Origin of the sequence: Citrobacter gillenii, assembly GCF_013337685.1 — a bacterium.
GTDB lineage: Bacteria > Pseudomonadota > Gammaproteobacteria > Enterobacterales > Enterobacteriaceae > Citrobacter > Citrobacter gillenii.
In genome coordinates, this window is sequence record NZ_SUQN01000008.1 from 57,672 (window position 1) to 173,014 (window position 115,343).

The 115,343-nt window shown below is 52.6% G+C and carries 104 protein-coding genes and 5 tRNA genes (2 of these 109 cut by a window edge); 50 read left to right on the forward strand and 59 right to left on the reverse strand.

The window, feature by feature from the left end:
- The 7 genes from FCH32_RS18995 to FCH32_RS19025 all read right to left on the reverse strand — a co-directional run.
- Positions 1-559, reverse strand: partial view of a Gfo/Idh/MocA family protein gene (locus FCH32_RS18995; RefSeq protein WP_117343225.1) — the 5' portion only. 575 nt of this gene lie to the left of the window's left edge; 559 of the gene's 1,134 nt are visible here — the first part of the coding sequence; the start codon lies at positions 557-559; the stop codon falls past the left edge of the window.
- Between the two features lie 10 nt (positions 560-569).
- On the reverse strand, positions 570-1,598 hold the full coding sequence (locus FCH32_RS19000; protein ID WP_096756053.1) for an ABC transporter permease: 1,029 nt from the start codon (positions 1,596-1,598) through the stop codon (positions 570-572).
- 11 nt (positions 1,599-1,609) lie between these two features.
- Complete coding sequence (locus FCH32_RS19005) at positions 1,610-3,157, reverse strand: sugar ABC transporter ATP-binding protein (protein WP_096756052.1); 1,548 nt, start codon at positions 3,155-3,157, stop codon at positions 1,610-1,612.
- A gap of 176 nt (positions 3,158-3,333) precedes the next feature.
- Positions 3,334-4,263: a substrate-binding domain-containing protein gene (locus tag FCH32_RS19010; RefSeq protein WP_096756051.1), complete on the reverse strand. Its 930-nt coding sequence runs from the start codon at positions 4,261-4,263 to the stop codon at positions 3,334-3,336.
- Positions 4,264-4,301: 38 nt separating this feature from the next.
- A complete protein-coding gene (gene iolG, locus FCH32_RS19015; protein WP_096756050.1) occupies positions 4,302-5,288 on the reverse strand; it encodes an inositol 2-dehydrogenase in 987 nt (328 codons plus the stop codon).
- 340 nt (positions 5,289-5,628) lie between these two features.
- Entirely contained in the window at positions 5,629-7,554 is a 1,926-nt protein-coding gene (gene iolD / locus FCH32_RS19020; RefSeq protein WP_174361348.1) for a 3D-(3,5/4)-trihydroxycyclohexane-1,2-dione acylhydrolase (decyclizing), read from the reverse strand.
- An 11-nt stretch (positions 7,555-7,565) separates the two neighbouring features.
- Positions 7,566-9,071, reverse strand: coding sequence for a CoA-acylating methylmalonate-semialdehyde dehydrogenase (locus tag FCH32_RS19025; protein ID WP_115257691.1), 1,506 nt, complete (start codon positions 9,069-9,071; stop codon positions 7,566-7,568).
- A 292-nt stretch (positions 9,072-9,363) separates the two neighbouring features.
- Here FCH32_RS19025 and FCH32_RS19030 point away from each other — a divergent pair, with 292 nt between their 5' ends.
- On the forward strand, positions 9,364-10,218 hold the full coding sequence (locus FCH32_RS19030) for a MurR/RpiR family transcriptional regulator (protein WP_096756047.1): 855 nt from the start codon (positions 9,364-9,366) through the stop codon (positions 10,216-10,218).
- A 163-nt stretch (positions 10,219-10,381) separates the two neighbouring features.
- On the opposite strand, the gene pdxR (FCH32_RS19035) is transcribed toward FCH32_RS19030, so the two are convergent.
- Positions 10,382-11,851 carry a MocR-like pyridoxine biosynthesis transcription factor PdxR gene (pdxR, locus tag FCH32_RS19035; protein WP_174361349.1) on the reverse strand — a complete coding sequence of 490 codons (1,470 nt, stop codon included), beginning with the start codon at positions 11,849-11,851 and terminating at the stop codon, positions 10,382-10,384.
- A gap of 125 nt (positions 11,852-11,976) precedes the next feature.
- Between pdxR (FCH32_RS19035) and FCH32_RS19040 the strand changes: the two genes are divergently transcribed.
- Together FCH32_RS19040 and FCH32_RS19045 are read left to right on the forward strand one after the other, a co-directional pair.
- Entirely contained in the window at positions 11,977-12,435 is a 459-nt protein-coding gene (locus tag FCH32_RS19040; protein WP_174361350.1) for a GNAT family N-acetyltransferase, read from the forward strand.
- Between the two features lie 450 nt (positions 12,436-12,885).
- Complete coding sequence (locus FCH32_RS19045) at positions 12,886-14,025, forward strand: hypothetical protein (protein WP_174361351.1); 1,140 nt, start codon at positions 12,886-12,888, stop codon at positions 14,023-14,025.
- A gap of 110 nt (positions 14,026-14,135) precedes the next feature.
- Here FCH32_RS19045 and FCH32_RS19050 read toward each other — a convergent pair whose 3' ends face one another.
- From FCH32_RS19050 to dpaL, 4 genes are all read right to left on the reverse strand, one after another.
- Positions 14,136-15,422 carry an MFS transporter gene (locus FCH32_RS19050; protein WP_146717357.1) on the reverse strand — a complete coding sequence of 429 codons (1,287 nt, stop codon included), beginning with the start codon at positions 15,420-15,422 and terminating at the stop codon, positions 14,136-14,138.
- Between the two features lie 78 nt (positions 15,423-15,500).
- Positions 15,501-17,093: an N-acyl-D-amino-acid deacylase family protein gene (locus FCH32_RS19055; RefSeq protein ID WP_174361352.1), complete on the reverse strand. Its 1,593-nt coding sequence runs from the start codon at positions 17,091-17,093 to the stop codon at positions 15,501-15,503.
- 69 nt (positions 17,094-17,162) lie between these two features.
- Positions 17,163-18,347 (reverse strand): YgeY family selenium metabolism-linked hydrolase, encoded by a 1,185-nt coding sequence (locus tag FCH32_RS19060; protein ID WP_174361353.1) that lies wholly within the window; start codon positions 18,345-18,347, stop codon positions 17,163-17,165.
- 34 nt (positions 18,348-18,381) lie between these two features.
- Positions 18,382-19,593, reverse strand: coding sequence for a diaminopropionate ammonia-lyase (gene dpaL / locus FCH32_RS19065; protein ID WP_115259906.1), 1,212 nt, complete (start codon positions 19,591-19,593; stop codon positions 18,382-18,384).
- 381 nt (positions 19,594-19,974) lie between these two features.
- Here dpaL and FCH32_RS19070 point away from each other — a divergent pair, with 381 nt between their 5' ends.
- The gene (locus FCH32_RS19070) at positions 19,975-21,723 is read left to right on the forward strand and encodes a sigma-54 interaction domain-containing protein (protein WP_174361354.1); all 1,749 of its coding nucleotides are present in this window, start codon (positions 19,975-19,977) and stop codon (positions 21,721-21,723) included.
- A gap of 65 nt (positions 21,724-21,788) precedes the next feature.
- Here FCH32_RS19070 and FCH32_RS19075 read toward each other — a convergent pair whose 3' ends face one another.
- A complete protein-coding gene (locus FCH32_RS19075) occupies positions 21,789-22,985 on the reverse strand; it encodes an SEL1-like repeat protein (RefSeq protein ID WP_115257680.1) in 1,197 nt (398 codons plus the stop codon).
- A 244-nt stretch (positions 22,986-23,229) separates the two neighbouring features.
- Entirely contained in the window at positions 23,230-23,721 is a 492-nt protein-coding gene (locus tag FCH32_RS19080) for an anti-virulence regulator CigR family protein (RefSeq protein WP_174361355.1), read from the reverse strand.
- A 314-nt stretch (positions 23,722-24,035) separates the two neighbouring features.
- Between FCH32_RS19080 and melR the strand changes: the two genes are divergently transcribed.
- From melR to galE, 6 genes are all read left to right on the forward strand, one after another.
- Positions 24,036-24,956, forward strand: coding sequence for a transcriptional regulator MelR (melR, locus tag FCH32_RS19085; protein ID WP_117343216.1), 921 nt, complete (start codon positions 24,036-24,038; stop codon positions 24,954-24,956).
- Between the two features lie 213 nt (positions 24,957-25,169).
- Complete coding sequence (gene nhaC, locus FCH32_RS19090) at positions 25,170-26,630, forward strand: Na+/H+ antiporter NhaC (protein ID WP_117343215.1); 1,461 nt, start codon at positions 25,170-25,172, stop codon at positions 26,628-26,630.
- Positions 26,631-26,709: 79 nt separating this feature from the next.
- The gene (locus tag FCH32_RS19095) at positions 26,710-27,882 is read left to right on the forward strand and encodes a MalY/PatB family protein (RefSeq protein ID WP_174361356.1); all 1,173 of its coding nucleotides are present in this window, start codon (positions 26,710-26,712) and stop codon (positions 27,880-27,882) included.
- 155 nt (positions 27,883-28,037) lie between these two features.
- Positions 28,038-28,673, forward strand: coding sequence for a carbonic anhydrase (locus FCH32_RS19100; protein ID WP_115257678.1), 636 nt, complete (start codon positions 28,038-28,040; stop codon positions 28,671-28,673).
- Between the two features lie 167 nt (positions 28,674-28,840).
- Entirely contained in the window at positions 28,841-29,779 is a 939-nt protein-coding gene (locus tag FCH32_RS19105) for a glucosamine inositolphosphorylceramide transferase family protein (RefSeq protein ID WP_174361417.1), read from the forward strand.
- Positions 29,780-29,847: 68 nt separating this feature from the next.
- The gene (gene galE / locus FCH32_RS19110) at positions 29,848-30,864 is read left to right on the forward strand and encodes a UDP-glucose 4-epimerase GalE (RefSeq protein WP_174361357.1); all 1,017 of its coding nucleotides are present in this window, start codon (positions 29,848-29,850) and stop codon (positions 30,862-30,864) included.
- A 46-nt stretch (positions 30,865-30,910) separates the two neighbouring features.
- On the opposite strand, the gene FCH32_RS19115 is transcribed toward galE, so the two are convergent.
- From FCH32_RS19115 to tctD, 13 genes are all read right to left on the reverse strand, one after another.
- Positions 30,911-32,308 carry a DUF4832 domain-containing protein gene (locus tag FCH32_RS19115; protein WP_174361358.1) on the reverse strand — a complete coding sequence of 466 codons (1,398 nt, stop codon included), beginning with the start codon at positions 32,306-32,308 and terminating at the stop codon, positions 30,911-30,913.
- Between the two features lie 30 nt (positions 32,309-32,338).
- Positions 32,339-32,746 (reverse strand): hypothetical protein, encoded by a 408-nt coding sequence (locus FCH32_RS19120; protein ID WP_117343210.1) that lies wholly within the window; start codon positions 32,744-32,746, stop codon positions 32,339-32,341.
- A 2-nt stretch (positions 32,747-32,748) separates the two neighbouring features.
- Positions 32,749-33,861 (reverse strand): glycosyltransferase family 4 protein, encoded by a 1,113-nt coding sequence (locus FCH32_RS19125; RefSeq protein WP_174361359.1) that lies wholly within the window; start codon positions 33,859-33,861, stop codon positions 32,749-32,751.
- Position 33,862: 1 nt separating this feature from the next.
- Positions 33,863-35,074 carry a glycosyltransferase family 4 protein gene (locus FCH32_RS19130; RefSeq protein ID WP_174361360.1) on the reverse strand — a complete coding sequence of 404 codons (1,212 nt, stop codon included), beginning with the start codon at positions 35,072-35,074 and terminating at the stop codon, positions 33,863-33,865.
- Between the two features lie 14 nt (positions 35,075-35,088).
- Positions 35,089-36,078: a glycosyltransferase family 2 protein gene (locus FCH32_RS19135; RefSeq protein WP_117343207.1), complete on the reverse strand. Its 990-nt coding sequence runs from the start codon at positions 36,076-36,078 to the stop codon at positions 35,089-35,091.
- Positions 36,071-37,453, reverse strand: coding sequence for a capsular biosynthesis protein (locus tag FCH32_RS19140; RefSeq protein WP_137362631.1), 1,383 nt, complete (start codon positions 37,451-37,453; stop codon positions 36,071-36,073). Before FCH32_RS19140 ends, FCH32_RS19135 begins: the two co-directional genes overlap by 8 nt.
- Positions 37,450-38,661: a lipopolysaccharide biosynthesis protein gene (locus FCH32_RS19145; protein WP_174361361.1), complete on the reverse strand. Its 1,212-nt coding sequence runs from the start codon at positions 38,659-38,661 to the stop codon at positions 37,450-37,452. Before FCH32_RS19145 ends, FCH32_RS19140 begins: the two co-directional genes overlap by 4 nt.
- Complete coding sequence (locus FCH32_RS19150) at positions 38,658-40,787, reverse strand: GumC family protein (protein ID WP_174361418.1); 2,130 nt, start codon at positions 40,785-40,787, stop codon at positions 38,658-38,660. Before FCH32_RS19150 ends, FCH32_RS19145 begins: the two co-directional genes overlap by 4 nt.
- Before the next feature lie 2 nt (positions 40,788-40,789).
- Positions 40,790-41,347 carry a polysaccharide biosynthesis/export family protein gene (locus FCH32_RS19155; protein ID WP_096756031.1) on the reverse strand — a complete coding sequence of 186 codons (558 nt, stop codon included), beginning with the start codon at positions 41,345-41,347 and terminating at the stop codon, positions 40,790-40,792.
- A 1-nt stretch (position 41,348) separates the two neighbouring features.
- Positions 41,349-42,635: an outer membrane beta-barrel protein gene (locus FCH32_RS19160; RefSeq protein WP_146717367.1), complete on the reverse strand. Its 1,287-nt coding sequence runs from the start codon at positions 42,633-42,635 to the stop codon at positions 41,349-41,351.
- Positions 42,625-44,040 carry an undecaprenyl-phosphate glucose phosphotransferase gene (locus FCH32_RS19165; protein WP_174361362.1) on the reverse strand — a complete coding sequence of 472 codons (1,416 nt, stop codon included), beginning with the start codon at positions 44,038-44,040 and terminating at the stop codon, positions 42,625-42,627. Before FCH32_RS19165 ends, FCH32_RS19160 begins: the two co-directional genes overlap by 11 nt.
- A gap of 296 nt (positions 44,041-44,336) precedes the next feature.
- Positions 44,337-45,749 carry a sensor histidine kinase gene (locus tag FCH32_RS19170; protein WP_174361363.1) on the reverse strand — a complete coding sequence of 471 codons (1,413 nt, stop codon included), beginning with the start codon at positions 45,747-45,749 and terminating at the stop codon, positions 44,337-44,339.
- Positions 45,736-46,410 (reverse strand): transcriptional regulator TctD, encoded by a 675-nt coding sequence (tctD, locus tag FCH32_RS19175; protein ID WP_115257666.1) that lies wholly within the window; start codon positions 46,408-46,410, stop codon positions 45,736-45,738. The genes FCH32_RS19170 and tctD overlap by 14 nt, the downstream gene beginning before the upstream one ends.
- 152 nt (positions 46,411-46,562) lie before the next feature.
- On the opposite strand from tctD, the gene FCH32_RS19180 reads away from it, so the two are divergent.
- Genes FCH32_RS19180 through FCH32_RS19190 form a run of 3 tightly spaced genes read left to right on the forward strand, consistent with a single transcriptional unit; the run spans position 46,563 to position 49,514 of the window.
- On the forward strand, positions 46,563-47,540 hold the full coding sequence (locus FCH32_RS19180) for a Bug family tripartite tricarboxylate transporter substrate binding protein (protein WP_096756026.1): 978 nt from the start codon (positions 46,563-46,565) through the stop codon (positions 47,538-47,540).
- Between the two features lie 14 nt (positions 47,541-47,554).
- The gene (locus FCH32_RS19185) at positions 47,555-47,989 is read left to right on the forward strand and encodes a tripartite tricarboxylate transporter TctB family protein (protein ID WP_096756025.1); all 435 of its coding nucleotides are present in this window, start codon (positions 47,555-47,557) and stop codon (positions 47,987-47,989) included.
- 10 nt (positions 47,990-47,999) lie between these two features.
- Entirely contained in the window at positions 48,000-49,514 is a 1,515-nt protein-coding gene (locus tag FCH32_RS19190; RefSeq protein WP_153880104.1) for a tripartite tricarboxylate transporter permease, read from the forward strand.
- Positions 49,515-49,610: 96 nt separating this feature from the next.
- Here FCH32_RS19190 and FCH32_RS19195 read toward each other — a convergent pair whose 3' ends face one another.
- On the reverse strand, positions 49,611-50,501 hold the full coding sequence (locus tag FCH32_RS19195; RefSeq protein WP_174361364.1) for a LysR family transcriptional regulator: 891 nt from the start codon (positions 50,499-50,501) through the stop codon (positions 49,611-49,613).
- A gap of 98 nt (positions 50,502-50,599) precedes the next feature.
- Between FCH32_RS19195 and FCH32_RS19200 the strand changes: the two genes are divergently transcribed.
- The 7 genes from FCH32_RS19200 to csiR all read left to right on the forward strand — a co-directional run bounded on the left by FCH32_RS19200 (position 50,600) and on the right by csiR (position 58,791).
- Positions 50,600-51,202: a short chain dehydrogenase gene (locus tag FCH32_RS19200; protein ID WP_115257664.1), complete on the forward strand. Its 603-nt coding sequence runs from the start codon at positions 50,600-50,602 to the stop codon at positions 51,200-51,202.
- A 260-nt stretch (positions 51,203-51,462) separates the two neighbouring features.
- Positions 51,463-52,440: a glutarate dioxygenase GlaH gene (gene glaH, locus FCH32_RS19205; protein ID WP_137362624.1), complete on the forward strand. Its 978-nt coding sequence runs from the start codon at positions 51,463-51,465 to the stop codon at positions 52,438-52,440.
- Between the two features lie 19 nt (positions 52,441-52,459).
- Complete coding sequence (gene lhgO / locus FCH32_RS19210; RefSeq protein WP_096756020.1) at positions 52,460-53,728, forward strand: L-2-hydroxyglutarate oxidase; 1,269 nt, start codon at positions 52,460-52,462, stop codon at positions 53,726-53,728.
- A 23-nt stretch (positions 53,729-53,751) separates the two neighbouring features.
- A complete protein-coding gene (gene gabD / locus FCH32_RS19215) occupies positions 53,752-55,200 on the forward strand; it encodes an NADP-dependent succinate-semialdehyde dehydrogenase (RefSeq protein ID WP_096756019.1) in 1,449 nt (482 codons plus the stop codon).
- A gap of 24 nt (positions 55,201-55,224) precedes the next feature.
- Positions 55,225-56,508 (forward strand): 4-aminobutyrate--2-oxoglutarate transaminase, encoded by a 1,284-nt coding sequence (gabT, locus tag FCH32_RS19220; RefSeq protein ID WP_174361365.1) that lies wholly within the window; start codon positions 55,225-55,227, stop codon positions 56,506-56,508.
- Positions 56,509-56,652: 144 nt separating this feature from the next.
- Complete coding sequence (gene gabP / locus FCH32_RS19225; RefSeq protein ID WP_174361366.1) at positions 56,653-58,053, forward strand: GABA permease; 1,401 nt, start codon at positions 56,653-56,655, stop codon at positions 58,051-58,053.
- Between the two features lie 45 nt (positions 58,054-58,098).
- A complete protein-coding gene (csiR, locus tag FCH32_RS19230; RefSeq protein WP_115257660.1) occupies positions 58,099-58,791 on the forward strand; it encodes a DNA-binding transcriptional regulator CsiR in 693 nt (230 codons plus the stop codon).
- Here csiR and FCH32_RS19235 read toward each other — a convergent pair.
- Positions 58,788-58,946 (reverse strand): YqaE/Pmp3 family membrane protein, encoded by a 159-nt coding sequence (locus FCH32_RS19235; protein ID WP_015585265.1) that lies wholly within the window; start codon positions 58,944-58,946, stop codon positions 58,788-58,790. The two genes, csiR and FCH32_RS19235, sit on opposite strands and share 4 nt — an antisense overlap.
- Before the next feature lie 184 nt (positions 58,947-59,130).
- Between FCH32_RS19235 and FCH32_RS19240 the strand changes: the two genes are divergently transcribed.
- From FCH32_RS19240 to FCH32_RS19250, 3 genes are all read left to right on the forward strand, one after another.
- Positions 59,131-59,430 carry an ArsR/SmtB family transcription factor gene (locus FCH32_RS19240; RefSeq protein ID WP_096756015.1) on the forward strand — a complete coding sequence of 100 codons (300 nt, stop codon included), beginning with the start codon at positions 59,131-59,133 and terminating at the stop codon, positions 59,428-59,430.
- A 9-nt stretch (positions 59,431-59,439) separates the two neighbouring features.
- Positions 59,440-59,967, forward strand: coding sequence for a rhodanese family protein (locus FCH32_RS19245; protein ID WP_135911540.1), 528 nt, complete (start codon positions 59,440-59,442; stop codon positions 59,965-59,967).
- Between the two features lie 80 nt (positions 59,968-60,047).
- On the forward strand, positions 60,048-60,227 hold the full coding sequence (locus tag FCH32_RS19250; protein ID WP_115257657.1) for a hypothetical protein: 180 nt from the start codon (positions 60,048-60,050) through the stop codon (positions 60,225-60,227).
- 35 nt (positions 60,228-60,262) lie between these two features.
- Here FCH32_RS19250 and stpA read toward each other — a convergent pair whose 3' ends face one another.
- Positions 60,263-60,664 (reverse strand): DNA-binding protein StpA, encoded by a 402-nt coding sequence (gene stpA / locus FCH32_RS19255; RefSeq protein WP_115257656.1) that lies wholly within the window; start codon positions 60,662-60,664, stop codon positions 60,263-60,265.
- A 488-nt stretch (positions 60,665-61,152) separates the two neighbouring features.
- On the opposite strand from stpA, the gene alaE reads away from it, so the two are divergent.
- Positions 61,153-61,602, forward strand: a complete 450-nt coding sequence (alaE, locus tag FCH32_RS19260; protein WP_096756011.1) for an L-alanine exporter AlaE — start codon at positions 61,153-61,155, stop codon at positions 61,600-61,602.
- Positions 61,603-61,637: 35 nt separating this feature from the next.
- Here the strand turns inward: alaE and FCH32_RS19265 are convergent, their stop codons facing one another.
- Both FCH32_RS19265 and pdxR (FCH32_RS19270) read right to left on the reverse strand, forming a co-directional pair.
- Positions 61,638-61,988 (reverse strand): DUF2002 family protein, encoded by a 351-nt coding sequence (locus FCH32_RS19265; protein WP_174361367.1) that lies wholly within the window; start codon positions 61,986-61,988, stop codon positions 61,638-61,640.
- Between the two features lie 123 nt (positions 61,989-62,111).
- The gene (gene pdxR / locus FCH32_RS19270; protein ID WP_174361368.1) at positions 62,112-63,446 is read right to left on the reverse strand and encodes a MocR-like pyridoxine biosynthesis transcription factor PdxR; all 1,335 of its coding nucleotides are present in this window, start codon (positions 63,444-63,446) and stop codon (positions 62,112-62,114) included.
- Positions 63,447-63,536: 90 nt separating this feature from the next.
- Here pdxR (FCH32_RS19270) and FCH32_RS19275 point away from each other — a divergent pair, with 90 nt between their 5' ends.
- From FCH32_RS19275 to emrB, 14 genes are all read left to right on the forward strand, one after another.
- Positions 63,537-63,968: a carboxymuconolactone decarboxylase family protein gene (locus FCH32_RS19275; protein WP_096756008.1), complete on the forward strand. Its 432-nt coding sequence runs from the start codon at positions 63,537-63,539 to the stop codon at positions 63,966-63,968.
- 225 nt (positions 63,969-64,193) lie between these two features.
- Positions 64,194-64,439, forward strand: coding sequence for a glutaredoxin-like protein NrdH (gene nrdH, locus FCH32_RS19280; protein WP_135911538.1), 246 nt, complete (start codon positions 64,194-64,196; stop codon positions 64,437-64,439).
- On the forward strand, positions 64,436-64,846 hold the full coding sequence (nrdI, locus tag FCH32_RS19285) for a class Ib ribonucleoside-diphosphate reductase assembly flavoprotein NrdI (protein WP_174361369.1): 411 nt from the start codon (positions 64,436-64,438) through the stop codon (positions 64,844-64,846). Before nrdH ends, nrdI begins: the two co-directional genes overlap by 4 nt.
- A complete protein-coding gene (gene nrdE, locus FCH32_RS19290) occupies positions 64,819-66,963 on the forward strand; it encodes a class 1b ribonucleoside-diphosphate reductase subunit alpha (RefSeq protein WP_174361370.1) in 2,145 nt (714 codons plus the stop codon). The genes nrdI and nrdE overlap by 28 nt, the downstream gene beginning before the upstream one ends.
- 10 nt (positions 66,964-66,973) lie before the next feature.
- Positions 66,974-67,933, forward strand: a complete 960-nt coding sequence (gene nrdF, locus FCH32_RS19295) for a class 1b ribonucleoside-diphosphate reductase subunit beta (protein ID WP_117343194.1) — start codon at positions 66,974-66,976, stop codon at positions 67,931-67,933.
- Positions 67,934-68,287: 354 nt separating this feature from the next.
- On the forward strand, positions 68,288-69,490 hold the full coding sequence (gene proV / locus FCH32_RS19300) for a glycine betaine/L-proline ABC transporter ATP-binding protein ProV (protein ID WP_096756003.1): 1,203 nt from the start codon (positions 68,288-68,290) through the stop codon (positions 69,488-69,490).
- Positions 69,483-70,547 (forward strand): glycine betaine/L-proline ABC transporter permease ProW, encoded by a 1,065-nt coding sequence (gene proW / locus FCH32_RS19305; RefSeq protein WP_135911534.1) that lies wholly within the window; start codon positions 69,483-69,485, stop codon positions 70,545-70,547. Before proV ends, proW begins: the two co-directional genes overlap by 8 nt.
- A gap of 69 nt (positions 70,548-70,616) precedes the next feature.
- On the forward strand, positions 70,617-71,612 hold the full coding sequence (gene proX / locus FCH32_RS19310; RefSeq protein ID WP_117343193.1) for a glycine betaine/L-proline ABC transporter substrate-binding protein ProX: 996 nt from the start codon (positions 70,617-70,619) through the stop codon (positions 71,610-71,612).
- A 200-nt stretch (positions 71,613-71,812) separates the two neighbouring features.
- Entirely contained in the window at positions 71,813-72,997 is a 1,185-nt protein-coding gene (locus FCH32_RS19315; RefSeq protein ID WP_115259904.1) for an MFS transporter, read from the forward strand.
- A 122-nt stretch (positions 72,998-73,119) separates the two neighbouring features.
- A complete protein-coding gene (locus tag FCH32_RS19320; RefSeq protein WP_115257649.1) occupies positions 73,120-73,857 on the forward strand; it encodes an AzlC family ABC transporter permease in 738 nt (245 codons plus the stop codon).
- Complete coding sequence (gene ygaH, locus FCH32_RS19325; protein ID WP_096755999.1) at positions 73,847-74,182, forward strand: L-valine transporter subunit YgaH; 336 nt, start codon at positions 73,847-73,849, stop codon at positions 74,180-74,182. Before FCH32_RS19320 ends, ygaH begins: the two co-directional genes overlap by 11 nt.
- A 90-nt stretch (positions 74,183-74,272) precedes the next feature.
- A complete protein-coding gene (mprA, locus tag FCH32_RS19330) occupies positions 74,273-74,803 on the forward strand; it encodes a transcriptional repressor MprA (protein WP_096755998.1) in 531 nt (176 codons plus the stop codon).
- A 130-nt stretch (positions 74,804-74,933) separates the two neighbouring features.
- The gene (emrA, locus tag FCH32_RS19335; protein WP_096755997.1) at positions 74,934-76,106 is read left to right on the forward strand and encodes a multidrug efflux MFS transporter periplasmic adaptor subunit EmrA; all 1,173 of its coding nucleotides are present in this window, start codon (positions 74,934-74,936) and stop codon (positions 76,104-76,106) included.
- Positions 76,107-76,122: 16 nt separating this feature from the next.
- The gene (gene emrB / locus FCH32_RS19340) at positions 76,123-77,661 is read left to right on the forward strand and encodes a multidrug efflux MFS transporter permease subunit EmrB (protein ID WP_115257648.1); all 1,539 of its coding nucleotides are present in this window, start codon (positions 76,123-76,125) and stop codon (positions 77,659-77,661) included.
- Positions 77,662-77,711: 50 nt separating this feature from the next.
- Here the strand turns inward: emrB and FCH32_RS19345 are convergent, their stop codons facing one another.
- The 18 genes from FCH32_RS19345 to mltB all read right to left on the reverse strand — a co-directional run bounded on the left by FCH32_RS19345 (position 77,712) and on the right by mltB (position 94,900).
- A complete protein-coding gene (locus FCH32_RS19345) occupies positions 77,712-80,489 on the reverse strand; it encodes a glycoside hydrolase family 3 protein (RefSeq protein WP_137399108.1) in 2,778 nt (925 codons plus the stop codon).
- 78 nt (positions 80,490-80,567) lie between these two features.
- Complete coding sequence (locus FCH32_RS19350; protein ID WP_115257646.1) at positions 80,568-81,938, reverse strand: carbohydrate porin; 1,371 nt, start codon at positions 81,936-81,938, stop codon at positions 80,568-80,570.
- A gap of 83 nt (positions 81,939-82,021) precedes the next feature.
- Positions 82,022-83,380, reverse strand: coding sequence for a glycoside-pentoside-hexuronide (GPH):cation symporter (locus FCH32_RS19355; RefSeq protein WP_174361371.1), 1,359 nt, complete (start codon positions 83,378-83,380; stop codon positions 82,022-82,024).
- Between the two features lie 329 nt (positions 83,381-83,709).
- On the reverse strand, positions 83,710-84,225 hold the full coding sequence (gene luxS, locus FCH32_RS19360) for an S-ribosylhomocysteine lyase (RefSeq protein WP_135911530.1): 516 nt from the start codon (positions 84,223-84,225) through the stop codon (positions 83,710-83,712).
- A 149-nt stretch (positions 84,226-84,374) separates the two neighbouring features.
- On the reverse strand, positions 84,375-85,931 hold the full coding sequence (gene gshA / locus FCH32_RS19365; RefSeq protein ID WP_174361372.1) for a glutamate--cysteine ligase: 1,557 nt from the start codon (positions 85,929-85,931) through the stop codon (positions 84,375-84,377).
- A gap of 77 nt (positions 85,932-86,008) precedes the next feature.
- Complete coding sequence (locus FCH32_RS19370; protein WP_115257642.1) at positions 86,009-86,437, reverse strand: YqaA family protein; 429 nt, start codon at positions 86,435-86,437, stop codon at positions 86,009-86,011.
- On the reverse strand, positions 86,434-87,000 hold the full coding sequence (gene yqaB, locus FCH32_RS19375; protein WP_174361373.1) for a fructose-1-phosphate/6-phosphogluconate phosphatase: 567 nt from the start codon (positions 86,998-87,000) through the stop codon (positions 86,434-86,436). The genes FCH32_RS19370 and yqaB overlap by 4 nt, the downstream gene beginning before the upstream one ends.
- Positions 87,001-87,268: 268 nt before the next feature.
- Positions 87,269-87,345: transfer RNA gene (locus tag FCH32_RS19380), tRNA-Arg, on the reverse strand.
- A 41-nt stretch (positions 87,346-87,386) separates the two neighbouring features.
- Positions 87,387-87,463 (reverse strand) — tRNA-Arg (locus tag FCH32_RS19385).
- A 41-nt stretch (positions 87,464-87,504) separates the two neighbouring features.
- A tRNA-Arg gene (locus FCH32_RS19390) sits at positions 87,505-87,581 on the reverse strand.
- A 91-nt stretch (positions 87,582-87,672) separates the two neighbouring features.
- Positions 87,673-87,749: transfer RNA gene (locus FCH32_RS19395), tRNA-Arg, on the reverse strand.
- A 3-nt stretch (positions 87,750-87,752) separates the two neighbouring features.
- Positions 87,753-87,845, reverse strand: a tRNA-Ser gene (locus FCH32_RS19400).
- A gap of 379 nt (positions 87,846-88,224) precedes the next feature.
- Positions 88,225-88,410, reverse strand: coding sequence for a carbon storage regulator CsrA (gene csrA / locus FCH32_RS19405; protein WP_000906486.1), 186 nt, complete (start codon positions 88,408-88,410; stop codon positions 88,225-88,227).
- Positions 88,411-88,648: 238 nt separating this feature from the next.
- Entirely contained in the window at positions 88,649-91,276 is a 2,628-nt protein-coding gene (gene alaS, locus FCH32_RS19410) for an alanine--tRNA ligase (RefSeq protein WP_174361374.1), read from the reverse strand.
- 128 nt (positions 91,277-91,404) lie between these two features.
- Positions 91,405-91,905 carry a recombination regulator RecX gene (gene recX / locus FCH32_RS19415; protein ID WP_174361375.1) on the reverse strand — a complete coding sequence of 167 codons (501 nt, stop codon included), beginning with the start codon at positions 91,903-91,905 and terminating at the stop codon, positions 91,405-91,407.
- A 68-nt stretch (positions 91,906-91,973) separates the two neighbouring features.
- Positions 91,974-93,038, reverse strand: coding sequence for a recombinase RecA (gene recA / locus FCH32_RS19420; RefSeq protein ID WP_115257638.1), 1,065 nt, complete (start codon positions 93,036-93,038; stop codon positions 91,974-91,976).
- Positions 93,039-93,130: 92 nt separating this feature from the next.
- Complete coding sequence (gene pncC, locus FCH32_RS19425; protein WP_174361376.1) at positions 93,131-93,628, reverse strand: nicotinamide-nucleotide amidase; 498 nt, start codon at positions 93,626-93,628, stop codon at positions 93,131-93,133.
- A gap of 192 nt (positions 93,629-93,820) precedes the next feature.
- Entirely contained in the window at positions 93,821-94,900 is a 1,080-nt protein-coding gene (gene mltB, locus FCH32_RS19430; protein ID WP_096755985.1) for a lytic murein transglycosylase B, read from the reverse strand.
- A gap of 262 nt (positions 94,901-95,162) precedes the next feature.
- Here mltB and srlA point away from each other — a divergent pair, with 262 nt between their 5' ends.
- From srlA to gutQ, 7 genes are all read left to right on the forward strand, one after another.
- A complete protein-coding gene (srlA, locus tag FCH32_RS19435; RefSeq protein ID WP_137399672.1) occupies positions 95,163-95,726 on the forward strand; it encodes a PTS glucitol/sorbitol transporter subunit IIC in 564 nt (187 codons plus the stop codon).
- The gene (gene srlE / locus FCH32_RS19440; protein ID WP_115257637.1) at positions 95,723-96,694 is read left to right on the forward strand and encodes a PTS glucitol/sorbitol transporter subunit IIB; all 972 of its coding nucleotides are present in this window, start codon (positions 95,723-95,725) and stop codon (positions 96,692-96,694) included. Before srlA ends, srlE begins: the two co-directional genes overlap by 4 nt.
- A 13-nt stretch (positions 96,695-96,707) precedes the next feature.
- Positions 96,708-97,070 carry a PTS glucitol/sorbitol transporter subunit IIA gene (gene srlB / locus FCH32_RS19445; RefSeq protein WP_096755982.1) on the forward strand — a complete coding sequence of 121 codons (363 nt, stop codon included), beginning with the start codon at positions 96,708-96,710 and terminating at the stop codon, positions 97,068-97,070.
- Between the two features lie 17 nt (positions 97,071-97,087).
- On the forward strand, positions 97,088-97,867 hold the full coding sequence (gene srlD / locus FCH32_RS19450; RefSeq protein WP_115257636.1) for a sorbitol-6-phosphate dehydrogenase: 780 nt from the start codon (positions 97,088-97,090) through the stop codon (positions 97,865-97,867).
- A gap of 58 nt (positions 97,868-97,925) precedes the next feature.
- Positions 97,926-98,285 (forward strand): transcriptional regulator GutM, encoded by a 360-nt coding sequence (gene gutM, locus FCH32_RS19455; protein WP_115257635.1) that lies wholly within the window; start codon positions 97,926-97,928, stop codon positions 98,283-98,285.
- 206 nt (positions 98,286-98,491) lie between these two features.
- Positions 98,492-99,265, forward strand: coding sequence for a glucitol operon DNA-binding transcriptional repressor SrlR (srlR, locus tag FCH32_RS19460; RefSeq protein WP_115257634.1), 774 nt, complete (start codon positions 98,492-98,494; stop codon positions 99,263-99,265).
- Entirely contained in the window at positions 99,258-100,223 is a 966-nt protein-coding gene (gene gutQ / locus FCH32_RS19465) for an arabinose-5-phosphate isomerase GutQ (protein ID WP_096755978.1), read from the forward strand. Before srlR ends, gutQ begins: the two co-directional genes overlap by 8 nt.
- On the opposite strand, the gene norR is transcribed toward gutQ, so the two are convergent.
- Positions 100,220-101,743 carry a nitric oxide reductase transcriptional regulator NorR gene (gene norR, locus FCH32_RS19470; RefSeq protein WP_096755977.1) on the reverse strand — a complete coding sequence of 508 codons (1,524 nt, stop codon included), beginning with the start codon at positions 101,741-101,743 and terminating at the stop codon, positions 100,220-100,222. The two genes, gutQ and norR, sit on opposite strands and share 4 nt — an antisense overlap.
- Before the next feature lie 191 nt (positions 101,744-101,934).
- Here norR and norV point away from each other — a divergent pair, with 191 nt between their 5' ends.
- Entirely contained in the window at positions 101,935-103,383 is a 1,449-nt protein-coding gene (norV, locus tag FCH32_RS19475; protein ID WP_096755976.1) for an anaerobic nitric oxide reductase flavorubredoxin, read from the forward strand.
- Positions 103,380-104,513, forward strand: coding sequence for an NADH:flavorubredoxin reductase NorW (norW, locus tag FCH32_RS19480; protein WP_174361377.1), 1,134 nt, complete (start codon positions 103,380-103,382; stop codon positions 104,511-104,513). Before norV ends, norW begins: the two co-directional genes overlap by 4 nt.
- A 117-nt stretch (positions 104,514-104,630) precedes the next feature.
- On the opposite strand, the gene hypF is transcribed toward norW, so the two are convergent.
- The 3 genes from hypF to FCH32_RS19495 all read right to left on the reverse strand — a co-directional run bounded on the left by hypF (position 104,631) and on the right by FCH32_RS19495 (position 108,711).
- The gene (gene hypF / locus FCH32_RS19485; RefSeq protein WP_174361378.1) at positions 104,631-106,865 is read right to left on the reverse strand and encodes a carbamoyltransferase HypF; all 2,235 of its coding nucleotides are present in this window, start codon (positions 106,863-106,865) and stop codon (positions 104,631-104,633) included.
- A gap of 142 nt (positions 106,866-107,007) precedes the next feature.
- The gene (gene hydN / locus FCH32_RS19490) at positions 107,008-107,553 is read right to left on the reverse strand and encodes an electron transport protein HydN (RefSeq protein ID WP_096759340.1); all 546 of its coding nucleotides are present in this window, start codon (positions 107,551-107,553) and stop codon (positions 107,008-107,010) included.
- A 144-nt stretch (positions 107,554-107,697) separates the two neighbouring features.
- Positions 107,698-108,711: a LacI family DNA-binding transcriptional regulator gene (locus FCH32_RS19495; RefSeq protein WP_115257631.1), complete on the reverse strand. Its 1,014-nt coding sequence runs from the start codon at positions 108,709-108,711 to the stop codon at positions 107,698-107,700.
- A gap of 263 nt (positions 108,712-108,974) precedes the next feature.
- On the opposite strand from FCH32_RS19495, the gene ascF reads away from it, so the two are divergent.
- The 3 genes from ascF (at position 108,975) to FCH32_RS19510 (ending at position 112,310) form a co-directional block, all read left to right on the forward strand.
- Entirely contained in the window at positions 108,975-110,429 is a 1,455-nt protein-coding gene (gene ascF / locus FCH32_RS19500; protein ID WP_117343183.1) for a PTS cellobiose/arbutin/salicin transporter subunit IIBC, read from the forward strand.
- A gap of 22 nt (positions 110,430-110,451) precedes the next feature.
- Positions 110,452-111,876 (forward strand): 6-phospho-beta-glucosidase, encoded by a 1,425-nt coding sequence (locus FCH32_RS19505; protein WP_135911523.1) that lies wholly within the window; start codon positions 110,452-110,454, stop codon positions 111,874-111,876.
- A gap of 194 nt (positions 111,877-112,070) precedes the next feature.
- On the forward strand, positions 112,071-112,310 hold the full coding sequence (locus FCH32_RS19510) for a SymE family type I addiction module toxin (RefSeq protein ID WP_115257628.1): 240 nt from the start codon (positions 112,071-112,073) through the stop codon (positions 112,308-112,310).
- Positions 112,311-112,377: 67 nt separating this feature from the next.
- Here the strand turns inward: FCH32_RS19510 and hycI are convergent, their stop codons facing one another.
- The 5 genes in view from hycI to hycE are tightly spaced (at most 9 nt apart) and all read right to left on the reverse strand, a layout consistent with a single transcriptional unit that may run on beyond the window.
- Positions 112,378-112,848, reverse strand: a complete 471-nt coding sequence (hycI, locus tag FCH32_RS19515; protein WP_117343181.1) for a hydrogenase maturation peptidase HycI — start codon at positions 112,846-112,848, stop codon at positions 112,378-112,380.
- Positions 112,841-113,251 carry a formate hydrogenlyase maturation HycH family protein gene (locus tag FCH32_RS19520; protein ID WP_115257626.1) on the reverse strand — a complete coding sequence of 137 codons (411 nt, stop codon included), beginning with the start codon at positions 113,249-113,251 and terminating at the stop codon, positions 112,841-112,843. The genes hycI and FCH32_RS19520 overlap by 8 nt, the downstream gene beginning before the upstream one ends.
- On the reverse strand, positions 113,248-114,015 hold the full coding sequence (gene hycG / locus FCH32_RS19525; RefSeq protein ID WP_115257625.1) for a formate hydrogenlyase subunit HycG: 768 nt from the start codon (positions 114,013-114,015) through the stop codon (positions 113,248-113,250). Before hycG ends, FCH32_RS19520 begins: the two co-directional genes overlap by 4 nt.
- Positions 114,015-114,557: a formate hydrogenlyase subunit HycF gene (hycF, locus tag FCH32_RS19530; protein WP_115257624.1), complete on the reverse strand. Its 543-nt coding sequence runs from the start codon at positions 114,555-114,557 to the stop codon at positions 114,015-114,017. Before hycF ends, hycG begins: the two co-directional genes overlap by 1 nt.
- Positions 114,558-114,566: 9 nt before the next feature.
- Positions 114,567-115,343, reverse strand: the end of a protein-coding gene (gene hycE, locus FCH32_RS19535; RefSeq protein ID WP_096755965.1) for a formate hydrogenlyase subunit HycE. 933 nt of this gene lie beyond the right edge of the window; only the last 777 of its 1,710 coding nucleotides appear in the window; its start codon lies beyond the right edge, outside the window — the gene reads right to left on this strand; the stop codon is at positions 114,567-114,569.

Genomic DNA, 115,343 nt, shown 5'->3' on the forward strand with positions numbered 1-115,343 from the left:
CGAGCGCTCCCAGCCCTGCGGTCTCTTTAAAGCAGTGCCAGTGAATGGGCGAAAGTGGGTCGGCCATATAGTCTTCGTTGTGGGTGCCGTAGAAGTGGATCACCTCGCCAATCTCACCGCGCTCGACGATCTCTTTCGCCAGCTTCGCCGTCGGGTTTTTCATGTAATTAAACCCCACCAGCGTTTTCACCCCAGCCCGCTTCGCCGCCTCAACCATCTCGTAAGCGTCATGCGCATTGAGCGCCAGCGGCTTTTCCGAGTAGACGTGCTTGCCGTGGCGAATCGCCTCCAGCGCCATCTCTTTGTGCAAATGATTGGGCGAACAAATATCCACTACATCAATGGCCGGGTCGGCCACCAGCGCGCGCCAGTCCCCGGTTGAACGGTTAAAGCCAAACGCCTGCGCCCGCTGCGCCGCCAGCTCCGGCGTGACTTCGGCAACCATTTCGCGCACCAGCTTGCCGCGCAGGTCGAACACCGTCGGCGCCTGGGCATAGGCGATGGCGTGCGCCCTGCCGATATACCCGGTGCCAATCAATCCAATGCGTACCTCTTTCATTATTTATCCCTCACAATGCGCCGCGACGGCTCTTGGCATAGGTGTCGAACGCCACCGCCAGAACGATAATTAACCCGGTAATAATTTGCTGGTAGTAAGCCGAGACGTTCATCAGGACCAGGCCGTTAATCAGAATACCCATGATGATTGAGCCGATAATGGTGCCGCCGATCCGCCCGTATCCGCCCATTAACGACGTTCCGCCGATCACCACCGAGGCGATAACGCGCAGCTCAAACGAGATCCCGGCCACCGCCTCCGCGCTGCCCAGACGCGCGCTGAGAATGAAGCCCGCCAGCCCGGCAAGACAGCCAATCAGCACATACACGCTCACCAGTACCCGTTTGACGTTGACCCCCGCCAGACGCGCCGCTTCCGGGTTACCGCCAATGGCGTACACAAAGCGACCCCAGCGGGTTTTATGCAGCGCCAGATAGCCGCCGATAGCCACCAGCGCGAAGATCCAGATAGGAATGGAAATGCCGAGCAGCTCGCCGCGTCCCCACCAGCGGTAACCCGCATCGAAACCGGCGATCGGCGCGCCGTCGTTTACCACCAGCGTCAGGCCGCGCCAGATGGTCATCCCACCGAGGGTGACGATAAACGGCGGCAGGCGCAGGCGAGTCACGCCGAGTCCGTGCAGAAAACCAATCGCGGTCCCCATCGCAAGGCAGATCCCCAGCCCAACCAGCCAGCTCAGGCCGCCCCAGGCATTCGGGTCAACGGTGGTAAAGTTGTCGCCCTTAATCACATACGCGGCGGTCATGGCGCAGACCGCGAGAATGGACCCCACCGAGAGGTCGATCCCGGCGGTCAGAATGACAAAGGTCATCCCCACAGCCATGATCCCGTAGATCGACACTTCGGTCAGAATGTTGAAAATATTACGTTCAGAGAGAAAATTGCTGTTCTGCAACTGGAAGAAAATCAGCAGCAGGATCATAAAAATCAGCACGCCGAAGCGCTCAAAAAAGGCGATGGGATCGAGGCGTCCGGCACGTTTACCCGGAACCTGCGTTTTAGAAATCATCTGCGTCATGAGAAACTCCGTTATGCCGCGTTCAGGGCGTTGTGGTTGATGGCCATCATCGTCATCAGCCGCTCGTCGTTGGCGTCATCGCCGTGGATCTCGCCGGTCACACGACCTTCACTCAGGGTGATTATCCGGTCGGAAACCGCCATTACTTCAGGCAGATCGGAGGAGATAACAATCACCGCCACGCCCTTTTTCGCCATTTCAAACAGCACCTGATGCACCTCTGATTTAGTGCCGACATCAATGCCACGCGTCGGCTCATCGACGATCAGCACGCGGGGATTGAGCGCCATGCAGCGCGCCAGAATCACTTTTTGCTGGTTGCCACCGGAGAGCTTGCGCACTTCCTGGGCGCTGTTGACCATTTTGATCTGCAACGCCTGGCGATAAGCCTCAATCAGCGCATCCTCTTTGCGGGTGTTGACGAACCAGCGCCAATGCAACAGAGAAGAGAGGCTGGAGAGCGACAGGTTGTCGCGAATCGACAGCCCCAGCACCGCGCCCTCTTTTTTGCGATCTTCAGGGACCATCGCCACGCCCTGATCCAGGGCATACAGCGGATCGCGCGGCAGGTACGGCACGCCATCCAGTTCAAAGGTGCCAGAGGTAAAAGCGTCGGCACCAAACAGACAGCGCGCGACTTCAGTGCGCCCGGCGCCCACCAGCCCGGCAATGCCTAACACTTCTCCGGCATGGACGTGAAAGCTGATGTCATGCAGCGCAATGCCGTGCGGATCCAGCGGCGGTTTTACGCGGCTTAGTCCCTTGATCGCCAGGCGGACAGGTTTGTCCTGATGATGGGTTTCACTCGGCGGGCGACGGTTAAACGCCACGTCACGCCCAACCATCAGGCGGATCAGCTGTTCTACCGTGGTCTGGGCAACCTCTCCGCTGCCGGTAAAGCGGCCATCCTGGAAAACGGTAAACCGATCGCAGAGTTGGAACACTTCGTGTAGACGGTGGGTGACATAAATAATGCTCACGCCGCGACTTTTGAGCTCCCGCACCACCCGATGCAGGCTTTCCACTTCGCTGTCGCTCAGTGCGGCAGAAGGCTCATCCATGATGATCAGCTTCGCATTGAGGGTCAGCGCGCGGGCAATTTCCACCATTTGCTGTTGTGCCACGCTCAGGCGGGCCACTGCGGTGGTTGGCGCCACGTTCAACTGCAGATAATCCAGAATCACCTGCGCTTCCTGATTCACCGCCTTTTCATCAACAATCAGATTGCGTTTGCGCGGTTCACGTCCGAGGAACATATTCTCGGCGACGGTCATATTCGGCAGCAGGTTAAATTCCTGATAGATAGTGATAATGCCCTTGTTCTGCCGCTCAACGGGGGAATCATCCACCGGCAACGTTTCACCGTTGAACCAGATATCACCGCGAGTTTGCGGCTGCGCGCCCGCCAGCGCCTTCAGCAAGGTCGATTTTCCTGCGCCGTTTTCACCCAGCAGCGCGTGAATCTCACCTGCCCCAACGGTCAATTGCGCGCTGCTCAGCGCCCAGACGCCGGAAAAACTTTTTGCCAGGTCGGTCACATTCAGTAAGGGTTGCGACATCAGCCTGCTCCTCCTTTAGAGTGAGCCCCCGTAACGGCGGCTCCAGATATACACAAAATCATTCAAGCTGCATCAAGGCGGCAAGTCTGAGAATCCCCAGGAGCTTACTCAAGTAAGTGACTGGGGTGAGCAGATGCAGCCAACACAGAGGCAGCTTGAAGGATGACGTGTATAAATTAGTTACCGGCCTCGTTAATACGCTCAGCCTGCTGCAGGGTCTCTTTGGTGATAAGCGTTGGCGGATAGTCCGCGCCGGTGATCGGCTTCTTCTCACGCACGTTGGCGACCAGCTGGCTCATCGCCGTGGTGACCGCAAAGCCAGGACGCTGATCCGCCGTCACCGCCATCCAGCCATCACGCACACGCGCCAGCGCTTCCGGCACCGCATCGAAGCCCGTTACCAGCACTTCACCGGGTTTCATCCCCTGGGCTTGCAGCGCTTCAATGGCCCCCAGCGCCATGTCGTCGTTAGCGGAGAGGATCACCTGCGGACGTTTCGGCAACGAAGGCAGTACGCTCTCAACAATGCGCATCCCTTCAGAACGCATCCAGTTACCCGTCTGATCGGCGACGATCTTGTACTTTTCGCCACCCGCTTTCAGGCTGTCGCGAATACCCTTGGTCCGTTCAATGTTGGAAGACGATCCCGGCTGGCCGGTGAGCAGAATAATGTCCGCCCCTTCAGGGAATTTGGTTTTCACAAAGTCGCCAATCACCTGGCCACCTTTGTAGTTGTTGGCACCGAAGTGCGGCACTTTCTTCTGGCTGTCAACGGAGCGATCAAGCGTGACAACCGGCAGTTTTGCATCCTGGATTTCATCTACCGCGCTGGAGACGGCGTTAACATCATTGGGGGAGACGATAAATCCCTGCGCCCCACGGGTGATGGCGTTTTCCAGGTCAGCGACCTGCTTCGGCGAGCTACCCTGCCCGTCAAGAACCTGCAGATTTACGCCCATCTCTTTTGCGGCTTTTACCGCCGTGCGCTGCATGTGGACTTCAAACGGCATCGCCAGGTTTGGCGTACTGAACACGATCTGTTCGTTTTCAGCCATTGCTGTCCCGGAGGTCATGGCGATGAGGACAGCTAAGATCAGTTTTTTCATTATTATGTCTCTCTGTGTAGGGGGGTTGGGTATAACAATCAGAGGAGAACTTCACGCTGGCTGTGCAGTGATTCCAGCGCTTTATCCGCAAGGTACAGCGCACGCTCACCGTCATCACCGCTGCAATCCGGGACCGCTTCGCCACGCAGCACGGCCACAAAATGTTCCCATTCCGCGGCATAAGCTGATTTGTAGCGTTGCAGGAAGAAATGTTCCGGCAGGGCACTGGTGCAGCCGGTCTTGCCATAGTGCTGCACCTGATTTTCCAGAATGTTGCCCGCACACAGCAGCCCTTCAGAGCCGTGCAGCTCCAGGCGCTGGTCATAACCGTAAGCAGAGCGGCGGCTGTTGACGATGGTCGCCATCGCGCCAGAGGCATATTTCAGGACGATAAACGCGGTATCGATGTCCCCGGCTTCACCAATCGCCGGGTCGACCAGGTTGCTGCCCTGGGCGTATACCGAGACCGGCTCTTCTCCCATGATAAAACGCGCCATATCAAAATCATGGATAGTCATATCGCGGAACATCCCGCCGGACACACGGACATATTCAGCCGGCGGCGGTGACGGGTCGCGGGAAATGATCAGCAGGGATTCCGGCTTACCGATACGCCCGGCCAGCACATCCGTTTTCACGCGGCGAAACTGCGGATCGAAGCGGCGGTTAAAACCGATAAACAGCGGTACGTCGTACTCTTTGACCACTTTCAGGCAATCGCGAACGCGGGCCAGGTCCAGATGTACCGGTTTCTCGCAGAAGATGGCCTTGCCGTGACGGGCAGCCAGTTCAATCAGATCCGCGTGGGTATCTGTGGCGGAGGCGATCAGCACGGCATGAACATTCGGGTCAGTCATCGCCTCATCCAGGCTCTGCAAACGGGCCTGATATTGCGAGGCAAGACGGGTGGCAAATTCCTGATTCGGGTCGACAACGGACCAGAGTGTGGTGGCACTGTGACTGGCAATGTTAGCTGCATGTACCTGGCCAATTCGGCCAGCGCCCAGTAAAGCAATGTTAAACATAACGGCTCCCGGTGTTGGTGAATGCGATGAACTAACGACACTATAAATAAAACATTTATTTCATTTTTATAAATAGTGAAAATTATGTTTTTGGGTGCGGGTTAACACTTTTGAGATAAGTGAGACAAAATCTGTTATCAATATCACAACATCGACGGGTGCCAGATAGGGAAATTCGCCCTCTTCCGGTCGGGAAGAGGGCAACGTGTGAAAAACCAGGAGAAATGAAATGAAAATTTCGTTATGGAGGATTGCCGGATGGCGGTGCTAATGCCTTATCCGGCCGTTAACCATAGTCCGTAGGCCGGGTGAGCTCAGCGCCATCCGGCATGACTCTACCTCAGTACTGACGGGCGTTTTTCAGCTGCGTTAGCGTCTGTTCTGCGGCCTGGCGTACCGCAGGTGATTCAGCCATCTGCGCATCGCCGGTTCGCCACCATGAGGCGTAATCATGGGTCATGGTTTTCGGCAGTACTTTGATGTCCAGTAGCGTCGGGCCGGGATGCGCACGTGCCGCCGCCAGCGCCGCCAGCAGGCTTTGCTCATCATGAACCTTCCACGCACGACAGCCGTAGCTTTCGGCATTTTGGGCAAAATCGACCTTCACCAGCGGCCCGTCCAGCCGCCCGGTTTTCGGGTTGCGATGGCGATTTTCGGTAGCAAAACTGCCCATCCCATGGCCCATCTGCAGATTGTTAATGCAGCCAAAGCTGGCATTATCAAACAGCAGAATGGTGACTTTTATGCCCTCCTGCACGGCAGTTTGCAGCTCAGAGTGCAGCATCATGTACGAACCATCGCCCACCATGGCGTACACCGGCTGCTGTGGTTTTGCCAGCCTGGCCCCGACGGCGGCGGCAATCTCGTACCCCATACAGGAATAGCCGTATTCCAGGTGATAGCTGTCCGGCGTTTTAACTTGCCAGAGTCGCTGTAAATCCCCCGGTAACGAACCGGCCGCGCCCACCACAATGGCGTTATCTTCAATATGCTGGTTGATAAGCCCCAGTACCCGCGTCTGGGTCAGGCGGGTGTTGAGCGTGTCGCCATATTCCGCCAGTTGCGCATCAAGATGCCCTGCCACTTCGGGCACATCATCAGGACGCCAGTCGCGCGTCCATAAACGCTGGCGCTCTTCGCGCCAGGCCGATTGCGCGACAGCAATCTCATCTCCCCAACGGCTACGATACGCCGTCATGGCCTGCGTTAACGCGGTCAACCCGGTTTGGGCATCGGCAATCAGCGCGGTAGCATCCAGCTTTAAAGCGTCAAATTCCGCCACGTTCAGCAGCAGAAATTCCACGTCCGGGTGCGAGAACAAGGCTTTCGAACCGGTGGTAAAGTCGGTGAGACGAGTGCCAATGCCAATAACCAGATCGGCCTGGGTTGCCAGTTGATTCGCCGCCATACCTCCCGTCACGCCGATACCGCCCAGGTTAAGTGGGTGGTCACTTACCAGCGCGCCCTTTCCGGCCTGGGTTTCAGCAAACGGCAGATGCAGCGTCTCGACAAACGTACGAAACGCCTCATGTGCGCCGGCGTAACGCACGCCACCACCGCACACCACCAGCGGGCGCTGTTTACGCGCAATCAGCGCCCGGGCCCTCTCCAGACGCTGAGGGTCAGGCGGTCGGCGTTCAATGTAGTGAACACGGCGCGCGAAGAAGCTAAGCGGATACGCCCAGACCTCACCCTGCACATCCTGCGGCAGGCAAATCGTCACTGCGCCAGTATCTGCGGGGTCAGTAAGCGTTCGCATCGCACTTAGCATTGCACTCATTAACTGCTCCGGACGGTTAATGCGATCCCAGTAACGAGAGACCGGACGGAAGCAGTCGTTGGTGCTGATGCTAAGATCGTGATACTGCTCAATCTGCTGCAATACCGGGTCCGGCTGGCGGCTGGCGTAAACATCCCCCGGCAACAGCAGCAGCGGAATGCGGTTCGCCGTGGCGGTCGCCGCCGCCGTCACCATATTGGCCGCTCCGGGACCTACCGACGATGTCACGGCCCAAATACGCTGTCGGCGATGCTGTTTGGCGAACCCTGTCGCCATATGCGCAATTCCCTGCTCATTACATCCCTGCATCACCTTCAGATGCCCGGCATCCTGCTCCAGCGCCTGGCCGATTCCGAGCACATTACCGTGACCAAAGATGGTCGCCACGCCCTCCACGAAGGGCGTTTCATGTCCATCAACGCAGACATACTGTTGATTGAGGAATTTGACCAGCGCCTGGGCCATGGTCATACGTTCGGTTTGCATAGCTCCTCCTGTCAGCCCAATGTCGGCATGGAGAACGCCGCGCCCGTGTCCTGCTGCATTTCCGGCCAGCGTGCGGTGACGGTTTTCATTCGGGTGTAGAAACGCACGCCGTCGTTGCCGTGAACGTTAAGCGCACCAAAGATAGAGCGTTTCCAGCCGCCAAAACTGTGGAACGCCATCGGCACCGGGATCGGGACGTTTACCCCAACCATCCCGGCCTGAACCTCTTCGCAGAAGCGACGCGCGCAGCCGCCGTCACGGGTGAAGATAGCCGTGCCATTACCATATTCATGACGGTTAATCAGTTCCACCGCGCTGGCGTAATCTGCTACCCGCACCACAGAAAGTACCGGTCCAAAAATCTCTTCTTTATAAATGGTCATCTCTGGCGTGACCTTGTCGAACAACGTCGGCCCGACAAAGTAGCCCTGCTCATGACCTTTGACGCTAAAGCCACGACCGTCAACGCGCAAACGGGCACCCTGAGATTCACCGCTATCAATATAGCCGAGTACTTTACTGCGGTGCACCGAGGAGATCAGCGGTCCCATTTCATTTTCCGGCGTCTGGTCAAGGCCCGGCCCGACGCGCAGCGCCGCAATCTGTTGTTCCAGTCGGGCACAGAGTTCATCTGCCGTTTTATCGCCGACGGCCAGGACGACGGAAAGCGCCATGCAGCGTTCCCCTGCCGCGCCATAAGCTGCGCCCATAATGGCGCTGGTGGCCATCTCCATGTCGGCATCCGGCATTAAAATACAGTGGTTTTTTGCCCCACCGAGCGCCTGACAGCGTTTACCGTGAGCCGATGCAGTTTGATAAATGTATTCGGCTATGGGGGTTGAACCGACAAAGCTTACGGCCTGAACCCGCGGGTCGGTCAGCAGCACGTCTACCGACGCTTTATCGCCCTGAACCACGTTGAACACACCGTCCGGCAGCCCCGCCTGTTGCAGCAGTTTTGCCAGTTCGAGCACCAGAGAAGGATCTTTTTCCGACGGCTTCAGCACAAAGGTGTTGCCGGTCGCCAGCGCGATGGGGAACATCCACATCGGCACCATCGCCGGGAAGTTAAACGGCGTGATCCCTACGCACACACCGAGCGGTTGCATCAGCGAGTGGCTATCGACGCCCGTTCCCACGTTGGCTGAGTGCTCACCTTTTTGCAGGTGAGGAATGCCACAGGCAAACTCCACCACTTCCAGACCTCGGGTGATTTCGCCGACGGCATCAGAGAACACTTTGCCATGCTCTTCGCTGATTAAGCGGGCAAGTCGCGTCATGTTCTCTTCCAGCAAAGCCTTAAAGCGGAACATCACTCGCGCACGCTTTAGCGGAGAATAGCGCGCCCATGCAGGAAAGGCTTCATGCGCCGCCGCAACGGCCTGCTCGGTTTCCTGTACCGTACTCATCACCACCTGGCGGATTTGTTCGCCGGTGGCTGGGTTGAAGATTGCCTGCACACGCTGGCCTGAACCGGTGACACATTCGCCGTGAATAAAATTCGCTACCGTCTCCATCCTTAACCTCTCGCTGTTGATACGTGGCTGTTACCTGAACACTGTTCTCTGTGTACTATATATGAAACAAATATTCCATTTTAAGTTGAAATAAAACAAATATTGATTAATGTGATCAAGGATGGATTTTTATGTTAACAAGCAGCATTGCCAGAATAATCTGGCTATCCGTGTATTTCACACGAAGCGAGGATTGAAGCTTTTGTTTCATTTTTAACAGCAATTGAATCATCAACATTTAAAAGACGCGGCTTTGCGTTTAGAATCATAAAACGATGTAACAGGAGGTAAAATGACGACAGCAACCAGCCTGAACGAGCTGCAGCAGCAAATCCGCGATCGCTACGATAGCCTGAGCAAGAGGCTGCAGCAGGTGTCCCGCTATGTGCTGGATAATACCAATAGCGTGGCCTTCGATACGGTTGCCGTCATTGCCGAGCGTGCCGGAGTACCGCCATCGACGCTGATCCGCTTTGCTAATGCCTTTGACTTCTCCGGTTTCAACGAAATGAAACAACTGTTTCGTATGAACCTGGTGGAAGAGACCGCCAGCTACAGCGACCGCGCACGACTGTTTCGTGAAATGGAAAGTGAAGCGGTGCCGGAAACCCCGCTGGACATCCTGCAGGAATTTGCCCGTTCGAATGCGCAGGCCTTACAGCAGCTGGCGGCCCGCGCTGAACCCGAAATGCTGGTACGTGCAGTACAACTGTTGGCAGATGCCGACACGATTTACATCGCAGGTTTGCGCCGCTCATTTAGCGTAGCCGCCTATCTCACCTATGCCCTGAGCCATCTTGAGTGCCGCCCTATTCTGCTCGACGGGATGGGGGGAATGCTGCGCGAGCAGATAAACCGCATTAAAGCGAACGACATCGTGGTGTCGATTAGCTTCTCGCCATACGCAGAAGAGACCGTGATGGTCAGTGAAACGGCAGCGAATGCCGGTGCTCGTCAGATAGTCATCACCGACAGCCAGATCAGCCCGCTGGCAACGTTCAGCGATCTCTGCTTTGTGGTGAAAGAGGCGCAGGTCGACGCCTTTCGATCGCAGTCTGCCACGCTGTGTCTGGTGCAATCGTTAGTGGTAGCGCTGGCGTACAAATTAGGTGATGGCAGCAACGAAAAAAGCCGTTCTGCTGGGTAAGTATGGCAACCAGGCCGTTCCATCGCGACGAATGCCGGATAGCATGTTGTCCAATAAACAGGTATCTGGCACGCCGCGAGCGCAATCATCTTACGCGCTGATTTTGCATACTTGCCTTAACGGCGACGTTGCTCATTTCGCATAATAAAAACAGAAACGTCGGCTAAATGACCTGTGCCAGACGGCGAATACCGTCAACAATAGCCGCGGGTGGATGATTTGCAAAACCAATCATAACCCCTTGTCGAGCAGCTTCCCCATGATAATAATGGCTCAGTGATTGTATTCCCATGCCAAGCATTCTGGCTTTTTCCTCAACATCCTTTCCCGTCAACGTATTATGCAGCCAGCACACAATATGCACACCGGAATCAGAAGGTTGAACAGTCATTTTATCGGCAAGATAGTATTGAATAGCATTGACCAATGCGGCCCTTCTCTCGTAACACGCCTTACGGATTCGACGAACATGACTGGCGTAGTGCCCATCTTCAATAAAACTCGCCAGTACAGCCTGCTCAAGATAGCTGGTTCCAATATCTGAAAAATATTTCGTCACGACAAACTGTTCTTTTAAACCGGGTGGGACCACTAAAAAGCCTAAACGAAACTCTGGGTACATCATTTTAGAGAATGTCCCGGCATAGATGACCCGCTGATGCTGATCTAATCCTTGCAATGCTTGCAAAGAGCGTTCGGCATAACGAAACTCACTATTATAATCATCTTCAAATATCCATGCCCGATTCAACTTAGCCCATTCCAGTAATTCAAGTCGCCGCGATGAACTCAGCGTTCCGCTCAATGGATATTGATCTGAAGGAACGACATAGGCCAATTTTGCGTGAGGAAAATGAGTAATACCATATTGAACATTCATTCCCTCGTTATCTACCTGCACGGGTCTTACTATTACCCCTGTTGACATAAATACCCCACGCGCACCTTTATACCCGGGGTCATCCAGCCAAACTTCATTTCCTTTTGAAAGCAGCGCCCGCGCAGTAATATTTAATGCCTGCTGAATACCGTTGACGATGATAATTTGATCTTCACTGCAGTTAACGCCCCGAGTCGTTTTAATATAGTGGCAAACCGCTTTTCTTAAGGGATGAAAACCACAGGGACTGGTGTGAGAACCCAACTGATGCCGGGATTGTCTCCAGACTCGTCCCAGCAACTTTCCCCATAAGGTATGAGGGAAGAGGTCGGTACACCCCACGCCAATGGCGAAGAGTCGATTGGGTTCACGCCCTTCATAATCCCCTGGCCACAAGTCGTGCACAGCCGCGATGTCGGCATTAACCTGCCCCTCTGACGGCAGCTCATCCTCCGGCCTCATTTTAGGATAGTCATTACTTATGCTTCGGTCAGGAATATTTTGTGTGACAAATGTTCCAGCACCTTTGCGCGTCAGAATATACCCTTCGTCTAATAAACGGTCATAACCGGCAATAACCGAGTTGCGTGAAATTGACATCATCTCGGACAATGCCCGGGATGAGGGTATCTTCGTACCTGACGCTAAGCGTCCTTCCACAATAGCGTTACGCAGAGCGTAATAGACCTGTTCCTTAATAACGCCGTTTGCTAAAAAAAGCTCCTGAAATAAAGGTGCCGTGTTTTTTTTCATGACGTTCACTCTTACGGTAAAAGTGGATCCTATCAATATATACAAAGTGTCTCTTTGCGGTGATTCAAACATTATTTAGGATAACCACAATACAAAACACGCTAGCTAAACCTATCAGGAGAACTATGAGTAACCAAAATACTGATACACCCATTACTCTCGAGCCCGTCACACAACAAGACTATGCCAGCTGGCTTCCTCTATGGCTAAACTACCAGATTTTTTATCGTACTAACATTTCAGAAAAGGTAACACAATTAACCTGGGAACGTTTTCTCAATCCCGTGGAGCCCATTTTTTGTGCTGTCGCGAAGTCGGACGGTAAAATTGTCGGCCTGGTACATTATCTCTTCCATCGCTCAACATGGTCTGAGTCAGATTATTGCTATCTGGAAGATTTGTTTGTTAGCGAAGATGCCCGGGGCAAACACATCGGTAAGCAGCTTATCGAGCATGTTCAGCGGCACGCCCGTAAACGCCATGCTCCAAGATTATACTGGCACACCCATGAAACGAACCTTCGCGGGCAGCGCCTTTATGACTGGGTTGCCAGCAAAAGCGGGATGATCGAATATCGCATGTAAAATAAACGGCAGATGAGGCCATCTGCGGCTCTCTCACAGGGCCGCAGAATACGAGGCCGCGCCGCTGGGTAACCAGAGCCGTTAAGCGCCTTATCCGCACGGGAAAACGACATATTCCTATATATTATAAGATTAATAATACAAACAAATATTATTTTTCAATGTGTTGCCAACGTTTGATTTTTTATGAATTTTATTTCCATGACAAACTATCCTACACTTGTTTTTACGCATATATATAGCAGGAATATCCCATGAACGAACCGCCTGGACAGCATCGTTCGGTGTGCAGAAAACATATCAGCAATATGCATTTTCATACTTTCGGGTGATAACAATTTCGATCAAGCATTTTTTCATCATTTAAGGAGAGAAACAGGATACCAGAATTGCAACGCATGTTGCCTTGCTGGTAGTAAACGAAGAAATTGATTGATGGTGTAGAGTAAAATGAATCAAATACGAGAATCATTAAACAATGTTATATTCCCGGATAACATGCCTGACTCCTGGCCTTATCAATCCTGGTGTTCCCCGGCAGATATTGACACCGATATTACCTGGTATTCTTTTACTGAGCTTGATTTAACACTCAACGCCTGGCTAGGACAAAACGCCTTAATCCCTGTGCGAACATCTGTTTGGGGGTTTGTTTATGAGAATGAACCATTAGTCCAGATAAATATCATAGATGATACTGCATTTATTGCAATTAACCGGAGATTCTACTCTTGGGTAATTATTGTTGCAGGAACCTACAACTTAAATATCAGCCTCGATTTATCCACGATCTTTAAGCACACGGCATTAGCAGATACGGCTCTATGTATGATTGCCAATAGAGTTGATACTCAATCAGTAGACGTCGCACTGAACACAGCAAAATCTTTTATGAACTTTGTTTTTTTTCATGAACTGGTTCATCTAATATGCAGTCATCATGCGTTTTTTCAGCACAATGGACATCAACCGTCCTACATCAGAACTATGGCGTTTATTGCTGATTTTTTAGCTTTCGAAAACTCACTTATGCCCTTAAGCGGTAATGACACTACACACAAACGAAATAGAGATCTGGAAATCGGCACCGCCCGTTGTCTTGGTTTTATAATAGCTTCCTATTTCATCATCAAAACTAAACAAATGAACACCGTAAACGTCTACCCTACGGTAAATGAAAGAACTATCTTGTTACTGAGCTATATACTATCACCCTATTTAAAAAGAGGTGAATGGGCAAACATGTTGTTGAAACATGAAGCCAGAGGAATAATGGATGCCTATACTCGACGAAGGAAATTAGGATTTAACCTAGACAATGATAATTGTATCATCTCTACTGATTACGCCACATGTCATTGCAACTGTAGTCAATGCAGTGCTTTCGCCACAGAGATATACACAAAGGCCAGACCATTAAATACTGAAGTGTTAAACCATATGGATGTCTATACTGCATGTTTCTCTAAAAATAGAAACGGCATGACCTATCCCAACCTGGAGAAAATAAACAACGCTACGTCTTATTTTTGTGGTTTAAAACACCCAGTGTTATTTTCATTAGAGAATTCAATTAAGAGATTGATGTAGTGCACCAGTGCACGTGAACGTCATGCGTAAACAACAAAACACATCAGTAGGGAACGCGGCCGGCCCCCCTGTGACTCTGGCACACCAGAGCCACAGGAGACAAACATTAATCAGGCTTGACTGGGTAATGCACCAATAGCGTGGGAGTTTTTCACGGTCAGCGTCACCACTGCCGAACAAATCAATGCCGCAATCATAAAGATAAATGCGCTGTTGTAGCTGCCGCCGCTGCTTTGGATTAACCAACCAATGACCGGTGCGGAAACCACCCCTGCCATTTGTCCACCAAAGTTAACGATGCCGGATGCGCGACCCATGATGTTGCTGGGAATAGTGTCCATCAAAATCCCCCAGAATGTCGCCATGGCGAAGAACATAAACAGTGCTGAAATACACTGGTAAACCACCGCCATATCCGCGCTGCTTACGCTAAAGGTCAAATACAGGAAACCTGCGGCAATAACGGATGTCACAACGTAGAACATCTTACGCAACGACTTGTATTTGTCGGAGCAATATCCACCGATCAATGTGCCACATGCGCCAAACAGGAATGGAATCGCCGCCATCACACCGGTCTTCGCCAGTGAGAACTCACGGACGGTGATCAAATAGCTTGGCAGCCAGGTAGAGAAGCCCCAGAAGGTGATATCAAACAAGAACCAGATAGCCGCCATCTGCCATAGCACGGGCATTCTGAGCACGTCTTTGAACGCAACGGCACGGGTACTTTGCTGGCTACCTTGATCGTCAGCCGCCAGTTCCGCCAGATCCTGCTGCGTAATAGCCGGGTGATCTTTCGGGTTGTCCCGGGTAAAGAAATAGATACCCGCCGCAATAAACAGACCGGGAATACCGAGCACGATAAAGACCATGTGCCAGCCAAATGCCCCGATGATGCTCGCCGCAACCACCACCGCCAGCGCCGGGCCTAAGGTATTCACCGTCGACTGAATCGCCGTTGCACGACCACGCTCTTTTGACGGGAAGTAGGTCGAGATCATCTTCCAGGACGCAGACGGGAAGCACCCTTCACCGATGCCAAATAAGAAGCGGACGGCCAGCATCAGAGGAAGCGTCAGTACCGCACCGGTTAAGCTGGTGAAAATTGACCACCAGGCAATGCCAATGGCCATAATTTTACGCGAGCCAAATTTATCCGCCAATAAACCGCCGGGAATTTGAAATGCCGCGTAACCAATAAAGAAGGCGCTAATAATTAAACCTTGTTGCGTGGTATCAAGATTTAAATCTTTACCGATATACGGTAATGAAACGCTCATCACCATACGGTCGAGAAAAGAAAGCAGCCATGCCAGCCAGATTAATGACAGGACGGTATATCTTGCTTTCCATGTCTTTGGTTTACCTGAAGGTAAAGATGCTTGTTGGTTCATTGTGATGTCCTTGGGGTGTAGTGATCTCTCGCGGCTATAAATGGTCGCGAGAGATCAACGCGTGTTGCGCGTTATTTATTAGTATTGTTTTCTAATAACAGTACCGCTACAGGCATAGCTCTCTATGCCATTAATTAAAGCAATACGTCCATTGACCATCACCAGTTCGATCCCTTCAGGATACTGATTAGGTTCAACAAATGTGCCTTTATCGGTAATGGTGTACGGATCGAACATCACAATATCCGCAGCATAACCGATCTTAATCAGCCCTCGATCCTGCAAGCCCAACACCTCGGCAGGTTTTCCGGTCATTTTACGGATTGCCGCTTCCCAGGTCAGACAGCCCTCTTCCCGCACATATTTACCCAGTACACGAGGGAAAGCACCGAACACGCGCGGATGCGGCTTACCTGCGCCCATCAGGCCATCGGTACAGACGTTCTGTTCCGGGCGGCAGAGGAACTTAATTACGTGTTCTTCCGTGCCGTAGAAATCGACCATCCCAACGGCATTTTCTTCTTCAAACAGCAGATCAAAGGTGGCGTTGTACGGATCTTTACCACGCAGTTCACCCAACTCGACGAGGTTCAGGCCAACGGCATCCTGATTTTTTTCTGTCTTCACGCTGGTAACAAAAATCTGATCCAGACCGGCGAAATCAATAAAGTTATCCCAGCCCGGAATGCCCTGTTGAATATCAGCGATCATCTTCTCCCGCAGTTCAGGCGAGGCCAGACGTTCAAGCAGCTTGTCGGTTCCACCCGAATGGACCCACGGTGGCAGGATCACACCAAGCATGGTGCTGCCCGCGACGTATGGATACTGATCGAAAGAGATGCGGATCCCCTCTTCCTGCGCCTGCTCCAGCATGCCCAGCATCCGATCAATCAGCGTCCAGTTTTTCTTGCCGCAGACTTTCATATGCGAAATGTGCAGCCAGACGCCGGTTGCTTTAGCGATATCGATCAGTTCCTGGGTGGAGTTGATGATGTCGTCGGCTTCACTGCGCTGATGCACCACGAAGATCCCGTTGTATTTCGCCGTGACCTTGCACAGCGCAATCATCTCAGCGGTATCGCCAAAAGCGCACGGCATATAGATAAGCCCGGTGGACAGGCCAAATGCTCCAGCCTTTAACTCCCGCTCGAGGACCTCGCACATCTTGGCCACGTCTTCACGGGTGGAAGGTCGCCCATCCAGCCCCATCGCTTCCATACGCACATTGCCATGCGGGACCAGATACGCAAGGTTAGTGGCCGGGTGACGAGAGGCCAACAAATTGAGATAACCGTCCGTATTCTTGTATTTCCAGTCAATTTTGTCGGTATCGCCATCCAGTCCGGCAATATTTTTACGCCAGGCCGGAATATATTCCTCAGGCAACGGCGCAAGTGCCACGCCATCCTGTCCGAGTAATTCCGTGGTAATACCCTGACGAATTTTTGCCGACAGTGCGGGATTAATAATTGCCGACAAATCAGAATGTGTGTGGGTATCAATAAAGCCAGGACAAATTACTTTTCCTGTTGCATCAATAACCTGTTCATTTACACCAGCATCAATTTGGCCGATCGCCACAATACGACCGTCATCAACCATCACATCGGCAATCCTGCCTTCGCTGCCCGTCCCATCGATCACATTTCCGTTTTTGAAAATGGTTTTCATCGTAATTCTCCATTGCGGTGCAGATAAACTGCACCGCCTGTAGGGTAAGAGGGTTTTATCTTTATTTTTTTAATGGCGATACAATGTCTGGATAATGCTGTAATACCCGCTGGCCGAACCGGTTAGCTGATCGATTTCAATAAACTCATCGATGGTGTGCGCCAGGTTTTCACGCGATGGGCCAAAACCGATGGTTTTGATGCCCGCTTCGCCCGCATAGTGGCTACCGTTCGTGCAAAAGGAATACTGGGTGATGGTCGGTTCAAACCCTGCCGCACGCACGCCGGCCAGCGCGGCCTGCACAAACTCGTCGGACTCTTCGTAAACCCACCCAGGGAAGAAACGCTCGCCCTCAATGGTCGCGCCGGTATAGCAGGACTCCTGGCCTACAGCGTAGGAAACGCTGGCCTTAAATTGTGGATCCTGAGCGACCAGCTCGGCCAATGCGCTTTCCAGTGGCGCAATGACGCTTTCTTTGGTTTCGCCCACCAGCAGACGGCGATCGTAGGTCGCACGGCAGTAATCTGGCACCACAGATGCACCCGGATACGGCGACGATCTAATGTCCGTCAGTTCCAGAATGCCAGGCCCTAACACCGGATGCGTTGGCGGAGTAATGGTGCGGATTTTGTCGATCAGCTGCGCCATTTTGTACACCGCGTTAATACCTGCCTGCGGATTAGCGGAGTGCGCCGGTTTGCCAAACGTTTCAACCACAATTTCAGCGCGGCCACGCTGACCAATTTTCAGGTTTAATTCGGATGCTTCGCCGATAATCACATAGTCAGGTTTATAGCGTTCGCTGACCAGACGGGCGGCGATCCCTTCGAAGCACTCTTCATGTACGATGCAGGCCACGTAGATTTTACCGGCAAACTCACGCTGATTATCCTGGCCGAAAAATCCGACGGCAGAGATCATCGCCGCCACAGCGCCTTTCATGTCCGTCGTGCCGCGGCCATAAATTTTACCGTCCTCAATGTCGCCACCGTACGGATTGTGGGTCCACTTTTCCGGATTCACGGGCACAGTATCAATGTGTCCATCCAGCACCAGCGTTTTTCCTGGTTTATTGCCGACAATACCGCCAACAATATTTCCGTATTTATCGACGTGAATGTCATCGAACTGGTAATGCTCCATCATTGTTTTTATTGCATTTACCACTTCCCCTTCCTGACCGGAATAACTTTTCTGCTGGATCAGTGCCTGGCAATTCTTAATCACTTCTTCAATACGGTTTGCAGATAACATGGTTTTCTCCGTTATAACTTCAATCAGGAATGGATTAATTAATGCCGGGGTACTGACCGCCCCAGACAATATCCAGATATTGTTGCGGGTCGGTATCACCTTCTGTGCTTATCAACAGCACGCGAGAATGCGCATCCAGCCCCAGTTGTTCACGCGTCTGTGCCAGTGCTGGCGAGGTCATTAGCAATGCCAGCAGACCGGTGGTCACAGCACCGGATTCACCGGACGTAATTTGGGGATCGCCCGCTAATGGGTTACCCAGCATGCGCATCCCCAGCGCGGCCACTTCATCAGGGCAGGAGGCGAATGCGTCGGCATAATCACGCAACAGTTTCCAGCCGATGCTGTTGGCTTCGCCGCAGGCAAGTCCTGCCATAACGGTCTGCAAATCCCCCCCAACGGCCACCGCCTCGCCCTCTTTAGCCAGCGCAGAACGGTAGAGGCAGTCGGCGATTAACGCCTCAGCGACAATCACTTTCGGACGATTTTCCCCCCAGGCCGCCGTCACCATTCCCTGCACCATTCCGGCAAAAGAGCCCACGCCCGCCTGAACGAACACGTGTGTTGGCGCAACCTGGTGAAGCTGATCTATCGCTTCCAGCATCAGCGTGCCGTAGCCTTGCATAATCCACAGCGGGATCTTTTCATAGCCTTCCCAGGCCGTATCCTGCACCACGATCCAGCCATGCTCTTCAGCTTGTTCGGCGGTCATACGCACGGCATCGTCGTAGTTCATATCGACAATCTCCGCCGTCGCGCCTTCATTGCGAATTGCGGTCAGACGCTGCTCAGATGAGCCTTTCGGCATGTAAACCACCGCATTCTGCTTGAGCTGCCGCGCCATCCATGCCACTCCTCGTCCGTGGTTGCCGTCGGTCGTTGTAGCAAACGTCACGGTCTTCAGGTCGCGGCGCACTTCGTCGCTGGTCATCACATCAAAAGGTAATTCGCTGATATCCTTACCCACTAATTCCGCGATGTGGCATGCCATCGCATAGGCACCTCCCAGCGCTTTAAAGGCTTTGAGACCAAAACGCTGAGACTCATCCTTCAGATAAATATTTTTAACGCCCAGTTTTTGCGAAAGAACCGGTAACGAATACAGCGGCGTCGGCGCATAACCCGGAATAGAGCGATGAAAATTCAGCGCTTTTACCAATTCCTGGCGACTAAACGGCGCCAGCGGCGCATTGGGGTGTTCAGTAAACGGCGTCTGGTTGATAAAAAACGATAAGTTTTCCTGCATCATAGAACCTCATTGTCCTGATATTTCATTCCCTGTAATCGGTGCCATACAGAGAGCGTTAAGCGAGCGGTATTCCCTAAAAGCAAAATGCTTACCAGTTTTTTATAAAACGACAAAATCATGACGAGAAAATTAATAATTACTTTAACTTCAATGAATTAAAAAATAGTGAGCGGATTAATGTCGTAAAAACAGTGTGCTGAGTTTATCGCGTTATTTTGATAAATTATCACCAATGATAAATAGTGTGATCGCGGAAGATAAAACAAAAAATATATCTAAAAACAACGTAATAGATTGATTATGCGCAAGCCGAGCTGGTCATATTTCGCATATTTATCATTCTCCTTGATAAATTCGCTGCCCAACCGGAGAGGGATCATGATTTCAGTACTCAGTAATATTCAGGATGATATCTGCAATTATGCTGACGCCATTTCCGGTATTACCGGGACCGATGTTGAAATCATTGATGAATCTTTAATGCGCATTGCGGGCACCGGAAAATACCGGCACATGCTCAATGAGAATGTGGCAAAAAATGGCTATATCTATCGCCATGTTCTGCAGGTGCGCGAAACGGTGCTGATCAAAAATCCCGGTGAACATCCGCTGTGCCAGATGTGTGAAAAACATCGCTATTGTTCAGAAATGCTGGATTTGAACGCGCCCATCTTTCTTAATAATCGCGTCATTGGGGTGATCGGGATTATTTGTTCAACCCAGGCACAGCGAGAAACGCTACTCAGTCAGATTGATAAATTCGTTACCTTCATTGAACAAATCGCCGTCATGATCTCAAGCAAGGTCTTTGAGTGCCTGGAACGCTTACGCGCCCAGGAGACGCTGGGCGCATTCCGTCGCCTGATCGATGCGATGGATCGCGGCGTCGTGGCGATCGATGGTCATGGCCGTATCTGGCATGCCAACCACTCCGCCGATCGTATTCTCAACCGGGAGGTTCAGGGACTCCCCCTCACCATTGAAACCACCGGTGACAGTTTGTATGGCGATGAAGAAGCGTGGCTGACGCTCGAAGGTCAGAAACATCATGTATTGTGCAAACAGATTTCACTCTCGTCACAAGATAACGATCGTTTAACCATGGTTATTTTTCGCGATGCTCATGACTACCTGAGCAGCATGACGATGCCGCCTTATGAGTCCGATACTCAGGTGCGGTTAATTGGCCATTCCCCGTCAATGGAGCAGCTTAGAAGTACCGTAGGGAAAATCGCTAACAGCTACGCCAGCGTGCTGATTACCGGGGAGAGCGGATCGGGGAAAGAAGTGGTGGCATTTGCGATTCACCAGAGCAGTCCGCGTAAAACCGCGCCTTTTGTGACGATCAACTGCGCAGCTATCCCCGAGCAGTTACTGGAAAGTGAACTGTTCGGCTACGTCCGTGGGGCGTTCAGCGGTGCGGACCCCAAAGGACGGATGGGCAAATTTGAACTGGCCAACGGCGGCAGCTTGTTCCTCGATGAAATAGGCGATATGCCGCTGCACCTGCAGGCTAAGTTGCTCAGGGTACTGCAGGAAAAAGCGATTACCCGGGTAGGCTCGAATAACACCATCGAAATTGATGTCCGCATTATCGCAGCGACCAACAAAAATATTCACACGATGGTTGAGAATCATCAGTTTCGCGAAGATCTTTTTTATCGTCTGAACGTGGTTCCGCTGGTACTCCCTTCCCTACGGGAACGACGTGCGGATATCGCCGTCCTCGCCCAGTATTTTGCCGATGAGTTCTCAGCAAGCTACCAACGGCCACCACAAAAACTGCCCGATGATGTGATCAACCGCCTGTATACCTGGCACTGGCCCGGAAACGTCCGCGAACTGCGTAACGTCATCGAATATATTTTTGTCATGCGTGGGGAAGCGACCGGGATCAACGCCAGCCACCTGCCTCCATACCTGCTCACCGCGGCGGACAGCAGAAAACCCGCTATATCGGCACAACCACGTCAGCTTGCCAGTCAGGGAAAACAAGCCGAAAGAGAAGCCATTGAGCGTGTTTTACAGCGTTTTGGCACAAGCGTAGAGGGCAAGAAACAGGCGGCGACAGAGCTGGGGATCGGCATCGCCACGCTCTACCGAAAAATTAAGCTGTACGGAATGTAAGCCATCTGTCCATGCTCTAAAAAAGAAGAAGCCCGCATAACGCATAACGCGGGCTACATTGTGCATCAGATTTGCGGTTTATATCGATACTGTTCAAAGTATTTCCGCGCCCTGCCATCGGCTTCTTCTAAAGCGGCAGGAGAGAGGTTTTCCCGCGAAGCATCTAGCCCGGCCTGAGCATCAAAGTTTCCGTTAGCAACGGCCACGGCATTCCAGATATAGGCTTGCGCATAGTCCTTATCTACTCCTTTCCCTTCCAGGTACATCCTGCCCAACAATCTCTGGGCTTCCGGACTACCCATTTTGGCTGCGCGCTCAATATGTTCGACGGCTTTCTTGTCATCCTGAGCGACCCCTTTGCCCTCGAGGTACATCAATCCCAGGTCCGTGTGAGATCCCGCATCGCCTTGTGCGGCAGCCTTCTGATACCATTCGAAGGCCTTTTTATCGTTCTGCGCGGTTCCCTCACCTTTTGAGTACATCATGCCGAGCATCCCTTGTGCCAGCACATCCCCCTGGGCTGCCGCCTGCTGAAATAACTCAAATGCTTTCTTGTGATCCTGCGTAACGCCGACGCTTTCTCCCAGGTAATACATCACGCCCAGCACGCCCTGAGACAGCGCATCACCCTGGCTGACGCCCTTACTCAACAGGGCAAAGGCTTTGTTGCGATCCATACCGACGCCATGCCCTTCAAAGTAGCGCCGACCCAGCAGCCCCTGCGCTTTTGCATCTCCCTGTTCAGCGGCTTTACTCAATGCTTTAACTGTGTTGTAACCCTCGGACAGCGACTTTTTACTGTTGAGAGCACGCTGTGCTTCGGGATTCCCCTTATCAACCGCCTGGTGTAACCACTCTATCGCCAGATAGTTTCCGCGCTCGGCAGCGAGGGTGAGCCAGTTGATCGCTTGCTGATTACCCTGTTCGGCTTGATGGTTAAACCACTCAATCACCTTGCCGTCATTCCACCGTGCTCCTTCACCATCAAAATAGACTAAGGCGAGGACGTAACGTGCGTCGGGATTTCCCTGCTCAGCCGCGCGGGTCAACCACTCAACGGCCTTCGTATCATCACGCGCAACACCTTTTCCTTCGCAATACAGGGTTCCAAGGTAGTACTGCGCCTTTACATCCCCCGCCTCGGCCCCTTGCTGTAAAACAGCCATCGGCTCTTTGTTCCACTCTTTTGCATATCCTTGCGATATTCCCGCGCCCCATAATAAGCCAATGAAAGTGAAGGCGAGGAGAGGCCGAATGTTCATAAAACAGAATCCTTGTTAAGAAAAATACACATGATGGAGAAGACGCTTCAACAATCCAACGTATTTGGCTGGCATTGCGATCTACATCAGAATTATTAACTATATACTGCATAAGGATGAGAAATAACCCCCTTAAATTAAGTTGATTCTCACTCACTTATCCACGAAGGAAATCAGGACAGGTCAAAGATAATAAAAAAGCCACGACTTATCGTGGCTTTTTGCGTTCACACCGCATCTACAATTAGTCAAACACCCCGTTAATCACCGAGGTCACAATCGCGGTGCTCAGCGCAATCAGCACCAGATTGTCGCCCACCACCTGCCATTCGTAGCCGGGGTAATAGGGCAATTGATTGAGCATCGAGGCCGGAACGTTCTTCTTCGCAATACCCGGAGGCAGCGGCTTGCCACGCGCCAGATTTTTGGCGATGCCAGGAGGAAGCGATTGATACCCGGTCAAACCGTATCTGACCGCATACTGTCTTGCCACATTAAAGCTAATATCGCTATCAACATGATCCGGCTTGCCATAATTTTTACGTTGTTCAGATTGCTGATTGTTTTTTGAACCTAAATTGCCTTTCTGACTATTACCGCTATTACCCTTGTTACCATGATTACCGCTGTTACCGTTCCCGTTTCCGTTACCCGGGTTAGCGAATGCAGGCATGGCGCACATCGTCATCGCAGCAACCGCGACCAAAGCGGTTGCTAAAGTACGAAACCTGGACATGATGATTCCTTAATATGGAGGGACCTTTAAAAGGTACGATACTTCGTAAATGCCAGCCATCTCTATAGTTCCGATTTATGTGCAAAAAAAGCGGTCCCTGTCCCGGACAGAAAAGGCATCATCGTGATGTAAGATTTGTTGACGTAACCCGCTATTCCCGATAACTCAGATCTTCATGTGACTGACAGGCGATCTGAGTTTTTGGGAATAACTTCGCGAAAACGGAGAGAAAACGGCGTTTTTTTTCGGTTAAGCTATGTTCATGCTTTGGCGCTACCACCCGGTCAAACTCACTACCCAGGAATTAATCCACCATGGCTAAAAGTATCCCGCAACTGCCACATGACCCACATATGTGCCGCAGTTATGAAAAAAAGACGCGTAGCCCACTGGCACTCTATTCCGAGTATCAGCGTATGGACGTCGAGTTGCGGGCGCCGTTGGCCATGACCTACAGCCACTGGCACGGCCAGGTTGAGGTGAATGTTCCGTTTGATGGCGACGTAGAATACCTTTTCAATGATGAAGTGGTTCGGAGTAAGCAGGGCTACATTACGCTATTTTGGGCCTGTACCCCTCATCAGCTCACTGACCCTGGGCACTGTAAACAAATGGCAATATTTAACTTACCCATGCATTTGTTTTTATCCTGGCCGCTGGACAGGGAACTGATTAACCATGTAACTCACGGAATGGTCATTACATCATCAGCATCACAGCAACTCAGCGCGTTTGAAGTTCAGCGCTGGCAGAATGAACTCAACAGTGATAACGAGCAAATTCGCCAGCTCGCCATTGATGAAATTGCCCTCATGCTCAAGCGGTTTAGCCTTTCAGGCTGGCAACCTTTATTGGGTAATAAAACATCACGTACCCAGAAGAACAGTATTTCACGGCACTCACAGTTTTACGTAAGCCAGATGCTTGAGTTTATTGCCGCCAACTGCGACAAGTTGCTGACGGTTGATGCTATTGCCGAACACGTTAAACTCAATCCAAACTACGCGATGGGCATTTTTCAACGGGTGATGCAACTGACCATGAAACAGTACATTACCGCCATGCGTATTAATCATGTACGCGCGTTACTGAGTGACACCGATAAAACCATACTCGACATCGCCACGATTGCTGGCTTTCGCTCCAGTAGTCGTTTTTATAGCTCATTTCATAAATACGTTGGTATGCCACCACAACAGTATCGCAAACTCAGCCAACAGCGGCGGAACCATTAACCTTATGTGGAGAAATAACGAGTCATCAGAACAATTTATCCTATTACTCCCCGGAGATGATAGTCAAAAAAAATAAATAAATAATAGAAAACCTGGCGCAGTTAATAAAATAACATTCGCTATTAACGCGAGTCACTATGTCATTCAATTATTGGATGACCTGTAGCAGGAATTTATTTGATTTGTAGAATCATTAACTATTTGGATGGAATTATGGAACCAAAAAACTGTGCTTTAAAAAACCGGAAGGAATTATCTTTCTTTTGGTCAGTGTTACCGATGGTCGTCATGCTAGGTGGAATTAGTATCGGATATTTTATTTTTAATATTCGTGCAGAACCCATGATTTTAATGGGCACGGCGACCGCCTCATTTATCGCTCTCGCACACGGCTATACGTGGGACGATATTCTACAATCTATTTGTAATAAAATATCTGAGGCGCTGCCTGTCATACTGATTGTCGCGAGTATCGGCTTCTTGATTGGAGCGTGGATGGTGTCAGGCACCATTCCCATGATGATTTATTATGGTTTGAAGTGGATTAACCCACAATATTTCTATATTTCGGCTTTTTTGCTGGGTGCTCTCATCTCCGTCTGTACCGGGACTTCCTGGGGATCGATCGGTACCGTTGGCATTGCCATGATTGGTGTCGCGATTGGGCTTAATGTATCGCTACCCATCGCAGCAGGGGCTATCGTCTCAGGTTGCTGGTTTGGCGATAAACTCTCTCCCGTCTCTGACTCCACAAACATGGCCGCACTGGCGGCAGGCGTAAACCTGTACTCGCATATCGGGCATCTGCTGTGGACCACCGGTCCAGGTTTTGTAATCTGCTGTATTATTTACAGTTATATGGGAATGGGGATTGATGCCTCGTCAAGCGTACCTGAAAATATTACCCATTTGATGAATACTATTGGCCAGATTTATCACTTTAACATTCTACTACTGCTGCCACCGATTATCGTTTTGTACGGTTCGCTGTCAAAGAAACCAGCGATTCCTATGTTATTTCTGTCAACTATCGTGTCGATGATTCTGGCGCTAGTCTTTCAGGTATTTACCGCCGCCTCGGTCGGCGAATCGGTGGTCAGTGGCTTTAAGCTCGCGATGCTCACAGGCGATACTGTCCCTGCACTGTCAGCTGATGTTGCTCGCTTACTGGAACGCGGTGGCGCAATTTCCATGTTTAGCAGTTTCGTTACCGTTTTCAGCGCCTTTAGCTTCGCCGGGGCGATGAGTGCCACAGGCTCTCTACACACCGTCATTAACGCACTGACGAAAGGGGTTAAATCCACATTTCGTCTGGTTGCCACCACTATTGTTACCACGTTCACCATCTGCGCCTGTACGGCAAACGGCACGTTACCTCTATTGTTGTGTGGTGATGCCTTTAAAGATGAGTATAAAAAACGGGGTCTTGCGGCAAAAAACCTTTCTCGAACAACAGAAGACGCCGGGACAGTCGTTGAACCCATTATTCCCTGGTCTGCTTCCGGTGTTTACTGTGCCACGATGCTGGGCGTCGCCACCCTCGATTATTTACCTTGGGCAATCTTATGCTACAGCGGGGTCATCTTTGCACTGCTGTGGGCGGCGACAGGTATTGGTATCGCTAAGTATGAATCCAATGACGACGCTGAGTATAGAGTTGAACAAAAATCCTAGCCTCGTTCTGTACATAAATAGACTTCGCTAATTTTGTGTTACTTAAATTTTATTTTTAGAGACCTGCCAGGAGTCAGCAATGTCTTTATTTGACGATATTGTCACAAGGGATGCTAATTGTCGTAAGTACGGGCAATTACAACAGATGTACGGTACCAATGATGTATTACCGCTGTGGATTGCAGATATGGATTTTGCCACACCAGAACCCATTCTGAATACGCTACGGGCTGTTATAGAACAGCCCGTTCAGGGCTATAATCTGGATTACCCACAGTGGAAAGAAGCGGTTATTCATTGGTATGCGCAACAGTATGACAGTAGCGTTCAGGCGCACTGGGTGCATTTTGTTCCGGGGGTCATCAAAACCATCGTACTATCATTGATGGCTCTCACCCGTTCAGGGGACAATATATTGACCTGCAGCCCAATATATGACCCCTACCCCAACCTGGTCAAAACCAGCGGCAGAAATCTGGTTCAAACTCGCCTAATTGAGAAGGATGGCGGTTACGAATTTGACTGGCATGATTTCACAGAGAAGCTTAAAGCATGCAAAATGTTTCTTTTTCCTTCTCCGCATAATCCCGGCGGGATGGTATGGCGCCGCGAGACGCTTGAAAGAATAAGTGACTATTGTCACGACGCGGGCGTCATCGTGATCGCGGATGAAGTTCACTGCGATTTGACCTTACCCGGCAAAACACACCACCCATTTTTCAACCTCAATGAAGGGTTAAACAGTCAATCGATTGTGCTTGCCTCTATCAGCAAAACCTTTAATATCGCAGCGATACAAGGCGGTATCGCCATTATCAAGAACGATGAACTGCGCGAACGGTTCTATCATTTTCTTGATAACTGCTACCTCGCCGAGACCCATTCGTTACAGCAGGCGGCCATCTACAGTGCCTATACTCACTGCAGTGACTGGCACCAGAAATTATTGACCTATCTGGCTGACAATATAGCGTATGTAAAAGATGAAATTGAAAAGCACTGCCCCTTGATCTCGATTCTGTATGGCGGCGCATCCTATCTGCTGTTTCTGAATGCTGAAAAAATGGGCCTCAGTGATGAGCAACTGAGCGCTTTTTTTGTCCATGATGCCCGGCTTGGCCTGTCGCCAGGTTATCAATATGGTCCTGGCGGAGAAGGCCATATGCGATTAAACGTTGGTTGTCCGCGTTCTGTACTGGAGGAGGCCATGGACAGACTCAAAAAGGCATACCAGAAGAGGCTGGACGCGTAGCGCTATACCCAATATTTGCCCTGCTAAGTCAGGGCAAAATACCCCAAAGATATGTCCTGACCGGCTATAAATACTTCCTCTTCTCTGCGCGAGTGTTAAACTGGAAAGTGTGATCTTCATCATAACCTGCTTAAACAGAGAAAAGAGACACTGCTATGCAACATATCATTGAGGGCTTCCTCAACTTCCAAAAAGAGATTTTCCCTCAACGTAAGGAACTCTTTCGCAGCCTGGCCTCCAGCCAGAATCCTAAAGCACTTTTCATCTCCTGCTCAGACAGTCGTCTGGTGCCAGAACTGGTTACGCAGCAAGAGCCAGGACAGCTTTTCGTTATCCGCAACGCGGGCAATATCGTCCCTTCTTTTGGCCCGGAACCGGGCGGTGTATCTGCCACCATCGAATACGCGGTCTTGGCGTTAGGCGTGACGGATATCGTTATCTGTGGGCACTCCAACTGTGGTGCGATGAAAGCGATTGCTGAAAGCCAGAGTCTGGATCCGATGCCTGCGGTGGCCCACTGGTTGCACTACGCCGATGCGGCGAAAGCGGTAGTCGAGAAGAAAACCTGGGATAACGCAATCGACAAAGTGAATGCCATGGTGGAAGAGAACGTTATCGCTCAACTGAATAATATTAAAACGCATCCGTCTGTCGCTGTCGGACTGCGTAATAATGCGCTGCGTCTGCACGGTTGGGTGTACGACATTGAAAGCGGTGAGATCCGTACGTTGGATAAAGACAGCAAAACGTACGTTTCACTGGCAGACAATCCGCAGGTGCATTTCGAGTAAAATCTTTATCTGGAGCAAGGATGCTCTGGCAACGTCACACCGCCCCTTCCCCCCGCCACTCGTTCCGTAAGTGGACAAAAAACGCGCTTGCGACTAGCTTTTAAACTAACCGTTAATGTTGCTGTATGGCACCCGGTGAATTGAAGCGACAAAAGGAACTCGTGCGAATGCAGGCCAAATATAAAAAAATAATAAATATGCTTTTTTATCATGAGTCGTGGGACATCATGATTATCAAGGATAATGGTTCGCATACCTTTCCTACTAACACGTTGGATATACTGAAGCGTACCCCTGCGCAGCAACTTAAAAAGAAACACACCTTTCAGGCCGATCCTTTCATCATTGAAAGAGATAATAAAGTTTATATTTTTTATGAGGCTTTACGCTTCCGTAATTCGAAGGGGATCCTACGCTGCCGTATACTCGATGCCGACTTAGCGGAACTCGATGATGTGAAGCTCGACGGTTTCGATTATCTAAAATGCCATTTATCCTTTCCTTTTGTATTTGAGAGCAATGGCCAGCTCTTTATGATCCCTGAGTCTTCAGAAAGAAAAGAGGTTATTTTATTTCAGTGCGTAGATTTCCCGCAACGCTGGAAGGCGATAAACGTTTTAATCTCGGACGAAGCATTAACCGATAACGTATTTTTCTCACTACACGGTGCCTGTTATCTGTTATCGACGACAATGAATAATGAGCTGATGATCCATACTGCCGAGAGCGTGAGCGGTCCGTGGCAGAAAATCACGCCCACTTTGCAGTTGAGCAACCTGCATCAGCGAGGCGCCGGGGCGCCCCATAACATCGGCAATACACTGTACTTCCTCACTCAGGAATGCACGCCTGAAACCTATGGAAAATCAATTTACATCAAAGCATTAGTCACGCTAAACGCATTTTCTTTTGATGAAAAGCTTATTGCACAGGTCAATGCCGCCATCAACCAAAGCGACGGTGTACATACCTTAAACTTCACGAATAACTATCTTGTCTACGATAGTAAAATAAACACCTTTAGTTTTTTATCGATACTCAAAAAAATATCGTATAAGTGCATGGTGAAATTCAGAAATTTATCTCTTACCCGACGCCACTCATAGCCCTGTATTTATAGCCGTGGCCTTGGTGAGTCAATAATCTTTTTCATAAGATTTCCTCTGGAGGCTGTATGGCAATACTTGTCACAGGTGGCGCAGGTTATATTGGTTCACATACCGTGTTGACGCTTCTCGAAAGAGGTGATGAAGTTGTGATCATCGATAATCTCACGAATGCCTCACAAACATCATTACATCGGGTCGCAGAACTCACCGGAAAAGAACCGATTATTTACATTGCCGACGTTCTGGACAGAGAGGCATTAAAAACGATTTTTTCACACCATGACATTAGTGATGTCATTCATTTTGCTGGGTTAAAATCAGTTTCAGCATCCATAAAAGAACCCCTCGCGTATTATAATAACAATGTCACCGGAACGCTGGTTTTACTGAGTGAGATGCTGACTGCGGGTGTTCACAGCCTAATCTTCAGCTCTTCCGCAACGGTCTACGGAGATCCGGAAAGCGTGCCGCTCAGCGAACAATCGCGCACCGGGGGAACAACGAATCCATATGGCACCTCTAAATTAATGGTCGAACAGATTCTGGCGGATTTTTCCCGCGCACACCCTGAATTTCGCCTCACCTGCCTGCGCTATTTTAACCCCGTCGGAGCCCATTCCTCAGGCCGAATTGGTGAGGATCCAAATGGTATCCCCAACAACCTGGTTCCCTATATTTCTCAGGTTGCGATTGGCAAGCTTGAAACCGTGTCGGTGTTTGGCAATGACTACCCAACCCCGGATGGCACTGGGGTACGTGATTATATTCACGTGATGGATCTGGCAACCGGCCATTTAGCGGCTTTGGATTGCCAGAATAAAGGTCCAGCCTATAAAGTGATAAACCTCGGTACCGGCATCGGCTATTCGGTGATGGATCTTATTGCCGCTTTTGAAAAAGCGGCTCAACGAAAAATTAATTATCAGATTGTTGCACGAAGACCCGGGGACATCGCCGAATGTTGGTCTGACCCGTCGCTGGCGCGCGAAGTACTGGGCTGGCAGGCTACCTACACGCTTGATGACATGATGCGCGACACCTGGAACTGGCAGAAAAATAATCCTGATGGTTATCACGCTTAACACCCATCAACAATGAGCCTGCGGGCAGGCTCATTGTTGCTAATGGCTAACGCGCCGTGATCGTCGACACACGATACCATCCGCTGCTCTGCTTCCCTTCATTGGCAAAGTTAATTCTCGCGGCGCCCGACTTATCCACGATCGCCACTTCAATGGCGTATTTTCCTCTCGGTAACGCACCGGGCATAGGGAGTTGATAATTCAGCTGATGTTGACCCGGCAGCCAGCGACGAATGTCTTCCGGTGAATTTCCCTGAGCAACAACATTGTTAGCATCATTAATAATACGAAATGACAGGGTGTAAGGAAGGTAAATCGGCGCAACGCCGTCATTATACCAGGTACTGATCAGCGCCAGGCTGCGACCATTTTCCCATACTGACTCATGGCTCAGAGAGGCCAGACGAAAGCGATAGCCCAACCTGGTCAGTGCATAATCGACAATCGGCCGATACTCTCTGGGCACCGTTCGCGATTTCAGGTTGAGGGTACTGGCATGATGCTTCACCGCCCAGTCAAAAATCCCCTGCACCTCTGCGCGCGTATAATGAAAAAGATTCTTCCAGTCCAGCATATACGAACAAATTTCCAGACTCACCGGCGATCGTTTCCAGGCATCGTTTAACCCGGAATAACTTTTCTGCGCAGCCAGCAATCGTTGCGGGTAATCATCTGCCATGTGATTCCAGTCATTTGAAAACACACGCAGGTCGCCCCAGCAGTCCGCGCGCCATCCAGCTCCTCGTGCCACCGCATTGGCCAGGCTTTGCCCACCGCTCATCAACATAATTTTTGGCGTTACGGGAAATGCAGCAAAGTGCATGGCGACGTAGCGATCTAGCTGCTCGGTGGTATATCGTTCCAGCAAGGGTTGCAGCACATCTTTCGGGAAGTTGCTGTTATGCCATTCTCCCCACGATCCCACCATGCCAATATCGACAAACGCCAGGTTCTGATTACCATCGTAGCGCTTGCCAAAAGCGTTCAGCAGACGTTGGCTGTAGGCTATAAACAGGGGATCGTCGAGATCCGGGATAAAGGTTTTATGATCGGGCGTCCATTTTCCTTTCACCCCTTTTTTAATCAGCCAGTCGGGGATCTGCGAGCCGCTTTCAGGCTCCGCAAGGGCCATAAACCGCAGCCCCACGTTCATCGCGGGCCGATGCGCCACCGCATATTTAAAGGCATCATCAACCAGCGCAAAATTGTACTGGCCTTCCACTGGCTCCAGTTCCCGCCAGTAGAAGCGTTCATATTCAAACCCGGTATTAGGGTAATCCGCCAGGCCCAACGTTTCACCATAACCCTGATGAAAACTGGCCACCCCAATCCCGGGGTTGGTCAGCGGACCGGTTACGGCTTTGGGGGTGACGGTGGTTAATGCAGCCATGGCCGTCAGCGGAAAGAACACACTCAATAGCGCCAAACCCCATTGACTCTTCATCGCCGTAACGCCTCCACCCGTTGGTTAACGCTAGTGGTTTTTCAGGCTTAGCCACCAGTCCCAAATACCCACATGAAAATTCTGGAACACATCAATACCCAACGCGGATTTGATCATATACAGCGTCAGCAATACGCAGCAGGTAACGAACAACACAACAAACAGCAGTAACAATGCGATCAGAATATTGGATAGCGTCGATTCCCGACGATGCCAGTGACGTAAATCCCTGCCAAACAAAAAGACCAGGTAAAAACGTCTACCGAAAAAGGGAAAGCTTCTACGAATATCAACCTGGTGTCTCGATCCCAGGGTAATAGCAAGGACCGCTTTTTCGACTCCGTCTTTTTGTTCGGCGGTCAACCCCTGCGAGATCTTCTCATCCAGTTGAGCATAAAATCGTTCAATGACGGGCGGTCGGTTCTGAGAGTTGGGCAAAATTAACCTATATCTTTATCAATAGCGTGATAGACGGTGACTGTTTGTCTGGCGATTTCATGCCAGTTATAGTTTTGCAAATATACACTATAGTCAACGCTATTTGCTGTCGCCCATCTCGCCATTTTCCCGGCCAGACTCGCCAGATTACCCACCTGAAAATACGCCTCTGCGGGTAACTTGACCTCCAGATTCGCCGGAATATCGCTCACCACCGCAGGCAGAGAAAATGACATCGCCTCCAGCAGCGCTATCGGCAACCCCTCATGATACGACGGCATGACAAACAGTTTTGCCTGCGAAAACACCGCCTGAAGTTCATCGCCGCGTAAAAATCCGGTCATCACCACACCTGGCGTATCAGCGGCCTGCTGTTTGAGACGAATACTGTATTCGGTCGGGTGATCCGCATCGCCAATTAACACTAATGGCATCGTCAAACCACTTTGTTGGTAGGCTGAAATGGCATCATGCATGCCTTTTTCTTCCACGAATCGCCCCACCACCACAAGATAGTTTTTCGGCTGGAGAGCATAACGCGACAGCGTCTGGTGAAGGGTATGTTCTGATAATGTTCGCGGTGCGTTCACGCCATTGTGAATTAAATGCGCATCATAGCGGCGATGCTTATTCTGGATAAGCTGATTAATGACTTCAGATATTACAATCACTTCATTGGCATATCTCACTGCCCAGCGTTCACCGAGCAATAATATTTTCTTTGCCACATACCCCCATTTCTGGCGGTCATAGTCAGGTCCATGATGGGTGAAAACGACCTTCTTGCCCAGTAACCGCAATACCGGAACCACTAATCCCGGACCAATAGCGTGGACGTGCACGATAATCGAGTGGTCAAAACAGGTGCTGAACGCGGCTAAAACGGAATGAACAATCGCTTCCAGCGAGCGTTTTTTAGGTGCCCACAGCGCATGGGTTTCGACATTCTTATACGATGAACGGGTGTAATTCACGTACGGCGAGCGGGCGATAACACAAATATCAACATCGCATAGCCGTTTAATTTCCGGATAAAGATGTTGGCAGTGCGTTTCCACGCCACCCAATACATCGGGAATACCGCGCGTGCCAAATACCGTTATTTTTTTACGCATATTATGGCCTGCCCAGCAGTTCTTTATACAGTGCCTGCAACGTTTCCATATGACCACTGAGCGCATATTTATCACTCAGCCGTTGACGTCCATTGATGCCCATTACCCGTGCTTTCTCCGGGTCTTCGACCAGCGTATCCATCGCCTCTGCCAACGCCTGCGCATTACCCGGCGTAAATAATATCCCTTCAATACCATCGCGAATTTGTTCAGGGATCCCGCCAATACGTGAGCCAATTACCGGCTTGCCTAATGACATTGCCTCTAACACCGCCATCGAACAGTTTTCATAACATTCCGAAGGCAGGATCACCGCCCGGGCATGTTTAATCAGTTGGTCCAGGGCTTCCCCTTGTTGTACATAGCCTAAAAAATCCACGTCCGGATATTTGGCAATCAACTCGTCATGTAACGGGCCATGACCGACAATTTTCAGCGGCGCCGGGTTACGCATTTTCTGGTGAGCGGCCAGCAACGTAGCCACCCCTTTTTCACGGCTCAGGCGGCCAAAGTACAGCATATAACCTTCATCACCAGTCGTCTCCACGGGCCGGCTGTCATCTACGCCATTGACGATGACATCGATACGCGAATGCGGCAGCACACGTAGCAAAATGCCGCGTAAAAATGCGCTGGGGGACACGATCACATCCAGCGCCTGATAATTTTGCGCAATGTATTGCCAGGTAGCCTCTAAAGAGAGCAGTAAACTCCTGGCGGCAGACCCTTCCTGACAGCGGTATCTGAAAGCATTGAAGACGGTCCCGGTAATACAGGCATCGCACACTTTCCCGTCGCGTAGCATAGAGTATGAAGGACAGACAATTTTATAGTCATGGGCGGTCAGCACCGTTTTACAGCCAAAATTGCGTGCGACTTTAATTAGCGCTGGCGTTAGCTGATGATAGATATTATGAAAGTGAACGATATCCGGGCGTTCTTTCTGCAGCAAGACCTGCATTTTTCGACAGGCTTCGGCGTTATGAATAAAGTTAACCGCCGTTTTAATACCGCCTAACAGGTTACTGTCTGTATGGTAATCAACATTTTTGACAAAAAAATCCGCATACTCCGAGGGGAAATTTTTCTCATGCTGCATCGAAAAATCAATCACCTGCACGCCGGCCTTTTTCAGCATCTCGCGTTCCTGAAAATAAACCGTTTCCGCCCCGCCCTTTATAAAGAAAAACTTGTTAACTAATAAAATTTTCATTACATCCGCTCTTTTTATTGTTGAATGATTTTACTGTTGGGCGGCGTCAGCGGATCGCGCACAGGATGAAGACACCCTTTCAGCAATCCCACGGAACGGACAATCATATTAATGACGCTTTGAACCCCATCGCTGAGAGAACGATTTTGCACAATTTTCCACAGTGTGAACGCCAGTAATGGCAGCAACACCAGGGTAATAATGCTGCCGTTGACGGTGACCAGTGCGGCAAGCAAGATCAACAGATACAGCGCAAATACCGCCTCATTTTTGACCATCTTGAGGGCGCGGGTGAAATACGGTGTTCCAAAACTACAGCGCAACAGCTCTCCCGGCGCCTGGTAATAGCCGCTCAACCACCGATGTTTCAGCATCTTGAAGGTCGGCAGGGTGTGTGACGTATGGCTAAAATAAGGGATATCCAGACGACGCAGTTTGTAGCCGGCATCGGTTAATCGCAGCCCCAGCTCGGCCTCTTCATAGGCGTGCAAATTCCGGTTGGTCAGATAGCCAATCTTTTCAATCGCCGCGCGACGATACAGCCCGCCGCCGCCTAAATGGTCACAATCGCCCACGGGATAGATCTGGTTAATGCGCTGTTTACGGGATTTGAACTCATAGTTCACGGCATCATCCATTTCGACGGTTCCCGCCACGCCGGCATACTCTTCATGCGCCTGTAAAAAGGCGACGGCCCGATCGACAAATCCCTCTTCCAGCGCCATATCGCCGTCCATCAGCAGCAGATATTCGCCTTCGCTATAAAGGTAGCCCAGCTGGTGTCCGACACCGCAGCAGCGATCGCCCGGCTCCGTTAATGACACCACCGTCACCCCTTTATTCACCGCCAGTTGCTGGGTCCTATCTGTCGACAGGCTATCAGCCACAATAATTTTATGCGGATATCCCACCAGCTGTCGGCGGATGCTGTCGATGGTTTTCTCAATACCTTTAGCTTCGTTGAGCGTTTTAATACTCACCGAGATAAACGGGATATTATCCATACCCTCCTCCTGCGCTGCGAAGAACGGTGCGACGAATCACTAAGCTTGAACCGAGCGATAAATAAAACAGGAACTGTAACATCGGCGTTATCATCAGGATTTGGCTATAAGGTAAGCTCACTAAACACGCGATCGCAAAAGCGTTATACGCTGGCGCAAAGCTCAACAGTTGCAGATCCTGCGGGTCCAGTTGTTCAAGCGCCAGTACCGGTTTCGGCTGACACACTTTTAGAATATAAATAAACAGACCGATAAACAGCAGCGTGCCAATCACGCCAATTTCCCACAGCAGCATACTCAGCGACGTGGAGTCCAGGATCAGGTTATAAACAATATTCAAAAACCCAGGTGATACCGAACTTCCGCTGTTGGTCGCATTCAGGCCGTAGCCAAATAGCGTACCGGACAGTCCCCACAGATCGTTATTTTTAAGCCAGAACAGAAACGTCGTGAAGCGGCCCAGTTCACCGGTCGACATGATGTAGTTGGGATCAAAGATATAGCTGAGTGAATCGATAAAAACGCTAAAGGCGCTTTTGGTCGGATCGCCGCCAAAAGCAGACGAATAGTACCAGGCCAGAATCATCACCGACAGACCGATGAGTACCAGCATGCCAATAACAATCAGCAATAACGTTTTGAGATTAATTTTACTGACGTCTTTAACATAGCTCGGCGAAATCCACACCCAGGCCAGGAACAGCGGTGAAAGCAAGATGACAAACTTCACTTCACCAATAATACACAGCCCAAACCCAAGAATAATATGCAGCGCCATCGATTTAAACGTCGTCAGCCCGTGTTTATATTCCGAGAGCTTAAGCAACATAATCAGCAGGCAAAATAACCCCATTGCCGCCGTATTACCGCCGCCCATTGGGTCGCCCCCGAAGGTCCCGACCACCGAGTCCCATTTTTCCTCTTCGCCGCGCTGCGCCACGCGCTGGGGAACCACCAGTAATACCTGATAAATCATCACCGGGACCTGGGCGTAAAACACCCAATACAGATAGCGCGTTGCCCGATAAATCTGTGATTCCCGGCAGAATCCCAGCAGTAAACAGATCATCACCAGCGACAGTGCTATCTCGTTTTTAAAGGCCACAATCGCGACGGTTACCCCGCCCTGCAGCAGGGTTGAAGCCCCAGCCAACAGCAGAAAAGAGAAATACAGCGCAAGAATAATGGTCTCCTGGGCATCCAGATGCAGCGGGCTCTCACGCGTTTGCATCACCATTAATCCGACCATGAGCAGCGTCAGGAAAAACGGGATCCACAGCACCGACTGCATACCGGTAAAATATTGCACCAGTCCACACAGGATCAGCGTGATAAAGGTATAGGCCTGTAAATAATATCCGGTATTCAGGGTCATAATATCACCGGCTTGTCTTTCAGCAGATTGGCGCGCTGGTTCATTTTGAAATAAATAAACCCATAGCGAATAAATGTCAGCGCAGAGAACAAGATGACTGACGTGGCATAGTCTTTATAAAAATAGGGCACCACCACAAAAGCGACTAACACAATCGCCAACTGTTCCAGCTGAATACGCAAAAAATAACGATGGGAGCCAAAAATAAGTTCAATTACCGTGAGTGGGCTGATTGCCAGCGCCGGGAACAAATAGGGCAGCATATAGCGGGATGTCTCAATGGAGTTAATCCAGTCCTCGCTAAACCCCAGCCGCATCACGATGGGATAGAAAATAAACACCCCGAGCGTACAAACCACCCCAAGCACTAACAGCAGCAAACGCACCTTTGTATATTCCTGATAATTAAAGGTGTTATTTCTGAAATCAATAGACCACTTGGAGAAAATGGTATTGCGCACCGCATTGCCGATGATCACCACCGGTGCCAGACAGAACCGACTGACGACGGAAAAATAGCCCGCCGTCAGCGCCGAGAACCAGAAGTTAATCAGCATAATCGGTAAATTGCTGCTGGCCATCGCCAGTACCTCAGCGCTGCCGACCTTGCTGATGTGATGAATATTTTGCTTAAAGAATCGCCAGTTATTCAATGGATGCAGATGCCCAAACGTCACCGAGCGGATATCAAACGAATGCAAAATACAGCTCGATGTCAGTAGGATCATCGCGCACGCCCACGACCAGTAAAAGGTTTGTACCTGATGCGTGAGCAGTACCGAGAGCACCACCACCACCGAAACCGAAATTCGCTGAAAAATCAGAAAATAAAAATTGGCCGTGCGCAGCGATAAGTTTTCTGAGATTAACGCCCACGCCGTAGAGAGCGTCAATAAATAGAGAAACAGGATATTCTGGTGAAACAACCACGCAGTCAGTACGGCGTAGGGCAACGCAATCAGCGTGCTTTGCAGCAGGCAAAACACCACATTTTGCGCGAGACTGTCGTCCTGCTGCTTAGGAATTAACAGCTGTGAGGCAAAGGTGCAAACCTGCGCCCCCACCACGGCAATACTGTAGTTGAGCGCATACAGTCCAACTTCGGCCATGTCATACTTATGTGAGATCAACCAGATAGACAGCGCACCAATCAACTGCGAGATGATTGATGAGCCAGCTATCGTGGATGCGCTCTTCAGTAGACTCATACGCGGCCTGGTGTCGTCAACAGTTGGTCAGTGCTGAAGTTCAGTGAACGCAGCCCTTCTTGCGTTTCGAGGTTTTTTTCTTCCACCCCGTTCAACACCGCGCCAATTACCACGCCCTGATTATCCTCAATCTTATCCAGCGCGCTGGCGATCGTCTGTGCCGTCCCCACACCGGCTTTCACGATGAAAATAACCCCGTCGGCAGCGCGCTTAATCAGCTGAATATCCTGGCTCTGATTCACCGCCGCCACATCAATAATAATGCGCTGATAGCGCGACTTCAGCTCGCGCATCAAAGGCTCTACATTTTCCGACGACAGCATCAGTAAAGAGGAGATAGTGGACTTACCTCGCGGGATAAAATCAAGATTCTCATGTATCGTCATCCGCGCGTTCTCCAGCACGATTTCGCCCCGTAGCAGCTCCGCCATGCCCGCAGATGCCGGCGTGGCGAGTTCATTCGTCAGGCCATCGTTATTAAAGAAGTCTGCATCAATGAGTAGCGTTTTCTGATCGAAACTAAAGGAGCTTGCCAGCAAATTGGCCAGCAGGGAACGCCCTTCACCGTGCCCGGCAGACGCCACCGCAACCGTCTGTAATGGCCGGCTATCCAGCATTATCCGGGTACGAATACCGTGAATAATGTCGGCATTCAGCGGGTTCTTCAAAATCATATCCCGTACCTGCGCGCGCCCGGTTGTGCCGCTAAACCGGCGGATTTCACCCAGCGGGGTGACGTTAAGGCGTTGACTCATACGGCTCAGGGTGCGAATGGAATTGTCCATTGCTGCTTTGACGATGAAGTACATGATGCTAAACACCACCACCATCAGGACCACCATCATCAACAGCAATGACTTATTCGGTTTTACCGGTTTTAACGGTGGCACTGCAGGATCGTACAGCACGGCATCTGCATTGACACCGGACAACGACAGTTCCTGAGTGCGCTGATACAGCGATTTATACAGGTCTTCCATTTTGTCTAACGACAGTTTCTGGCTGTTATAGCCATCTCGTTTGGACGCCATTTGTTGGAAGATGTCTTTCTGCTGCGCCACCTGCTGCTGATAATTCTTTTCATCCGCCAGCGCGGCCAGATATTGCTGACGTAAGCCAACTTTCAGTTCGCCCAGCACCCGCCCGGTTTGACTTTGGATCGACTGAACGTCGGCTTCCGCTTTTAAAATCGTCGCGTGTTTCGGCCCATACAGTTTTCGCTGTTCCGACAGCGCGCGCTGCGCCTGAATCAACGCGATACGTAAGTCCTGAATCTGGGCGTGGTCAGAAACAGAGGGCAAAGAAATGATGCTCTCAAGGGTTCTCCCCCGGCCATTCACTTCGTTATAGACCGACTCCGCCGCAACCCGACGCTGGGTCGCATCGGCCAGACGATTAGTCACAATACTAAGCTGCTCGGTTTCAAAACCGTCAATACCGCGAAAGGTCAGCAGCCCGGCATTTTTCAGGTAGCCATCCATCGTCTCTTTTTGCTTCACGATCGCAGCCTGTAGCTCTGCCATCTTTTCCGCATTCAGCGCCTTCGCGTTCTCCACTTTCTGCCGTTTTTGCTCAACCGTATAGTTGATGAAAGCCTGCGCGACGCCGTTGGCTATCTCAGCCGATTGCTGTGCTGAGGGTGACTCATAGGAAATAGAGGCCAGATTGGTCGTGCGAATGCCGATGACCTTCAGATGTTGAGATAATGTCTTCAGCGCCTGATCGACTCTCTGTTGTTGATTATCCCCGCTATTAGCCCCCGCTGCGGCCAATTTATTGCCAGTAAAATCGGGATTTTCATCCAACTTCAGGTCGCGTACCGCCTGCTCGAGGATAATGCGTGACTGCATCAGCGCATATTGCGTTTCGTAATATCCGCTGCGCGTTGAATCAAAACCATCCACCTGTGGAAACGGCGAAACGTTATCGGCTTGTGCCTTAATCAGCACCGTCGCCGTCGAGACATACTTTGCTGACATCATGCTGATCAAGGGATACGCCACCACTCCGGCGATAATTCCGGTTAGCGCAATTTTCCAGGCGTTCTTTTTAAGTTCTTTGGCAAAGCGGGAGAGTTCGACTGCGTTTTCTCGCTTTTTGCCGTTTTCCACTATAGAGAGTTTCATCATTAGAAGAACCCCATGCCAATGATCACAACGTCACCTGGACGCACCGAGTGCGTTAAATCCACATTCTCCAGCAGCTGATGACTGCCCGCCTGGCGAATATTGATATCTTTACGGTCAGCGCGATCGGTAAATCCGCCCGCCTGAGCGATCGCTTTCTCCACGGTAAGCCCCGGCTCATACGCGAAAGCATTAGGGCTTTTCACTTCGCCTGATACGTAGTATTTACGAAATTCAGCGACGCTAACCGTCACCATGGGATTAACCATATATCCATTACGCAAGCGTTGCGTTAATTCCGCAGTCACCTGGTCCGGCGTTTTCTCTTTTAATGCGAGCGTGCCAATATAAGGGAAATTGATGGTTCCGCTTTTATCGACGATAAATTTCATGGTCATCTCGGGTTCGCCGTAAACCACAATATTGACCGTATCCCCCGCACCAAGACGGTAATCCTCTGCGCTTGCCGCAGGGTCATCCGTTAATGGTGGCCTGGACGTTGCGCATCCGACCAACAGGATACTGAATAGAAAAAACGCGCACAGTTCTATTATTTTCATTTTAGATCTGAACCTTAGCTGTAAGCATAATCATAGAATTATCATAACCTAGCGTTCTGATGACTTCCTGATTGTCGTTGGGACCGATATAAAACGAGTCAGTATCCTTATTAGAATTCAATGTATCTAACTGATATTTAATTGCAAAATTCACCGACGGCGTGTAGTCATAGCTCATCGTTACGCTAAATACACCCCTTTTATCATGGCGATCCTTGTTCTGTTTTTTATAGTCCTCCATGGTGTATGCATAGTCGAGGAGGGTAGAAAAGCGATTACCCAACCAAAAATGCTGGTAAGAAATCCCATATTCAGTAACTAAAATATAGCCACCAACTTCCGACGGGTCTTTAATACTTTGCGACGAACGCGCGGTGAAAACAGACTGCTGTAACGGTTTCCACTCCCCTTTTATATCCCAGTTTAGACCATTAAAATCATGCGAATTTGGATCGTTTTCAAATGTTTTGTACAACCATGAAATATTCATGTCGACATTCGTTTTACCCGTCAACTGCGATTTCAGGCCGTAAAGCAAATAGTATTCATTACTGTCTTTTTCTGAGTTGTTATCGTAATGACGCTGGTTAGTAATAAAGCTATAGCGAAAACGTGTTCTCGACGTGTACTGGTCAAATATCTCCGCAACCAGGCTATTTTCATGCCATTCCTGCTGCTGAATGTAAGTGTAAAAATCTTCACTGGTATCCTGAACATCCGACGTATTACCGAACGTCAGCTTTTTGTATAACAACGCCAGTTCCGCTTTACCGCGCCCATCCGGCGCGCCGTAGCTGTAACGCAGTTCACTGTTGATAAAATTGGTCGTCAGTGGAGATTTAATCCCATACTGGCGAAACTGGCTTGGCAAAAAACCCTCAGTAATATCGCGACCACGATCTTCATGCCCAAGCGAATCTTCCAGATTCAGGGTTAGGCCGTGCATTTGTCCGTAACGCCAGGCACCGTTAAAACGGAAAAAATGATCGTTGTAGTTATCCGCAGAATCGCTGGAGTAGTGGCGATAATCCCCCGAATACATCAGCAAATACGTATCCTGACCGCGCTCGCCGATCATACTCAGCACGGGCGCAGCACTCTGAAAGGCGGAACCTTTCGCATCGCGGTTATGTGGCTGATATGTCACGTTATCATCATAACCATAATCCACAGCAACCTTGCCCTGGAAGTCGATCCCCGCAAAGCCAATGTGTGATTTCGGTGTCAGATCAGCCCATGCGGACTGCGATATCACGATCCCGGTAATAACGAGTATTTTAGTATGCATTCTTACCGACAAATCCTTTGAAAATAGTTTTAATAATAATTTTTATATCCAACCATAATGACCAGTTTTGAATATATTCAATGTCATACTGGACACGTTTTTCCATCTTATAGAGCGCATCGATTTCCCCACGAAACCCGTTAATCTGCGCGAGACCGGTGATCCCTGGCTTCACTTTATGGCGGATCATGTAATTTTCGACCTGCTTACGGTACTGCTCGTTATGCGTAACCGCATGCGGTCTGGGACCGACAATCGACATACTGCCCTGCAACACATTAATAAATTGCGGCAGTTCATCGAGCGAGGTGCGACGTAAAAAACTACCGAATTTCGTCACCCGTGGATCGTTCTTCGTAGCCTGAATAACGGTGTCAGAATTCTCCATCACCCGCATTGAGCGAAACTTCCAGACCTTAATTTTTTGCCCACTCAGACCATAGCGGTCTTGTTTGAAAAATACCGGGCCGCGCGAGGTGAGTTTGATCCCAATGGCGATGACTAGCATCAGTGAGGAGATCATCACCATAATGAGACTCCCGAGTACCAGATCTTCAGTCCGCTTAATAAACGATCCTGCACCTTCAAACGGCGAGCTAAAAATGCCGATGGTTTGCAGGTTGTGGATCGAGCGCAGCTTGGACATATTGTTACTGTAGGTATAAAAGTCAGGCACAATATAGGTATCGACCGTGGTATCAGACATCATCGCCAAAAAATGACGAATGCGCTGTAACGCCACCATCGGTAGCGCAATATAGATCTCATCTATATTCCCATTTTTGGCTTCTTCAACTAAATTAATGACCGAGCCGCGAAAGGGGCTTTTTATTTTATCAACCACATCGCCACAACGATCTGGACTGCGCTCATCATAAAATGCCAAGTCTAACTTGATGTTGGCGTATTCCGTAGTCAACGCATTTTCCGCCGCCAGACCATTCTCGGTCAGGCCAATAACGGCAACGCGAATATGTTTCTTGGCTGAGTATTTAAAAAGAAAAAAACGAATAAAATAAAGGACAGGTAGTGGAATAAAATACCAAATGACAATAGCTGAACAAAAAGGCGGATCCAGTGCATTCAGATCCCCCAGCGACTGAGGATCCGCAATGGTCATACGAACCCACTCATTACAGAAAATGGCCAGTAGCGTACACGCCAGCAGTCTCTTTTGGTTGCGCAAGCTAATGGTTTTGATCTTCTGCTGGTACATTTTTGTGTATTCAGCAAACAACAAAAACAGAAGTGAGAAGATCACACTGAGGATTACAATCGTCGAAAACGGCAGCATGCCTAGCAGTTTTGCGCTAAAAATTAGAGTAAAATTGATGACAAGGAAATCGACCAGTTTTATATAAACTGGATATCCTTGACTGCTAATCTTTAGCGAATTTTTAAGCATATCTCAGCCTATTATCGATTGATTTTAATTATTTTTTTATCGCTTGATATGGCTAATTATATCACAAGCTCAAAAATCGCAATGTCGGAGTGTCAGCAAATGTAATTACTAGTATTACAAATTGTGACTACAGTCTCATGAAAAATTCATACCCACTTGATTTAATTGAATATTATTTTCATGACCATTTGATTTTTATTATTAGAAATATATGATTATCTACAACGGATATATTATTGACAGATAACCATTCGTCGACTAGCAAAATAGGTTATGCCTGATTATTTTTAGCTGCTTTAACCCGCGACGCATAAAAACCGCACCCGCACGCCTAACCCTCCCAGAGTTTCACTGCGCGACAGTTGTGGGTGCGTGCGGTGCAGGCGAGCAATATCATTGACCAGCGCCAGCCCAATCCCCGCCCCGGGAACATTGTCCACATTATCCAGGCGATGAAACGGTAACAGCGCCTGATGCACCCGATCGTCATCAATACCGGGGCCACTGTCTTCAACCACCAGCACCACGCTTTCTCCCTCACGCAGCAGCCGGGCGGTGACCATTCCCTGTGCAGGCGTGTATTTCAGCGCATTATCCAGCAGATTTCCGCACAGTTCGCCGAGCAAAACATCATCCCCTTCAATCCACACCGCCTCTTGTTCCCCTTCATAGCCGAGATCGATGGCTTTGCTGCGCGCCTGCGCCAGGCGGGTAAAACAGCTGGTTTGCACCACCTCAAACAGATTGACCGGTGAAAAGTGTCTTTCTCCCTGCTCTTTGCGCTTCACGGCAGAAAGCTGTAACAATCGCTCCGTCAATTGAATGGTGCTGTCGAGCGTAGTGCTCATGGCCTGTAAACTCTCATACCACTGCTGCGGCTGCGGGCTAGCAAGGGCTACCGCAGCCTGCGTTTTTAGCACCGCCAGCGGGGTTTTTAACTGATGAGAAGCATCTGCGCTGAACCGCTCCTGGCGCGATATCAGTGCGCGTAGCCGGTCAATGTAGCGATTGAAGGCCACGATCAGCAAACGAGTTTCCGACCACGGCAGCAGCTCCGGCAGTGGCGTCAGCAGCCCCGGCTCGCGGCGTACCATCAGTGATGACAACTGGCGCATCGGGCGTAATACCCGTCGCAGCAGCCAGCCGACCAGCACCAGCGTCAGCAGTACCAGCAGCCCCTGGGATACCCAGGATGAGAACAGCAGCTGTCGCGCCAGATAGCGTCGTGATTGCAGCGTTTCGGCGACATAAATCTCCGCCATACCGACAATCCCGCCTTCATTCACCGGCTGGAGCAGGCGTGCCACACGAATAGCCTCCCCGCGATATTCAGTATGATAAAACCACGCCAGCGCCGGGTATAGCCGGGTGCGCGAGGTGGAAGGCGGCATCGCTGGCAAATCGTCATAGCCGGAAATGACCTTCCCCGTCGGATCCACCACCTTGTAGTACAGCCGATCGTTCATGTTCAGCTCAAAGCTGTCCAGTACCACCCACGGTACGTTGACTTCCAGGCGTTTATTGCGCACCACCAGCCGCTCGGATACCGTTCTCGCCGATGAGAGCAGCGTCCGGTCATACGCCTGAGTCGCCGCCTGCAGGGCACTGACATAGCTGTTAAACGCCGACAGCCCCCACAGCAGTAGCAGCGGTAAGCCAAGGAACATCAGCAGTTGCAGATACAGCGACTGCGGCTTAACCCACTTCATCACTGCGCTCCAGCACATAGCCCAGGCCGCGCAGGGTCGCGATACGCACGTCGCTGCCGTTCAGTTTTTTACGCAAACGGTGGATGTAAAGTTCAATACTTTCGGGGCTGACCTCATCGCTCAGGCTGAAGACCTGTTCAAACAACTGCTGGCGCGAGACCGGACGCAACCGTCGATACATCAGCACCGTCAGCAGCGCCTGTTCGCGCGGCGTCAGCGCCAGCGGTTGTCCCTGCAGCAGAAAATAACCCTCATCATGAAACGCCAGCTCACCGAGTTGCTGTATACCCTGCACTTGCCCCGCGCTACGCCGCAGCAGCGCCCGCAGCCTGGCATCCAGCTCTTCAAGCTCAAACGGTTTTGCCAGGTAATCATCCGCACCGGCGTTAAGCCCTTTTACCCGATCCGCCACCGCACTACGTGCTGTCAGCAGCAAAACGGGAAGTGTTTGCCCGCGCTTACGCAGCCGCTGAACCACCTCAAGACCGTCCAGCCCAGGCATATTGATGTCCAGCACCGCCAGCGCATAGGTTTCACTGTGTAACAGGTGATCGGCCGCCAGACCATCAAACACGCAGTCAACGGCAAAACCGTTTTGCACCAGCGCTTTCTCCAGCCAGTGAGCGAGCTCACGGTTATCTTCCGCTAATAAGAGACGCATATCACATCCTGTAAAGTTTCTGCCGCATTGAAAGGGAATTGAAAGGTTAATGTTTTAACAATCACGCAACCGAACTGCTACACATCGGCTCACATAATCACAAAAATAATCTTCCGTACCCGAAATCCGGTCATCCGGCGTGAGGATAAATAATGAAAAAACAATTACTTCGTACCCTTACTGCAAGCATGTTACTGATGAGTACCTCTGTTCTGGCGGAACAAGCGCCTTCACGCACCGAATGTATCGCCCCGGCAAAACCCGGCGGCGGTTTTGACCTCACCTGTAAGCTGATTCAGGTGAGCATGATGGAAACCGGCGCCATCGAAAAACCGATGCGCGTGACCTATATGCCTGGCGGCGTCGGGGCGGTCGCCTATAACGCCATCGTCGCCCAACGCCCTGCCGAAGCAGGCACCGTGGTGGCCTTCTCCGGCGGGTCGCTGCTGAACCTGTCGCAGGGTAAATTTGGCCGTTATGGCGTCGACGATGTGCGCTGGCTGGCAAGCGTCGGCACCGACTACGGCATGATTGCCGTGCGCAACGATGCCCCATGGAAAACGCTGAAAGACCTGCTGACGGCCATGGAGAAAGATCCCAACAGCGTAGTGATTGGCGCCGGTGCCTCTATTGGCAGTCAGGACTGGATGAAGTCGGCGCTGCTGGCGCAAAAAGCCAACGTCGATCCGCATAAGATGCGTTACGTGGCGTTTGAGGGCGGCGGTGAACCGGTCACGGCGCTGATGGGCAATCACGTGCAGGTGGTCTCCGGCGATCTCAGCGAGATGGTGCCCTACCTCAACGGCGACAAAATCCGCGTCCTGGCGGTGTTCTCCGACCAGCGTTTACCGGGTCAGTTAGCCAATGTGCCCACCGCCAAAGAGCAGGGATATGACCTCGTGTGGCCGATTATCCGCGGCTTCTACGTCGGACCCAAAGTCAGCGACGCCGAGTATCAATGGTGGGTGGACGCCTTTGCCAAACTCCAGCAAACCGATGAATTTAAAAAGCAACGCGATCTTCGCGGTCTGTTTGAATTCAACATGAGTGGGCAACAACTCGACGCCTACGTGAAGAAGCAGGTCACCGATTATCGTGAGCAGGCAAAAGCCTTCGGTCTGGCTAAATAAGCGCAGGGGCAACAATGATGAGCGATCGTATTTTTGCGGGTATCTGGCTGTTGCTCTGTATAGCCGGGCTGTTCGTGGCCTGGCAAATAACCAGCGAATACAGCTATGAGCCGGTCGGCCCGCGTCCCTTTCCGCTGGGCATTATCGGCCTGATGTTGCTGTGCGCCGTGGCGTTACTCCTGCGCCACCCGGACACCATCAGCTGGCCTCGTCGCCACGTACTGCAAAAGCTGCTGACGATGGTGATTATTCTGTTTATGTACGCCTGGGGATTCGAGTGGCTGGGCTTTCCCATTGCCACCGCCATTCTCACCGTGGTGATTGGCCTGCTGTTCGGGGCCACCATCCCGGCGGCGGGTATTTCCGGGTCGGTTCTTGGCATTCTGCTGTGGTATGCCTTCGATCGGCTGCTTGACGTCACCTTACCTCTCGGCGCCTGGCTGAGTTAACGGAGAAACGATGGATACCTGGATATATCTTTCTCAGGGTTTTGCGGTGGCGATGACGCCGGAAAACCTGGTCATTGCGCTGATCGGCTGTTTTGTTGGCACCATTGTCGGGCTGTTGCCGGGGCTAGGCCCCATTAACGGCGTGGCGATCCTGCTGCCGCTGGCTTTTGCGTTGCACCTGCCCGCAGAATCCGCGCTGATCCTGCTGGCGACCGTTTACATCGGCTGCGAATACGGCGGGCGAATCTCGTCGATTTTGCTGAACGTGCCCGGCGATGCCGCCGCTATTATGACCGCCCTCGACGGCTACCCGATGGCGCAGCAAGGACGCGGCGGCGTGGCACTCTCTATCTCGGCGGTCAGCTCTTTCTTTGGCTCGCTGATCGCCATCGGCGGCATCATTCTGTTTGCTCCGGCACTGGCTCAATGGTCGCTGGCCTTCGGTCCGGCAGAATACTTTGCCTTAATGGTCTTCGCCATTGCTTGCCTCGGCAGCATGATGGCGCAAAACCCGCTGAAATCCTTTCTGGCAGCGCTGATCGGTCTTGGCCTTGCGACTGTCGGCGTAGACGCCAACACCGGGGTATATCGCTTCACCTTTGACAGTGTCCATCTCTCCGACGGCGTGCAGTTTATCGTGGTGGTGATTGGACTGTTCTCTGTCTCAGAAATCCTGTTAATGCTGGAACATACCAGCAGCGGTCAGGCGCTGGTACGTAAAACCGGCCGCATGATGTTCAACGCCAAAGAAGGTGCGCAATGCGTGGGCGCGACGCTGCGCTCGTCGGTGATAGGCTTTTTTGTCGGCGTGTTGCCTGGCGCCGGGGCGACCATCGCCAGCGCCATCACCTACATGACCGAGAAAAAGCTCAGCGGTAACAGCGACAGCTTCGGTAAAGGGGATATTCGCGGCGTTGCCGCACCGGAGGCTGCAAATAACGCCTCGGCCTGCGGCTCGTTTATTCCGATGCTGACGCTCGGCGTGCCTGGCTCCGGCACCACGGCGGTGATGATGGGCGCGCTGACGCTGTACAACATCACCCCGGGCCCGGCAATGTTTACCGAGCAACCGGACATCGTCTGGGGATTGATTGCGGCACTGCTGATTGCCAACGTGATGCTGCTGGTGATGAACATCCCGCTGATCGGTCTGTTTACCCGCATGTTGACCATCCCGCTGTGGTTTTTGGTGCCGGCCATCGCTGCGGTCTCCGCTGTCGGTGTGTACGCGGTACACAGTACGACGTTCGATCTGGTGCTGATGGTCGGGCTCGGCGTCTTCGGCTACATTTTGCGTAAAATGCACTTCCCGATGTCGCCGTTGATTTTGGGCTTTGTACTGGGCGAAATGCTGGAGCAGAACCTGCGCCGCGCGCTGTCGATCAGCAACGGCAGTATGGATATTCTGTGGGCCAGCGGCGTGGCAAAAGTCCTGCTGGCGATGGCGGTGATGGTTATCGTGCTCCCACCGGTGCTGCGCCTGATCCGCAAGCGCAACCGCAAACCGCAGGTGGATATCGGCTAATAATAGGCCGGATGGGGCGCTGACGCGTCTAGTCCGGCCTACAATAGCTACCTCCCGTAGGCCGGATTAGCGCAGCGCCATCCGGCATTTTTATTTTCAGCGTAACCCCTGCGTGCCTTCCAGCATATGCTCGACAAACTGCGTCAGTTTCGGCAAGGGGCGTAAATCCTGACGCCACAGCAGATGAATCGGTCGCGGCTGTGGCGTAAAGCCCTCCAGCACTCGAACCAGTTTGCCGCTGGCAAGCTCGTCCGCCAGCAACACTTCCGGCTGCAACAGCAACCCCGCGCCCGCCACCGCCGCCATGCGCAGACCGTGACCATCGTTACAGCGCAGGATCGCATCGCGTTTCCATCTGACTTCACCTTCCATACCCGGCAACGTCCATTCGTTACGCGCCGTCCACACCGTGTGGGACAAGCACAGATGGTCCACCAGATCTGCAGGCGTCCGGGGCGTACCGTAACGCGCCAGATAGTCCGCTGACGCGCAGATCGCCATACTGTACGGGCACAGATATTTCGCCACCACATCCGTCTGGTGAATATCACCAATGCGGATCGCCAGATCGACCCCCTCGTTCACCAAATCCACCATCCGGTTAGTCAGATCCAGTTCAATACGCACCTCGGGCCAGCGTTGTAAAAAAGCCGCGGCCAGCGGCGAAACGACACAGGCGCCAAAAGACGTGGGCGCGCTGATGCGCAGCGTCCCCGCCGGTGCCAACCGCAGTCGTTCCACCGAGCGTTCGGCTATCGACACCTGTTCCAGCACCCGCCGGGCTTCCTCAACATAGACGCGCCCGGCGTCGGTCAGACTTTGGCGACGGGTGTTGCGCTCCAGTAACCGTGTACCGAGCTGCGCTTCCAGCAGTGCGATATATTTCCCTACCATCACCGCCGACATTTCCAGCCGCGTTGCCGCCCCGGTAAAGCTGCCGCTTTCCACCACGGCGATAAACGTTTCCATGCCGCGAAGCTTATCCATATTACAAACCTCTGGTTAGCAATCATCTAACTTTTAGCCAGTTTATCCGATTTCATTTTCATTAAAGAATAGCGGCTCACACAATTGCGGAGGTGGTTATGAAAATCGTCATTATTGGTGCCAGCGGTACCGTCGGCCGCGCAGTCGCAGAAGAACTGGGTCGCAAACATGAGATTGTTCGCGTGGGCCGCACGCAGGGTGATTACCAGGTCGATATCACCTCACAGCACAGCGTGCAGGCGCTGTTTGAAAAAATCGGTCGGGTAGATGCCATTGTTTCCGCCACCGGTAGCCTGTTCTTTGGCCCCCTGTCGACCATGACCGACGGCGAGTTTAATCAGGGGTTGCAGGATAAGTTACTAGGCCAGGTGCGGCTGGCATTGACCGGGCAGCATTACCTCAACGAGGGCGGCTCGATTACGCTGATTAGCGGTATTATCGCCCATGAGCCGATTGCGCAAGGGGCAAGTGCTGCCACGGTCAACGCCGGACTGGAAGGGTTTGTACGCGCCGCAGCCTGCGAATTAGGCCGCGGCATACGCATTAACCTGATAAGCCCCACCGTGCTGAGTGAATCCGCTGCGGCGTATGACGGTTTCTTCCCCGGCTTTGAAAGCGTCCCCGCCGCCACGGTCGCTAACGCCTATCGCCGCAGCGTCGAAGGCATTCAAACCGGTCGTATTTACAAAGTCGGCTACTGATATTGTGGCTGTCGCGGCGCTCCGCCATCGGCAGCCTGATTAACCCTCTGTTTTAAAAGATCCTTCTCCGTATTCCCTCCCACTCCGCGTAATTACCCTCACCTTTTATAATGTTAAATATTTGTTGTTTTTGATCACAAATAATAAACAAACAAGTTCATTCTGTGCGCGTTTTCCAAAAATGTAGATATTTTTAATTTATGGCTACGAAACGAGCAGCGCCATGTCTCCCTGACAATCTACTGAGAGGATCGATTCTGATGAACGCACTGACTGCCGTACAACCGAACGCTGAAGATCCAGCCCAGCACTACCGTGGCTTCACGCTGAAACCGTCAGCCCAGTCACCACGCCTGCTGGAGCTGACGTTTTCTGCCCAAACCGCTGAGCAATTTCTGCAGGCCGTGGCGCAATGGCCGGTGCAGGCGCTGGAATACAAATCCTTCCTGCGCTTCAAAGTGGCAAACATCCTCGACGACTTGTGCGGCAATCAGCTGCAACCGTTGCTGCTAAAAACGCTGCTGGATCGCGCCGAAGGTGCATTGCTGATCAACGCGGAAGGTGTCGATGACGTGGCGCAGGCAGAGGAGATGGTCAAACTGGCAACGGCAGTGGCGCATCTGATCGGCCGCTCCAACTTTGATGCGATGAGCGGTCAGTACTACGCGCGTTTCGTGGTGAAAAACGTCGATAACTCCGACAGCTACCTGCGCCAGCCACACCGCGTAATGGAGCTGCATAACGACGGCACCTACCTCGAAGAAATCACCGACTACGTGCTGATGATGAAAATCGACGAGCAGAACATGGCCGGCGGCAATTCGCTGCTGCTGCACCTCGACGACTGGGAACATCTGGAGAACTACTTCACCCATCCGCTGGCCCGCCGCCCAATGCGTTTTGCCGCGCCGCCAAGCAAAAACGTCAGCCAGGACGTGTTTCATCCGGTGTTTGACGTCGACCAGCAGGGTCGCCCGGTAATGCGCTACATCGACCAGTTCGTCCAGCCAAAAGATTATGAAGAGGGTGTCTGGCTAAGCGCGCTCTCCGATGCGCTGGAGACCAGCAAAAGCATCCTGTCCGTTCCGGTTTCGGTCGGTAAATTCCTGCTGATCAACAACCTGTTCTGGCTGCACGGTCGCGATCGCTTTACGTCGCATCCGGACCTGCGCCGCGAACTGATGCGCCAGCGTGGTTACTTTGCCTACGCTACAAACCACTACCAGACGCATCAGTAAGCGCGAAGGAATTAAGCGGATGTATGATTTTGTGATTATTGGCGGCGGCATTATCGGCATGTCGACCGCCATGCAGCTGATTGATGTCTACCCGGACGCCAGAATTGCTCTGCTGGAAAAAGAGTCCGGTCCGGCCTGTCATCAGACGGGCCACAACAGCGGAGTGATCCATGCCGGAGTCTATTACACCCCCGGCAGCCTGAAGGCGAAGTTTTGTCTGGCCGGTAATCTCGCCACCAAAGCCTTTTGCGATCAAAACGGCATCCGCTATGACGTCTGTGGAAAGATGCTGGTCGCCACCTCAACGCTTGAAATGGAGCGTATGCGCGCCCTGTGGGATCGCACCGCCGCCAACGGTCTTGAGCGCGAATGGCTCAATGCCGAAGAACTGCACGAGCGCGAGCCTAACATCACCGGGCTGGGCGGGATTTTTGTGCCATCAAGCGGGATCGTCAGCTACCGCGACGTCACCGCCGCGATGGCGAGAATTTTCCAGGCCAAAGGTGGCGAGATTGTTTACAACGCCGAAGTCAGCGGCCTGAAAGAACACGCTGCGGGCGTTATCGTACACACCCGCCAGGGCCAGGAGTATGAGGGTGCTACGCTGATTAGTTGCTCCGGGTTGATGGCTGACCGACTGGTGAAAATGCTCGGCGTTGAGCCGGGCTTTATCATCTGTCCGTTTCGCGGGGAATACTTCCGTCTGGCGCCGGAACATAACCACATCGTCAACCACCTGATCTACCCGATCCCCGATCCGGCAATGCCGTTTCTCGGCGTACATCTCACCCGCATGATTGACGGCAGCGTCACGGTCGGCCCCAACGCGGTGCTGGCGTTTAAGCGTGAAGGCTATCGTAAACGTGATATTTCGTTGAGTGACACGCTGGAAATCCTCGGCTCTTCCGGCATCCGTCGGGTGCTGCAAAACAATTTACGTTCCGGCTTAAGCGAGATGAAAAACTCGCTGTGCAAAAGCGGCTACCTGCGCCGGGTACAAAAATACTGCCCGAGCCTGACGCTAAAAGACCTGCAGCCCTGGCCTGCGGGCGTGCGGGCACAGGCGGTATCACCGGATGGCAAACTGATTGACGACTTCCTGTTTGTCACCACGCCGCGTTCGATTCACACCTGCAACGCGCCTTCTCCGGCGGCGACGTCGGCTCTCCCCATCGGGGCGCATATCGTCAGCAAAGTTCATGCGCTACTGGAAAACCAGAGCAATCCCGGACGCACGCTGCGTGCGGCACGTAGCGTGGAGACATTACACGCCGCCTTTACCCGTTAACCCTTTTACGACAGGACGCTATTATGCAACTTAACGATCCCACCTTATTTCGCCAGCAGGCGCTGATTGACGGCCACTGGCGCGACGCCAACGGCGGCGAAACTATCGCGGTGACCAATCCCGCCAACGGTCAGCAATTGGGTAGCGTACCGAAAATGGGCGCGGATGAAACCCGTGAAGCCATTGAGGCAGCTAACCGTGCACTGCCTGCCTGGCGTGCGCTAACCGCCAAAGAGCGGGCGACGATTCTGCGCCGCTGGTTCAACCTGATGATTGAGCACCAGGACGATCTCGCCCGCCTGATGACCCTCGAACAAGGTAAGCCGCTGGCGGAAGCCAAAGGCGAAATCACCTATGCCGCCTCCTTTATTGAATGGTTTGCCGAGGAAGGTAAACGCATTTATGGCGACACCATTCCCGGCCATCAGGCCGATAAACGCCTGATCGTCATTAAGCAGCCCATTGGCGTCACCGCCGCAATTACGCCGTGGAACTTCCCGTCGGCAATGATCACCCGCAAAGCTGGTCCGGCGCTGGCCGCAGGCTGCACCATGGTGCTTAAACCCGCCAGCCAGACGCCGTTCTCCGCGCTGGCGCTGGCAGAACTGGCTAACCGCGCCGGGATCCCAGCAGGCGTCTTCAGCGTGGTCACCGGTTCGGCGGGCGCGGTCGGCAATGAGCTCACCAGCAACCCGCTGGTGCGCAAGCTGTCGTTTACCGGCTCCACTGAAATTGGTCGTCAGCTCATGCAGCAGTGTGCCAAAGACATCAAAAAAGTGTCGCTGGAGCTGGGCGGCAACGCGCCGTTTATCGTTTTTGACGATGCCGATCTCGACAAAGCGGTCGAAGGCGCGCTGGCCTCGAAGTTCCGCAATGCCGGGCAGACCTGCGTCTGCGCCAACCGTCTGTACGTCCAGGATGGCGTGTATGAGCGCTTTGCCGAAAAACTTCAACAAGCCGTAAGCAAGCTGCACCTTGGCGACGGCCTGCAACCTGACGTCACCACCGGACCGCTGATCGATGAAAAGGCAGTCGCCAAAGTAGAGGAACACATCGCCGACGCACTGGATAAAGGCGCCCGGATTATCAGCGGCGGTAAGGCTCACGCGCTGGGCGGTAATTTCTTCCAGCCAACCATCCTGGTCGACGTGCCCAACCATGCCAAAGTTGCCAAAGAAGAGACGTTCGGCCCGCTGGCACCGCTGTTCCGCTTTAAAGACGAAGCTGACGTCATCGCGCAGGCCAACGATACCGAGTTCGGCCTGGCCGCCTATTTCTACGCCCGTGATTTGAGCCGCGTCTTCCGCGTCGGTGAAGCGCTGGAGTACGGCATTGTCGGCATTAACACCGGCATTATCTCCAACGAAGTCGCTCCCTTTGGTGGCATCAAAGCCTCCGGTCTTGGCCGTGAAGGATCGAAATACGGCATCGAAGACTATTTAGAAATCAAATACATGTGTATCGGACTTTAATAAAACAATACTGGAGAACACCTGATGAGCACCAATAAAGAACTCATGCAACGTCGTAGCAACGCAGTTCCACGTGGCGTAGGACAGATCCACCCGATTTTTGCCGAACGCGCAGAAAACTGCCGGGTCTGGGACGTTGAAGGGCGTGAATTCCTTGATTTTGCTGGCGGCATCGCGGTGCTGAACACCGGCCACCTGCACCCACAGATTGTCTCTGCGGTAGAAGCGCAGTTGAAAAAGCTGTCGCATACCTGCTTCCAGGTGCTGGCCTACGAGCCGTACCTCGAACTGTGTGAAATCATGAACCAAAAGGTGCCGGGCGATTTCGCCAAGAAAACCCTGCTGGTGACCACCGGCTCCGAAGCGGTGGAGAACGCGGTAAAAATTGCCCGCGCCGCCACCAAACGCAGCGGTACCATTGCCTTTAGCGGCGCTTACCATGGCCGAACTCACTACACCCTGTCGCTAACCGGAAAGGTAAACCCTTACTCAGCCGGTATGGGGCTGATGCCGGGCCATGTTTATCGCGCCCTGTATCCTTGTGCGCTGCATGACATCAGCGAAGACGATGCCATCGCCAGTATCCACCGCATCTTCAAAAACGATGCGGCACCGGAAGACATTGCCGCCATCGTCATTGAACCTATCCAGGGCGAAGGCGGTTTCTATGCCGCCTCCCCTGCCTTTATGCAGCGCCTGCGCGCCATTTGTGACGAGCATGGGATCATGCTGATTGCCGATGAAGTCCAGAGCGGCGCGGGCCGTACCGGCACACTGTTCGCGATGGAACAAATGGGCGTCGCGCCGGATATCACCACGTTCGCCAAATCAATTGCCGGCGGCTTCCCGCTGGCGGGCGTAACCGGACGCGCCGAGGTGATGGACGCGATCCCACCGGGCGGTCTGGGCGGCACCTATGCCGGGAACCCGATTGCCTGTGCCGCCGCGCTGGCGGTGCTGAGCATCTTCGAGCAGGAAAATCTGCTGCAAAAAGCCAATGACCTCGGCAACACCCTGCGCAACGGCCTGCTGGCGATTGCCGAAACCCACCGTGAGATTGGTGACGTACGTGGCCTGGGGGCGATGATTGCGATTGAACTGTTCGAAGACGGCGATCGCCATAAGCCTAATGCGAAATTGACCGCCGAAATTGTCGCCCGCGCCCGTGATAAAGGGCTGATCCTGCTCTCCTGCGGACCGTACTACAACGTGCTGCGCATCCTCGTTCCACTGACCATTGAAGACGGGCAAATCCGCCAGGGGCTGGACATCATCGCCGAGTGTTTTGCCGAGGCGAAGCAAGGCTAAACCCCGTATCTGAGCGGGGATTGTAGGCCGGATAAAGCGCATGCGCCGCCTCCGGCAATATTGTGATGCCCGGTAGCGCTCCGCTTACCGGGCCTACGGGTAAGGTGCAGGAAGCGACGTCAATAACAATAACGAGGTTAAAAGATGGGGCAAGTGTCACAATCACATGATTTAGGGGGCGGGCTGAAATCACGCCACGTCACCATGTTGTCTATTGCCGGGGTTATCGGCGCCAGCCTGTTTGTCGGTTCAAGCGTAGCGATTGCAGAAGCCGGTCCTGCGGTACTACTGGCCTATCTGTTCGCCGGGTTACTGGTAGTGATGATTATGCGCATGCTGGCCGAAATGGCCGTCGCCACGCCGGATACCGGATCGTTTTCTACCTATGCCGATAAGGCCATCGGCCCGTGGGCTGGGTATACCATTGGCTGGCTGTACTGGTGGTTCTGGGTGCTGGTTATTCCGCTGGAAGCCAACATTGCCGCCATCATTCTGCATTCCTGGATCCCGGGCGTGCCCATCTGGTTATTTTCCCTGGTTATCACGCTGGCGTTAACCGGCAGTAATTTGCTGAGCGTCAAAAATTACGGCGAGTTTGAGTTCTGGCTGGCACTGTGCAAAGTGATTGCCATCCTGGCATTTATTGCCCTCGGGGCGGCGGCGATTAGTGGGTTTTATCCCTACGCCGAGGTCAGCGGAGTATCAAGGCTATGGGATCAGGGCGGTTTTATGCCCAACGGTTTTGGCGCAGTGCTGAGCGCGATGCTGATCACCATGTTCTCTTTTATGGGCGCAGAAATTGTCACCATTGCTGCCGCCGAGTCCGACACGCCGGATAAACACATCGTGCGCGCCACGAACTCGGTCATCTGGCGTATCTCCATTTTCTATCTGTGTTCCATTTTTGTGGTGGTCGCGCTAATCCCCTGGAATATGCCGGGGCTGAAAGAGGTGGGCTCTTACCGCTCGGTGCTGGAGTTACTGCATATCCCGCACGCTAAGCTGATCATGGACTGTGTCATTTTGCTGTCAGTCACCAGCTGTCTGAACTCAGCGCTGTATACCTCCTCCCGTATGCTGTATTCCCTGAGCCGTCGCGGTGATGCCCCGGCCTTTATGGGTAAACTCAACCGCAGCAAAACGCCTTATGTCGCCGTGCTACTCTCTACCGGGGCGGCGTTTCTCACCGTGATCGTGAATTATTACGCACCGGCAAAAGTGTTTAAATTTCTCATCGACAGCTCTGGTGCCATCGCGCTGCTGGTCTATCTGGTCATTGCTGTTTCCCAACTGCGGATGCGCAAAATCCTGCTGGCGGAAGGTGCAGATATCAAGATGAAAATGTGGCTCTATCCGTGGCTGACGTGGCTGGTGATCGGTTTTATTGGCTTTGTACTGGTGGCGATGCTGTTTCGTCCGGCACAACAGCTGGAAGTCATCTCAACCGGGCTGCTCGCCATCTCGATCATTTGCACCGTGCCGATTATGGCGCGCTGGAAAAAACTGCTATCGTGGCAAAAAGCACCGTTGCACAGTACGCGCTAAACCTGTTCCCGGCGCAGGCCGGGACACCTTTTCAGGAGTAAGACCATGACCGCCATTTCCCAACCGACGGCCATTGATGGATACCGCTGGCTCAAGAACGACATTATCCGCGGGGTGTTTCAGCCCGATGAAAAATTGCGAATGAGTCTGCTGACGTCACGCTATGAACTCGGCGTAGGACCGTTGCGCGAGGCGCTTTCGCAGCTGGTGGCGGAGCGACTGGTCACGGTGGTCAATCAGAAAGGGTATCGTGTGGCGTCAATGTCTGAGCAGGAGCTGCTGGATATTTTTGACGCCCGCGCCAATATGGAAGCCATGCTGGTAAGTCTGGCTATCGAACGCGGCGACGACGCCTGGGAAGCGGAAATTCTGGCGCGCGCGCATATGCTCAGCAAACTGGAAGCCGTTGATGCCAGCGAAGAGATGCTGGATGAATGGGATCAGCGCCATCAGGCGTTTCATACGGCGATTGTTGCCGGCTGTGGGTCGCAGTATCTGCTGCAAATGCGTGAACGGCTGTTCTCTCTGGCGGCGCGCTACCGGTTTATCTGGCTGCATAAAACGGTGCTGTCGGTGGAAATGCTGGAAGATAAACACGATCAGCATCAGACGCTGACCGACGCAATTCTGGCGCGCGATGCCGTACGCGCCAGTGAATTAATGCGCCAGCACCTGCTGACGCCGATTCCGATTATTCAGCAGGCGATGTCCGGCAAACTGCTGGCAGAAAAAGTTTAATCGCGGGTCTGTACCCAGAAAGCGTGGATCAGACCTGGGATATAGCCCAGCAGCGTCAGCACAATATTGAGGATAAACGCCCAGCCAAAACCTTTGCCCAGCAGCACGCCAAGCGGAGGTAAAATGATCGTTAAAACTATTCTCCAGAACCCCATACACACTCCCTACAAGCAAAAAATTAATCATTGTTTAGAAAGAGATTTTATCTCTAAGAATAATCAGTGTAGCTAACTCCACCCGTCTCGCCCTGCTGTTTTACCCTCCTTTACGCTCTTGACGCTGGCGTAAGCTGTCTCTTTATTTTAGACTATTCTTAATTTAGCAATTACTTAAATAAATATGACTGAACTCGAACAACTCCAGGCCAGCGCTGAACAGGCCGCCAGCTTGCTAAAAGCAATGAGCAACCCGAAGCGGTTGCTGATTTTGTGCATGCTTTGCGGGTCGCCGGGCACCAGCGCGGGTGAGCTCGCACGGATCACCGGACTCAGCCCCTCTGCCACCTCCCAGCATCTGGCGCGGATGCGCGAAGAAGGATTAATAGACCGCCAACGTGATGCTCAGCGCATTCTCTACTTCATCAAAAATGCGGCGGTGAATTCCCTCATCGCCACGTTAAAAACACTGTATTGCCCGTAAGGAGCCAACATGACCATTGGGACGATTTCCCCGCGCGAGGCGCAGACGCTGTTAGCGCAAGGTGCCAAACTGATTGATATTCGTGATGCCGATGAGTATCTGCGCGAACATATTCCGCAGGCGCATCTGGCACCGTTGTCCGCGCTCGACCAGGGGTTATTGCCGGATAACTTACGCGCTGATCGCATTATTTTTCACTGCCAGTCGGGTAAGCGCACACAAAATGCGGCCACAAAACTGAGTGCAATTGCTGCACCAGCCCAGTGCTGGCTGCTTGAGGGGGGAATCGACGGCTGGAAGGCAGCAGGTTTGCCGGTCGTAGAAGATAAATCACAGCCGTTACCGCTGATGCGCCAGGTGCAGATTGCCGCAGGCAGTCTTATCTTACTCGGCGTGGTTCTCGGTTACGCCGTTGGCAGCGCCTTCTTTCTGCTCAGCGGCTTTGTCGGCGCGGGGCTTATCCTGGCAGGCGTTACCGGCTTCTGCGGCATGGCGCGGCTGCTGGATAAAATGCCCTGGAATCGGCGTACTCATTAAGCGGTAATCAGTGAAACAGCGCTGTACCCGCCGATGGCCCTGATCTATGGTGGGTTTTGCCATCAAGAACGGAGGACAGTATGTTTAAACCCGGCGATCTGGTTCAACCGCGTATGGGCGGACCAAAATTGAAAGTTGTTGAAGTAAATGACGAGCAGATTGTGGCCGTGCAGGCCAGTAATGAAAGCGGTGAAAAATTCACCCTGAAAGCAGCAGATGTCACCCGATATAGCGAAGACGGCGATTTTGGCGTTTGCTGAAAATAAGCGGTGAGACACTCTCACCGCCTTGCTAATTAGATCAAAAAATCATCGAGTGATTTACCAGCAGCCAGCGCCTGCGCAATAGGTTTTGGCGTGCGGCCTTGTCCAGTCCAGGTTTTCACTTCACCATTGAGATCGGTAAAACGATATTTTGCCGGGCGCGGCTGACGTTTTTTAACTGCTCGCGACGTCACCGTCGTCATGCTTAGCAACTCTTCTGGCTCAATCCCATCTGCTTTCATCAGCGCCAGCAGCGTATTAATTTTTTCCTGCTGTTCTGCACGCTGGCGCTGTAACTGTTCTTCCTCGTCACGTCGTTCTTTGGTGACCACCCTGAATTTTTCCAGCATATCTTCCAGTACATCGACCGGAAATTCACGAGCCATTGCACGCAGCGAGCGGATATTATTTAAGTTTTTTAACATTGAACTCATATTAATAAAACCTCTTTAACGCATAAAGCAAAAATGGTATTACAGCAAAAATTATATTCGATTGATTATTCTATTTCCAGCCCCTGTCGATCTCGAGCTATTAATCAAAACGTTACCTTAATATTTATCACCCCATCGCAGGGGCATCCTGCAATGCAATTTTGTAATGACCCGATAATAAAAATAAATATGTCGGCGTAATATTCAAAAACATCTAGAAAAGTTCGTAAAAAAACCAGAAAAACAAATCAATATAACATAATGATTTGAAAGACATTTAATCAACATGACAACGAAAATGCCAAAACGAACAAAAAACGGACCATTACAGAGCATTTTATCGACAAAAAGACAATAAATAAAAATTTTAAGCTAGTTGATAGTTATTATGCAGGCAGATATCCTATTGAAACGCGAAAGCAGCAAAACAAATCACTAGCAACAAGGTATGCGATACCTTTTTACCTCTTCTTACAAGGAGCATTAACATGTTCTCTCCGCAGTCACGCTTGCGTCATGCTGTAGCAGACACGTTCGCGATGGTTGTTTACTGTTCTGTCGTGAACATGTTGATTGAAGTATTCCTTTCCGGAATGACCTTTGAGCAGTCGCTCTCTTCCCGACTGGTGGCGATTCCTGTCAACATTCTGATCGCCTGGCCTTACGGTATGTACCGCGATCTGTTTATGCGTGCGGCGCGTAAAGCCACACCGGCGGGATGGGCAAAAAATCTGGCGGATGTGCTGGCATACGTGACCTTCCAGTCACCGGTGTATGTGGTCATTCTGCTCACGGTTGGCGCAGACTGGCACCAGATCACGGCGGCCGTCAGTTCCAACATCGTGGTTTCAATGTTGATGGGTGCAGTGTACGGCTACTTCCTTGATTATTGCCGCCGCCTGTTTAAAGTCAGCAGCTATCATCAGGCGAAAGCCTAAACGTCTCTTCGCGACTGGCCCCGCCAGTCGCGTCTTTAGTTTGTACTCACGTCACCAAACAACCCATTTAAATAACGTTCCAGCGCAATACGCGAGCTGAAGCCGTGTGGAATACCATAATGTTCATGGGTTTCTCCGGTTAAATAAAGCGGGAATTGCTGATAGTGATCGCAGGTTTTAATATCCGTTGACGGATCCGCTAACGAAGAACTTCGTTCTTTTAACGTGGGGTGGATCACTAATGCTGTGCGTCCCATACGCGCTTCACGATTAACATACACATAGTTTTCGCCACGTCGATAACCGTACGCTTTCTGCGTCACTACATCCACGGTAAAGCCTACTTTCTCAAGTACGCGCGCCACCTCATCGGGTCTTAAATACATATATTTTTCCTCGTTATCTTTTACCGCGGGCTTACCTTACCTGATTCAGCATTAGCAACGCTTTCAGAAAAGTCCATAAACGCATGAAGAGAGTGAGGCGGCTATCTTAAGCATGGCGCTGGATCAGGTTATTGCCAGCCGAAGTTGACGGGCGGCCTGCCGGGCCATTTCCACCGACGGGATATTGGTAAATGACAGTAATATACCGCCCTCTCCCGTTGAAGTTATTCGCCATTGGCTTAACGCCTGAACCGCCAGGCCAGCCTGATTCGCTTTGCGCACCAACGCCGTATCTTCGCCGCTCACCGATATCACCAGTTGAATTCCGCCTTGCTGAGGTACAACGGTAAAGCCGTATTCCGTCAGCGCACTTTCCATCCACTGACGCCGCTGGGCATAGTGTTGGCGCATTTTTTTCAGGTGCCGCCAGAAATGGCCATCACGAATAAAATCCGCCAGCGTTTGCTGCCATAACAGCGGCACGTGACAAGCCGTCAGCGCCGCCTGGCGGCGAAAGCGCGCGACCTCCGTCACCGGTACCACCAGCCAGGCTGTACGTAAAGCCGGAAATAATGATTTGCTGAAGGTACCGGCATAAATCACCCGCTGCGGCGCATCCAGGCTTTTTAGCGGCGGCAGCGGTTTTCCGTGGTAGCGAAACTCGCTGTCGTAGTCATCTTCAATGATCCATGCCCGCGCATGGGCGGCCCACTCCAGCAATTGGTGTCGACGGTCAAGCGAGAGAGCAACGCCCAACGGGCTTTGATGGGCTGGCGTGAGGAGGGCAAAACGCGCCTGCGGGTAGTCGCGGATCCCGGCGCTCACATCCAGACCCTCGCCATCGACCGGGACGGGCAGCAGTTCAACCTGTTCCTGCGTTATAACGGGGCGGATCAACGGAAAACCGGGATCTTCTACCCACATTCCTGCGCCGGGATTTGCCAGCGCCCGCAGGATTAAGGTCATGGAGGCCGCATAGCCCGAAGTAATAAAAATCTGCTCTGGCAGGCACTCAATACTGCGGGATACGCGCAGATAATCAACGATCGCCTGGCGTAGCAACAGTTCGCCGCTGACATCACCCAAGGCGAGATCGGAACGTGTCTGCGTGCGTAAACGCCGCCCCATCACCCGCGCCCAGACTTCGCGGGGAAAGAGATCGAGCGCCGGTAATCCCATCTGAAAAAGTTGCGGTGTAGGGTTTTCTCCGGCAAAGACCGTTGGTGCGACGGGCGAAGTGTCCAGTCGCAGTTGCTGACTGACAAACGTTCCGGCCTGCCCGCGTCGTTCCAGCCAGCCTTGCGCCACCAGATCTGCGTAGGCGTTTTCCACCGTCGAGCGTGAAACGCCCAGTTCCTGGGACCAGGTGCGGCTGGAAGGCAAGCGTGTGCCAGGCTTAAGTTCCCCTTTCTCAATAGCGGTTTTTAACTGACGGGCGATTTGCTGGTAGCGTGGCATTTATGGTCTGCTTTTTTGATAACAATATGGCTCTCTTTAGCAGACCATTATAGTGCTACATTGCGGGTCATCCAAACGAGGAGAAATACCATGACGATGTTACGCCAGCCCTATTATGAACTTAGCCCTGAAATCTATAACGCTCTGGTTCAGGCCAGCAAAGCGCTGGAAAACTGCGCGTTGGAGCCTACACTGACGGAGTTGATTTACCTGCGGGTCTCGCAAATCAACGGCTGCGCGTTTTGTCTGGAAATGCACAGTAAAGCCCTGCGTAAGTCTGGCGTAGAGCAGGCCAAACTGGATGCGCTGGCAGGATGGCGCGTCAGCCACCATTTCAGTGATCAGGAACGCGCAGCGCTGGCATGGGCCGAATCCGTTACCCACATCGCCTCGACGCACGCCGAAGACGACGTTTATATGCCGCTGCTGAACCATTTTAGCGCCAAAGAAATAAGCGATCTGACGTTCGCCATTAGCCTGATGAACTGCTTTAACCGTCTGGCAGTAGGCATGCGCATGTAATTCTGTGGTGCCGGATGGCGGCGGAAACACCTTATCCGGCAACCCGTAATGCTACATACCCCGCCCTCCGCCACACTCATCTCCCGGCCCCTTATCACTCTAAAATCCCATATCTTGTATGGTTGAATCTTTTACAAACTACATCTAGTATTGATTACATCACGACACACACAACCCGACGCCATTATCGCGCCGCTTTTACACCCATAAATGGAAATACGAATCATGCGTATTATTATTTACACTCGCAATAACTGTATTCAGTGCCACGCCACGAAACGGGCGATGGAAGGTCGTGGGCTTGACATCGAGATGATCAATGTCGATCTGGCACCCGAGCTGGCAGAAACCCTGCGCGAGCAGGGGTTTCGCCAATTACCGGTGGTGGTAGCAGGGGAAACCCGCTGGTCAGGATTTCGCCCGGACATGATAAATCGTCTGCGTCCGCAGCCCCATGTGGCCAACACATGAGCACCCTCGTCTACTTCTCCAGCAGCTCTGAAAATACCCATCGTTTTATACAGCGTCTGGGGCTGCCCTCCGTGCGAATTCCGCTTAACGAACGCGAGCGGATCCAGGTAGACGAACCTTACATTTTAGTCGTGCCGTCTTACGGCGGCGGCGGTACGGCAGGCGCGGTCCCGCGACAGGTGATCCGCTTTTTAAACGATCCCCACAATCGGGCGTTAATTCGCGGCGTCATCGCCGCTGGCAATCGTAATTTCGGTGACGCCTACGGCCGCGCGGGTGACGTAATTTCACAAAAATGCGCCGTGCCGTGGCTCTATCGCTTTGAGCTGATGGGGACGCCAGGCGACATCGACAACGTGCGAAAAGGAGTGAGCGAATTTTGGCAACAACAACCGCAGAACGCGTAGTTCAGCCCACGCTGGATTATCACGCACTTAACGCCATGCTGAATCTGTACGATAACGCCGGGCGTATTCAGTTTGAGAAAGACCATCAGGCGGTGGACGCGTTTATGACAAATCACGTGCAGCCCAACTCGGTGGTGTTTGCCAGCCAGGACGCGCGTCTGGATACGCTGGTAAGCGAAGGTTATTACGACGAAAGCGTTTTAACCCGTTACAATCGCGCTTTCGTGGTGAAGCTGTTTGCCCACGCTCACGCCAGCGGGTTTCGCTTCCAGACCTTTCTCGGCGCATGGAAGTATTACACCAGCTATACGCTGAAAACCTTTGACGGTAAACGCTACCTCGAGGATTTTGCCGATCGCGTGACGATGGTGGCGCTGACGCTGGCACAGGGTGATGAGACGCTTGCCCTGCGACTCACCGACGATATGCTCGCCGGGCGTTTTCAGCCCGCCACGCCAACCTTCCTTAATTGCGGCAAAGCCCAGCGCGGCGAGCTGGTCTCCTGCTTCCTGTTACGTATTGAAGACAATATGGAGTCCATTGGTCGGGCGGTAAATTCGGCGCTGCAGCTTTCCAAACGCGGTGGCTGCGTGGCGTTTCTGCTCTCCAGCCTGCGCGAAGCCGGGGCACCGATTAAGCGTATTGAAAACCAGTCTTCCGGGGTGATCCCGGTGATGAAGATGCTGGAAGATGCGTTTTCGTATGCCAACCAACTGGGCGCGCGACAGGGCGCGGGTGCGGTGTATTTACACGCGCACCACCCGGATATTCTGCGCTTTCTCGATACCAAGCGCGAAAACGCCGATGAAAAAATTCGCATTAAAACGCTGTCACTTGGCGTGGTGATCCCGGATGTTACCTTCCGTCTGGCAAAAGAGAATGCGCAGATGGCGCTGTTCTCCCCCTATGACGTGGAGCGTATTTACGGGAAACCGTTTAGCGACATCGCCGTCAGCGAACGCTATGACGAGTTACTCGCCGACGCACGCGTGCGCAAGCGGTACATTAACGCCCGTGACTTCTTCCAGCGGTTGGCGGAAATCCAGTTTGAGTCCGGCTACCCCTACATCCTGTTTGAAGACACGGTGAACCGCGCCAACCCCATTGCCGGTCGCATCAACATGAGCAACTTGTGCGCGGAAATTTTGCAGGTCAACAGCGCCTCAACCTACGATGAAAACCTCGACTACGCGCAGATTGGACGCGACATCTCCTGCAATCTCGGCTCGCTGAACATTGCCCACACCATGGATTCGCCGGACTTTGGCCGCACCGTTGAAACAGCGGTTCGCGGCTTAACCGCCGTCTCCGACATGAGCCACATCCGCAGCGTTCCGTCGATTGAAGCCGGAAACAGCGCTTCGCACGCGATTGGGCTAGGGCAGATGAACCTGCATGGCTATCTGGCACGCGAAGGTATTGCCTATGGTTCAGCGGAGGGGCTGGATTTCACCAATCTCTATTTCTACACCGTCACCTGGCATGCCCTGCATACCTCCATGTTGCTGGCCAAAGAGCGTGGCCAGACCTTTGCCGGATTCAACCAGTCGCGTTACGCCAGCGGCGAGTATTTTGATCGCTATTTAAGCGGCGACTGGCAGCCAAAAACCGAGAAAGTCCGCGCACTGTTTGCCACTCGCGGCGTGACGCTGCCGACGCGTGAAATGTGGTCACAGCTGCGTGAGAATGTAATGCGCTACGGTATTTATAACCAGAATTTACAGGCGGTGCCGCCAACCGGCTCCATCTCCTACATCAACCATGCCACCTCAAGTATTCATCCGATTGTGTCTAAGGTGGAGATTCGCAAAGAGGGTAAAACCGGGCGTGTGTATTACCCTGCCCCGTTTATGACCAACGAAAATCTGGCGCTGTATCAGGATGCCTACGAGATTGGCCCGCAAAAAATCATCGATACCTACGCCGAGGCAACCAAACACGTCGATCAGGGGCTGTCGCTGACGCTGTTTTTCCCGGACACCGCCACCACCCGCGATGTCAACAAAGCGCAAATCTACGCGTGGAAAAAAGGCATCAAAACGCTGTACTACATCCGACTGCGCCAGCTGGCGCTGGAAGGTACTGAAATTGAAGGCTGCGTATCATGCGCGCTGTAAGGAGAGCAGGATGAAGCTAAACCGCGTGAGCGCCATCAACTGGAACAAAATTGAGGATGACAAAGATCTGGAGGTGTGGAACCGGCTGACCAGTAATTTCTGGTTGCCAGAAAAAGTCCCGTTGTCGAATGATATTCCTGCCTGGCAAACGCTAAGCGTCGCCGAGCAGCAGCTCACCATTCGCGTCTTTACCGGGCTGACGCTGCTCGACACCATTCAGAATATTGCCGGCGCGCCCGCGCTGATGGCGGATGCATTAACCCCACATGAAGAAGCGGTGTTGTCAAATATCAGCTTTATGGAAGCGGTGCACGCTCGTTCCTACAGCTCTATTTTCTCCACCCTTTGCCAGACCAAAGATGTGGATGCGGCCTACGCCTGGAGTGAGGAAAATGCCGCGCTGCAACGCAAAGCGCAGATTATTTTGCAGCATTACGCCAGCGATAATCCACTGAAGAAGAAAATTGCCAGCGTATTTCTGGAATCGTTCCTGTTCTATTCCGGCTTCTGGCTGCCGATGTATTTCTCCAGCCGCGGTAAGCTGACCAATACCGCCGATCTCATCCGTCTGATTATTCGTGATGAAGCCGTTCACGGTTATTACATTGGTTATAAATATCAAAAGGGGCTGGAGCATATTTCACTGTCTGCTCGTGAGGAACTGAAGAATTTTGCCCTCGATCTGCTGATGGATTTGTACGATAACGAAGTTCACTACACGGAAGTGTTGTATGCCGAAACCGCCTGGGCCGACGAGGTGAAAGCGTTCCTGTGTTACAACGCCAATAAAGCCTTGATGAACCTGGGTTATGAGGCCCTGTTCCCGGCGGAAATGGCGGATGTCAACCCGGCAATCCTCGCCGCGCTGTCGCCCAACGCCGATGAAAACCATGATTTTTTCTCCGGTTCAGGCTCGTCATACGTGATGGGGAAAGCCGTCGAAACTGAAGACGACGACTGGAATTTCTAGATCTCATTTTCGCGGGAAATACCCTACACTTTTCGCGTTAATATTTTAACGGGATCACATTTTTATCACACAAATATCATTGTGTGATCTACACTCAATATTAGCCGCATTATTCGCCTGAGTTTCAACAATTCAGGCGACTTTTTACTGCCATTTACAAAAAATATCAAAGAAGTTTCATCCACGCTCAGCCCTTATATCACGGGAAATCTCGCCATCTGGCCTTTGGCAATATTCATGCCACAACCAAATTCAGGGTTGTCTCAGATTCTCAGTATGTTAGGGTAGAAAAAGATTACTATTTTCACCAGGTACTATATCGATATAAACAAATAACAGGAATAATTCTATTGCATGGCAATTAAATTAGAAGTTAAAAATCTCTATAAGATATTTGGCGAGCATCCCCAGAGAGCGTTCAAATATATTGAAAAAGGATTTTCAAAAGAGCAGATTCTGGAAAAAACAGGGCTATCGCTTGGCGTTAAAGACGCCAGTCTGGCCATTGAAGAAGGCGAGATATTTGTCATCATGGGATTATCCGGTTCGGGTAAATCCACAATGGTACGCCTTCTCAATCGCCTGATTGAACCCACCCGCGGGCAGGTACTGATTGACGGCGTGGATATCGCCAGGATATCCGATGCCGAGCTTCGCGAGGTGCGCAGAAAAAAGATTGCGATGGTATTCCAGTCCTTTGCCCTGATGCCGCACATGACGGTACTCGACAATACGGCCTTCGGTATGGAGTTAGCCGGTATTGCTGCGGATGAACGTCGTGAAAAAGCGCTGGATGCGCTCCGCCAGGTTGGGCTTGAGAATTACGCTCACGGATACCCGGATGAACTCTCCGGTGGTATGCGCCAGCGTGTCGGTCTCGCCCGCGCATTAGCCATTAACCCTGACATCTTATTAATGGATGAAGCCTTCTCTGCGCTCGATCCTTTAATTCGTACCGAGATGCAGGATGAGTTGGTAAAACTGCAGGCAAAGCATCAGAGAACCGTGGTCTTTATTTCCCACGATCTCGACGAAGCCATGCGCATTGGTGATCGCATCGCTATTATGCAAAATGGTGAAGTGGTGCAGGTCGGTACCCCGGATGAAATCCTGAATAACCCGGCCAATGATTATGTGCGCACCTTCTTCCGTGGTGTTGATATTAGCCAGGTATTCAGCGCGAAAGATATTTCCCGTCGTAGCCCTGAAGGCTTAATTCGCAAAACACCAGGGATTGGCCCACGTTCGGCACTGCAATTATTGCAGGATAAAGATCGTGAATTTGGTTACGTGATTGAACGCGGAAACAAGTTTGTTGGCGTGGTCTCCATCGACTCATTAAAAACCGCCTTACGTCAGGCGCAGGGTATTGAAGCCGCACTGATCGACGAACCGTTAGCCGTAGAGGCGAAAACGCCGCTGAGCGAGCTGCTTTCTCATGTCGGGCAAGCACCGTGCGCGGTACCGGTTGTCGATGAGGAACATCAGTATGTGGGCATTATTTCCAAACGCATGCTGCTACAGGCTTTAGATCGCGAGGGGGCAAACAATGACTGATCAAACAAATCCGTGGGACACGACACCAGCAGCCGATAGCGCTGCACAATCCGCTGATGCCTGGGGTACCGCGTCAAGCGCGCCTACCGACGGCGGCAGCGCAGACTGGCTGACCAGCGCGCCCGCGCCAGCACCTGAGCATTTCAATATTATGGATCCGTTCCATAAAACGCTGATCCCGCTCGATAGCTGGGTCACCGAAGGGATCGACTGGGTGGTGACCCACTTTCGTCCCGTCTTCCAGGGCATTCGTGTCCCGGTAGATTACATTCTCAACGGCTTCCAGCAACTGCTGCTGGGGATGCCTGCGCCGGTGGCGATTATTCTTTTCGCTTTAATCGCCTGGCAGATTTCTGGCATCGGGATGGGCGTTGCCACGCTGATTTCACTGGTCGCGATTGGCGCGATTGGCGCCTGGTCACAGGCGATGATCACCCTGGCGCTGGTGCTGACCGCGCTGCTGTTCTGTGTGCTAATCGGTTTACCGATGGGGATCTGGCTGGCGCGCAGTCCGCGTGCGGCAAAGATCGTTCGTCCCCTGCTCGATGCCATGCAAACCACGCCTGCGTTCGTCTATCTGGTGCCGATTGTGATGTTATTCGGCATTGGTAACGTGCCGGGCGTCGTGGTGACGATTATCTTCGCCCTGCCACCGATTGTGCGTCTGACCATTCTGGGTATTAACCAGGTGCCAGCCGACCTGATTGAAGCTTCACGCTCCTTTGGTGCCAGCCCGCGTCAGATGCTGTTTAAAGTCCAGCTGCCGCTGGCGATGCCCACCATTATGGCGGGGGTTAACCAGACGCTGATGCTGGCGCTTTCCATGGTCGTCATCGCCTCGATGATCGCCGTCGGTGGATTGGGTCAGATGGTACTGCGCGGTATCGGGCGTCTCGATATGGGGCTGGCTACCGTTGGCGGGGTTGGGATTGTGATCCTCGCCATCATTCTGGACCGCCTGACGCAGGCCGTCGGTCGCGACTCGCGCAGCCGGGGTAACCGTCGCTGGTACACCACCGGCCCTGTTGGGCTTATCACCCGCCCTTTCACTAAGTAATTCATCTGTTGCCCGGTGGTATTGCGCTTACCGGGCCTGCACGTCCCTCCAATAATTAAAGGAATAACGATGCGACATACCGTACTTTTTGCCACAGCGTTTGCCACCCTTGTCTCCACCAGCGCTTTCGCTGCCGACCTGCCGGGCAAAGGCATTACCGTGCAACCTATCCAGAGCACGATCTCTGAAGAATCGTTCCAGACACAGCTGGTCGCTCGTGCGCTGGAAAAACTGGGTTATACCGTCAACAAAGCCAGCGAAGTTGATTACAACGTCGGCTACACCTCTATTGCTTCTGGCGATGCCACCTTTACCGCCGTGAACTGGCAGCCACTGCATGACGACATGTACGCCGCCGCGGGCGGAGACAAAAAGTTCTATCGCGAAGGGGTATTCGTGACGGGGGCTGCACAGGGGTATCTGATCGACAAAAAAACCGCTGAGCAGTACAAAATCACCAATATCGCTCAGTTGAAAGATCCAAAGATTGCCAAAATCTTTGATACCAACGGCGACGGTAAAGCTGACATGATGGGCTGTTCACCAGGCTGGGGCTGCGAAGCGGTCATCAACCACCAGAATAAAGCCTTCGATCTGGAAAAAACGGTCGACGTCAGCCACGGCAACTACGCGGCGATGATGGCTGACACCATCACGCGCTTTAAAGAAGGCAAACCGATTCTCTACTACACCTGGACACCATACTGGGTGAGCGACGTGATGAAGCCGGGCAAAGACGTGGTCTGGCTGCAGGTGCCGTTCTCTTCCCTGCCGGGTGAGCAGAAAGACATTGACACCAAGCTGCCAAACGGCGCGAACTACGGCTTCCCGGTCAACACCATGCATATCGTTGCCAACAAGGCATGGGCAGAGAAAAACCCGGCCGCGGCGAAGCTGTTTGCCATCATCAAGCTGCCACTGGCGGACATCAACGCACAGAACGCGATGATGCATGAGGGCAAAGCTTCCGAAGCCGATGTGCAGGGTCACGTTGACGGTTGGATCAAAGCCCACCAGCAGCAGTTCGACGGCTGGGTAAAAGACGCGTTAGCTGCGCAGAAATAACCCACTCGTAGGCCTGATAAGCGTAGCGCCATCAGGCACAGTAAGTAACCACACCAATGCCGGATGGTGGCGCAATGCGCCTTATCCGGCACGCAGCTCTTCACCCGCCCGAAACCGCACAATCCATCACCTAACAAATCAGCAACATTTATCCACTTCCGTTATGATTGTTTCAGAAATCCATTATTCAGCTGAAAACAATGACAAATTCCTCTCAGGGACTTAGCCGATCGCTGATCCTGCTCATGTCCATCGCCACGGGTCTCGCCGTCGCCAGTAACTATTACGCCCAGCCGCTGCTCGATACCATCGCGCGCAACTTCTCATTATCAGCCAGTACCGCAGGCTTTATCGTCACCGCGGCACAGCTTGGCTACGCCGCGGGCCTACTGTTTCTGGTACCGCTTGGCGATATGTTTGAGCGGCGGGGGCTTATCGTGTCCATGACGTTACTCGCCGCTGGCGGCATGTTGATTACCGCCAGCAGCCAGTCGTTGGGCATGCTGATCCTCGGCACGGCACTGACCGGGTTGTTTTCCGTCGTAGCACAAATATTGGTTCCGCTGGCGGCCACACTCGCCACGCCGGAGACACGCGGCAAAGTTGTCGGCACCATTATGAGCGGTCTGCTGTTGGGGATTTTACTGGCTCGTACGGTGGCCGGGCTGCTGGCGAATCTCGGCGGCTGGCGCACGGTATTTTGGGTCGCCTCGGTGCTGATGGCGCTAATGGCTATCGCGCTATGGCGCGGACTGCCGAAGATGAAATCAGAAACCCATCTCAACTATCCACAGTTGTTAGGCTCGGTCTTCAGCCTGTTTATCCACGATAAACTGCTGCGTACCCGGGCGATGCTGGGCTGCCTGACGTTTGCCAACTTTAGTATTCTCTGGACATCAATGGCATTTTTGCTGGCGGCACCGCCGTTTAACTATTCAGAAGGCATGATTGGCCTGTTTGGTCTGGCCGGTGCCGCCGGTGCGCTCGGCGCTCGTCCTGCAGGTGGATTTGCTGATAAGGGCAAATCCCATCTCACCACGACATTAGGTCTGTTGTTACTGCTGCTCTCCTGGCTGGCAATCTGGTTGGGTCATACGTCAGTACCGATGCTGATAATTGGCATTCTGGTACTGGATCTCACCGTTCAGGGCGTGCATATCACCAACCAGACGGTTATTTACCGCATTCACCCGGATGCGCGTAACCGACTGACCGCCGGCTATATGACCAGCTATTTTATTGGCGGGGCGGCAGGTTCACTGATTTCAGCCTCTGCCTGGCAGCATGCCGGCTGGGCTGGCGTTTGTCTGGCAGGATCGACCGTTGCCGTACTCAACCTGCTGGTCTGGTGGCGAGGTTTTCACCGCCAGGAAGCCGTAAATTAAGCGTATCGCGCGTGTTTGCCGCTGATTGAGCTCCTCAGGGTGTTAAGGAGCTCATCAGTCTGCTAAGGTTATAACTCATTGAGCCAGGTTATTTAAATTTCGGTAATGAAGCCTATAATCCTATGGAAAGCCCTGTTCCCCAGTCAGACCCCAGCCCGGCAACCTTAACGGAAGGATTCAAAGACAGTCTGCCGATCGTCATCAGCTATATTCCGGTCGCCTTTGCATTTGGTCTCAATGCCACTCGTCTGGGCTTTACGCCCGTCGAAAGCGTCTTTTTCTCCTGCATTATCTATGCCGGTGCCAGCCAGTTCGTCATCACTACCATGCTTGCCGCGGGCAGTTCGCTATGGGTCGCCGCGCTCACCGTGATGGCCATGGACGTACGCCATGTGTTGTATGGCCCTTCCCTGCGCAGCCGCATCGCCCAACGACTCAGTAAACCTAAAAGCGCAGTGTGGGCCTTTGGCCTCACTGATGAAGTGTTTGCCGCCGCAACGGCGAAGCTGGTGCGGGACAATCGCCGCTGGAGTGAGAACTGGATGATGGGGATCGCACTATGTGCCTGGATTTCCTGGGTATTCGGTACGATTATTGGCGCATTCTCCGGCAGTGGCTTACTGAAGGATTTTCCGGCGGTCGAAGCGGCGCTGGGTTTTATGCTCCCGGCGCTGTTTATGAGTTTTCTGCTCGCGTCATTTCAGCGTAAACAGTCGCTGTGTGTGACCGCGGCACTCGGCGGAGCACTGGCGGGCGTGACGTTTTTTTCTATTCCTGCCGCCATACTCGCTGGCATTGTTTGCGGATGTCTGACGGCGCTTATCCAGTCATTCTGGCAGGGGGCGCCTGATGAGTTATGAGGTTCTGCTGCTTGGCCTGCTGGTTGGCGGCGTCAACTACTGCTTTCGTTATTTACCGCTGCGTCTGGGGGTGGGAAATGTTCGCCCGACAAAACGCGGCGCAACCGGTATTTTACTCGACACCATTGGCATAGCATCAATTTGCGCCCTACTGGTGGTGTCTACCGCACCTGAAGTTATGCACGACGCTCGTCGGTTTGTGCCAACGTTGGTGGGGTTTGTTGTACTGGGCGCAAGCTATTTTAAGACCCGCAGCATCATCATTCCGACATTGCTGAGTGCTCTGGGCTACGGATTAGCCTGGAAAATGTGGGTTGTTTTATAGGTAAAAATAATCATTTTAAATAAATAATACATTTACTTTATTTGTCACTGTCGTTACTATATCGGCTGAAATTAATGAGGTTATACCCAAATGGATAGTTCGTTTACGCCCATTGAACAAATGCTAAAATTTCGCGCCAGCCGCTACGAAGAATTCCCTTACCAGGAAGTTCTTCTGACTCGTCTTTGCATGCACATGCAGGGCAAGCTGCTGGAAAACCGCAATAAAATGCTGAAAGCTCAAGGGATTAACGAGACGTTGTTTATGGCGTTGATTACGCTGGAGTCTCAGGAAAACCACAGTATTCAGCCTTCTGAACTGAGTTGCGCACTGGGTTCGTCGCGGACTAACGCCACGCGTATCGCGGATGAGTTAGAAAAACGTGGCTGGATCGAGCGTCGCGAAAGCGATAACGATCGCCGCTGCCTGCATCTACAGTTGACCGAGAAAGGCCATGCATTCTTGCAAGAGGTGTTACCGCCTCAGCATAACTGTCTGCATCAGCTCTGGTCATCTCTTAGCACCACAGAAAAAGATCAGCTTGAGCACATCACCCGCAAGCTTCTGACCCGTCTTGATCAGATGGAACAGGATGGCACGGTACTCGACGCGCTGCGTTAACGCGCCGACACGCTCAAAAATCCAGATTGATAAATGAAAAACCGACAGGCCAGCAGGTCACCCTGCTGGCCTTTCTGATAAACAGGTCGGCTCAGCCGATGTGAAAAAAAATAAGATCGTGGAGAACAACATGAGCGCAAATGCGGAGACTCAAACCCCGCAGCAACCGGTCAAGAAGAATGGCAAACGTAAAAGTATGCTGCTGCTTCTGACCTTGCTCTTTATTATCATTGCCGTGGCATATGGGATTTATTGGTTTTTAGTACTGCGTCATGTCGAAGAGACAGACGATGCGTACGTGGCAGGGAACCAGGTTCAAATCATGGCGCAGGTATCAGGCAGCGTGACGAAAGTCTGGGCTGATAACACTGACTATGTCAAACAAGGCGACGTGCTGGTGACCCTCGACCAGACGGACGCTAAGCAGGCGCTTGAAAAAGCCAAGACCGCGCTGGCCTCCAGCGTGCGCCAGACGCACCAGTTGATGATCAACAGCAAGCAGCTTCAGGCCAGCATTGAGGTGCAGAAAACCGCCCTGGCGCAGGCACAAAGCGACTTTAATCGCCGCGTCCCATTGGGAAATGCTAACCTGATCGGTCGCGAAGAACTGCAACATGCGCGTGATGCCGTTGCCAGCGCGCAGGCTCAGCTTGATGTCGCAATACAGCAATACAATGCCAACCAGGCGATGATCCTCGGCAGTAAGCTTGAAGACCAGCCTGCCGTGCAACAAGCGGCCACCGAAGTGCGTAATGCCTGGCTGGCGCTGGAACGTACCAAAATTGTTAGCCCGATGACCGGCTACGTGTCCCGTCGTGCCGTGCAGCCTGGCGCGCAGATTAGCCCAACCACACCGCTGATGGCCGTTGTCCCTGCCACCAACCTGTGGGTGGACGCCAACTTCAAAGAAACCCAGCTTGCGCATATGCGCATCGGCCAACCAGCAACGGTGATCAGTGATATTTACGGCGATGACGTGAAATACACCGGTAAGGTTGTCGGTCTCGATATGGGGACCGGTAGCGCCTTCTCGCTGCTGCCAGCACAGAACGCAACCGGTAACTGGATCAAAGTCGTCCAGCGTCTGCCCGTGCGTATTGAACTGGATGCCCAGCAGTTAGCGCAACATCCACTGCGTATTGGCCTGTCTACGCTGGTAACGGTCGATACCCAAAATCGTGACGGACAGATTCTGGCAAGCCAGGTGCGTACGACGCCGGTTGCAGAAAGTAATGCTCGAGAAATCAACCTTGCTCCGGTCAATAAAATGATCGAAGAGATCGTGCGGGCCAACGCGGGCTAATTCAAAGGTGCGTGTGATGCAACAGCAAAAACCGCTGGAAGGTGCGCAGCTCGTCATTATGACGATCGCGTTGTCACTGGCGACATTCATGCAGGTGCTGGACTCCACCATTGCTAACGTGGCGATCCCCACTATTGCCGGGAACCTTGGCTCTTCATTGAGCCAGGGGACCTGGGTGATCACCTCTTTCGGGGTGGCGAATGCTATCTCCATTCCGATCACCGGCTGGCTGGCCAAACGCTTTGGCGAAGTAAAGCTGTTCATGTGGTCCACCATCGGCTTTGTCATTGCGTCCTGGGCGTGTGGGATGTCCAACAGCCTGACCATGCTGATTTTCTTCCGCGTGATTCAGGGGATTGTCGCCGGTCCATTAATTCCGCTTTCACAAAGCCTGTTACTGAATAACTATCCGCCCGCCAAACGGTCTATCGCCCTCGCGCTGTGGTCGATGACGGTGATTGTCGCCCCTATTTGTGGCCCGATTCTCGGAGGCTATATCAGCGACAACTATCACTGGGGCTGGATATTCTTCATTAACGTGCCGATCGGGGCGGTGGTGGTGTTGATGACGCTACAAACCCTGCGCGGCCGGGAAACCCGTACCGAACAGCGACGCATTGACGCTATTGGTCTGGCGCTGCTGGTTGTTGGTATCGGCAGTTTGCAGATTATGCTCGATCGCGGTAAAGAGCTGGACTGGTTCGCCTCGCAGGAGATAATTATCCTGACGGTCGTCGCCGTGGTAGCCATTAGCTTCCTGATTGTCTGGGAGCTTACCGACGATAACCCGATTGTCGATCTCTCGCTGTTTAAGTCGCGAAACTTTACCATCGGCTGCCTGTGTATCAGCCTGGCCTATATGCTCTACTTCGGCGCTATCGTCCTGCTGCCGCAGTTGTTGCAGGAGGTCTACGGATACACAGCGACCTGGGCAGGCCTGGCCTCGGCACCGGTGGGGATAATCCCGGTGATCCTGTCGCCGATTATTGGTCGTTTCGCCCACAAGCTGGATATGCGTCGGCTGGTCACGTTTAGTTTTATTATGTATGCCGTCTGTTTCTACTGGCGCGCGTGGACGTTCGAACCCGGTATGGATTTTGGCGCATCGGCCTGGCCGCAATTTATTCAGGGGTTCGCCGTAGCCTGCTTCTTTATGCCACTGACCACCATCACGCTGTCTGGCTTACCGCCTGAGCGTCTGGCAGCGGCGTCAAGCTTGTCTAACTTTACGCGAACGCTGGCAGGCTCAATCGGCACATCGATTACCACAACGATGTGGACTAGCCGTGAGTCGCTACATCACGCGCAGTTGACGGAGTCAGTAAACCCCTACAACCCTAATGCACAGGCGATGTATAGCCAGTTGCAGGATCTTGGGATGACCCAGCAGCAGGCCTCCGGCTGGCTAGCGCAGCAAATTACCAACCAGGGGCTGATAATTTCCGCCAACGAAATCTTCTGGATGTCGGCGGGGATATTCATCCTACTGCTCAGCCTGGTGTGGTTCGCCAAACCGCCATTCGGCGCGGGCGGCGGCGGCGGTGGAGCGCACTAACTCGATGTTTAAAGGGATCTGCGGATCCCTTTTTATTACATACCAGATTGCTAATCCGTTACCTGTCTGAACTCAAGCCAGTCGATCACCATGCCCGGTTTGGTCGCCTCGAACTGCAACAGATAGTTACCCGCCGTCATATCGATGCGGCATAGCTTCTGCGTAATCTGCTTCCCCAGCGCCCCGTGGGTCTGGATCGTGGCGACCACGCAGCCATTGAGCAGTAAGTTGCATCCAGTCTGGGCTAACGCCAGCCCCGCCGATGACGCGCTGAGCAGCAGATCGTAGGTCGCATCCTTCTCAAGGCTAATCACCCTCTCTCCGCTGTAGCGCAGCCGTGATACCGACGCTACCTTGATAGCTCCCCTATCCGCCAGCATAGCATCCGCATGGAATTTAGCCCTGGTTACCCGCGGCACGTCTCCCCGTTTAGCTACCTGCGTAGACAGGAGAAAACTCAGAATATTGCGGGCACAACGTTGCAGTTCCCCCAGCGTCAGCGTTCCGTCCTCCAGCGCTGAGAGCGTATTGTCATCACCGGCATTAATCTCCGCACCGTTGTTATTGACCACCATATAGAGGTCATTTTGCGCGCGGATCATCGCCGCCGTGTTGTTAACACTCGCCTCCCCCGCAGTGACAGGATCGTTCATTTTTGCCCACCAGTCCGTCATCACAATGCCCTGAAATCCCCAATCGTCGCGTAATATTGTCGTGTTCAGGCAATAATTCGCAGCAGACCAGTGCGCATTGACGGGGTTATAGGCGGTCATCACCGCACTCGCGCCACCGTGTTTGACGGCATATTCAAATCCCTTCAGATAAATTTCACGTAACGCCCTGGCCGAGACCACCGCATCAACCTGGGCGCGGGAAAACTCCTGACTGTTACAGGCAAAATGTTTCAGCGTCGCAATGCCCCCGCCAGCGCGAATACCTCGCGCCATCGCAGCAGCCATCATGCCTGTCACTAAAGGGTCCTCCGAATAATATTCAAAGTTGCGCCCGTTCAGTGGATGACGGTGAATATTCAGACCCGGCCCCAGCAGAACATCAATGTGATTTTGCTGTAGCTCCTTTCCTTCCATCATATACAGGCGCTCAACCAGCACCGGATCCCATGTGCAGGCCAGCAACGTCCCACTGGGAAGCAACGTGGCTTTTGCGCCATTATCCATGCGGATACCCGATGGACCATCCGCCGTAGACGCCACGGGTATCCCTTTTTCTCGCAGACTGTCGGTCACTCCGCCAAATGCAGATGCCACGCCGGGCGTCACTTTGAGACTACACATCCCCTCTCCGCGCACCAGACAGGCCAATTCCTCCACGGAAAGCTGGGCCAGAAATGTCTCCAGACAACGATGGCCTTGCACAACATCGCTGAAATGGATGCCTTTGTTGCCGGTCAACGGCTGCGCGGGAGGTAAACGCGATAAGATACGATCGCGTAAGGAGAAAGAGCGGCGCGGCGTGTCCTCCCATGCCTCTAACCAGCTCCCCTGTTGATGACGACCAGGCCGTAGGCGGGAGAACGCCACGCTGGGCGCCAGCGCCTGTTCATGGCGGGAGAAAACCTGGACGGATGGCACGATGAGCTCTTCACGCCCCGCGAAGCTAACCGGCTGGAGGTCACGCACGCTGTTACCGACGAACAAACAATACCCGCCCGCTTCCAGTAACCAACAGTGCGGATGACCGCTATCCCCGCTGTCATCCCACGATGTCAGACGCTCGCCAGGGATCGCCAGATCAATAATTTCACGCTCTCCCGGTTGCAGGAGATGGGTTTTACCAAAGGCAACCAGCACGCGCGAGGGCTTACCCAGCGCGCCTTGCGGTGCTTGCAGATAGACTTGAACAACCTCACTCCCCGCCCAGGTTTCGCCCGTATTCTGCACCGCAACGCTTAATTGAAAGCTGAGGGGATCGGTAATCACCTCCGCAGAGATAACCTCAAGGGTAAATGACGTATAGGAAAGCCCAAAGCCAAAGGGATACTGCACGCGCTGAGGGCAAAACGTTTCGAAATAACGATAACCGACATAAATATCTTCCTGATAAATATTCTGTCTGTCGCTTCCCCAGCAGGAGGCAGAGGGGTAATCCTCCAGTGAGTACGCAATACTGTCGGTCAGTTTTCCGCAGGGCGTGATCTCGCCGCACAATAACGCGGCGACGGCCTGTGCGCCAAACGCACCACCGTGCCAGGCGCATAGTATCGCCCCAATTCGCCCGCGTAATTCCGGGGTCTCAACCCACGACATGTCGATAATAGAAGAAATATTGAGTACGACTATCACATCGTTAAAGTGACGACAGACGCAGGCCAGCAGAGAAAATTCGTCAGGGGTCAGTCGATATCCGCCAGCAACATCGGCATTGTCTTTATCTTCTCCAGCGGTTCGACCAATAACCACAACGGCCTTTTGCGATATCGTCTTCGCCTGCGCCACTTCGCCTTCCTGCAGCGGCATCTCTTGTTGAAACCAGGGTTCCTGTGCCCAACCGCCGCCGCCGTTATCAAACGGATTTTCACCGACCCATTGCTCATACTTCTGCGCCAGCACGGGGTTTAACCGTGCAGAACAGCGTTCGCGCAAAGCCTGTAGTAAGTGACATTGCGCGACAACGTTAACGGCCCCGCCCGACCCTGTCCCACTGCGGTAATAATCAATCTGCGTGCGCCCAAACAGCGCAATAGTATCCTCAGGGCGCAGGGGAAGCACCGCATGATCATTTTTAAGTAGTACCGCCCCTTGTGCCGCAACAATCGTGGCAAACTCGCTAAACCCGTCAAGCGGTTTACCCATAAAATTCAAATGCATAATTGAGAAGCCCTGTGTCCATTGCCTTATTCTGTACTGAAATAAAACAAGGCCCATCGTTGATGGGCCTTGTGATTATCAGAAGTAATATTTGAATCTCAGACGTCCGCCGTAACGCGCATCTTCGCTGCTGTCGCCGTTATGTGGATCGGCCTCGACCCATGAGGCATAGGCACCGAGATAGATATTAAAGTTTTTCATATCCATCACGTTGGGGAATAAATATGAGGCATGGATGGTGTGGATATCATAATTGCCTGGATCGGTGATCCAGCAGTCATCTTCACACACGGCATCAATATTGGTCGCGTTGAACGCTTCAATTTTGTTATGCGCATAGATGTAACCCAGTTCAAAGCGATGCCATAACGCATTCACCCCGGCAGTAAAGTCGGTTTCATCGGTCGCGTCCATATACGCCGTGTTGAGGTTAATGACAGCCCCCTCTTCTGGATCGGTTTTTTGTCCGTTCCAGGTCATGGTAAAACCATACCCCGTACGATCTGACTGATCGATCCACTTGCCGTTATCGTAATAACCATAGGCGTTATTCACGACGTTACTTTCCATCGCCAGCGCCGTAGAGAAGCGGCCATTTTGCCAGGCAATAACCGGTCGAACATAGGCCACATTTTTATCGCTGGTTAGATCCATGCCGTGATACTGCTTCTCGGAGAACAACGTACTGCCATTTTCCAGCAGCGTATTCACTTCAAAATACCAGTTATCGATGGTTTTACTCAGCAGGAAGTTACCGCCACTGTCGCTACGTCCACGCCCCTCTTTCATCATATAGATGTAGCCGTAGCCGTCACTGTAGAGGTCATTCGCCGTATTCCCCGAATACTCAACAAAGGTATCCTGATTCAGCGGGAACATATCATAGGCTTCAAAGCGCCCGACCTTAATTTTCCAGTCGTTCTCACGCCCAAAGAAGAAGACCGCATCATCGAGATTCATTTTGCCGGTCAGATCAGCCAGCGGCTGGACCGAGAAACCGGCAAAGTTACCGTTGTTCAGCCGCTGGTAGCCATCAAATCCCAGCAGCAGACGTCCGTTGATATCCCAGCGCTCATTGGTTCCCGGCGCCCAGTCTTTGTTGGCGGAGGTGCGCATTGATGTCAGGCTACCGGAACGACTGGCAGCATCCATATTAAACTCCACATCACCGTAGAATTTAATATCGCTGAATCCGGATAACGTCAGTTTTGGTGGGTTAGCGCCTGCTGCGACGGGTTCGGCTGATTCAACTTTCACCGTAGGTGCTGCCGCTACCTGTTGTTGCTGTAGCGACTGAACCTGCGACTCGGCGTCAGTTGCCCGCTGTTCTGCGCGAATAACACGCTGCTCCAGTTCAGCAAGACGTTGCTCAATGGTACTATTATTTGCAGCCCACAGGTTTTGAGATAAGCAAGCACCGATCATCAGCGCCAAATATTTCGCTTTCATTATTCATCCCTAAAGTTTGATGTATACCAGATGAGATGTCGTAAACATCTCATCCTCCTGCTATTACAATATTTTGGTTATTATCAGGAATGCGCAAACTTACCGCTTTTAAGGTCGGTGACAATGCCATTCATTCTTGCTTCTGTTAATCCATAGAATTTAATAGAGAATGCCGTCAGAATATAAAATACTGCAGGAATAATGGTAAATAATAACGTAACGCCCTGTACGGCAGACGCGGACTGCACAGCACTACCTGAGGCATAATCAAATGCTGCGAGTACCCAGCCCAAAATAGCACCACCAACGGCAACACCCAATTTGATGACAAAAATATTTGCTGCGACGTTCATTCCGGTAATTCGACGGTGCGTTTTCCATTCACCGTAATTATTCGCATCGGTAATCATCGACCATTGCAGAGCCCCATTACCGCCCTGAATAATGGAAATAATAATATGAACCGCAAGCACAACTATCCAATACTGAACCGGCACAAAGAAGCACAGCACACCAAATACGGCTGTGAGTAAGTTAACCCAAAAAGAGAGTTTGATTTTACAGAACCGGGTACCAAAGGGTTTAGCAAGTATCGACCCCAGCATTGAGGCAAACATGCTACCCAGCATAAAGACGGTAATAATATCAGCACCTTTGTTCAGCACCGTGTTAACGTAGTAAACGACTGCCCCACCGCGCAGCACCACCGCAACCAGCATCATAAAGTTATAAACAGATAAAATACGCCACTGTTCATTCTTAAATAAAATTTTTACATCACGGGTAATATTGAGGTTTTCCTCTTTGATCGGCTGCACACGTTCTTTGGTGGTTAAAAAACAGATGATAAACATCAGACAACCAATGACGCCGAAGATAGCCATTGAAACCTGAATCCCCGTCGCTCTATCACCAGGATAGAGATAATCTGCCAGCGGTAAAATTAACGCTGTTCCCAGCGCACCGCCGATTGGCGTAATCGCAAAACGCCATGACTGCAAGGACAGGTTTTCACGCGGGTCGGACGTCAGCGCAGCACCCAGTGAGCAGTAAGGAATATTAATGGCTGTATACATCAGCGTCATAAAGATATATGCCGCCACCGCATAGACCACTTTTCCACTGTCGGAAAAATCAGGAATGGAATAAACCAGCACACAGCTGACGGCAAAGGGTACACAAATCGCCAGTAGCCATGGGCGAAAACGTCCCCAGCGCGTGGAGGTTGCATCGGCAATCGCCCCCATAATGGGATCGGTAATCGCATCCAGCAAGCGGACCAGTAAAAACATCGTTCCCATTACCGCAGGCGGTAAACCATAAATATCAGTATAAAAATACGCAAGAATTGCCACCGAAGAGTCAAAAACGATGTGGCTGGCCGCGTCACCCAGACTGTACCCCACCTTTTCCCTGATCGATATCTTGTCCCCTGTAGACATACAAACTCCTTTGCCAATACAAAAATGTAACCGGTTTCTGTCGTAGGGTATTTTTAAAACATCTTATCTGGCCTAATCCATTATGTTTTTCTGTTAACTGTTTATGTTTTTTTCTTTATGTGATCGCAGCGAGGTAGGTTTACTTATTGGCCCTTATTTTTGTTTCTTCGCTCACGTTTTATTCGTTGCGAACTTGTTATTTATTAACACAAAATAATATTCACCAAACAAATGTAATATAGATATCTTATGGCTAAGGAAAAATGATAATAAAAAACCCCGGTTGCAGGCCGGGGTTTTCGAATAACAGGAAAACGTAATAAATCAGACTAAATATGCAGTTCCTGCAATTTTTCTTTCGGCAGCGCCAACTCTTCATTACTGTTAACGCGTACGTCATGTTCCAGAATATGACGGGCAATTTCCTGCGCTTCGCTCAGCGAATGCATTTGATACGTTCCACACTGGTAGACGTTCAGTTCCGGGATCTGATTTTGATCCTGCACTTTCAGCACGTCAGCCATCGCCGCTTTCCAGGCGTCAGCCACGCGCTGTTCGTCCGGCGTACCAATCAGGCTCATGTAGAAGCCAGTACGGCAGCCCATTGGAGAGATATCGATAATCTCAACGCCATTACCGTTAAGGTGGTTACGCATAAACCCGGCAAACAGGTGTTCCAGCGTGTGGATCCCTTTTTCAGGCATCACTTCTTTGTTCGGAATGCAGAAACGCAGATCAAACACGGTGATGGCGTCGCCATGCGGGGTGTTCATCGTTTTTGCAACCCGGACTGCGGGAGCTTCCATCCGGGTGTGATCGACAGTAAAACTATCTAACAACGGCATTTAGCCACCTCCGATAAAATTTTTAAAAATAATCTGAACTCTTTGTTCCGGGGCGAGTCTGAGTATATGAAAGACGCGCATTTGTTATCATCATCCCTGGTTTCAGAGATGAAATTTTGGCCACTCCCGAGTGGCCTTTTTCTTTTGTATCAAGCGTGCGTTTCCAGCCACGCGGCAAACGGCTCAGTATCCGCCGCTTCAATCTCCTGCTGACGACGCTTTGAAGCCGCTGTTTCAGCAATAAACGCCTCTTCCTGCACGATCTCTAACGGCTCTTCACGCAGCAGATTGCGATAAGCCTCGCCCAACGCTTTGCCCGTGCCGCCAATGCCCGTATCAATCATTGACCGCAGGATCCGCGCGGAGAATGTCAGTTCAGGATTATCAAAGCAGGCAACCAGTTCGTCACAGACTTTTTGATACTCCTCTCCTCCATGGATGCTGTCCAGCGTTTGCGCCACGCGCTTCAGGTCACGGAACAGATCTTTACCCACTTTCGGCAGCGGGAACTGGGCGGTTTCACAGCCAATGCCTAGCGTCAGGCCCGGCTTACGTCCTTCCAGAATCACACGATTCCAGTTGGTACGCGTGCAGAGCAGTTCATCGCTGCTCATTTCAGGAGCGTCCGCCAGGACACACCACACCATAAACAGATCGAGGAAACGTACCTGCTGCTCATCTACGCCGATGGGTGAGAAGGGGTTAATATCCAGCGAACGCACTTCAATGTATTCAATGCCGCCGCGAAGCAGCGCATCTGACGGCGATTCACCGCTACGGGTTACCCGTTTCGGGCGAATAGGCGCATACAGTTCATTTTCAATCTGCAGTACGTTGCTGTTAATTTGCAGACGTTTACCGTCTTTCTCCAGACCGATCGCCGCGTACTCCTCGGAAGGGGTTTTAATCGCGCGCTTCAATCCTGACACGTATTCATGCAAATCGTTAAACGTAATACCGAGATTGCTTTGCGACTTATTGGTATAACCCAAATCGCTCAGGCGCAGCGATGTCGCGTACGGCAGGTAATACATACCACAGTCCGTTTTTTCAAACGGTAGAGTTGTCGGCTTTCCTTGCAGGAAAGAAGAACAAATCGCCGGAGATGCGCCAAACAAGTACGGGATCACCCAACCAAAACGATAATAGTTGCGGATCAGGCGGAAGTAGCCAGCAGACACTTTCTCTTTGGCATCTTCATCGTCCGTTACGCCACATTTCGCCTGCCAGAATGCCATCGGCAGCGAGAAATTATAGTGAACGCCGGAAATCGTTTGCATCAGCGCGCCGTAACGGTTTTTGAGACCTTCACGGTAGAGCGTTTTCAGACGACCAATATTCGAGGTACCGTACTGCGCCAGTTCAATATCCTGACCTTCAGCGATATAGCAAGGCATGCTCAGTGGCCACATACGCTCGTCGCCCAGATTTCTGGCGGTATAGCGATGCAGATCACGCATAAACGTGAGCATTTTCTGGATGTCGTCGCCCGGAGGAGTAATAAACTCCAGCAGCGCTTCGGCAAAATCCGTTGTTATCCATTTATGCGTCAGCGCTGAGCCTAACACATCCGGGTGGCCTGTCGTCGCCAATGAGCCATCAGCATTAACACGCAGCGTTTCGCGCTCCAGACCACGTTGAATCCCCTGTAACGCCTGAGGATTTTTTTCCAGCCAGGCCAGTGCCTGTGATACGTCCGGGATCAAATTGACCTCCCGCCTGTCAAAATCGTTTTAATTAGCATCATAGTATTGGTTACCCTACAGGCATTTCCACAACACAATTAGTGCCACCACATAATGCCCTGCGTCGTAACCGCTGCGACCACAACATAACGCAACGCTTTGCCAAGGCATAAAAAAAAGAGTACTGGCCCCCACGAGATGCGCATCCATCCCGCTAGCAGGCACAGCAAATCCCCCACAACCGGCATCCAGCTTAATAATAGTGTGACAGCGCCATAGCGCTGCAGCCACCCCATCGCTTTCTCTTGCCATCGTGACGTTTTACGTAACGGGAAGAAACGCCCAAGGATAACGTTAGTTAACCCTCCAAGGCTATTACCCATTGTTGCTGTTAAGACTAAGACCCAGGGATGACTCACCCCGGAAACCAGCAGAGCCACTAAAACAACTTCAGAATTTCCAGGTAACAGCGTGGCGCTGAGGAAACTGCTGGCAAACAGTGACAGGAGTGACAGTCCATCACTCACAATAACCGGACATCCACGGCATCCATACCGGCCGCACGTGCAGCCTGCAGGCCGAAGTCAGCGTCTTCAAATACCACGCATTGAGTCGGGACAACGCCCATACGCTCGGCACACAGTAAAAACGTGTCAGGTGCGGGTTTATGGCGTTGTACGTGGTCAGCTGCGACGACGGCATCAAAATAGTGACGTAGCCCTAAATGCGCGAGCAGCGCCTCTGCAATGGCACTTTCGCTCCCGGTACCGACCGACATAGGCCGACGACCATGCCAGGCTTTAACAACATCAATAAGCGGCAATGGCTGAACGCTATCCAACAGCATGCTTTTAACGCTGTCGGTTTTTTCACGCGCCAGCGCATGGGGATCGAGATCGGCATGATTCAGTTCAATGACCGACTGTGCAATACGCCACGTTGGGGAACCGTTGAGTGCGACCATGGCCTGCTCGTCAAAACGGAGCCCATGACGCCTTAACACCTCATGCCACGCTTTACGGTGCGTTGGCTCGGTATCGAGAATGGTGCCATCCATATCAAAAATTAAACCCGCATAACGTTCGTACATCGTCTTCCCACAAGCCGAATGACCAGACGTTACTTTATCGTAATTGATTGATTTTGTCGCTGACAGCGAATTGAGGATTGTTTTAGAAGTTTGATTCAGAAAAAGAGAGATGGTGCTGGGGATTATTTCGGAGAAGATGGTGCATCCGGGAGGATTACTCACTGGCGTTCACCCTACGGGCCGTTGCTGAAGCAACGTTATCCTCCCTGGTGCTTGCGACTGTCTCGCAGACCATGAAATAACGGTTTAGCTGTTATTTCGGAGAAGATGGTGCATCCGGGAGGATTCGAACCTCCGACCGCTCGGTTCGTAGCCGAGTACTCTATCCAGCTGAGCTACGGATGCATCAGGGAACTATTGATTTACAACTAATACTTCGGAGAAGATGGTGCATCCGGGAGGATTCGAACCTCCGACCGCTCGGTTCGTAGCCGAGTACTCTATCCAGCTGAGCTACGGATGCATCAGGGAACTATTGATTTACAATTAATACTGCGGAGAATATGGTGCATCCGGGAGGATTCGAACCTCCGACCGCTCGGTTCGTAGCCGAGTACTCTATCCAGCTGAGCTACGGATGCATCAGGGAAACTACTTTAGTGCAGATTTTTGATACCGCTGCTAAGGCCGTATCGATTATCCATTCTTTCATTGCTGAAGAAACAGAAAATATGGTGCATCCGGGAGGATTCGAACCTCCGACCGCTCGGTTCGTAGCCGAGTACTCTATCCAGCTGAGCTACGGATGCAAATGGCGGTGAGGCGGGGATTCGAACCCCGGATGCAGCTTTTGACCGCATACTCCCTTAGCAGGGGAGCGCCTTCAGCCTCTCGGCCACCTCACCAACAACGCCTCTTGCGAGTGCTTCGAAGAACTTGTTTCTGCTCATCGTCGCTGCGTGGCGCACATATTACTTTCTGGTACTTATAAGTCAAACAATTTTTCCAGTGCTTTTATCGTTTGCACATTTCACGCGCAATTAGTCTGCAAAAACGGCAAAAAGAGTGTTTTATCAACAGATAAATTGGCGTTTTCTCGGGGGGGCGGGCAAACAGAAAAATTGAGGAAAAGGCAAAAAGTGCAGTGCAGCAGTGAAAACAGCGTGAAATCAGAAGAACAAGATGGGTGTCAGGAGGTAAAGCGAAAAGGAAAAGTAACAGAAACAGGAAAAGAGAGGCGCTAAATCAGGTTGCGCCTCACCAGAAAGGTGAGACGCGAAAACCTTAGTAACTGGACTGCTGGGATTTTTCAGCCTGGATACGCTGGTAGATCTCTTCCCGATGGACAGAAACTTCTTTCGGGGCGTTTACGCCGATGCGTACCTGGTTGCCCTTCACCCCTAAAACTGTCACGGTGACCTCATCGCCAATCATGAGGGTTTCACCAACTCGACGAGTCAGAATCAGCATTCTTTGCTCCTTGAAAGATTAAAAGAGTCGGGTCTCTCTGTATCCCGGCATTATCCATCATATAACGCCAAAAAGTAAGCGATGACAAACACCTAAGTGTAAGCAGTCACGGCATCACATTCTGTTAAACCTAAGTTTAGCCGATATACACAACTTCAACCTGACTTTATCGTTGTCGATAGCGTTGATGCAAACGCTGCAGATTGACCTCCGCAGCGTTGGATTACGCTTATAATTATTACAGTTTTGCGCTGACCCAGCCTTTCACACTGGCTAACGCTGTAGGCAGAGCTGCGGCATCCGTACCACCGGCTTGCGCCATGTCCGGACGACCACCACCCTTACCGCCTACCTGCTGAGCGACCATACCAATCAGTTCCCCTGCTTTCACACGGTCAGTCACATCCTTAGACACGCCCGCAATCAGAGAAACCTTACCTTCAACTACCGTTGCCAGTACGATAACGGTAGACCCCAGCTGATTTTTCAGATCATCAACCATGGTACGCAGCATTTTAGGTTCAACGTCGGTCAGTTCGCTGACCAGCAGCTTCACGCCGTTGATATCAACCGCTTTACTGGAAAGATTTGCACTCTCCTGCGCGGCGGCCTGTTCCTTCAATTGCTGCAATTCTTTCTCGAGCTGACGCGTACGCTCCAGTACGGAACGCACTTTGTCACCGATATTCTGGCTATCACCTTTCAGCAGATGCGCTATCTCGCTTAAGCGGTCGCTCTCAGCACGCACGGTATTGATAGCACCTTCGCCGGTTACAGCTTCGATACGACGCACACCCGCTGCAGTACCGGACTCAGACACGATGCGGAACAGGCCGATATCACCGGTACGGCTAGCGTGAGTACCACCACACAGTTCGGTAGAGAAATCCCCCATGCTCAGTACGCGCACGTGGTCATCATATTTCTCGCCAAACAGCGCCATTGCGCCTTTGGCTTTCGCCGCGTCGAGATCCATGATGTTAGTTTCAATCGGCAGGTTGCGACGAATTTGCGCATTCACCAGATCTTCAACAGCACGAATTTCAGCTGGTTTCATCGCTTCGGTATGAGAGAAGTCGAAACGCAGAATTTTATCGTTAACCAATGAGCCTTTCTGTGCCACATGCGAGCCCAGAACCTGGCGCAGCGCCGCATGCATCAGGTGCGTTGCGGAGTGGTTCAAACGAATACGCGCACGACGCGCTTCATCGACGTCAGCCTGCACGGCATCGCCCACTTTCAGAGAACCCGCAGACAGTTTGCCGATGTGACCAATTGCCTGGCCATATTTTTGCGTATCGCTAACCGCAAACGCAAAGCCCGCACCTTTCAGTTCGCCTTTATCGCCAACCTGACCACCTGATTCCGCATAGAACGGCGTCTGGTCAAGGACGACAACAGCTTCCTGGCCTGCGTTAATTGCGTCTACCGCTTTACCATCTACAAACAGCGCGGTAACTTTACCGTTCAGTTCCAGATGCTCGTAGCCTTTAAATTCAGAGGTACCCTCAACGCGAATCATCGCATTGTAGTCGGCACCAAAACCACTGGCTTCACGCGCGCGACGACGCTGTTCTTCCATTGCGGCTTCAAAGCCCGCTTCGTCAACCTTGATGTTGCGCTCACGGCAAACGTCTGCCGTCAGGTCAACCGGGAAGCCGTAGGTATCGTACAGGCGGAAGGCGGTTTCGCCATCCAGCGTATCGCCGGACAGTTTTGCCAGTTCTTCATCCAGCAGAGCCAGACCACGCTCCAGCGTGCGGGCAAACTGCTCTTCTTCAGTTTTCAGAACCTGCTCAACCAGTGCCTGCTGACGCTTCAGTTCTTCACCCGCAGAACCCATCACCTCGACCAGCGGCCCCACCAGCTTGTAGAAGAAGGTGTCTTTCGCGCCCAGCATGTTGCCATGACGCACCGCGCGACGAATGATACGACGCAGCACATAGCCGCGGTTTTCATTCGACGGCACAACACCATCGGCAATCAGGAACGCGCAGGAACGGATATGGTCGGCAATCACGCGCAGCGATTTGTTGCTCAGATCGGTAGCACCGGTGACTTTCGCCACGGATTCAATCAGCGCGCGGAACAGGTCAATATCGTAGTTGGAGTTAACGTGTTGCAGCACAGCTGCAATACGCTCCAGACCCATACCGGTATCTACGGACGGCTTCGGCAGCGGTTCCATTGTACCGTCAGCCTGACGGTTAAACTGCATGAAGACGATGTTCCAGATCTCAATGTAGCGATCGCCATCTTCTTCTGCGCTTCCCGGAGGGCCACCCCAAATGTGGTCGCCGTGATCGTAGAAAATTTCGGTGCACGGACCGCAAGGACCGGTGTCACCCATCTGCCAGAAGTTGTCGGAGGCATAGGCCGCACCTTTGTTATCACCAATACGGATGATACGTTCGCGCGGAATACCGACTTCTTTCTCCCAGATTTCAAAGGCTTCATCGTCAGTTTCGTAAACGGTTACCCACAGACGCTCTTTCGGCAGGGCAAACCAGTTTTCACCGGTCAGCAGTTCCCATGCATACTGGATGGCGTCGTGTTTGAAGTAATCGCCGAAGCTGAAGTTACCCAGCATTTCGAAGAAAGTATGGTGACGTGCAGTGTAGCCGACGTTTTCCAGATCATTGTGTTTACCGCCCGCACGTACGCAACGCTGCGAAGTGGTTGCGCGGGAATAATTACGCTTGTCGAGACCAAGGAAAACATCCTTGAACTGGTTCATCCCGGCGTTGGTAAACAACAAAGTAGGGTCATTGTTTGGAACCAGGGAGCTGCTGGCAACTACCTGATGTCCTTTACTGTGGAAAAAATCGAGAAACGCCTGACGGATCTCAGCAGTGCTCTTGCTCATAATTATCCTGAAGAAATCAAGCTAACGAAATGTCATCACCAGCACAGGCACGTAAACAGCGCCGCTGGCAATCGAAAAGTGGGAATAAGATAAGTTTTCTTCACGGGGAAGTAAAATCCCGTATGCGCTCAATCGTCAAAATTTCGCCATATTGTCTGAATATCTTCCATCAGATAGCCGCGATAGAGCAAAAAACGCTGGACCTTCACCTTTTTTGCAAAATCCACCGGCAAGGGCTCACCGTATTTTCTGATGGCTTGATCTCGCGCCAACTGCGCCCAGTCAATCTCACATTCACGCATCGCGCGTTCAATGGCTTCGCGGGAAATACCTTTCTGTCCCAACTCCTGGCGCACACGTGCGGGGCCATAGCCTTTACGGCTACGACTGGCGATAAATTGCTGTACGAAACGGTCGTCATCCAGGTAGCGGCTTTCTATACACCAGGCAATAACCTTATCGTAATCCTCTGGCGTAGCATCAATTTCTTCCGGTCCATTTTTTCCCATAACCGGGGCTGCCAGTTTCCGTCGCAGTTCCTGCTCACTGTGATCGCGCATGGCAAGTATGCGCACAGCGCGGTCAAGCAGTCGAGAATACGCGGATCGGCGAGACGTTGAATCTGTCATAGTGCACCTTCAGAAATGGAAAAGGGCCGCATCATATGCAGCCCTTTTTATACGATAAAATCAGATTATCAGAAATCTTCGTTCGTTTCTTTTACGCCTTCACTGCTGTCATCAACGGAGAAGTCCGGTTTTGAATCCTGGTTATTGAGCAGTAACTCGCGAACTTTTTTCTCAATTTCTTTTGCGGTAGTCGGGTTTTCTTTCAGCCAGTTGGTTGCGTTCGCTTTACCCTGACCAATTTTTTCACCGTTGTAGCTGTACCATGCGCCGGCTTTTTCAATCAGCTTCTCTTTCACGCCCAGGTCAACCAGTTCACCGTAGAAGTTGATGCCTTCACCGTAAAGGATCTGGAATTCGGCCTGTTTAAACGGCGCAGCAATTTTGTTTTTCACGACCTTAACGCGGGTTTCACTACCGACTACGTTATCGCCCTCTTTCACCGCGCCAATACGACGGATGTCCAGACGAACAGAGGCGTAGAATTTCAGTGCGTTACCACCGGTCGTGGTTTCCGGGTTACCGAACATGACGCCAATCTTCATACGGATCTGGTTGATGAAAATCAGCAGCGTATTGGACTGTTTCAGGTTACCCGCCAGTTTACGCATCGCCTGGCTCATCATACGTGCCGCGAGGCCCATGTGAGAGTCACCGATCTCGCCTTCGATTTCCGCCTTCGGCGTCAGCGCGGCAACGGAGTCAACAACGATAACGTCTACGGCACCGGAACGCGCCAGTGCGTCACAGATTTCCAGCGCTTGTTCACCGGTATCTGGCTGAGAACACAGCAGGTTGTCGATATCAACACCAAGCTTACGGGCATAAACAGGGTCAAGCGCGTGTTCTGCATCGATGAACGCACAGGTTTTACCTTCACGCTGTGCGGCAGCAATCACCTGCAGCGTCAGGGTTGTTTTACCGGAGGATTCTGGCCCGTAGATTTCGACGATACGCCCCATCGGCAAACCGCCTGCACCCAATGCGATATCCAGAGAAAGCGAACCGGTGGAGATAGTTTCCACGTCCATGGAACGGTCTTCACCCAGGCGCATGATGGAGCCTTTACCGAATTGCTTTTCGATCTGGCCCAGCGCTGCCGCCAACGCTTTCTGTTTGTTTTCGTCGATAGCCATTAATTACTCCTGTCATGCCACTCTCGGGTTGAACCAAGAATCGTGAAAGATGATGTTCTGTTGACGCAATTATACTGTATGCTCATACAGTATCAAGTATTTTGTAGAAATTGTTGCCACAGGGTCTGTAACGCATAGGCGGTCGCTTGTCTACGCACCGCATCGCGGTCGCCGCTGAAGCATTCCCAGCGCGTGATCCCCTCGCCGCTTACGCTGGCAAAGGCAAACCAGACGGTCCCAACCGGCTTGTCTTCGCTGCCACCGTCCGGCCCGGCAACTCCGCTTATAGAAACAGCGAAATCAGCACGGGCCGCTTTTAGCGCGCCAATGGCCATTTCAACAACCACCGGTTCACTCACCGCGCCATGCTGTGCCAGCGTCGCTTCTCGCACACCAATCATCTGCGACTTGGCTTCGTTACTGTAGGTCACAAATCCGCGCTCAAACCAGGCGGAACTGCCGGCGATATCCGTAATGACTTTCGCTACCCAACCGCCGGTACAGGACTCTGCGGTGGTCATCGTCGCGCCGCGCGCTTTCAATGCCAGCCCTACCTGTTCACTTAACTGCATCAGTTCACTGTCGGTCATTTCAGCCTCTGTCAGTTAAAAAATATGCCGGACAAGATAGCACTTTCAAAACAAATGTGGGGATGAGGAGAGCAATTTACGAGGGGGATTCCGGAAATAGATCCGTCGCGTCAAGAAGATCTGCCGGATGGCGGTGCCAGGCATCCTATCCGGCCTACAAGAGGTTTCCTCCTGTAGACCGGTTGCGGGTAATTACTGTACGCGCGCCAGCGCTACAGCCTGACCTAATTGCCAGACGGCCATCGCGTAATGCGTGCTGTGGTTGTAGCGGGTAATGGTGTAGAAGTTCGGCAGCCCGTACCAGTATTGGTAACCGGTGCCAATATCCAGACGCAGCAGGCTGGCCTGCTGATGGTTACCCAACGACTGCTGTGGCGTCAGACCTGCAGCCGCAAGCTGAGAAATGCTGTACTGGGTTTTAAACCCGTTTGCCAGCCCTGGCGCCTGGCCATTTGCCGGCACCGCCACCGTATCGCCTTTCACCCAACCGTGACCTTTAAAGTAGTTTGCCACACTGCCTATGGCATCCTCCGGATCCCACAGGTTGATGTGCCCATCGCCATTGAAATCAACCGCATATTCTTTGTAAGAGGACGGCATGAACTGCCCGTAGCCCATTGCACCGGCAAAGGAGCCTTTCAAGTCCAGCGGGTCATCGCTTTCATCTCGAGCCATCAGCAGGAAGGTTTCCAGCTCACCGGAGAAGTATTCCGCCCGACGCGGATAGTTAAACGACAGCGTCGCCAGCGCATCCAGAATACGCGTTTTACCCATCACGCGGCCCCAGCGGGTTTCGACACCGATAATGCCAACAATAATTTCCGGTGGTACGCCGTAGACCTGCCATGCGCGCTTCAACGCATCTTCATGCTGGTTCCAGAACGCCACGCCATTTTGCACGTTATCTGGCGTGATGAACTGCTTGCGATAGCGCAGCCATGCGCCGTTAGGCCCGGCTGGCGGCTGTGTTGTCGGTGCCTGACGGTCCATCAAGCGCAGAACGTAGTCCAGACGTTTGGCCTGCGACAGGATCTCCTGCAACTGCTGACGGTCAAAGCCGTGCTTGCTCACCATTTTATCGATGAACTGTTGCGCATTCGGATTATTGGCGAAGTCGCCGCCCGACAGCATGACGTTGTGTTGCGGCTCAAGCAGGAAGCCGCCAGAAGGCGTACCCGTTGTCGTTTGAGTCTCTGAAGGTTTTGGTTTGCTACTACAGGCAGCAAGCAACACACAAAGGGGAAGTAATGCTACATAACGACGCTTGAACATGAGACATCCATTAAACAGATTCAGCCAGAGAGAAGTATGGTAAAGCATCCACCGCCACACAAGGAAGCGGTAGTCGCGCTCCTTCGCAGAATTTACCGCCCCTTTCACCGTTTACCACCCCATTTGCGATCCCTCACGCAATAACTTTCACAATAAAATATTTATCTTTCATTTTGCGATCAAAATAACACTTTAAAATCTTTCATTGTGATTAAAATAAGCCACGTTCTAGCAAATTCCCAACCCCCTACAGGAGAGAATAATGATCGACACCATCACCCTGGGCGCAGAGTGGTTCATCGGGCTGTTTCAGAAAGGCGGAGAAGTGTTCACCAGCATGGTCACCGGGATTCTTCCGCTGTTAATTAGCCTGCTGGTCATCATGAACGCGCTCATTAACTTTATTGGCCAGCACCGAATTGAACGTTTTGCTCAACGCTGTGCCGGAAACCCGCTGTCTCGCTATCTACTGCTGCCGTGCATCGGCACCTTTGTTTTTTGTAATCCGATGACGTTGAGTCTGGGCCGGTTTATGCCCGAGAAGTACAAACCCAGTTACTACGCGGCAGCCTCTTATAGCTGCCACTCAATGAACGGGCTGTTTCCACACATCAATCCCGGCGAACTGTTTGTCTATCTGGGGATCGCCAGCGGCCTGACCACGCTTGGCCTGCCGCTCGGTCCACTCGCGGTGAGCTATCTGCTGGTTGGCCTGGTGACAAACTTCTTCCGCGGCTGGGTGACCGACCTCACCACCTCCATCTTCGAAAAGAAAATGGGCATTCAACTTGAGCAGAAAGTCCATCTGGCGGGAGCGACATCATGAGGCGTATTCGTATTGAAAGAGGTACCGGTGGCTGGGGTGGCCCGCTTGAACTGGACGCAACCCCCGGTAAGAAAATTGTCTATATCACCGCAGGAACACGCCCGGCGATTGTCGACAAGCTGGCACAATTAACCGGTTGGCAGGCTATTGATGGCTTTAAAGAGGGCGAGCCTGCAGAAAACGAAATCGGCGCAGCCATCATCGACTGCGGCGGCACGCTACGCTGCGGTATTTACCCGAAACGCCGGATTCCGACAATTAACATTCATTCCACCGGGAAGTCCGGCCCACTGGCGCAGTACATTACCGAAGATATTTATGTCTCCGGCGTCAAAGAAGACAACATTACCGCAGTCGGTGAAGCCGCCGCGACGCCACCACCGGCAGGCACCACGGCGGGTCGCGACTACGACACCAGTAAAAAGATCACTGAACAGAGCGATGGCCTGCTGGCGAAAGTCGGCATGGGCATGGGTTCCGCCGTGGCGGTATTGTTCCAGTCCGGGCGAGACACGATTGATACCGTACTGAAAACCATTCTGCCGTTTATGGCATTCGTCTCGGCGTTGATCGGCATCATCATGGCCTCCGGTCTGGGTGACTGGATCGCCCACGGCCTGGCGCCGCTGGCCAGCCATCCGCTGGGGCTCGTGACGCTGGCATTAATCTGTTCCTTCCCGCTGCTGTCGCCGTTCCTCGGCCCAGGCGCGGTGATCGCTCAGGTTATCGGCGTATTGATTGGTGTGCAGATTGGTCTGGGCAACATCCCTCCACATCTGGCGCTGCCTGCGCTATTCGCGATCAACGCCCAGGCCGCCTGTGACTTCATCCCTGTGGGATTATCACTGGCAGAAGCCCGTCAGGACACCGTGCGCGTCGGCGTGCCGTCCGTACTGGTAAGCCGCTTCCTGACTGGCGCGCCTACCGTTCTCATCGCCTGGTTTGTTTCCGGCTTTATTTATCAATAAGAGGCGCTCAAAGATGACCGTGATCTATCAAACCACCATCACCCGCATTGGCCAGAGCGCACCGGATGCACTCTGTGACCAGATGCTGATTACCTTTCGTGAAGGCGCGCCTGCGGATATCGAAGAGTTTTGTTTCATCCACTGCCACGGCGAGCTAAATGGCGTTCTGCAGGCGGGTATTCAGTTTGAGCTGGGCCAGCATCGCTACCCGGTCACCGCCGTGGGTAGTGTGGCAGAAATGAACTTGCGTGAACTGGGGCATATCACCCTGCGCTTCGATGGACAGAGTGAAGCGGAATTTCCTGGCACCGTACACGTTGCGGGGCCGGTACCGGACGCCATCGCGCCGGGCTGTATTTTGAAGTTTGTTGCTTAAGCGTAAAGGAGAGAAAAATGAATCAAGTTGCCGTTGTCATTGGTGGAGGCCAGACCCTGGGGGCATTCCTTTGCCGTGGGCTTGCGACAGAGGGATACCGCGTTGCGGTGGTCGATATTCAAAGCGATAAAGCCGCAAACGTGGCGCAGGAAATTAATGCCGAGTTTGGTGAGGGTACCGCTTACGGCTTTGGTGCCGACGCCACCAGCGAACAAAGCGTGCTGGCGCTATCACGCGGGGTAGATGAGATATTCGGTCGCGCCGACCTGCTGGTTTACAGTGCCGGTATCGCCAAAGCGGCGTTTATCAGCGACTTTGAGCTTGGAGATTTCGACCGCTCGCTGCAGGTGAATCTGGTCGGTTATTTCCTCTGTGCACGTGAATTCTCACGCCTGATGATCCGCGACGGCGTGCAGGGGCGCATTATCCAGATCAACTCAAAATCCGGCAAAGTGGGCAGCAAACACAACTCAGGTTACAGCGCAGCAAAATTCGGCGGCGTGGGCTTAACCCAGTCACTGGCGCTGGATCTCGCGGAATACGGGATTACCGTGCATTCCTTGATGCTCGGTAATCTGTTGAAATCACCGATGTTCCAGTCGTTGTTACCACAGTATGCCACCAAGCTTGGCCTAAAACCGGATGAAGTGGAGCAGTACTATGTGGATAAGGTCCCACTCAAGCGCGGCTGCGATTATCAGGACGTGCTGAACATGTTGCTGTTTTACGCCAGCCCGAAAGCGTCTTACTGCACCGGACAATCGATTAACGTCACCGGCGGTCAGGTGATGTTCTAAGAGGTATGATTGCCGGGTGGCGCTACGCTTATCCGGCATATAATCAAGGAGCAATAACATGGTTTCCGCACTGATTACCGTCGCCGCCATCGCCTGGTGCCTACAGCTAGCGCTGGGCGGCTGGCAAATATCCCGCTTTAATCGCGCGTTCGACAAGCTTTGTCAGCAGGGTCGGGTCGGCGTCGGGCGTTCCGGCGGACGTTTTAAACCGCGCGTTGTGGTTGCTATCGCTCTGGATGAGCAACAGCGGGTAACTGATACGTTATTTATGAAAGGTCTTACCGTATTCGCCAGACCAGGCAAAATTGCCCCGATAATGGGCAAACATCTTGATGAATTACAGCCTGATGTGATCTTTCCCCATGATCCTCTCTCCCAAAATGCACTATCATTGGCGCTTAAACTGAAACATGGATAATTTCGTTATGAATGCTATTAGCTTGCGAAATTATCATTTTGCAACCTACACCCTAAATAATTCGAGTTGCAGGACAAAACGCCTCGGCTGTTTTGAACAGCGCTTGCGCTGGCCCCGAAGGGGTGAGGCCGTAAGGCCGAATAAAGCCTACGCACATGCAGCTTGAAGTATGACGGGTATATACATAAGTCAGGGTAATCACGCCTATGAAACCTCGTCAGCGTCAGGCTGCCATACTGGAGCACCTGCAAAAGCAGGGAAAATGCTCGGTTGAAGAACTGGCCCACTACTTTGACACAACCGGCACGACCATTCGCAAAGACCTGGTCACTCTGGAAAATGCCGGCACCGTCATTCGCACCTATGGCGGCGTAGTATTAAACAAAGACGAATCTGACCCACCCATCGATCACAAAACGCTAATCAACACGCATAAAAAAGCGCAAATTGCCGAAGCCGCCGTGCGTTTTATTCACGACGGCGACTCAATCATTCTCGACGCAGGCAGCACCGTTTTGCAGATGGTGCCGATGCTCACCCGCTTTAGTAACATCACCGTGATGACCAACAGCCTGCACATTGTTAACGCCCTTTCGGAACTGGACAACGAGCAAACTATCCTGATGCCCGGCGGGACATTTCGCAAAAAATCGGCGTCATTTCACGGACAGCTGGCAGAAAATGCCTTCGAGCAGTTCAGTTTTGATAAACTCTTCATGGGGACCGACGGCATCGATCTGAATGCGGGTGTGACCACCTTTAATGAGGTCTATACCGTCAGCAAGGCGATGTGCAATGCCGCTCGCGAAGTGATTCTGATGGCGGACTCGTCGAAATTCGGGCGCAAAAGCCCCAATGTGGTATGCAGTCTGGAAAGCGTCGACAAGCTGATTACTGATGCGGGCATCGACCCTGCATTTCGTCAGGCGCTGGAAGCAAAAGGGATAGAAGTGATCATAACCGGAGAAACCAATGAGTGATGCACTACTGAACGCGGGCCGTCAGACGTTAATGCTTGAACTCCAGGAAGCCAGCCGACTGCCAGAGCGCCTTGGCGATGACTTTGTTCGTGCCGCCAATACTATCATCCACTGCGAAGGCAAAGTGATTGTCTCCGGAATTGGTAAGTCTGGCCATATTGGCAAAAAAATCGCCGCGACCCTCGCCAGCACCGGCACCCCGGCATTCTTCGTGCATCCAGCGGAAGCACTGCACGGCGACTTAGGCATGATTGAAAGCCGCGATGTGATGCTCTTCATTTCCTACTCTGGCGGCGCGAAAGAGCTGGATCTCATCATTCCGCGTCTGGAAGACAAATCCGTCGCGCTGCTGGCGATGACCGGAAAACCCACCTCGCCATTAGGTCTGGCCGCCAAAGCCGTACTGGATATTTCGGTTGAACGTGAAGCCTGTCCGATGCGTCTGGCACCCACCTCCAGCACCGTCAACACACTGATGATGGGCGATGCGCTGGCAATTGCCGTCATGCAAGCGCGCGGTTTTAACGAAGAGGATTTTGCGCGTTCTCATCCAGCCGGAGCACTGGGCGCTCGTCTGTTAAACAAGGTGCACCACCTGATGCGCCGCGACGACGCCGTACCGCAGGTGACGCTTACTACCAGCGTTATGGACGCCATGCTGGAACTGAGCCGCACCGGTCTGGGTCTGGTGGCGGTCTGCGACGAGCAGTCTCTGGTGAAAGGTGTCTTTACCGACGGTGACCTGCGTCGCTGGCTGGTTGGTGGCGGCGCACTCAGCACGGAAGTACGCGAAGCGATGACCCCGAATGGCGTCACGCTGCAGGCACAAAGCCGCGCGATTGACGCCAAAGAGGTTCTGATGAAGCGCAAAATCACTGCCGCACCGGTGGTGGATGAAAACGGCAAACTCACCGGCGCAATTAACCTGCAGGATTTTTATCAGGCGGGCATTCTCTAATCCTTCAGTCCCAGACGCTTCGCCAGCCGATGCAGGTTGGCGACGTCGGTTTCCAGCGCCCGCGCGCTTGCCGCCCAGCTATGGTTATTCTGCGCCAGCGCCCGGCGGATCATCTCCCGCTGAAAAGACTCCGTGGCTTCGCGCAGATTGTGATTCTGCGGGATCTCCGCCATGACGTCGGCTTCAGCCTGCGGCGTATGCGCCTCTTCCTGTAAGGCAAAGTGCTGCGGCTCCAGCACCACTTCATCCCCTGCCCTTGTTGCCCTGGCCAGCACCACCGCACGATGAATAGCATGTTCCAGCTCACGCACGTTACCCGGCCAACCGTAGCTCAGTAGATGGCGACGCGCACCAGGGCTTAGCACCACACGGGAAAGTCCCAGCCGCAGCCGGCACTGTTCGCAAAAATAACCCGCCAGCAAAACCACATCTTCACCGCGCTCACGCAGCGGTGGTACCGAAAGGGGAAAGACGCTCAGACGGTGGAACAGGTCGGCGCGGAAATTCCCGGCCAGCACCTCTTCGCGTAAATCACGGTTGGTGGCTGCCAGCACGCGAACATCCACCCGCAAGCTGCGATCGTCACCCACTCGCTGAATATCACCGTACTGCAACACGCGCAGCAGCTTGGCCTGCAACGCCAGTGACAGTTCGCCAATCTCGTCCAGGAACAGCGTGCCGTTGTCCGCCATTTCAAACTTGCCGCTACGGTTGCTGATGGCCCCGGTAAAGGCACCTTTCACATGGCCAAACAGTTCGCTTTCCGCGACGCTTTCTGGCAACGCGGCACAGTTAAGATACACCAGCGGATTCACCGCACGCGGAGAGCCTTCATGAATTGCTTTCGCCACCAGCTCTTTCCCGGTTCCCGTTTCGCCGCTGATTAAGACGTTAAGATCGGAGCCTGCCACAATTTCAATCTCTTTTTTCAGCTGCATCATATTAGGCGACAGGCCTATCATCTGCGTTTCCGTCACCTGTTCGAAAGCGGTGGACGAACCCGGCAGCATATTCTGGCTTTCCAGCTGTTCAATCAGCAGCGCATTGCTCAGCGCCCCCGCCGCCAGTGCGGCAATCAACCTAAGCTCTTCATCGCTGAAGACATCGAACTGATCTGGCTCCATACCATCCAGCGTCAGCGCGCCAATCAAATTTTGTCCGGCAAACAGCGGCAGCCCAATGCAGGCATGGACCTTCAGGCTTTCCTGGCCGGGGATCAGCCCATCGTACGGATCGGGCAAATCGCTGTCGGCTGGAAAACGCACCACGTCCCCGGCGCGGGCAATCGCTTCCAGACGCGGATGCCCCTCCAGCGTAAAACGTCTGCCGAGAACATCCTGCGCCAGCCCGTCGATCGCCAGCGGAATAAACTGTCGTGATTCATAGCGCAGCAGCGCCGACGCATCACACTCCAGCACCTGACGCAGCGTCGTGATCAGGCGTTGAAAACGATCCTGATGCCCAATACCGCTTTGTAATTCAATGGCGATACCCGCCAGCACATCAACGGAAAAACTCATGGCTACCTCATTGTCATTTTGACAATGCATATTGTCATATTGACAACAAAAAGCATAGTCATTTTGACAGCTCATTTAGAGAGGTAAAACATTAAACTGTTATAAATCAATTAAATAAAAAGTTGGCACGCAACCTGCAATAAGAAAAACATCTTTTTTAGAAACACGCTAAATTAATTACTGAGGTTGCTATGTCTATTCTGGTTAAAAATAACATTCATTGGGTTGGCCAACGTGACTGGGAAGTTCGTGATTTCCACGGGACCGAATACAAAACGCTGCGCGGTAGCAGCTACAACAGCTATCTTATCCGTGAAGAAAAAAATGTCCTGATCGATACAGTAGACCACAAGTTTAGCCGTGAATTCGTGCAGAATCTTCGCAATGAAATTGACCTGGCAGATATTGACTACATCATCATTAACCATGCAGAAGAAGACCACGCCGGTGCGCTGACCGAGCTGATGTCCTGCATCCCGGACACGCCGATTTACTGCACCGCTAACGCTATTGACTCCATCACCGGCCACCACCATCACCCGGAATGGAACTTCAACGTGGTAAAAACCGGTGACTCACTGGATATCGGTAATGGCAAACAGCTGATCTTCGTTGAAACCCCGATGCTGCACTGGCCGGACAGCATGATGACTTACATGACCGGTGACGCCGTGCTGTTCAGTAACGATGCTTTTGGTCAGCACTACTGTGACGAACGTCTGTTCAACGACGAAGTAGATCAGACTGAACTGTTCGAACAGTGCCAGCGCTACTACGCCAACATCCTGACACCGTTCAGCCGCCTGGTTACGCCAAAAATCACTGAAATCCTCGGCTTCAATCTGCCGGTTGACATGATTGCCACCTCTCACGGTGTGGTATGGCGCGACAACCCAACGCAGATCGTTGAGATGTACCTGAAATGGGCGGCGGATTATCAGGAAGACCGCATCACCATTTTCTACGACACCATGTCCAACAACACCCGTATGATGGCCGACGCCATTGCCCAGGGCATCAACGAAGTTGACCCGAATGTGGCAGTGAAAATCTTTAACGTCGCCCGCAGCGATAAAAACGAAGTCCTGACGAACGTCTTCCGCTCTAAAGGCGTGCTGGTCGGCACCTCCACGATGAACAACGTGATGATGCCGAAGATCGCCGGTCTGGTCGAAGAGATGACCGGCCTGCGTTTTCGCAATAAACGCGCCAGCGCCTTCGGCTCACACGGCTGGAGCGGCGGTGCGGTAGACCGTCTGTCCACGCGTCTGCAGGATGCCGGTTTTGAAATGTCCCTGAGCCTGAAAGCCAAATGGCGCCCGGATCTGGATGCGCTGGAACTGTGCCGTCAGCACGGTCGTGAAATTGCACGTCAGTGGGCGCTCGCGCCACTGCCGGAAACCAGCGTCAAAGCCGCAACCAAAGAGGAAGAGTGCGCCTGTGCCGCCGCCGCGGCCGCTGACCTTGGACCTTGCATGCAGTGCAGCGTTTGCCAGTGGATCTACGATCCAGAGAAAGGCGAGCCGCTGCAGGATGTCGCACCGGGTACACCGTGGAGCGACGTGCCGGAAAACTTCCTGTGCCCGGAATGTTCATTAGGCAAAGACGTCTTCGACGTACTGGCTACGGAGGCAAAATGAGCCGCGGAATTGTCATTATTGGTTCGGGCTTCGCCGCTCGCCAGTTAGTCAAAAATATCCGTAAGCAGGATGCGACTGTCCCGCTGACCCTGATTGCCGCTGACAGCATCGATGAGTACAACAAGCCCGATCTCAGCCATGTTATCAGCCAGGCACAGCGTGCCGACGACCTCACCCGCCAGTCGGCGGGGGAGTTTGCCGAACAGTTTAATTTGCGCCTGTTCCCGCACACCTGGGTGACCAACATCGATGCCGATGCTCACGTAGTGAAAAGCCAGGACAAGCAGTGGCAGTATGACAAGCTGGTGCTGGCTACGGGGGCATCAGCCTTTGTACCGCCGGTAACCGGACGTGAGTTAATGCTCACACTGAACAGCCAGCAGGAGTATCGCGCCTGTGAAACGCAACTGCGCGATGCGCAGCGAGTCCTGATTGTTGGCGGTGGTTTGATTGGCAGCGAGCTGGCGATGGATTTCTGCCGTGCCGGTAAAGCGGTGACGCTTATCGATAACGCCGCCAGCATTCTGGCCTCGTTAATGCCGCCAGAAGTCAGCAGCCGTTTACAGCATCGTCTGACCGATATGGGCGTACACCTGCTGCTGAAATCACAGTTGCAGAGTCTGGAGAAAACCAGCACCGGTATTCGCGCCACGCTCGATCGTAACCGCAGTGTAGACGTTGATGCGGTGATTGCCGCAACCGGTCTGCGTGCAGAAACCGCGCTGGCGCGTCGCGCCGGGTTAACCATCAATCGCGGCGTTTGCGTTGACAGCTATCTGCAAACCAGCCACCCGGATATTTACGCCCTCGGTGACTGCGCAGAAATTAATGGTCAGGTCCTGCCGTTCCTGCAGCCGATTCAGCTCAGCGCGATGTATCTGGCGAAAAACCTGCTCGGCGGCAATGCCCCGCTGAAGCTGCCAGCCATGCTGGTAAAAATCAAAACGCCGGAGCTGCCATTACACCTGGCAGGGGAAACCCAGCGTCGCGATCTGAACTGGCATATTGCGGCTGAAGCAGAAGGTATGGTCGCCAGAGGAATGAACAGCGAAGGCCAACTGTGTGCCTTCGTGGTGAGCGAAGATCGTATGAAGGAGGCCTTCGCGCTGCTGAAAACACTGCCCGTGTAAACAATGTTGTGCCATTGCTTGTTTTATTAACCTCACGCACACGGATGTGCGTTGCCACTTGTCGGTATGCCCCGACTTGCTTTTCTTGCCCCGCCAGTCCCGGGGCTTTTTTTATTTCTACGGCAATGCCCGCGCCGCGGCAATCACTCCCTGCCCCAGCGACAATCCTCCATCCCCAGCCGGTAAACGCTGCGGGAACAGTAACGTAAAGTCATGCAGATAAAACGCCAGACGGGCTGACAGCAAACGGTTATGCATCACGCCCCCGCTAAATACCAGCGTCGTAATACCGCGTAACTGTGCCTGTTGGCGCATCAGCGTGGCAAACCCACGCGCCAGCGCATCGTGGAAAGCCCAGGCGCGTTCAGGGGGAGTCGCCTGCCAGTTCAGCCACTGCTGCCAGAAAACCGCCAAATCCAACTGGTTGTTGTTAAGCGGTATGGTGACCGGGTGTTCAACGCCTGCACATTGTGACGCTAACGCCTCCAGCGCACAGGCGGCCTCACCTTCATAGCTCAGGGATTGCGGTGCGCACTGCAGTGCGGCGGCAACGGCATCAAACAAGCGTCCACACGATGATGCCAACGGCGCGTTGATCCCACGCTCGATGGCACGAGCCAGTACGCTCCAGTTTTGCTGCTGCACAAACGCCGTTTCCGGATAACGCTGCCAGTCAGGCACAAAGCACAGACACTGCGCCAGCAGATTGCGCCACGGCTGTTTTGCCGCCAGATCGCCCCCCACCAGCGCCACCGCGGGCAAGCCACCCAGGTATTCGCATTCGCGATAATTCACCCGCAGGCACTCGCCGCCCCACAGCGCTCCGTTTTCGCCCATGCCGATACCGTCCAGCGTCAGGGCAATGACATCGCCACCGTTCAACGGCCAGCCGTGCTCAGCCAGGCAGGCCGCAGCATGCGCATGATGGTGCAGCACCGTTTCAATTGGCAACGTCATCTCACGGGCCCACTGGCTGGAAACGTAGCCAGGATGCGCATCGCAGACGATACGCTGCGGGGTAAAATCATAAATGTTCTGGATCAGATGCAGCGCATCGCGCCACTGATGCTGAATGCCGTCATCGCTCAGATCGCCCAGATGCTGACTAATCACCGCCTGTTCCCCCCGGATCAGACAGAACGTATTTTTCAGATCTGCGCCTAAGCACAGCATCGGCGGCACGTCGCGAAAACCTGGCGGCAGCGCCACGGCATCCGGCACGTAGCCTCGGGAGCGACGCAACATCTCCCCGCTTTCTCGCACCACGGAGTCATCCATGCGCTGCACAATTTCGCGGTTATGCAGCAAAAAGCCGTCGGCAATGTCGTGCAAATCGTCCAGCGCCTGCGCATTAGTAATGGCTGGCGGCCTGCCGCTAAGGTTGCCGGAGGTCATCACCAGCGGCCCCTTCATCTCCTGCAACAGCAAATGCTGTAACGGGTTGGCAGGCAGCATGACGCCGACCTCGGTAAGTCCTGGCGCAATCCCTTCGCACAGTGAAACCACATACTGTTTATTGACCAACACGATGGGGGCAGCGGGCGTAGTCAGCAAACGCCGTGCCGCTTCTGGCAGTCCGTCATCCCCCGGCAGCATTACCGCCAGCGGTTTAACCGGGCGATGTTTACGCCGACGGAGTAGCTCCACAGCAGCGTCGTTGCGCGCATCACAGACCAGATGAAATCCACCAATGCCTTTAACCGCCACAATGCCACCTGCTTTCAACCGCGTAACCGCCGCCTGTAGCGCCGGTTCTTTTTCCGCTCGCTCGTCTGCGCTTATCCACGCCAGATGCGGGCCACACGCCGGGCAGGCGACAGGCTGGGCATGAAAACGACGATCATACGGATCGCGATATTCAGCATCGCATTGTGGGCACAACGGGAATGAAGCCATGACGGTAAACGGACGGTCATACGGCATTGCGCGAATAATGGTGAAGCGCGGGCCGCAGTGGGTACAGTTGATAAAAGGGTAACGATAACGGCGTTCACCGGGGGTGTTCATTTCAGCAAGACATTCAGGGCAGGTTGCAGCGTCCGGTACGATCTGCGTATTCATCGTTCCGCCAGCGCTTTGGCGGATGGAGAAATCTGCAGGTCGTTGTTGCCAGACAAACGGCGCACTCTCGACGCTATCAATCCGCGCCAGCGGCGGGCAGTGCTGATGCAGTTCGGCAATAAATTGCGCTGCGTCTTCGAGCAAACGCACCACCACCCCGTCGCCGTCGTTACAGACGTCGCCATGCAGCTGTAGCCGCTGCGCCAGTTGCCAGACAAAGGGTCGGAACCCAACGCCCTGTACCTTACCGCGAATGCGCAGCTCTACACCGGAGTGGTTGCTTAGTGTCATGTTGAATTCCCGCGATCGTGTATCCCTGAAATATCCCTTTGCCGGATGGCGGCTTCGCCTTATCCGGCCTACGTGTTATTGCCCTGTAGGCCTGATAAGCGTAGCGCTATTAGCGCAGGTATTTTACGCGGATTTTGGACAATCAGAACAGCAAAGATGCGGTGGAGTCCAGTGCCGCACGACGGCGTTTTTCCGCGCTCAGCTGCTCCAGTTTATTGCGATCGACATAAATCAGCGCATGCGTCGGGCAGACTTCCATACAGGCAGGACCGGCTTCGCGATGGTGGCATAGGTCGCATTTGTTGGCTTCGGCTTTTTCAGCACGCACGTTCAGACCCGCGCCGCTGTTACGAATAACCGGACGGACAACCACTTCCATTGCGCCATAAGGACAAGCGACCACGCAGGTTTTACAGCCAATGCAGCGTTCCTGCATCACGTGGACAAAGCCTTTATCGCGGCTAATTGCACCGTTTGGGCAGACGTTGGCACACGGCGCATCTTCACACTGACGGCACAGCGTCGCGGTAGAGACGTTAACGCCTTTGATCACGTGAATGCGCGGTAAAAAGGTTTCAGGGGTCAGCGATGCGCAGTCCTGGTTATCCTGATGGGATACCACGCAGGCCACTTCACAGGTACGGCAACCAATGCATTTATTGGCGTCTGCAATGATGAAACGGTTCATCAAATTCTCCAGCAATGACAGATTATCTGCCGAAGCATTCATAAATCGTGCCAGAATTTAATGCACTGTTATTAAAGGATTTTTATTTTACTTCGCTGCAAAAATGCCTGTCATCGTCACTAGTGACGATGACAAATGACAGCATCAGCGTGAAAGTGTCGGGGCAAGAGAGGCGCGAGGGATAAGCTCGCCGGTAAAGTTTTTCGCTGGCGTAAAGGCTCCGCCGTCCAGCATAAAGATCAGGCGTCCTATGGTTTCCTGGACCATCTCCGTGACCGGGATTTTGACGCTGGCAAGTGCCGGAATGGTGTACGGCGCAAGGGCTATATCATCGAAACCAATCACCGACACCTGCGCGGGAACATTAATGCCCTGCTCGTCCAACTGCTTCATCGCGCCAATCGCCATATCATCATTGCTGGCCACCAGCGCGGTGAAATTCACCTTGCGTAAAAGTAAGGTTTTAACGCCTTCAGCGCCACAGGCTGGCGTCCATTTACCCTTCACAATCAAATCATTATTCAACGGAATGCCGTGCTGCGCCAGCGCGTCTTTATAACCGGAAAGTCGCTCCACGCCGGTGGGCGAATCCATTGAGCCACTGATAAAAGCAATCTCGGTATGCCCGGCGCGAATCAACTGCGTGACGGCATTAAAGCTGGTCTGTTTTTGATCGCACCAGACGCAGTGGCTGGTGTTTTTACGCAGGCGTCGGTTAAGCACCATAATGGGCTGGGCGTGTGCATCGATAATCTCATCGATGTCATCCACACTGAGAAAACGCGGATAGATCATGACAGCATCACAGCGCAGGTCGAGCAGATATTGAATCGCCTGACGCTCTTCCTCGGCACTATGTTTACCGTCGGCAAGCAGAAGCTGGCGTCCTTTATCCTCCGCCATACGCGCAGTGTGAAATAGCAACTCGCTAAAATAAACGCCGTGATACAGGGTGTTGGTCACTACCAGACCCAGCGTCTGCGTGCTCTTCGCCGCCAGGCTGCGCGCCAGCAAATTGGGACGATAGCCACTCTCTTCAATAGCCTGGAACACGCGGTCTTTGGTCTCCTGGCTGACGTAGCCGTTCCCCGAAAGCACCCGGGAAACCGTAGCTTTCGACACGCCAGCACGCTTCGCCACTTCCAACATCGTGGTCATCTTACTCATCCCTTTTCACGCAATGTGACGCAGTGTACTGCACCGTTTCACCGCTGTCCTTGCTGCTCAATCGCAGAACGCGTTATCTGGTGATCGTAGTCACAAATACAAAAAATGATCAAAATATAATCTTGCACAAATATCATAAATTAAACATGATTTTGTGGAACCGGTTTCCTATCAATGTTTCATCATCACCAACATGAGACGAAAATAAACGGTAAGACATTACCTACCCTACTGATAAAACAGGATTAAATCCGATGTCTAAAAATTATGCAGCGCTGGCGCGCTCGGTTGTGACGGCTCTGGGCGGCGTCGAGAACATCACCGCAGTAACCCACTGCATGACCCGTTTACGTTTCGTTATCAAAGATGATTCGCAGGTCGACAGCGCCACGTTAAAAACGCTTAATGGCGTACTCGGCGTAGTGCGTAGCGACAATCAGTGCCAGGTGATCATTGGTAATACCGTGTCCCAGGCGTATCGCGAGGTCGTCAGCCTGCTGCCGGGCGATATGCAGCCCAGCGACCCCGCAGGCAAACCCAAACTGACGCTCAAGCGTATTGGGGCAGGGATCCTTGATGCGCTGATCGGCACTATGTCACCGCTGATCCCGGCGATTATCGGTGGATCGATGCTGAAACTGCTGGCAATGATCCTCGAAATGACCGGCGTGCTGCAAAAAGGCTCCTCGACGCTGACGATCCTGACAGTGATTGGCGACGGCGCATTCTTCTTCCTGCCGCTGATGGTCGCCGCCTCTGCCGCCATTAAATTCAAAACCAACATGTCGCTGGCTATTGCTATTGCGGGCGTGCTGGTGCATCCGAGCTTTATTGATCTGATGGCTAAGGCCGCACAGGGCGAGCACGTTGAGTTCGCGCTGATCCCGGTCACAGCGGTGAAATACACCTACACGGTGATCCCGGCGCTGGTCATGACCTGGTGCCTGTCGTACATCGAACGGTGGGTGGATCGCATCACGCCAGCCGTAACCAAAAACTTCCTGAAACCAATGCTGATCGTGCTGATCGCCGCCCCGCTCGCCATCGTCTTAATTGGCCCGATTGGCATCTGGATCGGCAGCGCGATCTCCGCGTTGGTGTACACCATTCACGGTTATCTGGGCTGGCTGTCGGTGGCCATTATGGGCGCACTGTGGCCGCTTCTGGTAATGACCGGCATGCACCGCGTCTTTACCCCCACCATTATTCAAACCATTGCCGAAACCGGTAAAGAAGGCATGGTTATGCCGTCTGAAATTGGCGCCAACCTGTCGCTGGGTGGATCTTCTTTAGCGGTCGCCTGGAAAACCAAAAACCCGGAACTGCGTCAGACAGCGTTAGCCGCGGCGGCCTCCGCTATTATGGCAGGGATTTCCGAGCCGGCGCTGTACGGCGTGGCGGTACGCCTGAAACGTCCGCTGATTGCCAGTCTTATCAGCGGCTTTATCTGCGGTGCCGTAGCCGGGATGGCCGGACTGGCAAGCCACTCGATGGCTGCACCAGGTCTGTTCACCAGCGTACAGTTTTTTGACCCGGCCAATCCGATGACCATTGTCTGGGTATTTGGCGTCATGGCGCTGGCGGTAGTGCTGTCGTTTGTCTTAACGCTGCTGCTCGGCTTTGAGGATATTCCCGTCGAAGATGCGGCCGCGCAGGCCAGAAAAAATCAGGCTGCGCAGCCGGGAAATATCAATGGCGCCAGCATCTGACGGATACTAACTGAGGTTTATTATGTCTGTTTTTCCGCAAGGATTTTTATGGGGCGGCGCACTGGCCGCCAACCAGTCTGAAGGGGCGTATCGGGAAGGCGGCAAGGGGCTGACTACCGTGGATATGATCCCCCACGGCGCACATCGAATGCCGGTTAAACTGGGTCAGGAAAAGCGCGTTCAACTGCGGGATGACGAGTTTTATCCCAGCCATGAAGCGATTGATTTTTATCATCGCTATAAAGACGATATCGCCCTGATGGCAGAAATGGGGTTCACGGTGTTTCGTACCTCAATTGCCTGGAGTCGGCTCTATCCGAACGGGGATGAACTGACGCCAAATCAGGAAGGCATTGATTTTTATCGCTCGGTGTTTGCCGAGTGCAAAAAGTACGGTATTGAGCCGTTGGTGACGTTGTGCCACTTTGATGTACCGATGCACCTGGTCACCGAGTATGGCTCCTGGCGTAACCGCAAAATGGTGGAGTTTTTCACCCGCTACGCCCGTACCTGCTTCGAGGCCTTTGATGGTCTGGTGAAATACTGGCTGACGTTCAATGAAATCAACATCCTGCTGCACAGCCCTTTTTCCGGCGCGGGACTGGTGTTTGAAGCGGGTGAAAATCAGGATCAGGTGAAATACCAGGCCGCGCACCACGAACTGATTGCCAGCGCACTGGCAACCAAAATCGCCCATGAAATCAATCCGCACAACCAGGTCGGGTGCATGCTGGCGGGCGGAAACTTTTACCCCTACTCGTGCAAACCTGAAGATGTGTGGACCGCGCTGGAAAAGGACCGTGAAAACCTGTTCTTTATTGATGTACAGGCGCGTGGTGCTTATCCCGCCTACTCAGCCCGCGTGTTTCGTGACAAGGGTGTAGTGATTGAGAAAGCCCCGGAAGATGACGACATCCTGAAAAATACCGTCGATTTTGTCTCCTTCAGCTATTACGCCTCGCGCTGCGCCTCGGCAGAAATGAACACCGGCAACACCAGCGCCGCCAACGTGGTGAAGTCGCTGCGCAATCCGTACATTGCAGCCAGCGAATGGGGCTGGGGCATTGACCCACTGGGTCTGCGCATCACCATAAACATGATGTATGACCGCTACCAGAAACCGCTGTTTCTGGTGGAGAACGGACTGGGGGCAAAAGATGAAATCGATGCCAACGGCGAGATCAACGATGACTATCGCATCCGCTATTTACGCGACCATATTCGCGCCATGGCAGACGCCATTGAAGACGGCGTGCCGCTGATGGGTTACACCACCTGGGGCTGTATCGATCTGGTTTCCGCCTCCACCGGCGAGATGAGCAAACGCTACGGTTTTGTCTATGTCGACCGCGATGACGCAGGCAATGGCACGCTGACGCGGACTCGCAAGAAATCATTCTGGTGGTATAAAAAAGTGATCGCCAGCAACGGGGCTGAGCTGGACTGATCGTCGGGCCGGATGGCGCTTGCTATCCGGCCCACATGTTCACCCGCCACAAACATCCTCCCTTCCTTCCCGTTTCATTTTTTACATTCATTTTTCTGGATCGTCATTCCATTCTGCGGTTTGCTGTCGCGCATTATTACTGGCATTTTATTCAGTAGTTTTTACTTTTCACCGCTCGTAACAAGGAAACGTTCATGTCTACTGATAATGTTCAAACACCAATGATTATCGCCAAACCCGTTCGTCGTTTAAAAGTGGGTTACGTCAGAAGACGCTACGAAGATCGCCGTACCGGATTCACCCTGCGTATCAGTCGACACGCCTCATTAACGCTGAATGGCGACTGGCTGGAACAGGCGGGTTTTCCGACCGGCACAGAGGTGAATGTTTCGGTGATGCAGGGGAAATTAATTATTGAGCAGGCAACTGAATAACGGCTGGATATGTAAAGGCGGAACAGGCCGGATGCCGAGCGTGGCTGACATCCGGCGCTGGGAATGCTTACTCTTCTGGCGCTTCTAACTCAGCAAATCCGCCATGGCCTTCCCAACCGGCTAATCGCTGATACACGGTCTCGACCGCCTCTTTGATTGGCTGTGTCATCGGGTAATAAAAGCCGACAATATCCGGTTGAATGCCGAGGAAAATCACCTCGCCAACATCCTCTTTGAGCTGATCAACCAAATAGTTCAACGGCATATTATGGGTGGTCATCATGAACATCTCGGCAATATCATCGGGATCGATAATGCGGATCTCGCCGGGATTGAGTCCCATGTCAGTGGCATCAACAATCAGCAGACGTTCCGGGCGCAGTTCGCGGATCGCGACGATGTCATTTTCTGGCGCACTTCCGCCGTCGATGACCACCCAGTTACCTTTAGGCTCAGCGGCACACATTTCTGCCAGCAGAGGACCCGCACCGTCGTCACCCATCATGCTGTTGCCGACACACAATAAAACGTCAGTCACGGTGTCTCCTCACCATCAGATAGATGGCGCTTTCCTGGTGAATGTCATGCAGCATGCTGAGCACCAGCTTGCTCCATTCCTGCTGCTGCGGCGTTTGCGCGGCGAGCGCGTCATCAAACGCGCGCGCCAGCATCTGCACATGGTTAAAATCGATGACGATTTCACCGTACTTCGGTACGCCTTCCATCTTACGGCGAGCTTCGCTTCCTTCGGCAAGCGTGGCAATCCACGCCAGATAGTCATCCCACGGGCAGGTTAACGCCGCTTCCAGGCAGTCGATTATGCCTAAGTGGTGACCAATCGCCAGGCTGTAATAGACAACCTGCTGCGCCTCGGCGGGCGTTGCATCGTTCTCATCAATAAACTTACGGCTCAGTTGACTGAACACCACCGTTTCACTCATCGGATACGCGCCTCTTCTACAACATGATTAAGATGCGTGACGATCTCGGTCAGACGCGGATCGTTTTCCGCTTCCAGCCAGCGCGCCACCTGTTGCTCACCCTGCCCCAACTGATTCATATAGTCATCGGCAATCTGACGACCATAGCGATAACCTGCCAGACGACGTGCTTCGCGATCGACCTTCACACGCAGCGGTTGAACCATATCCGGGTGCAAAATTTCCGCAGGCTGTGCGTCCAGTTCGCCTGGTGCACGTGCGTGAATTTTCTGCTCCAGCAGGCCAAGCGCCATCGCGAAGCCGTACAGCGTGGCGGCAGGCGTCGGTGGGCAACCGGGAATATACACATCCACGGGAACAATTTTGTCGGTGCCGCCCCATACGCAGTATAAGTCGTGGAAGATACCGCCGCTGTTGCCGCAGGCCCCATAGGAGATACAAATTTTCGGGTCCGGGGCAGACTGCCAGGCACGCAGTGCCGGAGAACGCATCGCGCGGGTTACCGCACCGGTGAACAGCAGAATATCCGCATGGCGCGGCGACGGAACAACTTTGATGCCAAAACGTTCGGCGTCAAACAGCGGGGACAAGGTGGCGAAGATTTCGATTTCGCAACCGTTGCAGCCACCGCAGTCGACGCGGTAAACGTACGCTGAACGCTTGATGCTTTTCAGCAATGACGCTTTCATGCTGGCAATGGATTCATCCACGGTCATCGGGACAGGAATTCCGTTGGCATCACGTGGGCCTAATAAATTGCTCATCAGCTGGCCTCTTTCATATGGCGAGTCAGTTCAATACGGTCAGACGGCACCAGGCATTTCTGGCGCTTACAATCCGGGCAGGTCTCAAAGCCTTCACGGTGATTTTCCGCACGGGAATCACCGTTGTGCTTCAGTAACGCAATGGCGTAATCAATCTCTTTTTGCACCGCAAAAGGACGGTTACAGACGCGGCAATTACACAGAGCAAAACGAGACTGCTGCAGGAAATCTTCTTTCTTCCATACCGCCAGCTCATACTCCTGCGACAGCTTGATCGCCGCCGTCGGGCAGACTTCTTCACAGCGGCCACAGAAAATACAGCGACCGAGGTTGAACTGCCACGCCAGCTCATTGGTGACCAGATCTGTTTCTACCGTCAGCGCGTTAGATGGGCACGCATTGATACAGGCCGCACAGCCAATACACTGCTGCGGATTATGTTCCGGCTTACCGCGGAAGTTTTTATCAACCGCAATCGGCTCCAGCGGATAGGACGACGTTGGTGCCCCGGTTTTGATGACTTTTTTGATAAAAGTAAACATGGCGATTCCTTATTTCAGCGGCGAGTTTTTACGCTCGATGCTGTAGCGCTCAAGTTCTTTGTACGGCACGACTTTGCTTTTCTTCTTACGTACATCGACCACGGTCATACGGTCAGTACAGGAGTAGCAAGGATCGAGGCTACCGATAATCAGCGGGGCATCGGAGACGGTGTTACCGCGCAGCATGTAACGCAGCGTCGGCCAGTTGGCGTAGGTGGCCGCACGGCAGCGCCAGCGATACAGCTTCTGGTTGTCGCCGGTCATGCTCCAGTGGATGTCATCGCCACGCGGTGCTTCGGCAAAGCCCAGCGCGAAGCGGTGCGGAATATAGGTAAAGCCTTCCACCGCCAGCGGGCCGCCCGGCAGGTTATCGAGGCCAAAGTCGATCATGTTCAGCGCGGTATAGACTTCGTTGATACGCACTTTCAGACGGGAAATAACGTCGCAGCCCTGCTCGCTGTGCACTTCCATCGGCAGTAAACCGTAACCGACGAACGGGTGGTCCGCGCGGGTATCACGCGCGTGGCCGCTGGCACGCACCATTGGGCCGACGTTACTGAAGTCACGAGCAATTTCCGGGTCCAGACGACCAATGCCGACGGTGCGCTGTTCCATGTTCGGCGTACTGAGCAGCATGTCGACCAGATCCTGTACATCACGACGCATTTGCTGCGCCAACTGACGGGTCTGGATCATGTCCTCTTTCAGCAGGTCACGACGGATGCCGCCGATCAGGTTCATACCGTAGGTTTTACGCGCCCCGGTGAGGATCTCCGCCATTTTCAT

What these genes read in the sequence shown, in the direction of transcription:
- FCH32_RS19000 (WP_096756053.1), bottom strand. Translation starts at nt 1,598, where the DNA reads ATGACGCAGATGATTTCTAAAACGCAGGTTCCGGGTAAACGTGCCGGA.
- FCH32_RS19005 (WP_096756052.1), bottom strand. Translation starts at nt 3,157, where the DNA reads ATGTCGCAACCCTTACTGAATGTGACCGACCTGGCAAAAAGTTTTTCC.
- FCH32_RS19010 (WP_096756051.1), bottom strand. Translation starts at nt 4,263, where the DNA reads ATGAAAAAACTGATCTTAGCTGTCCTCATCGCCATGACCTCCGGGACA.
- iolG (WP_096756050.1), bottom strand. Translation starts at nt 5,288, where the DNA reads ATGTTTAACATTGCTTTACTGGGCGCTGGCCGAATTGGCCAGGTACAT.
- iolD (WP_174361348.1), bottom strand. Translation starts at nt 7,554, where the DNA reads ATGCAAACCGAACGTATGACCATGGCCCAGGCGCTGGTCAAATTCCTC.
- FCH32_RS19025 (WP_115257691.1), bottom strand. Translation starts at nt 9,071, where the DNA reads ATGGAGACGGTAGCGAATTTTATTCACGGCGAATGTGTCACCGGTTCA.
- FCH32_RS19030 (WP_096756047.1), top strand. Translation starts at nt 9,364, where the DNA reads ATGACGACAGCAACCAGCCTGAACGAGCTGCAGCAGCAAATCCGCGAT.
- pdxR (WP_174361349.1), bottom strand. Translation starts at nt 11,851, where the DNA reads ATGAAAAAAAACACGGCACCTTTATTTCAGGAGCTTTTTTTAGCAAAC.
- FCH32_RS19040 (WP_174361350.1), top strand. Translation starts at nt 11,977, where the DNA reads ATGAGTAACCAAAATACTGATACACCCATTACTCTCGAGCCCGTCACA.
- FCH32_RS19045 (WP_174361351.1), top strand. Translation starts at nt 12,886, where the DNA reads ATGAATCAAATACGAGAATCATTAAACAATGTTATATTCCCGGATAAC.
- FCH32_RS19050 (WP_146717357.1), bottom strand. Translation starts at nt 15,422, where the DNA reads ATGAACCAACAAGCATCTTTACCTTCAGGTAAACCAAAGACATGGAAA.
- FCH32_RS19055 (WP_174361352.1), bottom strand. Translation starts at nt 17,093, where the DNA reads ATGAAAACCATTTTCAAAAACGGAAATGTGATCGATGGGACGGGCAGC.
- FCH32_RS19060 (WP_174361353.1), bottom strand. Translation starts at nt 18,347, where the DNA reads ATGTTATCTGCAAACCGTATTGAAGAAGTGATTAAGAATTGCCAGGCA.
- dpaL (WP_115259906.1), bottom strand. Translation starts at nt 19,593, where the DNA reads ATGCAGGAAAACTTATCGTTTTTTATCAACCAGACGCCGTTTACTGAA.
- FCH32_RS19070 (WP_174361354.1), top strand. Translation starts at nt 19,975, where the DNA reads ATGATTTCAGTACTCAGTAATATTCAGGATGATATCTGCAATTATGCT.
- FCH32_RS19075 (WP_115257680.1), bottom strand. Translation starts at nt 22,985, where the DNA reads ATGAACATTCGGCCTCTCCTCGCCTTCACTTTCATTGGCTTATTATGG.
- FCH32_RS19080 (WP_174361355.1), bottom strand. Translation starts at nt 23,721, where the DNA reads ATGTCCAGGTTTCGTACTTTAGCAACCGCTTTGGTCGCGGTTGCTGCG.
- melR (WP_117343216.1), top strand. Translation starts at nt 24,036, where the DNA reads ATGGCTAAAAGTATCCCGCAACTGCCACATGACCCACATATGTGCCGC.
- nhaC (WP_117343215.1), top strand. Translation starts at nt 25,170, where the DNA reads ATGGAACCAAAAAACTGTGCTTTAAAAAACCGGAAGGAATTATCTTTC.
- FCH32_RS19095 (WP_174361356.1), top strand. Translation starts at nt 26,710, where the DNA reads ATGTCTTTATTTGACGATATTGTCACAAGGGATGCTAATTGTCGTAAG.
- FCH32_RS19100 (WP_115257678.1), top strand. Translation starts at nt 28,038, where the DNA reads ATGCAACATATCATTGAGGGCTTCCTCAACTTCCAAAAAGAGATTTTC.
- FCH32_RS19105 (WP_174361417.1), top strand. Translation starts at nt 28,841, where the DNA reads ATGCAGGCCAAATATAAAAAAATAATAAATATGCTTTTTTATCATGAG.
- galE (WP_174361357.1), top strand. Translation starts at nt 29,848, where the DNA reads ATGGCAATACTTGTCACAGGTGGCGCAGGTTATATTGGTTCACATACC.
- FCH32_RS19115 (WP_174361358.1), bottom strand. Translation starts at nt 32,308, where the DNA reads ATGAAGAGTCAATGGGGTTTGGCGCTATTGAGTGTGTTCTTTCCGCTG.
- FCH32_RS19125 (WP_174361359.1), bottom strand. Translation starts at nt 33,861, where the DNA reads ATGCGTAAAAAAATAACGGTATTTGGCACGCGCGGTATTCCCGATGTA.
- FCH32_RS19130 (WP_174361360.1), bottom strand. Translation starts at nt 35,074, where the DNA reads ATGAAAATTTTATTAGTTAACAAGTTTTTCTTTATAAAGGGCGGGGCG.
- FCH32_RS19135 (WP_117343207.1), bottom strand. Translation starts at nt 36,078, where the DNA reads ATGGATAATATCCCGTTTATCTCGGTGAGTATTAAAACGCTCAACGAA.
- FCH32_RS19140 (WP_137362631.1), bottom strand. Translation starts at nt 37,453, where the DNA reads ATGACCCTGAATACCGGATATTATTTACAGGCCTATACCTTTATCACG.
- FCH32_RS19145 (WP_174361361.1), bottom strand. Translation starts at nt 38,661, where the DNA reads ATGAGTCTACTGAAGAGCGCATCCACGATAGCTGGCTCATCAATCATC.
- FCH32_RS19150 (WP_174361418.1), bottom strand. Translation starts at nt 40,787, where the DNA reads ATGAAACTCTCTATAGTGGAAAACGGCAAAAAGCGAGAAAACGCAGTC.
- FCH32_RS19155 (WP_096756031.1), bottom strand. Translation starts at nt 41,347, where the DNA reads ATGAAAATAATAGAACTGTGCGCGTTTTTTCTATTCAGTATCCTGTTG.
- FCH32_RS19160 (WP_146717367.1), bottom strand. Translation starts at nt 42,635, where the DNA reads ATGCATACTAAAATACTCGTTATTACCGGGATCGTGATATCGCAGTCC.
- FCH32_RS19165 (WP_174361362.1), bottom strand. Translation starts at nt 44,040, where the DNA reads ATGCTTAAAAATTCGCTAAAGATTAGCAGTCAAGGATATCCAGTTTAT.
- FCH32_RS19170 (WP_174361363.1), bottom strand. Translation starts at nt 45,749, where the DNA reads ATGAAGTGGGTTAAGCCGCAGTCGCTGTATCTGCAACTGCTGATGTTC.
- tctD (WP_115257666.1), bottom strand. Translation starts at nt 46,410, where the DNA reads ATGCGTCTCTTATTAGCGGAAGATAACCGTGAGCTCGCTCACTGGCTG.
- FCH32_RS19180 (WP_096756026.1), top strand. Translation starts at nt 46,563, where the DNA reads ATGAAAAAACAATTACTTCGTACCCTTACTGCAAGCATGTTACTGATG.
- FCH32_RS19185 (WP_096756025.1), top strand. Translation starts at nt 47,555, where the DNA reads ATGATGAGCGATCGTATTTTTGCGGGTATCTGGCTGTTGCTCTGTATA.
- FCH32_RS19190 (WP_153880104.1), top strand. Translation starts at nt 48,000, where the DNA reads ATGGATACCTGGATATATCTTTCTCAGGGTTTTGCGGTGGCGATGACG.
- FCH32_RS19195 (WP_174361364.1), bottom strand. Translation starts at nt 50,501, where the DNA reads ATGGATAAGCTTCGCGGCATGGAAACGTTTATCGCCGTGGTGGAAAGC.
- FCH32_RS19200 (WP_115257664.1), top strand. Translation starts at nt 50,600, where the DNA reads ATGAAAATCGTCATTATTGGTGCCAGCGGTACCGTCGGCCGCGCAGTC.
- glaH (WP_137362624.1), top strand. Translation starts at nt 51,463, where the DNA reads ATGAACGCACTGACTGCCGTACAACCGAACGCTGAAGATCCAGCCCAG.
- lhgO (WP_096756020.1), top strand. Translation starts at nt 52,460, where the DNA reads ATGTATGATTTTGTGATTATTGGCGGCGGCATTATCGGCATGTCGACC.
- gabD (WP_096756019.1), top strand. Translation starts at nt 53,752, where the DNA reads ATGCAACTTAACGATCCCACCTTATTTCGCCAGCAGGCGCTGATTGAC.
- gabT (WP_174361365.1), top strand. Translation starts at nt 55,225, where the DNA reads ATGAGCACCAATAAAGAACTCATGCAACGTCGTAGCAACGCAGTTCCA.
- gabP (WP_174361366.1), top strand. Translation starts at nt 56,653, where the DNA reads ATGGGGCAAGTGTCACAATCACATGATTTAGGGGGCGGGCTGAAATCA.
- csiR (WP_115257660.1), top strand. Translation starts at nt 58,099, where the DNA reads ATGACCGCCATTTCCCAACCGACGGCCATTGATGGATACCGCTGGCTC.
- FCH32_RS19235 (WP_015585265.1), bottom strand. Translation starts at nt 58,946, where the DNA reads ATGGGGTTCTGGAGAATAGTTTTAACGATCATTTTACCTCCGCTTGGC.
- FCH32_RS19240 (WP_096756015.1), top strand. Translation starts at nt 59,131, where the DNA reads ATGACTGAACTCGAACAACTCCAGGCCAGCGCTGAACAGGCCGCCAGC.
- FCH32_RS19245 (WP_135911540.1), top strand. Translation starts at nt 59,440, where the DNA reads ATGACCATTGGGACGATTTCCCCGCGCGAGGCGCAGACGCTGTTAGCG.
- FCH32_RS19250 (WP_115257657.1), top strand. Translation starts at nt 60,048, where the DNA reads ATGTTTAAACCCGGCGATCTGGTTCAACCGCGTATGGGCGGACCAAAA.
- stpA (WP_115257656.1), bottom strand. Translation starts at nt 60,664, where the DNA reads ATGAGTTCAATGTTAAAAAACTTAAATAATATCCGCTCGCTGCGTGCA.
- alaE (WP_096756011.1), top strand. Translation starts at nt 61,153, where the DNA reads ATGTTCTCTCCGCAGTCACGCTTGCGTCATGCTGTAGCAGACACGTTC.
- FCH32_RS19265 (WP_174361367.1), bottom strand. Translation starts at nt 61,988, where the DNA reads ATGTATTTAAGACCCGATGAGGTGGCGCGCGTACTTGAGAAAGTAGGC.
- pdxR (WP_174361368.1), bottom strand. Translation starts at nt 63,446, where the DNA reads ATGCCACGCTACCAGCAAATCGCCCGTCAGTTAAAAACCGCTATTGAG.
- FCH32_RS19275 (WP_096756008.1), top strand. Translation starts at nt 63,537, where the DNA reads ATGACGATGTTACGCCAGCCCTATTATGAACTTAGCCCTGAAATCTAT.
- nrdH (WP_135911538.1), top strand. Translation starts at nt 64,194, where the DNA reads ATGCGTATTATTATTTACACTCGCAATAACTGTATTCAGTGCCACGCC.
- nrdI (WP_174361369.1), top strand. Translation starts at nt 64,436, where the DNA reads ATGAGCACCCTCGTCTACTTCTCCAGCAGCTCTGAAAATACCCATCGT.
- nrdF (WP_117343194.1), top strand. Translation starts at nt 66,974, where the DNA reads ATGAAGCTAAACCGCGTGAGCGCCATCAACTGGAACAAAATTGAGGAT.
- proV (WP_096756003.1), top strand. Translation starts at nt 68,288, where the DNA reads ATGGCAATTAAATTAGAAGTTAAAAATCTCTATAAGATATTTGGCGAG.
- proW (WP_135911534.1), top strand. Translation starts at nt 69,483, where the DNA reads ATGACTGATCAAACAAATCCGTGGGACACGACACCAGCAGCCGATAGC.
- proX (WP_117343193.1), top strand. Translation starts at nt 70,617, where the DNA reads ATGCGACATACCGTACTTTTTGCCACAGCGTTTGCCACCCTTGTCTCC.
- FCH32_RS19315 (WP_115259904.1), top strand. Translation starts at nt 71,813, where the DNA reads ATGACAAATTCCTCTCAGGGACTTAGCCGATCGCTGATCCTGCTCATG.
- FCH32_RS19320 (WP_115257649.1), top strand. Translation starts at nt 73,120, where the DNA reads ATGGAAAGCCCTGTTCCCCAGTCAGACCCCAGCCCGGCAACCTTAACG.
- ygaH (WP_096755999.1), top strand. Translation starts at nt 73,847, where the DNA reads ATGAGTTATGAGGTTCTGCTGCTTGGCCTGCTGGTTGGCGGCGTCAAC.
- mprA (WP_096755998.1), top strand. Translation starts at nt 74,273, where the DNA reads ATGGATAGTTCGTTTACGCCCATTGAACAAATGCTAAAATTTCGCGCC.
- emrA (WP_096755997.1), top strand. Translation starts at nt 74,934, where the DNA reads ATGAGCGCAAATGCGGAGACTCAAACCCCGCAGCAACCGGTCAAGAAG.
- emrB (WP_115257648.1), top strand. Translation starts at nt 76,123, where the DNA reads ATGCAACAGCAAAAACCGCTGGAAGGTGCGCAGCTCGTCATTATGACG.
- FCH32_RS19345 (WP_137399108.1), bottom strand. Translation starts at nt 80,489, where the DNA reads ATGCATTTGAATTTTATGGGTAAACCGCTTGACGGGTTTAGCGAGTTT.
- FCH32_RS19350 (WP_115257646.1), bottom strand. Translation starts at nt 81,938, where the DNA reads ATGAAAGCGAAATATTTGGCGCTGATGATCGGTGCTTGCTTATCTCAA.
- FCH32_RS19355 (WP_174361371.1), bottom strand. Translation starts at nt 83,380, where the DNA reads ATGTCTACAGGGGACAAGATATCGATCAGGGAAAAGGTGGGGTACAGT.
- luxS (WP_135911530.1), bottom strand. Translation starts at nt 84,225, where the DNA reads ATGCCGTTGTTAGATAGTTTTACTGTCGATCACACCCGGATGGAAGCT.
- yqaB (WP_174361373.1), bottom strand. Translation starts at nt 87,000, where the DNA reads ATGTACGAACGTTATGCGGGTTTAATTTTTGATATGGATGGCACCATT.
- csrA (WP_000906486.1), bottom strand. Translation starts at nt 88,410, where the DNA reads ATGCTGATTCTGACTCGTCGAGTTGGTGAAACCCTCATGATTGGCGAT.
- alaS (WP_174361374.1), bottom strand. Translation starts at nt 91,276, where the DNA reads ATGAGCAAGAGCACTGCTGAGATCCGTCAGGCGTTTCTCGATTTTTTC.
- recX (WP_174361375.1), bottom strand. Translation starts at nt 91,905, where the DNA reads ATGACAGATTCAACGTCTCGCCGATCCGCGTATTCTCGACTGCTTGAC.
- recA (WP_115257638.1), bottom strand. Translation starts at nt 93,038, where the DNA reads ATGGCTATCGACGAAAACAAACAGAAAGCGTTGGCGGCAGCGCTGGGC.
- pncC (WP_174361376.1), bottom strand. Translation starts at nt 93,628, where the DNA reads ATGACCGACAGTGAACTGATGCAGTTAAGTGAACAGGTAGGGCTGGCA.
- mltB (WP_096755985.1), bottom strand. Translation starts at nt 94,900, where the DNA reads ATGTTCAAGCGTCGTTATGTAGCATTACTTCCCCTTTGTGTGTTGCTT.
- srlA (WP_137399672.1), top strand. Translation starts at nt 95,163, where the DNA reads ATGATCGACACCATCACCCTGGGCGCAGAGTGGTTCATCGGGCTGTTT.
- srlE (WP_115257637.1), top strand. Translation starts at nt 95,723, where the DNA reads ATGAGGCGTATTCGTATTGAAAGAGGTACCGGTGGCTGGGGTGGCCCG.
- srlB (WP_096755982.1), top strand. Translation starts at nt 96,708, where the DNA reads ATGACCGTGATCTATCAAACCACCATCACCCGCATTGGCCAGAGCGCA.
- srlD (WP_115257636.1), top strand. Translation starts at nt 97,088, where the DNA reads ATGAATCAAGTTGCCGTTGTCATTGGTGGAGGCCAGACCCTGGGGGCA.
- gutM (WP_115257635.1), top strand. Translation starts at nt 97,926, where the DNA reads ATGGTTTCCGCACTGATTACCGTCGCCGCCATCGCCTGGTGCCTACAG.
- srlR (WP_115257634.1), top strand. Translation starts at nt 98,492, where the DNA reads ATGAAACCTCGTCAGCGTCAGGCTGCCATACTGGAGCACCTGCAAAAG.
- gutQ (WP_096755978.1), top strand. Translation starts at nt 99,258, where the DNA reads ATGAGTGATGCACTACTGAACGCGGGCCGTCAGACGTTAATGCTTGAA.
- norR (WP_096755977.1), bottom strand. Translation starts at nt 101,743, where the DNA reads ATGAGTTTTTCCGTTGATGTGCTGGCGGGTATCGCCATTGAATTACAA.
- norV (WP_096755976.1), top strand. Translation starts at nt 101,935, where the DNA reads ATGTCTATTCTGGTTAAAAATAACATTCATTGGGTTGGCCAACGTGAC.
- norW (WP_174361377.1), top strand. Translation starts at nt 103,380, where the DNA reads ATGAGCCGCGGAATTGTCATTATTGGTTCGGGCTTCGCCGCTCGCCAG.
- hypF (WP_174361378.1), bottom strand. Translation starts at nt 106,865, where the DNA reads ATGACACTAAGCAACCACTCCGGTGTAGAGCTGCGCATTCGCGGTAAG.
- hydN (WP_096759340.1), bottom strand. Translation starts at nt 107,553, where the DNA reads ATGAACCGTTTCATCATTGCAGACGCCAATAAATGCATTGGTTGCCGT.
- FCH32_RS19495 (WP_115257631.1), bottom strand. Translation starts at nt 108,711, where the DNA reads ATGACCACGATGTTGGAAGTGGCGAAGCGTGCTGGCGTGTCGAAAGCT.
- ascF (WP_117343183.1), top strand. Translation starts at nt 108,975, where the DNA reads ATGTCTAAAAATTATGCAGCGCTGGCGCGCTCGGTTGTGACGGCTCTG.
- FCH32_RS19505 (WP_135911523.1), top strand. Translation starts at nt 110,452, where the DNA reads ATGTCTGTTTTTCCGCAAGGATTTTTATGGGGCGGCGCACTGGCCGCC.
- FCH32_RS19510 (WP_115257628.1), top strand. Translation starts at nt 112,071, where the DNA reads ATGTCTACTGATAATGTTCAAACACCAATGATTATCGCCAAACCCGTT.
- FCH32_RS19520 (WP_115257626.1), bottom strand. Translation starts at nt 113,251, where the DNA reads ATGAGTGAAACGGTGGTGTTCAGTCAACTGAGCCGTAAGTTTATTGAT.
- hycG (WP_115257625.1), bottom strand. Translation starts at nt 114,015, where the DNA reads ATGAGCAATTTATTAGGCCCACGTGATGCCAACGGAATTCCTGTCCCG.
- hycF (WP_115257624.1), bottom strand. Translation starts at nt 114,557, where the DNA reads ATGTTTACTTTTATCAAAAAAGTCATCAAAACCGGGGCACCAACGTCG.